Raw genomic sequence first — 110,132 nt, forward strand, 5'->3', positions numbered from 1 at the left:
CCCATCGTGGCACTCAGTTGCCGTCTGCCGCTTCGCGGCTGGTCCGGGACGGGGAAGTCCCTTTCATTCGTTAGGCGTCAACAACACGCGGACGTTGATCCGCAGATCACAATGACACGAAGCGAATCATGAATCGATGCACCCCCCTGCTAGCGCTGACGTTTTTCTTGCCTGCCGTCAATGCCGCAGAAGAACCTTTCAAGGCACTTTGCGTCGCTGAAAAGTCAACTGGCTTTAATTGGAAGTCTGGGCAATGGGTGCAAGCAAACTTCAAGGCTGAGCGCAAGTTGATCGTTCAAAAACTCGATCTTGACAAATATAGAACAAAACCCGCGCACGAGCGCCCCCTAGCCTGCAGCGACGATGCAATGAATAGCTACGACTCGAAGGTTCTGTCCAAAGGCTGTTACTTGATAAAAGAAATGGGAAGCCCCACGTTCATAATGTTTGATTCCGAAGTTTGCATAGAAGCTCAGGTCGGCGACAGACTGCAATCAGTTCAATGCAAGAAGCTGACATTCAATCCTGATGGAGCGTTCATCGAATACCCTTGGCATTCGGACATTAGCCCAAAGCCGAAGGACGACTACAAGGACTCACTCATCGTTTCCGTAGGCACCTGTAGCAGGCTCAGCGATTGACGCCTAACCCTTCGCTGGAACCGACGCACGCCGGCATGGCACTTGGCCCGCTTCCCGGCTTAGGTCATCATCCGTACAGCGGGCCAAGTGCCATGTCGGCGTGCGCGGCTCAGCTCGAACGTTAGGCGTCACGTGCACCGAGCCTCAGTACTCTTCGCGCTTCTCACGTCCGCTTCAGCGTCCTTTTCTCTGTCGGTCAAGTTTGCGCAAAATCTCAACATTCGCCTAGAGACATCGCAGTCCTTGAGTACCTCGCACCAGAGCTTCCTTTTGTCGGCTGTATTGGAGTCAAGGAGGCGGTGCATCGCTGACGCGAGCGATTTGGTAGTCGCCGTACAGGAAGTCGTTCCTCAGTCGTCGTCTTCGACCGGAGTACTGACAACGGAGGTCGTGTCCGCCTTCTTGCGAGCGGCAGGCGTCCCTGGGCGTCAAGTTTTCCAAGGGCAGATACCTCTCTCAGACGCGCGTCAGCGAAGATCGGCAGCGCAAGATCAGGCAATCGTGGAAGTGGGAACCATAGAAGTCCAGCTTGTTTGCACCTCGAAGGAGTGAGTTCAGCATGCGGTCAATGACGCCTAACAGGTCGTTCAACGGGACGTGCTACGGCTGGGCAGCCTGGCCGCCCAGCGCCAAAGGCCATCATGCGCCGGTCGGCCAGGCTCCCCTGCCTTCGCACGCCGGTTAACTCTGCGTGAAGCCTCAGAACACGCCGTCCTCGGTTCTCTTGCATCCGATGAATACACCGACTCCGTGCCACGCAGTAAACCGCTCACCGAGCCGGAACGACCGAATCAAAGCCACCATCGCCAACGCGGCTGTCTTGGTTTGCGCCTGTTTCGTGCTGCTGGGTGCGTTCTACTTCGGCATAGCATCGTGCGGCGGGTACGTTTGGCACAAGGAGGCCTTTCGAGGAGTCAGCATGACGCTGTACGTTGCTGCCCTGGCATGCCCAAGCTCTCTACTTCCATCCATCGGGCGCAAGGTGGCCTTCGCAATCGGGCTACCGTTACTGTTCGTCCTGGTTGAGTCAGCCACAGCGCCGTTCTATCCTGGGCCACCGAACTCTCTCGTGGAGTACGGCGCCATCTTCTTTCGCGCACTCGCATTTGGTCCATGCGGCTAAGGCCTAACCACTCGCTGGAACCGACGCCCACCCTCATGGCACTTGGCCCGATTCCCGGCTTTGGCCATCATCTCGTCCAGCGGGCCAAGCGCCATGCCGGCGCGCTCTCAAGCCTCTTCGCCGACGTCACCTACGGAAGGCCTATCGTCAGTGCGGGCCCTTCTTCACTACCATACCAATGCTCGGCGTCTTAAGTGCAGTGCTCGGTCATGTGCTTGCGGCCAGACGTGAAGGTCGCCTCAAGAAGCGGGTCGGCACCTAACCCCTTCCGTCCATTGGGCAGGCCTGCGCCCAGCCTCTTACGTTGAACGTTAGGCGTCACACAAGCCATGCTCGGTTCGCTGTTCCGTTCTTCGCTTCCCGACGATGCTGTTGAGTACGCCGGCTTCGTACTCATGCACTGTGCAGCCATTGCTGATTCGAACCGCGAAGGCGAACTGATCTGCCCGTTTGCAGTTGTCACCGATGCGGCTGGACGGCAGGTACTGGACTTTGAGTCAGAGACTCAGGAGGAAGCTGTCGCCAAGGGTTGGACAAGCCTCTCTGAGGCAAAGCGAGCAAGGGTCTGGTGGGCCTTCGGCAGAGAAGGGATCTCTCGACGACCAGATGGAACTGGCATGGACGTCCTGACGGTCACGGTATGGGTTCCCGGAATGAGGGAACACTACAGCTTCACCCAGCGCTTCGGTCGGGGCCCGGACCAAGGCATCTATCTCATCGGCAAACCTGAAGCGCTGAAGCATGGGGAGGAGTACGCCGAACCACTTGAACGCTGGAACCATGCAGCCCTTGGCAGAGGCATTGCGTCTCATCCGAAAGGCAGTCTTTGGTCAGAGTGGCTAGGACCGTGACGCCTGACCCGTGGCTCACGCCAACCCGCTACGGCATGCAACGTAAGCCTCCGCAGGCAGCTCGGCTCGAACGATAGGCCGCACATCCAAGTCCCTGCGAGATCCACCACGAGTGAATCCAGATGCCAGAACCGTTCCGCACCGAGCCTCCAAAGTACATCGCAAGAATTGCCGGAGCGATGTACCTCATAACGATGGCCACCGCGCTTTTCGGCGAAGGCTACGTTCGCGGTTCCCTACTGGTGAGTGAAAGCGCCGCGCAAACTGCACAGAACATCATCTACTCGCAAGGTTTGTTCAGGCTCGGTCTGGCCACCGATCTCATCACCTTCGCAGGTGTTGTCGTCCTGGTCTGGTCGCTGCATCAGTTACTGCAGCCCGTCAACACCAAGCTGGCGCTCCTGGCTGCCTTCTTTCGCTTGGTTGAAGTTGGCGCTCATTTCTCTGCCGTCGCGTTTGGTCTCGCTGCGGCATCCCTGCTTGGCGGGGGCGAGTACGTCAAGGCCTTCAATGCCGAGCAGCTCGCAGGTCTGGCGGGCTTGGCCCAGCGAGCTCAGGGCGCTGGCTTGACCATCGGATTCATCCCGCTTGGCATCGGGTCTGCCATCTTTGCGTGGCTGCTCTTCCAATCCGCGTACGTGCCACGAGTCCTCGCTGGTTGGGGCATCGTCTCATCACTCATGCTGGCAATCTACGCGCTTGCCTGGGTGATCACGCCATCTACAACAGACTTCTTCTACCTTGCCATGCTCCCCATGTTCATATACGAGGTTGGGCTTGGCTTGTGGCTGGTAGTCAATGGCGCACGCACAGGCACCACGAGTGCGGCCTAAGGCTTCGCTCAAGCGGAGCGCCAACGGCGTGTCAGCAGGACAGCGAGGTGGCTTTGGTTATCCTCCGCCTCGCGGGCCTGGCGTCACACTGCCGTCGCCCTCTTGGCTCAGACGTTAGTCATCTCCTGAATCCGCTGTGGCCATCGCTCCTCGCGTCCCCTTGTCCCAGGTCGTCTTTGTTCACGACTACTTCCAGCTCGTGTTTCAGGGCGAGATACTGAGTGTCTACAACCAGGCTTCGGTTCACCGTGGCTCCGCAGTCTTTGCCCATGGCGAGCCTGGCTTCTCTGACGCACTACTTCAGCTCATCGGTCAGCAAGCCACTGCAACCCCTGCTCAGCCGGGAACCATGCTTGCGCTCCGGTTCACTTCGGGCACGGAGTTGCGCGTCCAAGACGGTGGTGCATCGCCTGCGCAACTCGAAGGCTTCAGCTTCTCCGGCGACGCTGGCACTTTCATGGTCGGGCACAACCAGTAGCAGTCGCCAGTGCTCGTTCGTGTCGCCAGTTGGAACGCTTGCGCCAGAGCAAAGGCAGTGAGGCCTAACCCCTCGCTGGAACCCACGCCCACCGACATGGCACTTGGCCCGCTTCCCGGCTTGGGTCATCATCGGTACAGCGAGCCCAGCGCCATGCCGACGTGCGCGGCTCAGCTCCTACGTCAGGCATCGCAATGCAGCGTGGTTCCACGATGGCGCGTCAAGTTCTACGCTGGTCAGCGTTCCTATCGCTTCCGGGCGTACTTTGGGCTGCGTTCGAGATGTACGGCTTCACTTTGTCCGGCCCACAGATGCTGTTCTTCAGCGTCGCACACAGCATGCCTCTGTTGGTGCTGGCCATCTGGCTGGCCATGCCAACCGGAGCACTCTGGCTCGCTCAATCAGCCGCCGCATTGGCTTGGCCCAAGTACCGCTTTCTTGCCGGCGTGTCGGCCCTGTCCGCCGCAACATTCCTCTTCGCGTTGGCGTCGCAAGCCGGGCTTCTGGCAACCTATGATGAGTGGTCTTCCTCAGAAGCAGCCCGCACACCCTTATGTCTGCTGGGCCTGGTCACCACGGCCATGCTGATGCGCGAGTCGTGGCGCGCGCTGAGGCATAGTGCCCCGTTCAATCCGCCTGCTCCTGCCATGCTTCAAGACCGAACCCTCAGCACGTCGAGAACGCTTCCGCACTCTCCTGCGGCGGTGTACAACGCCTTCGCATCCGCCAGTGTTCTCGCCGCCTGGTGGGGGCCGGCCGGATTCTCGAACACCTTCGAGATCTTCGAGTTCAGACCCGGCGGCCGGTGGAAGTTCGTCATGCACAGCGCCGACGGCAAGGACTACCCGAACGAGAGCGTGTTTGCCGCGCTGGAGCCCGCAGCGAAGGTGGTCATCGAACACGTCGCGCACCCACACTACACGTTGACCGTGACTCTCAAGCCGGCTGAGCAAGGAACCCTCCTGACTTGGGAGCAAACCTTCAAGGACAGCAAGACGGCGCAAGGCCTCAGGCACATGGTTGAGCCTGCCAACGAGCAGAATCTGGACCGTCTGGCCCAGGCACTCGCCAAGAACGAAGGTGCCGTCTAGCGAGGCGCCACGGCAAGTGGGAGTGGCTGCGCGGCCGCCAGGTTCCATGATTGGCAGCACGGCCGCGCTGCCCTTGCGCGTCGCCCCGGTGACCACTACTGTTAGGCCGCATACTGCGACGCTGCCGACACCGCCACTTTCAGCGTCGACAACCAACATCTCGGAGAGACTTGCATGTTCAGCCACGTCATGGTCGGTACGAATGACATTGAGCGCTCCAAGCGTTTCTATGACGCCGTGCTCGCGGTTCTGGGCGCTGGCGAGCCCTTCCGCAATGAAAACGCCACCGGTCAGGTCCGCCTGTTCTATCGTCACGAAGGCAGTTCGTTCTGTGTGAGTGAACCCATCAACGGCGAATCGGCCACCTTCGCCAACGGTGGAACCATCGGCTTCAAGTGCAGTTCGCCGGAGCAGGTACAACAGTTCCACGACGTCGCGGTCGCGAATGGCGGCCACTCGATCGAACAACCGCCCGGCTTGCGCGAAGGCAAGCTTGGGGCGATGTATCTGGCCTATGTGCGAGACCCCGACGGCAACAAGCTCTGCGCTCTCCACAGGCCAAAGTGACCTGACCATGCCGGCAGGCGCTCAGTAGCCTGGCCCGCAAGACAGTGCGGCCTGATCCTTCGCTTGGGTGGGCCGCCTCCGGCTTGGCACTTGGCTCGTCCCTCGGTATCAACGACAGGCCTCTTCCATGCAGCTCTTCCTCGCCATCGCCGCCCTCACCAGCGTCCTGCTGGCGGCTGCACTGTGGCGTCGGTACGCGGCGCTGCGCAGAGAGTCCCACATCCGCCACGCGGAGTTTCCCCGGGGCCTGTTCGAGAAGCTCAAGGCCAAGCATCCCCACCTCACCACCAAGGACTGTCAGCTGGTTGCCCATGGCCTGCGCCAGTTCTTTCTGGCGCATCTCAAGAGCGGGAGGAAGTTTGTTTCGATGCCCAGCCAGGTGGTCGATGACCTGTGGCACGAGTTCATCCTCTACACCAGGAACTACCAGGTCTTCTGCCACAGCGCCTTTGGTCGTTTTCTTCACCATTCGCCGGCTGCCATCCTGGGCAGCGACCGCCAGAGGAATGAAGGACTGCGCCGTTGCTGGTGGTACGCCTGCAAGGAGGAGAACATCAACCCCAGATCCGCCACCCGGCTGCCGCTGCTGTTCGCCCTGGACGCCAAGCTGAACATTCCCAACGGGTTTCGCTATGTCCCTGACTGCAGCGGCGTTCAGCGAGAAGGTGATCCCGGCCACGGTGCGGCGGCGACCTACTGTGGCGGAGACTTTGCCAGTGACGCCGTCGATGGCGGCACCGACGGATTCGCCGACGGATCGTCCAGCGGCAGCGATGGCGGAGACGGCGGTGGGGACGGCTGTGGCGGCGGGGGCTGTGGCGGTGGCGACTGAAGCGATGCTCTTCGTGGGTCCCGGTGGCCGGTGTGCGACGCGCAGCCGTGGTGTCACGCTTGCCGTCCCTCTGGTCCCCTTGGCGGATACCATCGTGGCCGGGTGCTCAGCGGACTTCAAGACAGCTTCGCCGGACGCTGACGAACACCATGCCGCACCGCAAGAAGCCGATGCCCACCTCCAAATCTTCGCGCCAGGTTGCCGCGCCCATGGGCGGCGTGGACGCATTCCTCGCCAGCCTGGCGCACCCGCACAAGGAAGGCATCGAGCTTCTGCGCCAGGCCATCCTGGCGGTGGATTCACGCATCACGGAGGACGTCAAGTGGAACGCGCCCAGCTTTGCGCTGGCCGACCACTTCGCCACCTTCAAGCTTCATCCGCCTGCGACCCTTCAGCTGGTCCTGCACACCGGCGCCAGGCGGCAGGCGTCGCCGCGCAGGTTTGCTCTGTCAGGTGCAGAGCCGTTCATCAAGTGGGCGGCCCCTGACCGCTGCGTCATCACGCTGGCCAACACGGCGTCCGCGCGAGAACACACGGCACTCGTGGCCAACCTGGTGCGCCAGTGGCTCGAGCAGTTGTGAGCCGCTCGAGCCTCGGAGAAGGGGCGCGCGTTGTTTGGCTGGTCGAACCCTCCTGGTCGACAATCGCGCCATGTTTGATCACGTGGTGTTCTCGGTCAGCCACTATGAGGAGGCCAAGGCGTTCTTTCTGAAGGCGCTGGCTCCCCTGGGTGTCGAGGTGGTCTCCGAAGGTCCCCTGGGCATTGAGCTGTGCCATCCGGACAGCCCGTCGTCGCTGTGCATTCGCCGGACGGAGCAGAAGACACACCATCTCCACCTGGCCTTCACGGCCCATTCGCGACAACAGGTTCATGACTTCTACGCGGCCGCGCTGCAGGCTGGCGGCCAGGACAACGGTGCACCCGGTTGGCGCCCGCAGTACAGCGGGAAGTACTACGCCGCCTTTGTGATTGGCCCCGATGGGCACAACATCGAAGCCGTTTACCACGAACCCGATGAATAAACGGGGAAGGGCATGGGCACACCGCGCCCCTCATCGACTGCACGATGGTGGCCTGAGCGCGGCCAGCCACCCCAGTGCGCGCTGAGGTCGAGCCGCCTGGGGTCAACAAGACGACGAGTCCGGTCATGATGCAAGCATGCCGTCCTGTCCTGTGGGCCTTGACCTTGTCAGGTGTGGTGACCAGCGCGGTGGCGGCCACCCCGTGGGAGCGCTGGATCGCGCGACCGACGCCAGCCAGTGCCCAACAGGTCCAGAGGATCGAGTACAGCACCCAAGGCGGCAACGCCGACCTTGGCGAAGAGACCACCCGCGGCCTGCGAATCCTGGCGGCGCGTGTGGGACAAGGCGACCCGGCATCCTTGGCCATCGCCGTGCGGCTGGTGCACACCACACGCCCCGGCGCCCACCTTGAAGATCTTCATGCGATGCTGGGACGCGCGTCCGGCGACCACGCCCAGCAGTTTCTGGCGGCGCTGAGGCAAGAGGGCGGCGATCTGTCCTGCCCTGGCGTTGAGTTCATGGGGGAGGCCTTCGTCGACAACGATGCGGCCAAAGTGGCCGAACGTGAGCGTCGGCGGCGCGCCCTCATGAAGGTCTCTTCGACGCGGCTGGTGCCGGTTCGAGACCGGTGCCTGAAGGTGCTGCAGCAGGCCGGCTGACCGTTCACACATGCTGACCCGCCAGGGCCCGACCGGGTCGAGTGTCCTGCTTCAGCGCCCGCGTCCTGACCCCATCCCATCCCGGTGCGGCTGGGCAAGGTCGCCGCTTCGCGCGATCATTGGTCCACCCCGCACGCCCCCCATGGTCGTCTGCATCCGAATGGGGATGACAGGGCGGCCCCATGGGTGTTGAAGTGGGGCCCATGACACCAGGAGGACTTGATGTGGCGCTTCTATGTCGCGGTGGCGGCGGTCTGGGTGGCGTTGTCGCCGCCCCTGTTCACCGGCGGGGCCTGCACCGCCGAGTTCGACGCGCTCCACGCTGAACTGATGGACAGCGGGCTGCTGCGGCGCACGGCGAAAGACGCTGTTGAACATTTCCGGGGCCTCGGGGTGCCGGTGTCCGAGATCACGCCGGAACGCTGCCGTGAGCAGAAACCGCGCTTCCTGTCGCGCTGCACGAGTGAGACGCTGGTGTATGCGCGCGTGCCGGTGAAGCACCTGGTCTGCCGCACCTACCGCGACGCGGACATCAAGGTCGCCATGGTGTACGACGACCGTGGCCGCGGCGTGCGCCTGAACATGGACATGGCGCCGTTCAAGTCGCTGCCCATTCCCGGCACCGGCATCGTCATCGACTGGGGCCGGTGAAGGCCCGGCGCCCACCACAGGGACCCCCATGACCCCCACGGCGATGGTCGAGGCGATCTGCCAGGAGCTCGTGTCCAGTCACGGGGTTCACACCATCTTGCTGTACGGCTCGCACGCCGACGGCACCGCGACCGACGACAGCGATCTCGACATCGCCGCCTTCGGCACGGTGGTGCAGGCATTCCGGATCGCGCGCCAGGAAGGTCCGGTCTACCTGGACGTGTGGGTGTACCCCGAGGCGGATCTCTCGCAAGCCTCGGTCGAGAGCCTTCGCCTGCGGGGCAGCCATATCCTGCTGCAACGCGGTGCGCTGGCAACCACCTTCCTCGATCGCCTGGATGCCCTGTACCGCCAAGGACCGGAGCGTCTCAGTGCCAACGAGGTGGCGGCCCGCGACGTCTGGGCGCACAAGATGCTCGCGCGCAGCGCACGTGGCGACGCGGAAGGTCACTACCGCCGTGTCTGGCTGCTGCAAGCGCTGCTGGAGGACTACTTCCACAAGCGAGGTCTGTGGTTCGAAGGCCCGAAGAAGGCGCTGCGCTGGCTCCAGGCGTTTGATCGCCCCGCCTACGAGGCCTACTGCCTGGCGCTGGAGCCGGGCGCCAGCCAGCAGGCGATCGCGGACCTGGTGCGTCTGCTCGCCGGTCAGGGCCATGCCTGACCGATACCCGATCCGTGGCACCCGTCGGCACGCTCTGCCCCGGGCGGCCGACTGGGCCTGGCAGGGGCTGGTCACGGGCCTGGGCCGTGCCTCAGAATGGCTGCTCGCCCCATGTCAAGCCGTCAGACGTGGTGCAGGGGCGAGGGAGGACCACAGCATGAGAACGGATCAAGCGGCGCGCGGTCCGTCGTGTGGCGTGCACGAGGCCACCGCCCCAGACGAGGCGTGGGCGCTTGGAACGCCTTCGTCCGCCCGCCCTCCAACGGCTTCGGGGTGGGGTGGGCCGCCTCGTCGATGGCGCTGTCGTTCTTCGAGTCCAGCGCCTCGAACCATCGCCGGACCGATCGTCTTGTCGTGGTTGGCGGTGGTGTCATGCGTGACGCCAGCCTGGGCCGCCGCCGACAAGGTCTCCGAGTCGGCCGCCCACTCACAGTGTGAGCAGCAGTTGCGATGGGGGGTCACGCCAAGGGATCCGCTGCCGGCCATTCCGGCCTTTCGCAACAGTGTGTGCGAGTGCGTCGCTTCAGAGGCCCCCGGACTGCCCCAGGAGGGCAGCGCAGGCGAACGCCAGGCCGCGCAGGCCGCGTTGGCCCGGCGCTGCTATCAGCGAGCCCAGCAGGCCTTGCTGTCGCAGCCGGTGCCGGACACCGCCGTGTCGGCGATCGGTCAGGTGGTGCCCTTCTTTGCCGCGAACGCCGAGTTCAGGTCTGCCCGGTTGGTGTCGACGGTGTGTCCGAGACTGGACTACCCCTTCGTGGCAGTCAGGGCCGAGGCCGTGGGAACGACCGTTGTGGCCTTGAAGATCTCGTCCACCGGCCAGTTGCTGGGCAAGTACCTGGTCCAGTCCGCTGGTCCGTCCTACGGGCACAAGGCGCTGGACGAGGCCGTCATCACGATGCTGGGCCAGTGCAAGTACGAGCCTGCGCGGTTGAACGGCCAAGCGGTGGAAGGATGGACCCGCATCGAGTACCTCTGGAAGCTGGAGTAGTGAGTCGTCCCGGGTGACAGCGGTCCGCGTCGAGCGTCCACGGAAGCCGCCGCGCGCATCGGCATGGCACACTGACCGCGGTTCCAAGGAGGTCAACAGCGTGTCCGAGCCCGCCGAGCCAGGCGACGGTGATGTGGTCCGGGTGGCCACCTGTGAAAGCGCCACGGAAGCGCATCTGCTGAGGGGGGTGCTGGAGTCCGCTGGACTGGCGCCTCGCGTGGCGGACGCGCACACCGTTCAAGCCAACGCCTGGATGACCCAGGCCGTGGGTGGCGTCAGGGTGCTGGTGCCTGCCGCGCAGGCCCGCGATGCGCTGCAGGTGATCGCCCAGTTCCACGCCGGCGCCTTCCAACTGGAGGGCGAGCAGGCGGCGGGACCCACCTACCAGGTGCAAGCCTCGCCGGTGTTCAGCCCGGACCGGGCGGCGCTGCTCAGCCTGGTGCTCACGCCGGTGTTCGGTGCCGCGGTGCAATGGGCCAATGCGGCCACGCTGCGTGACGGCGCGCGCCGACGGGCCCGATGGGTGTGGCTGATCGTGCTGACGCTGGCCAGTGTCGGCGCGACGGCCGTCATGCATCGGCTCAACCCAGGGCCTGGGGTCATCTTCCGGGCCAGCCTGGCGATGTCGGCGGTGACGCTGGTGTGGTACTTCGTGTCCGGGCAGGATCAGAGCCGAGCGCTGCTGGCCACCTACGGACCGAGGTTCCAGCGGCGAAGTCTGGTTGTGCCCGCTGGGCTGGTCGCCCTGCTTCTGCTGGCGGCGGGCTGGTCGCTCAGCGAACTGGCATGACGCCGGGTCCTTGCGCCGATCTGGCATGGGCGTGCCACCGTCGCCTCCAGGCGAGCGAGGCGCGATGCCTCTGCCGCATACCGCGATCCTTCCGAGGCGCCTACGGGCTCACCACCGACCCGCCGACAGGCCGGGGTGCGCGCCGGCCCGTGACAGCGCACCGGCGCACGCCCCAGAATCCCCCCTGACACCCACCGCGCGATAGCCCCACCCGATGCTAATCCGACTGCTCAACCCAGCCGATGCCGCCGGCTTCCGGGCCGTGCGCCTGCGCGGCCTGACCGAGGAGCCCGCGGCCTTTGCCTCGTCCTACGAGGAAGAGTGCGGCCGGCCGCTGGAGGCCACCCAGGCGCAGCTTGCGCCGAAGGCCGATGGCGCGGTCTTCGGCGCGTTCGAGGGCGACACGCTGCTGGGCGTGGTGGGCCTGCAGCGCGAGAGCATGCGCAAGCTGGCGCACAAGGGCGTGGTCTGGGGCATGTATGTGGTGCCGCAGGGACGGGGCCGGGGGATCGCGCGCCGCCTGCTGGCCGCGGCGCTGGACCATGCGTGGACGCAGTGGCAGTTGGCCCAGGTGAACCTGAGCGCGCAGACCGGCAACCAGGCTGCGGTGGCCCTGTACCGGTCCCTGGGCTTCGAGGTCTTCGGCACCGAGCGGGGGTCGATGCGGGTGGGGGACCGCGTCCATGACGAGCACCACATGGTCTGCCGGGCGCCCGCTGCGCTCACGAAGGAGTGAGGCACGTATGGCCACCACCGACCTGACCACCGTGTACGCGGCGCTGCGCCAGATCCTGGCCCGGCACACCGACGGGCTGCTGGTCCAGCACGACGATGACACGCAGTTCTACGTCGACACCCACCACGTGCAGCCGAACAAGAAGCCGCTGTTCTTCGGCGCCGTGCAGCGGAAGAAGGCGATGGTCGCCTTCCACCTGATGCCGGTGTACCTGCAGCCGGCGCTGCTGGCGTCGATCTCGCCGGCCCTGACCGCGCGGATGCAGGGCAAGTCCTGTTTCAACTTCAAGACCCTGGAGCCGGCCTTGTTCGAGGAACTGGACCGGCTCACGCAGTCGGCCCGGGCCAGCTACCGCGCGCAGGGCTTTGTCGACTGAAGCCGGGGCCCGTAGACTGTCTGGCCGTGCGTCATCGCCGATGGCGTCAGGCGCCAACCGCCCTGGCTGAAGGAGCCCCCATGAAGATTGTCGTGTCCACCCGCGTCGCGGCCCCGTTGAGCGAGGTCTGGCGCGCCTACACCACGCCCGCCGACATCATGGTGTGGAACACCGCCTCGCCCGACTGGCACACCACGGCGGCCACGGTGGACCTGCGGCCAGGGGGCCGCTTCTCGTCGCGCATGGAGGCCAAGGACGGCTCCTTCGGCTTTGACTTCGCGGGCGAGTACACGCGCGTCGAGCCGCAGGCCCTCATCGAGTACGCGTTCGGTGACCGGGTGGGGCAGGTGCGGTTCGAGGAGGGCGCGCAGGGCGTGCTCGTCACCGTCACCTTCGATGCCGAGTCCACCCATTCCGAGGAACAGCAGCGCGGCGGCTGGCAGGCGATCCTGGACAACTTCGCGCGCCACGTGGTCGGCTCTTGAGCGGCGCCTGGTGATGCAGGTCCGGGATGTGGCGCCCCACGAGCTGCCGGCGGTGTGGCGGCTGCTGTGCGCCCAGGGCTGGGCGCAGCGCGTGGGCAGCCCGGCCGACCTGGCGCGCCTGGTGGCGGCCAGCCAGCGCAGCGCGGTGGCGCTGGACGACCAGGGACAGGTCGTGGGCTTTGCCCGAGCGATCACCGACGGCCTGTCGAACGGTTACCTGTCGATGGTGGTGGTGGACCCGGCGTGTCGCCGGCAGGGCCTGGGGACGCGGCTGGTGCAGCACCTGATGGGTGAGGATGCCAGCATCACCTGGGTGCTGCGCGCGGGTCGCGAGGGCGCCGAGGCCTTCTTCAGCCGGCTGGGCTTTCGCGTGTCCACGCTGGCAATGGAGCGGCCCCGCCAGCGCTGAGCGGGTCGGGCCGGACGACCCCGTCGAACTGGTACCCTGCCGCATGCCCAGGTCCACGCTGAGCTGGTCCGAGAGTGCCGTGGTGGCCCTGATCTGCTTCGGGCTGTTCACCCTGTGGTCGGTGCAGGCGGTGCTGTCCGGCTTCCCGGATGCCCGCTTCACCGACGATGGCAACTGGCAGATGGTCGGGGTGGAACTGGTCCTGGCCCTGGCGGCCCTGCTGTACCTGCGCGCGCGCCGCTTCGACATTGCGTCGCTCTACCCGCAGCCGACGCTGGCCGGCACCGGCATCGGCCTGCTGCTGTTCGTGGCCTGCTGGCTGGGTGGCACGCTGACCACGTCGGTGCTGGGCGTGGCGGGCGAGGGCGATGTGATCGCCTTCTCGTTCGATCAGACCTCCCTGGCTTCCCGCGTCGGGTTGGCCGTGGTCAATGGCAGCTTCGAGGAGGTCTTCCTGCTGGGCGTGCTGGTGCGGGGCCTGCGCGGCCATGGCCTGTCGGTGGCGCTGGGGGTGCCTCTGCTGGTGCGGGTGCTCTACCACCTGTACCAGGGACCATTGGGCGTGGTCTGGGTGGCGACCTTCGGTGTGCTGCTGTCGCTGGCCTATGTGTGGCGCCAGGACCTGTGGCCGCCGGTGCTGGCCCACATCCTGTGGGACATCGTGCCGACCCTGTAGGGCGGCGGCCTCAGGCGTTGGCCACACCTGCCGCCACATGGCCGGCAGGCACATGGGACAGCGCGCCCTGCACATGGCCGGTCTGGTCGTCGAAGAAGAAGTCGGGTTCGAACTCGCGCAGGAAATCGCCCTTGGGCAGGCCGCCCAGGAACAGCGCCTCGTCCACCTCCACCTGCCAGTCCATCAGCGTGCGCACGGCGCGCTCGTGGGCGGGGGCGCCGCGTGCGGTGACCAGCGCGGTGCGGATGCGCATCGGGCCGGGCTCGGCGCGCAGGCGGTGCAGCGCATCCAGCAGCGGCTTGAAGGGGCCCGGCGGCAGCGGCGTGGCCGCCTTGGCCTGCTCGTGGCGCTGGAAAGCCGGCAGGCCCTCGCGCTGGAAGACCTGCTCGGCCTCATCCGAGAACAGCACCGCGTCGCCATCGAAGGCGATGCGCAGTTCATCCGGGTGGGCCTGCGAGGCCCGCGCGCCGTGCGGGTAGACACGCGCCGCCGGCGTGCCGGCGGCGAGCGCCGGACGCACGTCGCCATCGTGCGCCGACAGGAACAGGTGCGCGCCCAGCGGCCGCAGGTAGCGCCAGGGCGGCTGGCCCCGGGTGAACACGCCACGCTCGATGCCCAGGCCGTAGTGCGCCGCCGAGCGGAACACGCGCAGGCCCGACATCGGGTCATTGCGTGACAGGATCACCACCTCCACCCGCGGCGCGGCGCCGGCATTGAAGGCCAGCAGCTTCTTCACCAGCGAGAAGGCCACACCGGGCGGGGCCGGCTGGTCCAGGCGCTGCTGCTGCAGCTGCATGTAGGCGCGGTCGTCGGCGGCTTCAAAGACGCGGTTCTCGTCCTCGAAGTCGAACAGGGCGCGCGACGAGATCGCGACGACCAGGCGGTCCTGCAGGCTGGCGGGCATGCGGGCGATGTTACGCGCGCAGCACCGCTCCTTCAGTGCACGAAGCCGATCGCGTTGCGCCGCCCGGCCGGGGCCGGCAGGTCGCGCGAGAGCACGGTGCCGCGGCCATCCAGGCGTGCATTGCCAAACGCCGTCATCCAGGCCCGGCGCATCTCGCGCGGGGCCATCTCGGCCAGACGGTCGAGCACCTCGTCGGAGGGCTCGGGGTCGAAGCGCTGGCCCCAGTCGTGGGCGGCGCGGATGCTGGCGTACAGCCGGCCGGCGATCGCGCGCGCGGCGGCGGCGTCGGGCATCTGCACCTCGTAGACGTTCATCCGGTTCAGGATGGGCTCGGGGATGGCGCGCTCGTCGTTGGCGGTGGCCACCCAGATGACCTGGCTGGCGTCGATGGGCACCTCGGCGAACTCGTCGGTGAAGCTGCCGGCGGTGTCGTGTTCGAGCAGGCTGTAGAGCGCGCCCAGCGGGTCGTAGGCGTGCTCGCCGCGCGCCTTGTCGATCTCGTCGACCACCATCACCGGGTTGGCGTAGTTGCCGTCGACCAGGGTTTCGAACACCTTGCCGGGGCGGGCGCCCTTCCACTGGCTGGAGGCGCCCGAGAGCACCCAGCCGGCGGTCAGCGAGCCCATGCTCATGAAGCCCATGCCGGTGCCCAGCAGCTTGGCCACCTCGCGGGCGAAATGCGTCTTGCCCACGCCGGGCGGGCCCAGCAGCAGCATGGGGGTGATCTCCAGCGCGTCGCGGCTGTCCTCGCACAGCGCCAGCTGGCGCTTCACGTCGTCGAGCACCTCCCCGAAATTGGGCAGTTCGTCATACAGATGGTGCATCGCCGGCAGGCCCGAGGGCTTGACCTGGAAGCGCTCGGGGCCCTTCTCGAGCATGCGCTCGTAGGTGTGGCGCAGGTGTTCATGCTCGCGCTCGGGCAGCTTGCCCAGGCGCTTTTCCACCTCGTCGAGGCGGTAGACATGGCGCATGCGGGCGATCGGGATGCGCCCGCCCGGGGGCACGGTGGCGATTTCGTGCGAGGTCGACATCAACAACACCTCCAGACGCTGCAGGCCGGCTGGCCAGGGTGCCAGACTGCGGCATGTCGAGGGTGCACGAAGGCCCGAACAGCGCCGCGATCCCGGCACAGACAATCTAGCAAGTGCCGGGCCCGGATGCGAATCGGGGTTTACTTCACCCAGGTGTTGAGCTGGATGATGGGCAGCAGCACCGCCAGCACGATCAGCATCACCACGCCGCCCATGGCGACGATCAGCAGCGGCTCGAGCAGCGTGGCCATGGTCAGCGCGCGGCGCTGCACCTCGGAGCCCAGCTGGCGCGCGGCGCGGTCGAGCATCAGCGGCAGCTGGCCGGTCTGCTCGCCCAGGCGACTGAACATGGCCAGCAGGCCGGGAAAGCGCTTCTTGCCGGCCAGCGCACTGGCCAGCGGCGCGCCCTCGCGCACCTGGGCCAGGGCGTCCATGGCGTCGGCGCGCATCGCGCGGTTGCCCAGGGTCTCGGCGGCGGCCTGCAGGGCCTTCAGGATGGGCACGCCGGCGCCGGCCAGCATGGCCAGCGTGCCGGCAAAGCGCGCCGCGTTGTAGCCGCGGGCCAGGCGGCCGAACAGCGGTACGTTCAGGAAGCCGGCGTCAAAGCGCTCGGCGAAGGCCGGGTTGCGCAGCGCCATCGCCAAGGCGCCGCCGCCGGCGGCCAGCAGCAGCAGCACCGCCCAGCCCCAGTGGCGGATGAAGTCGCTGATCGCCAGCATCGCCACGGTCAGGCCGGGCAGCGCACGTTTGCTGCTGGTGAACACGCCGGCCACCTGCGGCACCACGTAGGTCACCAGGAAGGTGACGATGACCACCGCGATCAGCGACACCACCATCGGGTAGAGCATCGCGCCCACCACCTTGCTGCGCAGCGCCTGGCGCTCTTCCAGGTCGTCGGCCAGACGCTCCATGACCGCGCCCAGGGCACCGCTTTGCTCACCGGCGGCGACCACGGCGCGGTAGACCTCGTCGAAATCCTTGGGGCAGCTGGCCATCGCGCGGGCGAAGGGGCTGCCGGCGTTGACCTCGGACTTGAGGTGGGCGATCAGCTCGCGCTGGCGCGGTTCCTCGGCCTCGTCGGCCAGCGCGGTCAGCGCGCGCTCGAGCGGCAGGCCCGAGCCCACCAGACCGGCGAACTGGCGCGTCCACACCGCCAGTCCGGCGTTGCTGTAGGCGCGGCGCCGAAAGCGCGGGCCGCTGGCGCCGCCGCCGCCGTTCTCGCTGCCGACGGCATCGACCGACAGCGGCACCAGCTGCTGCGCCCGCACCAGCGCACGCGCCGCCTTGGCGTTGTCCGCCTCGACCAGGCCATGGCGGGCCTTGCCGGCGGCGTCGAGGGCTTCATAGCGATAAGCAGGCATAGGAACTCAGCAGACCCGTCCCGGCGCAGGGCCGCCCCAAGCCGGGACAGCCCCCTTGGGGGGTGGCGAAGACGCGAAGCGGCAAGCCTGGGGGTTCATGTTCAGTCTCTGGTGACCCGGACCACTTCTTCCATCGACGTGATGCCCTCGGCCACCAGGCGTTCGCCGTCCTCGCGCATGGCCTTCATGCCGCGGGCCTTGGCGGCGGCGATGATCTCGACCTCGCCCGCACGGTTGTGGATCAGGGCCTGGACCTTGTCGTCCACCACCATCAGCTCATACACGCCGGTGCGGCCCTTGTAGCCGGTGTGGCTGCATTCGGGGCAGCCTACGGCGTTCCAGCGGCCGCGCCGGCCCTGGGTCTTGCAGTGCGGGCAGAGCTTGCGCACCAGGCGCTGGGCCAGCACGCCCAGCAGGCTGGAGCTGAGCAGGAAGGGCTCGACGCCCATGTCGATCAGGCGCGCCACGGTGGACGGCGCGTCATTGGTGTGCACCGTGGCCAGCACCAGGTGGCCGGTCAGCGAGGCCTGGATGGCGATCTGCGCGGTCTCGAAGTCGCGGATCTCGCCGATCATGATGACGTCCGGGTCCTGGCGCAGGATGGCGCGCAGGGCCTTGGCAAACGTCAGGTCGATCTTGGCGTTGACCTGGGTCTGGCCGATGCCGGGCAGCTCGTACTCGACCGGGTCCTCCACCGTCAGGATGTTGGTGGTGGAGGTGTCCAGGCGGCCCAGGCTGGCGTAGAGCGTGGTGGTCTTGCCCGAGCCGGTGGGGCCGGTGACCAGCACGATGCCGTGCGGCTGCTTGACCAGGCGGTCGAAGTCGGTGAGCACCTCGCCGCTCATGCCCAGGCCTTCGAGCGTGAACTTGGATTCGCTCTTGTCGAGCAGGCGCAGCACGGCGCGCTCGCCGTGCGCGCTGGGCAGCGTGGAGACGCGCACGTCGATCGCCTTGCCGCCGATGCGCAGCGAGATGCGGCCGTCCTGCGGCAGGCGCTTCTCGGCGATGTCGAGCTCGGCCATGATCTTCAGACGGCTGATCAGCGCGGCGTGCAGTGCGCGGTTGGGCTGCACCACCTCGCGCAGGCTGCCGTCCACCCGGAAGCGCACGCTGGAGCTGCGTTCGTAGGGCTCGATGTGGATGTCGCTGGCGCCGTCCTTGGCGGCCTGCGTCAGCAGCGCATTGAGCATGCGGATGATGGGCGCGTCGTTGGCGGCCTCCAGCAGGTCCTCCACCGCGGGCAGCTCCTGCATCATGCGCGACAGATCGACCGCGCTTTCCACCTCGCCCACCACTGCGGCGGCACTGGCCTCGCCACCGGCATAGGCGGCGGCCAGGCGCTGGTCCAGCGCGGCGGTGTCCTCGGCCTCGCAGGTGTCCACCGCGTACAGGCGCATCACCTCGCCGATGGCCGAGGGCGGCGTGCCCGGGGCCACACGCAGCAGCAGCTGCTGGCCGTCGTCCTCCAGCAGCAGGTGGTTGGCCTTGGCGAAGGCGTAGGGCAGGGGGTGGCGCTGGCCCATGTCAGTTCGGCGCGGTCGTGGCGGGTGCGGTCGTGGCCGGAGCCGGCTGCGCCGGACGGGTGCCGGGCAGCTCGGGCAGCACCGGGGCCTCGTTGATCGGGGTGAGGATGCTCTGCTCGGGCTGGGTGCTGCGCTGGGTGGCGCGGATCGCCTCGTAGCGGTCCAGCGCGATGCGGTCAGAGCTGCCCTGGTCGCGCACCACCACCGGCCGCAGGAAGATCATCAGGTTGCTCTTCACGCGGGTGCGGCTGTCGTTGCGGAACAGGTTGCCCAGGATGGGCACGCTGGCCAGGCCGGGCACGCGGCCGTCGCTGTCGGTGAACTCGTCCTTCATCAGGCCGCCGAGCACCATCATCTGGCCGTCGTCAACCACCACGGTGGTCTCGACCGCGCTCTTGTCGGTGATCAGGCCCGAGGTGGTGTTGCTGTTGACCGAGGAGTTCTCCTGGTAGATGGTCATGCGCACCGTGCCGCCTTCGCCGACCTGGCTCTTGACGCGCAGCGTCAGGCCCACGTCCTTGCGCTCGATGGTCTGGAAGGGGTTGGTGGCGCCGCTGCCGGTGCCGGTGTTGGTGAACGAGCCGGTGATGAAGGGCACGTTCTGGCCGACGACGATCTTGGCTTCCTCGTTGTCCAGCGCCAGCAGCGTGGGCGTGGACAGGATGTTGGCGCCGGCCTGGGTTTCCAGGAAGCGCGCCAGCGTGCCCAGCGTGTAGACGCCGTTGAGCTTGTTGATGAAGCCGATGTTCAGGCCCTGGCCGGGCACGGTGATGCTGGTGCCGGTGGTCCCGGTGGTGCTGGCGGTGGCGCCGCCGAGCGACAGGTTGATGATGTTGTTGCCGCCGGAGCCGAAGTTGGTGCCGGCGACGATGCCGCGGGTGTTGCTGCTGTTGGACAGCAGGCCCTGCCACTGGATGCCGAAGTCGGCGGTCTTGCTGGCATCGACCTTGACGATCATCGACTCGACGAAGATCTGCGCGCGGCGGGTGTCGAGCTGGTCGATCACCTGGCGCAGCTGGCGGTAGACCGGCTCGGGCGCCGAGATGATCAGCGAGTTGGTGGCCGGGTCGGCCTGGATCTGGCCGCCGGTGGAGGGGCGGGCTGAGGATGCCACCGGCGTGGTGGCCGCCGCGCTGGCGCCACCGGTGCCGGCCACGCCGGTGTTGCTGCTGCTGGTGCTGCTGCCGGTGCCGGCGATCGAGCCCGGGCGGCTGCCGCCCTCCAGCCCGGTCAGGCTGCTGCTGCCGCCGGACCCGGCACCGGCGCCCGACGTGGCACTGGCCAGCACCGCGCGCAGCACCTCGGCCAGCTTGGTGGCGTCGGCGTTCTTCAGGTAGACCACGCGGATCTGGCCGGCCGGGCCGCCGTCGGCGATCGGCTTGTCGAGCTTGTCGATCAGCGCCTTCACGCTGGCCAGACGGGCCGGGTTGGCGGCGCGCACGATCAGCGAGTTGCTGCGCGGCTCCGCCATCACGCTGGTGGCGGCCGACTGCGACTGTGCGGCGCCCGGCACGCCGGGCGTGGGGGCCGATTCGGAGAGCTTCTGCACCAGCGGCTGCAGCTCGGAGGCCAGCGCGTGCTTGAGCGTCACCACCTCGACCTCGGAGGCCGCCGGCTGGTCCAGCGCGGCGATGATCTTGGCCAGGCGCTGCAGGTTGTCGGCGTAGTCGGTGATGACCAGCGTGCCGTTGCCGGCGTTGGCGTTGATGGTGTTGTTGGCGCTGATCAGCGGCCGAAGGATGGCGACCAGGCTGTTCGGGTTCTCGTGGTTGAGGCGGAAGATCTGGGTCAGGATCTGGTCACCGCGCACGGTGGGCGCACCCACCACCACGGTGCCGGCCTGCAGCTTGGCCTCGGCCTCGGGCACCACCTTCAGCAGGCCGGCGTTCTCGACCACCGTGAAGCCCAGGCCGCGCAGCGCGGCCAGGTAGCTGCGCCAGGCCTCCTGCGGCGGCAGCGCCTTGTCGGAGGTGATGGTCAGCGAGCCCTTGACGCGCGGATCGACCAAGATCTGGCGGTCCAGCATGGTGCCGATCGCGCGCGAGACCATCTCGATCTCGGCGTTGACGAAGTTCAGCGTGACCGGCGCCTTGGCGCGCGTGGCGGGCATCGGCATGTCACCGTCGGCGGCCTGGACAGGCCAGGCCAGCGCGAGGGCCAGCGCCAGGGCGCCGTGCCGGAAGGAGAAGTGATGGAGCTTGGCCATGGTCACCCGATCGAGAGACGCGACAGCGCGCCGTCGCGCCGTCCGATGATGTTGAGCAAGTTGTTCAGCGCGGCCTCCTGGCCCGGTGCGGCCGAGGCTTCGCCGCGCAGGCGCAGGCCCTGGGCGCCGATCTCGCCCTGGCCGGTCAGGCGCAACGCGCCGTCCAGCGTGGACAGTTGCAGGGCGATGCGCCGGTCGCCCTGGGGCGCCAGCAGCAGCTGGTAGCTGCCCAGCGGTTCGATGCTGGACAGGCGCGAACTGAACTGCAGCAGTTCGACGCGCGCCTGGCCTTCGAGGCGCCAGCCCTGGGCGTCGCTCTCGAAGCGCAGTCCGCTGCTGGACAAGCGCAGTTCGCCTCCGGGCCGCAAGGTGTTCAGCGGCGCGCCCAGGCCGGCCAGCCAGGCGGCCGGCCAGTGGCCCAGTGCGCCGGCGGCGCCCTGCAGTTCGATGCGCTGGCGTCCCCAGCCGGGCTGCCAGTCGATCTGCAGCGGGGCCTCGATGTGGCCGGGTTGCTGCAGCTGCCAGCGCAGACCCAGCCAGGTGGGCCGGGCGCGCCAGTGCAGCCGCGCGGGCAGCACCGAGGCGTCGCGCGAGCCGGTCGGCCCGGCCAGCACCGGCAGCGCGCTGCCCTGCCAGACGGTGCCCTGCGGATCGACCAGCTGTACGCGGTCCTGGCTCAGGCGCGCCACTGCCTGCGCCAGCCAGGCCGCCGGTGCCTGGGTGACGAGACCGGCCACCAGGCCCAGCAGCGCCCCCAGCGTGGCCCAGGCCCAGACGCGCGGCGCGCGGCCGGCGACCGCGGACGCGCCGCGCAGCGGCTGGGACAGGTGGGGGCGGCGGCGCATCATGGGGCGGCGCTCGCCGGCAGGCTGACCACCACCTGGCCGCTCAGGCCGGCCTGGCTGCGGCTGAGCTGCATGTCGATCGGGCGCGCCCGGGCGCCGCTGCGCACCTCGGCCAGCCAGCCAGTGAGCGCGGCGGGGGACAGGTCGGTGACGTTCAGCGTGGCGCGGTCGGCCACGACGTTGAGCTTGACCTTGCTGCCCAGGCGGTCGGTGGCGGCCTTCAGCGCCAGGCGGGACTGCTCGCCACTGACGGCGGGCTGGGCCTTGAGCTCGCGCGCTTCGGCGGCCAGGCGCTGCATGCCCAGGAACTGGGCCTCCAGCGCCTCGCGCTGCGGGGGCACCTCGCGCCAGGTGCGCCAGGCCGGCTGCAGGCCGACGAACCACAGCAGACCCAGCAGCACGACCGCACCGGCCAGGCGCACCAGGGTCTGCTCGCGCGGCGCCAGCGTGGCCCAGCGGGTCTGCAGCGGCAACAGCAGCGGCTTCATTGCTCATCCCCTGTGCCCTGGGCAGGGCTCTGGCGCGGTGGCGGCAAGGGCTGGCCTGGCGGGGGCGGCATCGACGCGCCCTGGGCCGCTGCGGGCGGGACCATGCCTTGGGCACCGGGGCCGGGCGGTCGCGCCGGCGGCGCAGCGGCCGCGGCAGCGGGCGGCGCCCGGCGCGGGTCCAGGCGGCTGATCACCAGGCGTCCGGGTGCGGCCTCGGCGTCCAGACCGAAGGGCTGCAAGCGGCTGCGCAGGCCGTCGATCTCGGCCGGCGTCCAGCCGGCGCTGGCCAGGGTCAGGCTGCCGGGCTCGAACTTGATCGAGTCGGCCGGGCCGCGCGAGGGCGGCCAGGCGGCGTCCACCGCCTGCAGCATCGGCTCCAGGTCGGTCTCGCCGGGGCGGCCGGCGCTGGCGCGCAGCAGCTCGATCTCCTTTTGCATCTGCACGCCGGGGTCGATCACGGCGCGCACATGCGGGAAGCTGCCCTGCAGCAGCGAGGCCATTGCCGCCTTCTGCCGCGCCAGGGCGTCGCGCTGCTGCCAGGCCCAGGCGTTCAGGCCCACCAGTTGCACGGCGACCAGGGCCAACAGGCCCCAGCGCACCGGGCGCCAGGCGCGGTCGCTGCGGAAGCGCCGCCAGCCGTCGCGCAGCAGGCGGCTGCCGCGGTGCTGCGGCGCCAGGTCGAACTGGCGCAGGTTGCCGTCCCAGGCGGCGGCGGCCAGGGCCAGGTCGGTGGCCGAGCGGGCGGCCACGGTCTCGGCGTCGAGGTGGGCCAGGGGCTGGGCACTGTCGCCCGAGGCGCTCCAGCGCACCGAGGCGCCGGCACTGCGACCGGCCACCCAGGTGCGGGCGCCGCCACCATGCAGCGGCAGGCAGGCCAGGCCGTCGGGGTCACGCCAGGCCAGGGTCTGGGCGCCCGGCTGGGCCGGGGCGTAGGCGTGACCGGCCGGTTCACCGTCCGGGGCCCAGGCCGGCACCACGCGGTCCACGGTGGCGCCGCCGGTCTCCAGCGCCGCCAGCTGGCCGCGCAGCCAGGCCCGGTGGGTCACCGCCACCCAGCCCGGCTCGCCGGCCTTCCAGCCGGGCGCCAGCGCCAGGTGCAGGTCGGCCTCGTCCTCGAGCAGCGATTCCTCGAGCAGACCGGCCAGCGCCGCGCGCAGCCGCGCGGCCGGCGCCTTGGGCACGGGCAGGCGGTGCCAGGACAGCGCTTCGGGCGGCAGCACCGCCACCACGCTGCCGGCGCGCGGCAGCCGTTCCAGGGGATCACGCCCCTGGCGGATCAACTGCCGGGTGTCACTGGCCAGCACCCAGTCCCACTCGGGGGCGGCGCCTTCGGCGGGCGCCTGCGGGGGGGCCTGCACGGACAGCCGGGGCGGGGCCGGCAAGAGGACGATCAGGATGGACATGGACGGAATTCGGGGCCGCTAGGCGCAGGGTACGTCGGAGCGCAGCCCCGGGCCGCACCCTGGCCAGCGTTGTACCGCATTATGGTGTCGAGCCGGCAGGCGGCATCCCTCATGGGCCGGACGGTCATGATTCTGGGGGGAGCGTCTCGCGGCGCATCACGATCACGTCCTGACCACGCCGCATCACCAGGCTGCGCTCGCGCACGACGAAGCTGTCGTAGCGCAGCTCGCCCAGCACCTCGAAGTACTGCGAGCTCACGCCCAGCAGCTTCTCGGACAGCTGCAGTTTCTCGGGCAGCAGCTTCTTGGCGTCGGCCAGCGTCCCGAAGCCGCCGTTCAGCCGGGCCCGCAGCAGGCGCTCGGCGGTGGCGCGGTCCAGGCCCTCGACGGCGGCCATCAGCACCTCGGGCGGGGCGGTGTTGAGGTTGATGCCGGTGAGTGAGGGCAGGATCACCACGAAGGGCTCCAGCCGGCGGATGGTCTCGCCGTCCAGCCCCAGCCAGGCCAGCTGCTCCATGCGCATCGGCGTCAGCGGCGAGCCGGGGGCGACGCGCTCGGAGTCGTCGATCTGGTCCTCGGCCAGCGAGGCGCCGTTCATGCCGTCGGCAATGCGCGTGGCCACGTCGCGCGGCAGGCCCAGGGTGTCGCACAGGCGCTGCATCAGCTGCAGCTGGACGTCGGCATCCTCCTTCTCGTCCTGCACCAGGTTGCGCAGGTTGTAGCGCGACTGGGCGTCGGTGATGCGGCCGGTCAGGAAGGCATCCAGGCCGCTGCTGTCGGCGCTGTTGTCGCGGTCGGCGGCCAGGAACTCGGACAGGCGCACGTCCTGCAGCGGGGTGGCCCAGACCTCGTCGAGCGAGTCGATGTTGCGGTGCTTGGTGTCCTGCAGGTCGGTGCGCAGGATCAGCCGCGCCCAGTCGACCGCGCCCTGCACCAGCCAGCTGGCCTGGCTGCGCGCGCGCTCGGCGCCCTCCACCTCGACCGCCTGCCACTGCTGCCAGACCATGCCGGCGGTCAGCGTGGCCACCAGCGTGACGACCAGCATCGCAAGCAGCAGCGCGGCGCCGCGCTGGGCGGATCGCAGACGGGAGCTCAGGGCGGCACGGCTCATGGGCGCAGCACGATGTCGCGGGTGAGCGGGCCGCCGGGCATCTGCAGCTGCAGGCGCACGCCGCGGGGCAGCAGCTCGCGGTCAAAGTCCGGGGGCGGGTTGTCGCCCTTGGGCGGGGGCACCGGCACGGGGGCGGTGTCGCCGGTGGATTGGGCGTTGGACCAGTTGTTGTCGGTCAGCCGCCAGTAGTAGACCTGCCAGCCGTCCAGGTCGCCCAGCATGCGCAGCGCATCGCCGCTGATCGCGCTCCACTGCTGGCCGCGGATCCACCAGTCCTGCATGTCTCGCACCCGCGTCACCGGCGGCGAGGCCCAGCGCCACAGCTGGCGGTCCTGCAGCGTCCAGACGACGAACTGCAGGCCCTCGGGCGTGCGCCGGGTCAGGCGCAGCGCCGCGCCGTCGAAGCGCAGCGAGGGCGCGGCGGCGCTGTCCTGGATCTGGTTCAGGTCCTGCTCCCACTGCGCCAGCACATTGCCCAGGCGCATCATCTGCGCGCTGGCCTGCTGCGCGCCGTCGCGGCTGCGCGCCAGTGCGTCGATGCCCTGCCACGCCATGGCCGCCAGCACCGCCATCACGAACAGCGCCACCAGCACCTCGACCAGCGTGAATCCGCGCGATGACCCGGGCCGGTTCACGTCAGTACTTCGGAATGATCACGGACAGCCGCACCAGCGGCTGCCCCTGGTCGTCGGCCACGCCCAGGTCGACGATGCGAAAGCTGGGGTTGAACGAGGCCCGCACCTGCTGCTTGAGCACGAAGCGCCGGCCCATCAGCGTGCACTCGTCGTCGACCTGGCCGACGTCCGGGAAGAGCTTGGCCAGGCGCATCGCGCTCAGCCGGTTCTCGGCGCACCACTGGGCCATCATCACGTCGCCCAGGCGCTGCGAGTTGTCGAGCAGGGCGCCCCCGGCGCGGCTGCCCGCGGCCAGCGCGATGGCGACGATGGCCACCGCGACCAGCACCTCGACCAGCGTGAAGCCGCGACTGCGCATGGGGCCTCAGCGCGCCGCCAGCGCGCTGCTCTCCAGCACGGCGAAGGGGCCCAGGCCATCGGTGGCCAGCACCACCTGCCGATCTTCCAGGCGCAGGGCCACGCGCTGGGCGCCGATCACCGGCTCGGGGCCCAGGTGCAGCACCGGCGCGCCGATCACCTCGGCGCGGGTGCGGGCGTCCAGCCACTGCGTGGGCAGGCCGGCGCGCTCGCCCAGGCCGCTGAAGGCAAAGCCGTCGCCCTGCTCGCGCACCGGGAGCCAGTTCACCGGCTGGCCGGTCGCCCGCGAGCGGGCCCGGGCGGCCTCGAACAGCGCCGACAGGCGCGCCGCTTCTTCCTCGAGCCGGCTGGCATTGGCGTCGCGCAGCGCCAGCACCGCCACGCCGGTGGCCACCGCGATCAGGGCGACCACGATCATCAGCTCCAGCAGCGTGAAGCCGCCGGTGCCGCGGCGTTGCGGCCGGGTCGGCTTACTGCCAGGAGCCAATATCGGCGTCCTTGCCTTCGCCGCCGGGCTGGCCGTCGGCGCCCAGTGTGAAGACGTCGATCTCGCCCTTCACGCCGGGGTTGGCGTACTGGTAGGGACGGCCCCAGGGATCGGCGGGCAGCTTGTCGACGTACTTCTTCCAGTTGGCCGGCGCCGGGCCGGCGCTGGGCCGGTTCACCAGGGCCTCCAGGCCCTGCTCGGCGGTGGGGTAGCGCTGGTTGTCGAGCTTGTAGAGCTTGAGCGCCTGCATCAGGTTGCCGACGTCGGTGCGCGCCGCGGTCACCCGCGCGTCATCGGCGCGGTCCAGCACATTGGGCACGACCAGCGCGGCCAGCACGCCGATGATGACCAGCACCACCATCAGCTCGATGAGGGTGAAGCCGCGCTGGACCAGGCGGCGGGCGGTGAACAGGGGGTGCTTCATGGGCGGAGGGCTCGTGCTGCGGGATCGCTGGATGATAATCGTCGGATGCGGACGCGATTGTTAAGCCTTGCCGTCTGGGCGCTGGTGGCCCTGGCTGCCACGTTCTGGGGATTGAAGCTGGGCGCCGGCGGTCCGGGCCTGCCCGCGCACGCCCAGGCCCCCGCGCGCGGCCTGCCTGCCGGTGGCGACCTGCACCGCCTGCTGGGCAGCAGCGCGGTGGCGGCGGCCGAGGCCGACGACGAGGATGCCGGCGACAGCGCGCTGCAACTGCTGGGCGTGGTGGCGCCGCGCGGTGCCGAGCATTCACCGCAGGGCGTGGCGCTGATCTCGGTGGGTGGCCAGCCGGCCAAGGCCTTCCGCACCGGCGCCTCGGTGACCGAAGACCTGGTGCTGCTGGCCGTGGGCCGGCGCAGCGCCTCGCTGGGCCCGCGTGGCGGCCCGGCCGAGACCGAACTGCGCCTGCCCGAGCCGATGCGCAGCAGTGCCCCGGCGGTGGCGGGCGGCTTCCAGCCGCGGCCGATGCCGGGTCAGCCGGGCGCGCTGTTGCAGCCCGGCGCGATGGGCCAGCCCGGCGCCGCCATCCGTCCGATGGGCCAGCCCGCCGACGTGCAGCGCGCTCCGCAGCCGGGACGTGCCCAGGCCGCCAGCACCGCCGACGACGAAGACGACGAGTGAGGCGGCCGCCCGCCGCGCGGCGGCGCTCAGCGCCCGCAGCGCGACGGCAGTGGCGGCACCCAGTCCCAGCCGTAGGGCCCGTCGCGCAACTGAAGCGCCAGCGCCGGTGCACCGCGGCATTGCCATTGCAGCCGCGCCGCGGCCCCGTCGTTGCGCCAGCCGATGAAGCTCAGCCGGCCGCCTGGCGAGGCCTCCTGGCGCAGCAGCACGCGCCAGCGTGATTCCACCCGTCCCAGCAGCACCACCACCGGTTGGTCCTCGGCCAGCGTGCCGGTGCTGATCAGCAGGCGGCCGCCGGGCGCCGGCCAGGCCGGGCCGGGCAGCCGCAGCGGCGGCGCACCCTCACCCGCCAGGCGGTAGGCCGGGGGCTGGCCAGGCGGAAATTCGACCAGCAGGTCCAGCCCGCTGTCGGCCAAGGGGCCCAGCCAGCGGACCGTGGGCGGCCGGGCCGCGTCGACCGGCGGGCTCAGGCTGAGCTGGCCGGACTCGCGCCGCGCTTGCTCGCCGTGGGCCTGCAGGGCACGGCTTTCCAGCCGCTCGGCGCAGTCGGGGGTCAGGGGTTCGGCACAGCTCCCGAGCAGCGGATGCCCCGCTGCGCGCAGCCCCGGACTGGCACCGGCGCCCAGCAGCGCCAGCGCCAGCGCCGGGCCCACGGTGCGGACACGGGCCGTCCACCCGGGTGGCGGTCGGAGCGAAGACAGGCGCGGCAGGCGCTGCAGGGCCGGCATGCCCGCATGGTAGGCCCAGCCCGCGCCAGCGGCCAGCGCCTGTGGCGCTGCGGCCTCAGCCGCGCCTGCCGGCCACGCCGGGGCGGAGCCCCGTGCACCCACGAAACCGGGGCTCAGCCCCGGCGGGGACGTGCCGCCAAGGCGTCCAGCCGCTTGCGCAGCGCCGGGATCAGCGGCAGGGCGGCCTCGTAGCCGGCCTGGATCATTTCGCGGCGGGCGCCGAAGTCGCTGCTGGCGAACTGTGCGGTGTCCGGGCGGACCACCAGGTCGGCCTGCAGCGCTTCCTGGTCGGCCAGCGCACGGCCCATGATCTCGAAGGACTGCAGCACCACTTCGTAGAGGCCGCTCAGGTCGTGGCGACGCGGGCGCGCAGCCACATCGACCGCCAGCACCAGCTCGGCGCCCAGCTGGCGCGCCGCGCGCACCGGCAGCGGCGAGACCAGGCCGCCGTCGACCAGCTCCCGCCCCTGCACCATCGGCGGCACGAAGACCCCGGGGATGCTGCACGAGGCGCGCACGGCGTCGGCCACCGGCCCCTGGCGCAGCAGCACCAGCTCGCCGCTGCGCAGGTCGGTGGTGACGGCGGCGAAGGGGGTGCGCAGCTGTTCGATCTGCGCGCCGCGCAGGCGCTCGGCGACGATGCGCGCCAGGGCCTCGCCGGCCAGCATGCCGCGGCGCCCGGCGCTGGCGAAGTCGGCCACGTCGGCCTCGCGCACCTGCAACGCGAAGGCTTCCATCTGTGCCGCGCTCCAGCCAGCCGCCAGGAAGGCGCCGACCAGCGCACCGGCGCTGGTGCCCACGACCAGGTCGGCCGCGATGCCGGCCTGCTCCAGCGCACGGGCCACGCCGATGTGGGCGAAGCCGCGCGCCGAGCCGCCGCCCAGGGCCAGGGCCAGCCGCGGGCGCGGCTGCGAGCGGGCGGGCAGGGCCAGGCCCAGGACGGTGGCGCCCAGCAGGGCGCGGCGCGACGCTGTCATTTCGGCGCGGCGGCGTCGACCGCCTGCACCCGGCCCTGCTCGATCAGGCTGCGCAGCCGCGCCCAGGCCGACTCGAAGGCGCCGGGCGGCTCGTTGGCGGTGAGTGTGGCGAGCTGTTCGCCCAGCACCACCAGCTCGACCCGGCGGTTCAGGCGTTTGCCGTCCTCGGTGCTGTTCGAGGCCACCGGCCGGCGGAACGAGAAGCCGGCGGCCTCCAGGCGCGCGGCCGGCACGCCGCGGCTGCTCAGCGCGTCGGCCACGGCGCGCGCGCGGGCCAGCGAGAGCTGCTCGTTGAGGTTGGCGCTGCCGTCGGTGTCGGTGTGGCCTTCCACGGCCACGCGCTTGTCGGTCTTGGTCAGCAGCAGCTGCGCCACGCGGTTGAGGAAGGGCGCCGCTTCGGCCTGCTGAAAAGTGGCCTTGCCCGACTCGAACAGCACGCTGCCGGGCAGCACGATCTGCACGCCGCGCTCGGTCTGGTCGACCGCCAGCACCGCGCCGCGGTAAGGCGTGGCGGGCGCCGGGGGCGGCGCAGCCGGCGGGGTGGATTGGCAGGCCGCCAGCAGCAGACAGGCGCTGAGCGCGGACAGGGCAGGGCGAAGACGCGGCATTCGGCAGGTGGGTGGCAGCACAAGACAGGCTGCACTCTAGGCAGGCCCGTGGTGGACGGCTGCCCCCTGGCCGCGGGCCGCGGGCAGCCTGTCACGCAGGCGGCCGCGCGCGTCGGCGCCGGCCGACGCCGGTGCCGATTTGTGCACGGGCGGCACCGGGCCGCCCGAGGGTCACTGGATGTCCAGGAAGACCGCGCTGACCGGGCCGGTGCGGCCCTTGGCGTTGGTGCCGGCCACCCACACCAGGTGGCGGCCCGGCGACAGCCCGGCGGTGGGCAGGCTGACTTGGACCGCCTCGGTCTTGCCGCCGAAGGCGCCGTCGGTGGCCGCCATCGGCAGGCCGGTGGCGCCGGGGGCCCACGGGGGCACGTCCACATAAGCCGTGGCGGCGCTGATCCGGGGCGTGGCCTGCTTGCCGTTGGCGTTGCTGAAGCGCGTGGCGTCGATCGTGGCGCGCAGCGTGACCGGCGTGCCTGGCGTCACGTTGTTGGCGCTCAGCCCCAGCGACAGCGCGTCCGGGCCGGAGGGCAGCAGGTAGGGGGCGCGCACCACCTTGGCGGCGTACATCAGCGCCGCCAGGTTGCCCGCCTTGATGGCCGGGTAGCTGCCGCAGCCCTGGAAGAAGGTGGTGCCCATCTCGAAGGTGTAGGCCGCCACGCCCAGCTCGCCGTAGCTGATGCCGTCGCTGGTGCCGTCGGTGGGGTACAGGCCGATCGACTGCTCGGGGAAGTGGCCGTTGAGGTAGGCGAAGCGCCGGCCCAGGGTCTGCAGGTCGGTGGCGTTGCCCGACAGGGTGGCGGTCGAGCCCCAGGGCCACAGCACCAGCTGGCCATAGCTGTGCAGGTCGATGTGGATGCCGCTGGTGTCGCGCGGCGCCGCATCACCCACGCCGGTGCCGCGGCGGTCCGGCCACAGCGAGCGCACATAGGCCTGCACCGCCTGGATCTCGGGCTCGGAGCCGGCCGACGGACCGCGGTAGGTGTCGGCGCAGGCGCTGCTGCTCGAGCCCTGGCCATTGGTGATGTTCCAGTTGAACGTGAAGTTGCGGTTCAGGTCGGCGCCGCGGCTGTTGCTGTTGGCCCCGCAGTAGTTGCGGTTGGTGTTCTTGCGCCACAGCAGACCCGTCTCGGCCTTCTTGCGGCCGTCGGGGTTGGTGTGCAGCAGCAGGTGGACCTCGTGGTGGTCGAGGATCCAGGTGGCCTCGGGGTCGGTGCCGTAGCCGTTGACCAGTTGCTGCGCCAGCGCCAGCGCGGTGGGCGCAGTGACGTACTCGCGGGCATGGATGGCCGAATTGACGAACAGCTTGGGCTTGTCGCCGCCGATGGCCGAGTTGGTCAGCTTCAGCACCTTCAGGTCGTAGCCGCCCAGGCCGTTGGCCTTCTCCCAGCTGCTGCCGATGACGTTGTAGCTGGCCAGCGTGGGGCGGGCGCTGACCAGGGCCTGGGCAGCGGTCTGCGTCTCTTCGACGGTCTCGTAGCAGCTGTAGCCGGGGATGGCCTCGGCGCCCACGTCCTGCGAGGCCGCGCGCCCCAGGATGCGTGGGTTGGCCTGGCGCGACAGTGCGTCGAGCTGACGCTGGCGCAGCGCGGCGAAGTCGTCCGCCGGATCGATGCGGCGCGCAAAGGGGCGCAGGCGGGCGAGCTCCTCGTCGTCCAGTTGCATCACCAGCACCGCCTGCTTCCAGTGACCGTCGACCACGGCCTCGTGCAGGCTGATCATGGCCTTGCGGGCTGTTTCGGGATTGGCGAACTGCACGCGGTAGTAGCGAGCGGTGGCGCGCTCGGCGTCGGCCTCGGCCTGCCATTCGGCGCGGCTGTCCACGCTCATCGGGTGGGCACTGCTGAGCAGCGGCAGCAGTGCTGCGATCACGGTCAGGGTCAGGCGCGACATCGGGGTCTCCCTGGATCGAAAGGCGCGATGCTACGTCGCCGGCTTGCTGGCGACAGTCCCTAGGAGTCGCTCAGCCGAACAGGCCGCGGTGCTGCTCGCGCAGCAGGTTCTTCTGCACCTTGCCCATGGTGTTGCGCGGCAGTTCCGGCACGATGAAGACCTGCTTGGGCACCTTGAAGTTGGCGATCTTCGACTTCAGTGCGGCGACGATGGCCGTGCCATCGAGCGCGCTGCCGGCCTTGGGCACCACCACCGCCACCACCCCCTCGCCGAAGTCGGGGTGCGGCAGGCCGATCACCGCGCTCTCGGCCACGCCGGGCATGTCGTTGATGAAGCCTTCCACTTCGGCCGGGTAGACGTTGTAACCGCCGGTGATGATCAGGTCCTTGCTGCGGCCGACGATGGTCACGTAGCCATCCGCATCGCGCTGGCCGACATCGCCGGTCTTGAACCAGCCGTCGTCGGTGAACTCCTCCTTCGTCTTCTCGGGCATGCGCCAGTAGCCGGCGAAGACGTTCGGGCCATGCACCTGGATGCCGCCGATCTCGCCCGCGGGCAGGTCCTGGCCGGCGTCATCGCGGATGCGCAGGCCCACGCCGGGCAGCGGGAAGCCCACCGTGCCACCGCGTCGCGCGCCGTCGGCCGGGTCGCAGGGGTTGGAGGTCAGCATGATGGTCTCGCTCATGCCGTAGCGCTCCAGGATGGTGTGGCCGGTGCGCTGCTGCCAGTCGGTGAAGGTCTCGATCAGCAGTGGCGCCGAGCCGCTGATGAACAGGCGCATGTTCCGGCAGGCCGCGCGGTCCAGGCCCTTCTCGGCCAGCAGGCGCACGTACAGCGTGGGAACGCCCATGAAGACGGTGGCCTCGGGCAGGCGCGCCAGCACCGCCTTGGGGTCGTACTTCGCAAACCAGATCATCTTGCTGCCATTGAGCAGCGCGCCGTGCGAGGCGACGAACAGGCCGTGCACATGGAAGATCGGCAGCGCGTGGATCAGCACGTCGCCCGCTTGCCAGCGCCAGTAGTGCTTGAGCACCTGGGCGTTGCTGGCCAGGTTGCGGTGCGACAGCATCGCCCCCTTGCTGCGGCCGGTGGTGCCGCTGGTGTAGAGGATGGCGGCGAGCTCGTCGCTTTCCTTGAAGGCCGGCGTGTGCTCGTCGGCCTGGAAGGCGGCGCGGTCCAGCAGCGTGCCCGTGCGGTCCTCGTTCAGCGTGAAGACATGGGTGGTGCCGGCGGCAAACGCGATGCGGCTGACCCAGGTGAAGTTCTTCTGCGTGGTGACGAAGACCGCCGGTTCGGCGTTGCCGATGAAGTACTCGATCTCGGCCGCCTGGTAGGCGGTGTTCAGCGGCAGGTAGACATGGCCGGCGCGCAGCACCGCCAGGTACAGGATCAGCGCCTCGACGCTCTTCTCGGTCTGCACCGCCACGCGGCTGGCCGGCGGCAGGTCCAGCGACTCCAGCAGGTTGGCGATGCGGGCACTGGCGCGGTCCAGGTCGCGCCAGCTGTAGTACAGCGGTGCGCCGGGGCCATCGGCGGTCTCGATCGCGCAGGCATCCAGGTCGGCCGGGAAGTGCTGGCGCAGCGTGACGAAGAGGTTGTGGTTGAGCATGGGTCGTTTTCCTGGTCCGTCAGCGGAAAACCGCCGGACGCTTCTCATTGAAAGCCGCCAGTCCCTCGCGGTGTTCGTCGGACGGGGCGTAGGCGTAATGGGGTTCGCGCTCGGCGCGGTGGCTGGGCTGGTCGCGGTGAGCGAACTGGCGCAGCGCGCGCTTGTTCAGGCGCATCGCCTGCGGCGACAGGCGGGCGATCTGGCGCGCGCTGGCCAGGGCCTCGGCGGCCACCTCGGCGTCGGGCACCACGCGGGTGAGCAGGCCGCGGCGCAAGGCCTCGTCGGCGTTCAGCACACGGGCTTCCAGCAGCAGCTCGCGCAGCACGGTCTCGCCCACCACGCGGGCGACGATCTCGATCTCGGCCGGCGCCATCGGAAAGCCCAGCTTGGCGATCGGCACGCCGAAGCGGCTGCCCTGGCCGGCGATGCGCAGGTCGCAGCAGCAGGCGATCTCCAGCCCACCGCCAATGCAGGCGCCATCAATCTGGGCCACCAGGGGCCTGTCCAGTGCCAGCAGCGCCCACAGCGCCGGCGCGACGATCTCCTCGTGGAAATGCGCCAGCGTGTCGGCCTGGAAGCGGAAGGCGGGGAACTCCTCGATGTCGCCGCCGGCCACGAAGGTCCCGCCCTCGCCCTGCACGATCACCGCGCGGGCATCGCTGGCCTGCAGCGATTCGGCGTGGGCGCGCAGCTCACGCCACATCGTGGTGTCCAGTGCGTTGAGCTTGCCGGGGTGGGCAATCGTCAGGCGGGCGATGCCGTGGGCATCGGCCGCGTCGAGTCGAACATGTCCGGTCATGCCGGCAGTATCAATCGAGTTTGGCCCCCGAGAGCTTGACCACCGAGCCCCAGCGCTTGATCTCTTCGCTGACAAAGCGGCCGAAGTCATCGCCCCACAGCGTGGGCACGGTGCTGCCCAGGCCGGTCCAGGTGGTCTTGAGCTCGTCGGAGCTCAGCGCCTTCTTCAGCTCGGCCTGCATCTGCTCGACGATCTCGCGCGGCGTGCCCTTGGGCGCCCACAGGCCGTACCAGGTGGCGACCTGGTAGGTGGGCACCGAGCCTTCGGCGGCGGTGGGGATGTCCGGGAAGCCCGGCGCGCGCTGCGCCGAGGCCACCGCCAGCGCCTTGATGCGGCCCGACTTGATGTGCTGGGCGGAACTGCCCAGGCCGTCGAACATCAGATCGACCTGACCGGCCATCAGGTCTTGCAGCGCCGGGCCGGCGCCGCGGTAGGGGATGTGGGTGATGAAGGTCTTGGTCTGCAGCTTGAACAGCTCGCCCGCCAGGTGGTGCGAGGTGCCATTGCCGGCCGAGCCGTAGTTCAGCTTGCCGGGATTGCGGCGCAGGAAGTCCAGCAGCGCGGGCAGGTCCTTGGCCGTGACCTTCTGCGGGTTGACGACGATGACCTGCGGCACGCTGGAGATCAGGCCCACCGGCACGAAATCGCGCTCCAGGTCGTACTCCAGCCTGGGGTACATGGCCGGGGCGATCGCGTGGTGCACCGCGCCCATGAAGAAGGTGTAGCCGTCGGGCGCAGCCTTGGCCGCCAGCGTGGCGCCCAGCGTGCCGCCGGCGCCGCCCTTGTTGTCGATGATGAACTGCTTGCCCAGCTTGTGGCTCAGGTGGGCCGTCAGCGGCCGCGCGAAGGCGTCGGTGCCGCCGCCGGCGGGGAAGGGCACGACGATGGTCACCGGCCGCGCCGGCCAGCTGCCCTGGGCCCGCGCGGCGCCCGGCAGCCCGGCCAGCAGGGTCGAGCCGGCGGCGGCCGCCAGCAGGGCGCGGCGATCAGTGTCGATCAAGGGCATGGAGTCTCCTGTCCTGTGGTTCTGCCCCGGATCGTAACGGCAGGCCCCGCATGGGCTGCCAAGGCGTTTCCCCGAGCCGCCGTTGACTGAAAACCATACAGCGAGTGTCCAAAAGCAATACACTGGCCCGATGACCCTGCCCGCCAGCCACCTGCCACGCTCCGCCGAAGCGGTGCTGGAGCTGGCCGCGCGGACCATGTTCGACACCCTGGCCCAGGCTGCCCAGGGCATGCTGGTGGTGGACCGGCGCCACCGTATCGTCTGGATCAGCGAAGGCTACAAGCGCTTCCTGCCGGCGCTGGGTTTCGAGCGCGAGGACCAGTTCGTCGGCAAGCGGGTCGAGGACGTGGTGCCCAACACCCTGCTGGCCCAGGTGATCGACACCGGCCAGCCGATCCTGCTGGACCTGCTGACCAACAAGGCCGGCACCTTCCTGGTCAGCCGCCTGCCGCTGCGCGACGAGCTGGGCCAGGTGATCGGCGCGCTCGGCCTGGTGCTGCTGGACCACCCCGAGACCACGATGCAGCCGCTGATGACCAAGTTCAGCCGGCTCACCGAGGAACTGGCCGACGCACGCCGCCAGCTGGCCGCCGAGCAGGGCCGCCGGCGCCGTGCCAAGCACACCATCGCCAGCTATGTGGGCTCCAGCCCGGCGGTGCTCGAACTCAAGCGCCTGGCGCGCCGCGCGGCGGCCAGCGACGCCACCGTGCTGCTGCTGGGCGAGACCGGCACCGGCAAGGAGCTGCTGGCCCAGGCCATCCACAACGCCGGCCCGCGGGCGGCGCGGCCCTTCGTCGGCGTCAACATCGCCGCCGTGCCCGACACGCTGCTGGAGGCCGAGTTCTTCGGCGTGGCGCCCGGCGCCTACACCGGCGCCGAGCGCAAGGGCCGGCCCGGCAAGTTCCAGCTGGCCGAGGGCGGCACGCTGTTCCTCGACGAGATCGGCGACATGCCGCTGCCGCTGCAGGCCAAGCTGCTGCGTGTGCTGCAGGAGCAGGAGGTCGAGCCGCTGGGCAGCAACACCGTGGTGGCGCTGGACGTGCGGGTGATCGCAGCCACCAGCCGCGATCTGCCGGCGATGGTGGCGGCCGGCCAGTTCCGTGCCGACCTGTACTACCGGCTGCACGTGCTGCCGATCCGTGTGCCGGCGCTGCGCGAACGCCTGGACGACCTGGACGCGCTGGCCGAGCACCTGCTGGACGACATCGCCCGCCGCGACGGCCTGCCGCCCCGCAGCCTCGCCGCCGACGCGCTGGACTGGCTGGCCCGCCACGACTGGCCGGGCAATATCCGCGAGCTGCGCAACCTGCTGGAGCAGGCCAGCCTGGTCAGCGACGAGCGGCTGCTGGGCGCGCGCCACCTGCGGCCGCTGCTGGCGGTGGACGAGTCGCGGCCCTTGCCGACCACTGTCCGACGTCCGGACACTCCCGCCGACGGCCAGTCCTTGCCCGCCGCCGTGGCGGCGCTGGAGCAGCGCCTGATCACTGAGGCGCTGCAGGCCACCGGCGGCAACAAGCTGGCCGCCGCCCGGCGCCTGGGCATCGCCCGCGCCACCTTGTACGAGAAACTCGCCTCCCTGAATCCCCCTTTGACCCGGAGCCCTTCATGAGCATGACCGCCGTTCACCTGCTTGCGATCGCCGCGCTGCTGCAGTACTTCGTCTTCAGCACCATCGTTGGCTGGGCGCGCGGCAAGTACGGCGTGGCGGCACCCGCCGTCAGCGGCCATCCCGTCTTCGAGCGCCACTACCGGGTGCAGATGAACACCCTGGAGCTGTTGGTGATGCTGCTGCCGGCGCTGTGGCTGGCCGGGCAGTTCTGGTCGCCCACCGCGGCCGTCGTGGGCGGCCTGGTCTACCTGGTGGGCCGCGGCGTGTACGCGCTGAGCTATGTGCGCAACCCGGCCAGCCGCACCGCCGGTTTTGCGCTGAGCATCGGCCCCACGCTGACCCTGCTGATCGGCGCCGTGGTGGGGATGTTGCGCGCCTGACCCGGGTTTGTCCGGGGCCGTGCAGGCACGGCCGTTGCACTCGTGTCTCCATCCAACATCCTGGACCCGGAGACACGATGACCCTGCGTCGCCTCACCCTCGCCGCTGCCGCGCTGATCGCGCTGGGCAGCACCACCCTGCCTGCGCTGGCCGTCGGCGAGATCCGCATCGCCCACATCCACAGCAAGACCGGCCCGCTCGAAGCCTATGGCAAGCAGACGGCGCTGGGCTTCAGGATGGGCCTGGAGTACGCCACCAACGGCACGATGGAGGTGGCCGGCAAGAAGCTGGTGGTCATCGAGAAGGACGACCAGGGCAAGCCCGATCTGGGCAAGAGCCTGCTGGCCGCCGCCTATGGCGACGACCAGGCCGACATCGCCGTGGGTCCCACCTCGTCCGGCGTGGCGCTGGCGATGCTGCCGGTGGCCGCCGAGTACAAGAAGATCCTGCTGGTCGAGCCCGCGGTGGCCGACTCGATCACCGGCGACAAGTGGAACAAGTACATCTTCCGCACTGGCCGCAACAGCAGCCAGGACGCGATCAGCAACGCGGTGGCGCTGGACAAGCCCGGCACCGTGATCGCCACGCTGGCCCAGGACTACGCCTTTGGCCGTGACGGCGTCAAGGCCTTCAAGGACGCGATCAAGCAGGCCAAGCTGGTCCATGAGGAATACCTGCCCACCAACACGACGGACTTCACCGCCGGTGCGCAGCGCCTGATCGACAAGCTCAAGGACCAGCCGGGCCGCAAGGTGATCTTCATCATCTGGGCCGGCGCGGGCAACCCGTTCAAGATCGCCGACCTGGACCTGAAGCGCCATGGCATCGAGATCGCCACCGGCGGCAACATCCTGCCGGCCATGGCCTCGTACAAGAACTTCCCCGGCATGGAAGGCGCCACCTACTACTACTTCGGCATCCCGAAGAACCCGGTCAACGAGGCGCTGGTGGCGCAGCACTACAAGCAGTTCAAGCAGCCGCCCGACTTCTTCACCGCCGGCGGCTTCAGCGCCGCCATGGCCGTGGTCACCGCGCTGAAGAAGACCAATGGCGACACCGCCACGCCCAAGCTGATCAGCACCATGGAGGGCATGAGCTTCGACACGCCCAAGGGCACCATGACCTTCCGCAAGGAAGACCACCAGGCGATGCAGAGCATGTACCACTTCAGGATCAAGGTGGACCCGGCCTTCGCCTGGGGCGTGCCTGAGCTGGTGCGCGAGATCAAGGCGTCCGAGATGGACGTCCCCATCCGCAACAAGCGCTGAGCCCGCGCGTGACGCGACACCTGGCCGCCTGGCTGCTGGCCGGCGTGGTGCCCTGCGCCGGCGCCGCGCTGCCGCCGCTGCCCGCGGGCATCGTCGACCCGGCGCAGGGCGCGTCGGTGTCGGGCATCTCCTCGGGCGGCTACATGGCGGTGCAACTGCACTTTGCCCACGCCGAGACCTTCACGCAGGGCGTGGGCGTGGTGGCCGGTGGCCCTCTGGGCTGCGCCGAAGGGGACGTGGCCAAGGCGCTGGGCCGCTGCATGGCCCATGAGCAGCCGATTCCGGTGGAGGCCCTGGTCCAGCGCGCCCGCAGCGCGGCGCAGCAGGGCCAGCTGGCCCCGCTGAGCCAGGTGGGGGCGGGCCGGGTCTACCTGTTCAGCGGCACACGCGACGAGACCGTGCGCCCCGGCGTGATGGACGACCTGCGCAGCTTCTACCGCGCCTTCGTGCCCGCCGAGCGCCTGCGCGAACGGCGCGACGTGCCCGCCGGCCACAGCTTCGTCACCGAGGATTTCGGGCCGACCTGCGCCGCCGAGTCGGCCAACTTCATGAACGACTGCGATGTCGACCTGGCCGGCGAACTGCTGGGCCACCTGGTGGGCAGCGGTCAGGCCCGGCCGCCGCGGCCCCGGGTGGAGGGCACGCCCGCGGCGCAGGCCTTCGACCAGCGCGCCTTCGTCACCGGCCACGGCCTGGCCGCCGAAGGCCGCGTCTTTGTCCCGGCCGACTGCAGCCGCGAGCGGCCCTGCGGCCTGCACGTGGCGCTGCACGGCTGCCGGCAATCGGTGGGCGCGATCGGCAGCGACTTCGTCGACCACGCCGGCTTCAACCGCTGGGCCGCCAGCAACCGGCTGGTGGTGCTGTACCCGCAGACCGAGTCCTCGTCGCCGGGCAACCCGCGTGGCTGCTGGGACTGGTGGGGCCACGACGACGCCCGCTACGCCACCCGCCAGGGCCCGCAGGTGCGCGCGGTGATGGCCATGGTGCACCGGCTGCAGGGTGCGCCGGCCGATGCGCCGGTGGCCGCCTGCATCACCGCCAGCAACTGGACCCACTACTGGGCCGACCGCGCCACCACCGACGGCTTCGGCGGCGTGCGCGCCGCGGGCAGCGGCGAGTCGCTGGGCTGGTGGTGGCAGACCACCACGCTGCGCGAATGGCCGGCCGGCCAGTTCCGCCGCGGGAGCTGCGACTGATGCTGGAAACCCGCGGCCTGACCATCCGCTTTGGCGGCCACGTGGCGGTGGACCAGGTGAGCTGTGCCTTCGCGCCGGGCACGCTGACCGCGATCGTCGGCCCCAACGGCGCCGGCAAGACCACCTACTTCAACCTGATCAGCGGCCAGCTGCCGGCCAGCGCCGGCCAGGTGCTGCTCGACGACATGGACATCAGCGGCCTCTCGGCGCCGCAGCGCACCCGCCGTGGCCTGGGCCGTGCCTTCCAGCTGACCCAGTTGTTCCCGGGCTTGAGCGTGCAGGAGAACGTGCGCCTGGCGGTGCAGGCGCGCCATGGTGGCGGCCTGAACCTGTGGCAGGTCTGGCGCGACCGCCGTGACTGGCTGGAGGAGACCCGCGAGCTGCTGGCCGCGGTGCGACTGCTCGATCGCCGCGACGCGCTGGCCGCCAGCCTGTCGCACGGCGACCAGCGCAAGCTCGAGGTGGCGCTGCTGATGGCCCTGGACCCGCGCGTCTACATGTTCGACGAACCCACGGCCGGCATGAGCCTGGACGAGGCGCCGGTGGTGCTCGACCTGATCCGCGCACTGAAGGCGCGCCAGGACCGCGTGATCCTGCTGGTCGAGCACAAGATGGACGTGGTGCGCGAACTGGCCGACCGCATCGTCGTGCTGCACCAGGGCGCGCTGGTGGCCGACGGCGAGCCCGCCGCCGTGATCGCCTCGGATGTCGTGCAGCAGGCCTACCTGGGCACGGCACCCACCGGAGACAGCGCATGACGGCCTTGCTGCAACTGGACGGGGTGCACACCCACATCGGCGCGTACCACATCCTGCATGGCGTGGACCTGGCGGTGCCCGAAGGCGAGGTGACGATGCTGCTGGGCCGCAACGGCGCTGGCAAGACCACCACGCTGCGCACCATCATGGGCCTGTGGCCGGCCAGCGCCGGCCGCGTGGCCTTCCGCGGCCAGACCATTGGCGGCCCGGGCTCGGCCTTCGCCACGCCCGACATCGCCCGCGCCGGCATCGCCTACGTGCCCGAAAGCATGGGCATCTTCAGCGACCTGACGGTGCGCGAGAACATGCTGCTGGCCGCCCGCGCCGCGCGCCGCGAGGCCGAGCTCGACCGCGCCCGTCTCGACTGGATCTTCGGCTTCTTCCCGGCGCTGCACAAGTTCTGGCTCTACCCGGCCGGCAAGCTCAGCGGCGGCCAGAAGCAGATGCTGGCGGTGGCCCGCGCCATCATCGAGCCGCGTGCGCTGCTGCTGATCGATGAGCCCAGCAAGGGCCTGGCGCCGGCCATCGTGCAGAACCTGGTGCAGTGCCTGGCCGAGCTGAAGCGCGAGCGCACCACCATCCTGCTGGTCGAGCAGAACGTGATGATGGCCCGCGCCCTGGGCGACCAGGTGGCGGTGATGGACGACGGCCGCGTGGTCCACACCGGCCGCATGGCCGACCTCGCCGCCGATGCCGGGCTGCAGCAGCGCCTGCTGGGCCTGTCGCTGGGAGCGCACGCATGAGCCAGGCACCGTCGGCCGGCGCGGCCATTCCGAAGGCGCAGTTCGACACCCGCCCGCTGTGGCTGCTGGCCGCGGTGATGGCCGCCGGCGCGGCGCTGGTGGGCAGCGGCAGCACCTGGCTCACGCTCACCGTGGCCGGGCTGGCGATGGGGCTGATCGTCTTCATCATCGCCTCGGGCCTGACCCTGGTCTTCGGGCTGATGGACGTGCTGAACTTCGGCCACGGCGTGTTCATCGCGGTGGGTGCGTTCGTGGCCACCAGCGTGATGGGCGGCATGGCCGACTGGACGGGCTCGGCCTCGCTGGGCGCCAACCTGGTGGCGGTGGGCGCGGCCATGGCGGTGGCGATGGCGGTGGCCGGTGCGATCGGTCTGGTCTTCGAGCGGCTGATCGTGCGGCCGGTCTACGGCCAGCACCTCAAGCAGATCCTGATCACGATGGGCGGCATGATCATCGGTGAGGAGCTGATCAAGGTGATCTGGGGCCCGGCGCAGATCCCGCTGCCGCTGCCTGAAGCCTTGCGCGGTGCCCTCCTGCTGGGTGATGCGGCGGTCGAGCGCTACCGGCTGCTGGCGGTGGTGATCGGGCTGGGCGTGTTCGCGCTGCTGGCCTGGGTGCTGGGCCGCACCAAACTGGGCCTGCTGATCCGCGCCGGCGTGCAGGACCGCGAGATGGTCGAGGCGCTGGGCTACCGCGTGCGGCACCTGTTCCTGGGCGTGTTTGTCGCCGGCTCGGCGCTGGCCGGCCTGGGCGGCGTGCTGTGGGGCCTGTACCAGCAGAGTGTGGTGCCGCAGATCGGCGCGCAGGTCAACACGCTGATCTTCATCGTCATCATCATCGGCGGCCTGGGCAGCACGCTGGGCAGCTTCGTCGGCGCGCTGCTGGTGGGCCTGGTGGCCAATTACCTGGGCTTCGTCGCGCCCAAGGCGGCGCTGTTCTCCAACATCGCGCTGATGATGGCCGTGCTGCTGTGGCGGCCGCAGGGCCTGTACCCGGTGGGAGGGCGCTGAGACCATGCTGATCGACCGCCTGCTGAGTGCCGATCCGCCGCGCAGCCGCCTGCTGGCCGTGCTGCTGCTGGCCACCGTGCTGGGCCTGGCCTGCGCGCCCTTCCTGTTCCCGGGTGCCAAGGCGCTGGGCGTGGCCGCGAAGATGCTGGTCTTCATCCTTCTGGTGGCCAGCTACGACCTGCTGCTGGGCTACACCGGCATCGTCAGCTTTGCCCACACCATGTTCTTCGGCATTGGCGCCTATGGCGTGGCCGTCGCCGCCACGCGCCTGGGCGGCGAGGCCGGCGTGGGCTTCGGCGCGCTGCTCATGGGCCTGGCCGGCGCGCTGGGGCTGTCGCTGCTGCTGGGTCTGCTGATCGGCCTGTTCAGCCTGCGTGTCAAGGCCATCTTCTTCGCCATGATCACGCTGGCGGTGGCAGCGGCCTTCCAGGGCCTGGCCTCGCAGCTGAGTGAGCTCACCGGCGGCGAGGACGGCCTGAGCTTCTCGGTGCCCGAGGTGCTGACCCCGGCCTTCGAACCCTTCGAGGCCCCGGTGCTGGGCCGCATGATCGATGGCCAGGTGATCACCTACTACCTGCTCTTCGGCGTCGTGCTGCTGGTCTTCCTGGCGCTGCTGCGGGTGGTCAATTCGCCCTTCGGCCGCGTGCTGCAGGCGATCCGCGAGAACGACTTCCGCGCCGAGGCCATCGGCTACCGCAGCGCGGTCTACCGCACCGGCTCGACCCTGGTGTCGGCGCTGGTGGCCACGCTGGCTGGTGCGCTGCTGGCGCTGTGGCTGCGCTACACCGGGCCGGACACCACGCTGAGCTTCGAGATCATGCTCGACGTGCTGCTGATCGTGGTGATCGGCGGCATGGGCACGATGTACGGCGCGGTGCTGGGCTCGGTGCTCTTCGTCTTCGCGCAGAACTACCTGCAGGAAGGCCTGCGCTGGATGGGCGGCGAGGGCGGCTGGCTGGCCGAGGTGCCGGTGCTGGGCGCGCTGGTGTCGCCGGACCGCTGGCTGCTCTGGCTGGGCCTGGGCTTCGTGCTGTGCGTGTACCACTTCCCCACCGGCCTGGTGGGGCGTTTGCGGGCCCGGTCGAACACCGGGCCTTCCCCAGCCGACCACTGACCCGGTGGTTCGGATTCCGATGACCAGCCGTCGACACAACGAGGAGACTGCCGTGCATTTGCATCGATCGAGACAACACCTGGTCCTGGCCGTGCTGGCCCTGCTGGGCGCCAACGCCGCGCAGGCGGCCACCCCGCCCAATCGCCTGCCTGGCGCGGTGCGCGGGCCGGTGATCGAAACCGTCTACGACGGCGTCAGCAACGACCTGCTGACCGCCGGTCTGGGCAAGACCGGTCTGATGGGCGGCACGCCCGCCTATGTCAACCCGGCCGCACCCACCGCCGCCGAGTTGCGCCGCAACGCCATCTACGTCAACTACCGTGCGCTGGTCGACTACACCGCCGGCGGCGGCATGGGCGTGTTCTACGGTCCCAACATCGACATCCACGGCCAGGACACGCTGGGCGAAGGCAAGGTGCCCGGCCGCGAATACATCGCCTGGTCCGACGACGGCAGCGGCCAGCGCAACGTGACGCTGATGGTGCAGCTGCCCGACAGCTTCAACCCGGCCGCGCCATGCATCGTCAGCGCCACCTCGTCAGGCTCACGCGGCGTGTATGGCGCGATCGCCACCGCGGGTGAGTGGGGCCTCAAGCGCGGTTGCGCGGTGGCCTACACCGACAAGGGCACCGGCAACGGCCTGCACGACCTGGTCAGCGGCGTCGTGATGGCCCGCGATGGCACGCTGCTCAACGCCGCCACCGCCGGCACCGAGGCCCTCTTCCAGGCCCAGCTGACCGAGGAGCAGCGCGCCGCGTTCAATGCCGCCACGCCCAACCGTGTGGCCTACAAGCATGCGCATTCGCAGCGCAACCCCGAGAAGGACTGGGGTCGCCACACGCTGGACGCGATCCGCCTGGCCTTCTGGGCGATCAATGAGCGCTACGGCGCGCCGGACGCCCGGCAGCCGGGCCGGCGCCTGGCCACGATCACGCCAGAGCAGACCCTGGTCATCGCCTCCAGCGTCTCCAACGGCGGCGGCGCGGCGCTGGCGGCTGCCGAGCAGGACAAGGACGGCCTGATCGACGGCGTGGCCGTCAGCGAACCCAATGCCACGCCACGCAACGCGCGCAAGCTGCAGATCCGCCAGGGCGCGCTGCAGGCCAGCGTGCTGGGCCGGCCGCTGGTGGACTACTTCACCTTCGCCAACGTCTACCAGCCCTGCGCGCTGCTGTCCTCGCAGGCCGGGTTGTCGCTGAGCGCAGCGTTCTGGCCGGCCGCCTTCACCACCATCGCCCAGCTGCGCTGCGGGGCGCTGGCGGCCAAGGGCCTGGTCAGCGGCGCCACGCTGGCCGAGCAGGCCGACGATGCGCTGGCCCGGATGCTGGCCTACGGCTGGCAGCCGGAGAGCAACTTCCTGCAGCAGTCGCACTTCCGCTTCGCCACCAACTCGATCGCCTTCACCTACGTGAACGCGGCCGGCCGCTTCAGCGTGCTGGACAGCGTTTGCGGCTACAGCCTGGCCAACACCGACGCCAACGGCAACCCGACGGCCCAGCTGCCGGTGGTGCAGGCGGGCATCTTCGCCAGCGGCAACGGCGTGCCGCCGACCAGCGGCGTCAACATCGTCTACAACCCGTCGGTGGGCGGGGCCAAGCTGGACTTCGTGGCGATCTCGCCGTCGACCAGCCAGTTCGACTTCGCGCTCGATGGCGCGCTGTGCCTGCGCTCGCTGGCCACCGGCGTCGACGCTGTCACCGGTGCGCCCTTGGCGGGTGAGCTGCTGGCCCAGTCGCAGCGGGTGCAGGCCGGCGTCAGCGAGGTGCTGCTCAAGGCGCGCCTGCAGGGCAAGCCCACGCTGATCGTCGCGGGCCGCAATGATGCGCTGCTGCCGGGCAACCACACCGCGCGCGCCTACTACGGCGCCAACCAGCTGAAGGAAGGCGCCGGCAGCACCCGGCTGATCGAGGTGACCAACGCGCAGCACTTCGACGGCTTCATCGCCTTCGGCGCGCTGATGGGCTACGACACCCGCTTCATTCCGCTGCACGTCTACTTCAACCGCGCGATGGACGCGATGTGGGACCACCTGAAGCACGGCACGGCGCTGCCGCCCAGCCAGGTGGTGCGCACCGTGCCGCGCGGCGGCGTCAGCGGTGCCGCGCCGGCGCTGACGGCCGCCAACGTGCCGCCGATCGCCGCTGCCCCGCTGGCCGGCGATCTGATCACGATGGACGGTCCGACCCTGACGATCCCGGAGTGAGGCCACAGGAGCCGCGATGTCGCACACCTCGAACTACCTGCGCTGCCTGGACCGCGAGATCCACTACACCGAGTGGGGCGCGGCGCAGGCCGACGTGGTGATCGCCTGGCATGGCCTGGCGCGCACCGGGCGCGACATGGACGACATCGCGGCCCACCTGTCCACCCGCTGGCGGGTGATCTGCCCCGACACGATCGGCCGCGGCCTGAGCCAGTGGAGCCCGGACCCCGGGGCCGAGTACTGCCTGGACTTCTATGTGCGCCTGGCCGAATCGCTGTTGGACCAGCTGGGCGTGCGGCAGTGCCTGTGGCTGGGCACCTCGATGGGGGGCGCGATCGGCCTGCGCGGCGCGGCGGGTCGCCTGCGTGGCCGGATCGGCCGGCTGGTGCTCAACGACATGGGGCCGGAGATCGCGGCGTCCGCGGTCGAGCGCATCCGCACCTACGCCGGCAGCCCGGCCAGCTTTGCCACCGTGGGCGAGCTGGAGCAGTACTTCCGCACCATCTACGCCCCCTATGGCTGGCTCAGCGATGCCCAGTGGCGCCGCCTGACCGAGACCAGCGTGCGCCGCCTGCCCGACGGCCGTGTGACGCCGCACTACGACCCGCAGATGGTGCGCCAGTTCATCGACCACCCCGCCGACTACGACCAGTGGCCGCAGTGGGACAGCCTGGACATTCCGGTGCTGTGCCTGCGCGGCGAGCACTCGGATCTGCTGGAAGCGCCGGTGGCCGAGCAGATGCGCCAGCGCGGCCCGCGCGCCACGGTGGTCACGGTGCCGGGCTGCGGGCATGCGCCGGCGCTCAATGTGCCGGCCCAGTTCGCGTGGGTCGATGACTTCCTGACGACACCCTGAGGCCGCCGCTCAGCGGGCCACTGCGCCCACCGAGTCAAGGCGTCGCAACAGCACGCCGTGAAACTGTCCCTGGGCATTGCGCGCCCATGCGATGACATGGCCGGCGTCGTTGATGCCTCGGGCCGCCATCAGCCGCCACTGGGCCTGCTGCGCCGCCGGCAGCAGCTTGGCCAGCCACCACATCTGGCCGCCGCTGTACAGGAAAGGTCCGGAACGGCCGGCCAGCGCGCGGTCACCCACCACCTCGCCTGCGGCATTGATGCTGTAGGCATAACTGCGGGCGCCATGGCGGCTCTCCAGGTCGGTGGTGACACCGTCGCGGTGGAGGTAGGCATGGGTCTGGAAATAGTGCGGACCCACCTGTGAGCTGCCGACCACCCAGCCCTGGCGGTTGATCGCCAGGGCCAGCGTGGACAGGCTGCCCGGCAGGCCGAAGGTCTCCTTCAGCACGCCGTCCTGCCACAGCGCGCCGTACTGCCCTTGCACCCCATCGATGGTCTGCCTGACGATGCCGGCCACCTGGCCTGCATCGTTGATCGCCCAGGCGACGCTGGGCAGGTCGGGCTGCGGCACCGGCAGGTCCTGCCACTGGCCGTCGTCCATCAGGAAGGCGCGGTCAGGCTGCATCAGCTGCGAGCGTCGCCCCACCACCTGGCCCTGGCTGTTGATGCCGTGGGCCGAGGCGCTGCCTTCGGGCGGCGCATGCAGCGTGGTGCTGCCGGCCTGATGGATGAAGATCCGGCTGCTCGCGCGCCCCAGCATCAGCTCGCCGGTGACATGGCCGGCATCGCTGATCGCGGATGCATGGCCGCTGCGGTACGGAGGGTCGCCGTGCTGGATCAGGCGCTGAGCCCGGCCGTTGACAAATCGCACGGGGTAGCCGGCACCGTCGGTCTGTTCAGCCATGCCGACGATGTCATCCGTGCTGTTGATGGCCCGCGCATCGCTCTGAACACCTTGGCGCAGGGTGCCCAGGTCCACCAGCTCATAGCGGGGCGCCTTCGCCCATGCGCCCGCCGAGGCCACCAGGAGCAGCAGGGCTGCGAACAATCTCATGTTTCGTCTCCTTGGTGGCCTCAGTGCGCACGCCGCTAATGTGGTGCGTCGGTGGCCTGCTGTGCATCCCTATGCTGTCCAGGGGCCGTGCGCAGGCACGCCCGGGTGCCCCCCTTGCCTTCGGGGGAGGGGGCATGGCCACGTTGAACAGCCCCTGGCCCGGCAGCGACAATCGGCGCAGCAGGAGCCCGTCATGCCCTTCGTCGATCCATCCCACCCTTGCCGGCGAGCCCCGGCCCGCGTCGCCGCCGTCCTGCGCATGGTCGAGGTGTGCGTCTGAATGCGTCCGACAGCCGGTGGGCCGCCGCCGCGGTGGTGCTGGCGGCGCTGGGGGGCGGTCTGCTGTGGCGCCTGGATGACGCGCAACGCCGCGAGGCCTTCGACACCCAGGCCCGCATCGCCCACCGCCTGCTGAGCCAGCATGCGCTGCAGATGGAGGCGGTGCTGGCCACGCTGACCCTGGTGGCCACCGGCCCCGAGCAGGCCGACGCCGCGCGCCGCCTGCCGGCGCTGCTGCCCGCGGTGCGCAGCGTGCAGCAGCGCACCGATCCGCAACCCTGGCCCGATGCCCGGCTGCAGGCCGCCGAGCAGGCCTCGCGCGAGACGCGCCGGGCGGTGCTGGTGCGCCTGGAGACTGCCGCGCCGCGCGCGCTGCTGCTGCGCGCCGGCCAGCCCAGCAGTTATGCGCTGGAAGTCGACCTGTCGCAACCGCTGCGCGAGGCCGACTGGCCCGTGGCGCCGGGCTCGGCGGTGTCGGTGGCCCTGGTCCCGGCCGACCGTCCGCTGGTGTGGCTGCAGCAGGGCCGATCGCCGGCCACGGTGCTGGGCCGCTACGAGGCGCGCAAGCACCTGGCCGCCGACAGCCTGCCGGTGGATGTGGTGCTGCAGCAGCCCTGGAGCTGGGCCGAGCTGCCCTGGCTGGCCTGGGCCCTGTGGACGCTGCTGTGTGCCGCGGCGATGCTGCTGGTGCGCGCCGGCTGGCGCCAGCGCCAGGCCCGCCGCCGCGCCGAGGAGTGGCTGCGCCTGGGTCAGGTGGCCCGGCTGAACACGCTGGGCGAACTGGCGGCGGGCATGGCCCATGAGCTGAACCAGCCGCTGACCGCGGTGCTGGCCAACACCCAGGCGGCCGGCCGCCTGCTGGACGAGGACCCGCCCGAGCTGAGCACCGCGCGCCAGGCGATGACCCAGGCCGCCGCCCAGGCGCGCCGCGCCAGCGAGGTGCTGTCCCGCTTGCGCCAGGCCCTGGCGCGGCCCGACGAGCCACCGCCCAGCAGCAGCTTGCGCCTGGACGCGGCGGCGCGCGCGGCGCTGGACCTGCTGGCCCCCGAGGCCCAGGCGCTGGGGGTGCGCCCGCAGTTACAGGTGGCTCCCAGCGCGGCCGCGGTGCGGGCCGATCCAGTCGCGGTGGAGCAGATCCTGCACAACCTGTTGCGCAATGCGCTGCAGGCCCTGGCCGCGGTGCCGACCGACGAACGCCGGCTGACGGTGCAGGTCGAGGCCGATGCCCGCAGCGGCCACCTCAGCGTGATCGACAGCGGCGAGGGCCTGGCGCCCGAGGTCGCGGCCCGCCTGTTCCAGCCCTTTGTCAGCACCCGCGAGGGCGGTCTGGGCCTGGGCCTGAGCCTCAGTGAATCGCTGGCGCAGGCCCAGGGCGGCGCGTTGACGCTGCTGCCGCTGGCCGAACGCGGGGCCGGCTTCCGGCTCAGCCTGCCCCGGGCCGAGGCCGCCTGATGCACACGCCGCTGATCCACCTGGTCGACGACGACGCCGCGGTGCGCGATGGCCTGGCGCTGCTGATCGGCACCGTGGGCCTGCGCGTGCAGACCTGGGACGACCCGCAGGCCTTCATCACGGGCTTTGACCGCCAGGCCATCGGCGCCATCGTGCTGGACGTGCGCATGCCCGGGCTGGGCGGCATCGCGGTGCTGGAGCGCCTGCAGGCCGAAGGCGTGGACCAGCCGGTGGTGATGCTCACCGGCCACGGCACGGTGGCGCTGTGCCGGCGCGCCTTCAAGAGCGGCGCGGCCGAGTTCCTGGAGAAGCCGGTCGACGACGAGCTGCTGCTCGACACCCTGCAGCAGGCGGTGCGCCAGCATGTACGCTCGCGCGAGCGCCACGCCGCCGATCGCGAGGCCCGCGCCCGCCACGCCCAGCTGTCGCCGCGCGAGCAGGAGGTGCTGGGCCTGATCATCGAAGGCCTGACCAACAAGGAGATCGGCCGTGCGCTGGGCCTGTCGCCGCGCACCGTCGAGACCCACCGCGCCCACCTCTTCGCCAAGCTGGAGGCCGAGTCGCTGGCCCAGCTGATCCGGCGCTATGCCCGGCTGGTCGAGGAGGGCGACAGCGCTCCGTAGTTCTACGGAGCAGCGCGCGTAGCCGGCCGAATGGCCGCCGCCGCCCCGGCTTCCTACAGTGAGGGCACGGTCCAACGAGGACCGCCACCTCAGGAGAATCCGATGCTGTCCACCCCCCGTCTCACCCTGGTCGCGCTGGCCCTGTGCGCCACCGCCGCACACGCTGAACTGCGCACCGAAAAGGCCCTGACGCTGTCGCTGGCCAACCAGATCGCCGCTGCGGGCGTGGCCGCCTGCCAGGCCAATGGCTACGCGGTGACCGTCACCGTGGTCGACCGTGCCGGCGGCGTGCGTGTCGTGCAGCGCGCCGACAACGCCGGCGCCCACACGCTGGAAGCCAGCCGCGCCAAGGCCTGGACCTCGGCCTCGGCCAAGAACACCACGCTGGCGATGATGGAGAACGCGCAGAAGAACCCGGCGGCCGCCAACCTGGTCAACATCCCCGGCTTCCTGCTGCTGGGCGGCGGCGTGCCGATCAAGGCCGGCAACGAGGTGGTCGGTGCGGTGGGCATCGGCGGTGCGCCGGGCGGCCACCTGGACGAGCAGTGCGCGATGGCCGCGTTGGACCAGGTCAAGGCGCAGCTGCAGTGAAACGCCGCGCCTTCGGCCTGGGTCTGGCCGCGCTGGCGCTGACGGCGCGCGCCCAGACCGCCCCCACACCCGCCGAGATCGGCCGCTACGGCGGCCTGCACGCCGCGGCGTGGCGGGGCGACCTGGCGCGCATCGACGCCCTGGCCGATCAGGTGCGCCTGAACCCGCGCGACGAGCACGGCCGCACGCCCGTGCATGTGGCCGCCTTCGCTGGCCAGCGCGAGGCCTTGCGCCGCCTGGCCCGACACGGCGCCGACCTGCAGCTGCTGGAACACGACCGCTACGACGCGGTGACCATCGCCGCCGTCGCCGACGACGAAGAGACCCTGCGCACCCTGCTGGCGCTGGGCGCGTCCGCGCGCCAGGTGACCAGCCGCTACGACGGCACCGCGCTGATCGCCGCCGCCCATCTGGGCCACGACGGCGTGGTGCGCCAGCTGATCGCCGCGGGCGCGCCGCTGGACCATGTCAACAACCTGCACTGGACCGCGCTGATCGAGGCGGTGGTGCTGGGCGACGGCGGACCGCGCCACCAGGCCACGGTCCAGGCCCTGCTGTCCGCCGGTGCGGACACCCGGCTGAGCGACCGCGCTGGCCGCACACCGCTAGCGCTGGCGCGCGAGCGGGGCTACGGCGCGATGGTGGCCCTGCTGGAGAAGCGCTGAGCCTCAGCGCTGGAAGCGCCCGTCCTCGGTGACGATCGACAGGTCCACGTAGTCCAGGCCGCTGTGGTCAGCCGGGCTGTAGCCCAGCTCCAGCCCGCCCAGGTCCAGGCGCTGCAGGCCGTTCAGGGCGTCGGCCAGGCTCTGCCGCGTGGGGGTGCGACCGGCGCGGCGCAGGCCCTCGACCAGCACCTTGGCGGCGGCGAAGCCCTCCACCATCGCCGGCGTCAGCGCCAGGCCCCTGGCCTTGGCCAGCGCCTGGGCTTCCTTGATCATCGGCACCGCGATCGAGCGCTCGGACGGAAACACCTGGCTGACGATCACGCCGCGCGCCAGCTCGCCCAGCTGCTTGACGAAGCCGGCCGACGCATTGTTCGACAGCGTGACCATTTGCGCCTTCGAGCCGGCCGCGCGCAGCGCCTTCATCGCGTCCACCACGGCGGTGCCCGAGCCGATGAACAGCACCGCCTGCGGCTCGGCCTTGACCAGCGCCGGAATCAAGGCCGTGAAGTCGGGCTTGCTGCGGTCATAACGCTGGTGGCTGACCGGGCTCAGGCTGGCGGCCTTCAGGCCTTTCAGTGCACCCTGGACGGCGTCGTCGCCGAAGCTGTCGTCCACCTGCACGATGCCGATCTGGCGCACGCCGATCTGGGTCAGGTGGGTGATCGCGCGCTCGGCCTCGCGCTGGTAGGTGGCGCGCACATTGAACAGCCAGGGGTGTACCGGCTGGTGCAGCACCATCGCCCCGGTGGACGGCGCGATCAGCGGAATCCGCGCTTCAGTCAGCAGCGGCATCAGCGCCTGGGTGTGCGGTGTGCCGCGGTTCAGGAACAGTGCCAGCACGCCCTGGTCGATCAGCTGGCGTGCGTTGGCCACCGCCTGCGGCACCTCGAAACGGTCGTCCAGGCTGATCAGCTCGATCGGCTGGCCCTGCACGCCGCCCTGGCGGTTCACCGCTTCGATCCAGAGCATCGCGCCCTGGCGGGTCTCGGCCACGGTGGCCGCCACCGCGCCGCTCAGGCCAACGGTCTGGCCGATCTTCCACTGCGCCTGCGCGCCCAGGCTGACGCCCAGCGCCAGCAGCGCCACCCCAGCGGCTGAACGCCACCTCTGGCGGACTCGTGCACCCATCGACTGCCTCGTGCTCTCATGGCCCTAGTGGGCGGCCATTTTCGCGCGGACCTCGGGGTCTTTCAGGTGGACATCGCGTATCGGGTTGACCCTGAGCGGGCTCAGCGCACGCGCCAGCCGCCGCGCAACTCGTAGCCGCCACGGGCCGCAGGCTCCCAGCGGCGCGGCTCATAGTGCCAGCCGTGGCGTGGTGCTTCCCAACGGCCGCCTACCCAGACATGGCGGCCGCCCACCCAGTTCCAGTAGCCGCCAATCCAGATGGCACCGGGGAAGGGAATGGCAGGCACCACCTCGTACTGGGGCGGCGGGGGCGCCATCGGGGCCATCACGACCGGGCCGGATTCGTACACCGGCGGGCCGCCATAGGCCGGCCGGTGCGCCGGCACGACCACGCAGGCGGGCAGGGCCAGCAGGACGAGCAGGCTCGATCCGGCCAGCAGGCGGCGCCCGAAGGCGCTGGACATGGACGTGTTCATGAGCTATCAACCCCTGAGAGGCCCTGGCGGATGACAAGCACTCGCGTCGGTGTTGCCCATTCTCGCCGGAGCGGTTCGCGCGGCGGGCGGAAGTCGCTGCGTGCCGTCCCGGCGCACGGTGATCCGATCGAGCCGCGTCCGGAACCCCGGGCGCCAGCCGGTCCGGGCGCCTCTGCCCTGACGAGGCCGGGCTGACAGGGGCAGCAAGCCGGCGGCACCCTGGCAGCAGGGACCACGCCTTTGTGCCAACATGGCGGGTTCTGCGTGCTTCCAGACCCTTCCATGTCGTCCGGCCTGATCGAGATCCGTGGTGCCCGCCAGCACAACCTGAAGAACCTGGACCTGGACATCCGCACCGGTGAGCTGACGGTGGTGACCGGGCCCAGCGGCTCGGGCAAGTCCAGCCTGGTCTTCGACACGCTCTATGCCGAGGGCCAGCGGCGCTATGTCGAGACCTTCTCGGCCTACGCCCGCCAGTTCCTGGACCGCATGGACCGGCCGGCGGTGGACAAGGTCGAGGGCGTGCCGCCGGCCATCGCGATCGACCAGACCAACCCGGTGCGCACCAGCCGCTCCACGGTCGGCACGATGACCGAGCTGAACGACCACCTGAAGCTGCTGTTTGCCCGCGCTGGTCAACTGTTCGACCGTCAGACCGCCCTGCCGGTGCGGCACGACAACGCCGAGACCATCCATGCCGACCTGGCGGCCCGCGCGGCGGCGGCGGGCGATCCGCGGCTGGTCATCACCTTCCCGGTGGAGTTGCCGGCCAACACCAGCGCCGAGGAGGTGGAGCAGTGGTTGCAGGCCAGCGGCTTCTCACGGGTGCAGGCCGAGCGGGTGGTCGACGGCAAGAAACTGCTGGATGTGGTGGCCGATCGCTTCCGTTTCAGCAATGCTGAGCGGGTGCGGGTGATGGAGGCCATCGAGCTGGGCCTGAAGCGCGGCCAGGGCCGGCTCAGCGTCTACGCGCTGGCTGACGAGGGCGAACCCACGCTGTGGAAGTACAGCACCGGCCTGCACTGCCCCGAAAGCGATCTGCGCTATGGTGACCCGCAGCCGGCGCTGTTCAGCTTCAACTCGGCCTACGGCGCCTGCGAGACCTGCCGCGGCTTCGGCCGCGTGATCGGCGTCGACTTCGGCCTGGTCATCCCTGACCACCGCAAGACCCTGCGCAACGGCGCGATCAAGCCGATGCAGACGCCGGCCTGGCAGGAGTGCCAGGACGACCTGGTCAAGTACGCCGGCGAGGCCGGCATTCCGCGTGACACCGCCTGGAACCAGCTGACCGAGGCGCAGCGGCAATGGGTGATCGAGGGCTCGCCGAACTGGAACGGCAACTGGAACAAGCAGTGGTACGGCGTGCGCCGCTTCTTCGAGTACCTGGAGAGCAAGGCCTACAAGATGCACATCCGCGTGCTCTTGTCCAAGTACCGCAGCTACACGCCCTGCACCGCCTGCGGCGGCGCGCGGCTGAAACTGGAGTCGCTGCTGTGGCGCATCGGTGAGAAGGACGATGCCGACGCGGTGCTGCCGCCCCCGCAGCGCATGCTGCCGCAGGGCGCGGCCTGGTCGCGCGCGCAGCTGGAGGCGCTGCCGGGCCTGAACCTGCACGACCTGATGCTGCTGCCGATCGAGCGCCTGAAGCGCTTCTTCGACGGTATCCACCTTCAGGAGGGCTTCCTCGACGAAGCGCTGAAACTGCTGCTGGATGAGATCCGCACGCGGCTGCGCTACCTGTGCGACGTGGGCCTGGGCTACCTGACGCTGGACCGCCAGAGCCGCACGCTCAGCGGCGGCGAGGTGCAGCGCATCAACCTGACCACCGCGCTGGGCACCTCGCTGGTCAACACGCTGTTCGTGCTGGACGAGCCCAGCATCGGCCTGCATCCGCGCGACATGAACCGTATCGTGCAGGCCATGCAGCGCCTGCGCGACGCCGGCAACACGCTGGTGGTGGTCGAGCACGACCCGGCGGTGATGCTGGCCGCCGACCGCCTGATCGACATGGGCCCGGGGCCGGGCGAGAAGGGCGGGCAGATCGTCTTCGACGGCAGCCCCCAAGCCGCCCGCTCGGCCGACACGCTGACCGGCGCCTACCTGGGCGCGCGCAAGAGCGTGGGCATGGGCTTCAAGCGCTTCGTGGACGAGGCCACACCGCGGCTGATCCTGGAAGGCGCGCGCCAGAACAACCTGAAGAACGTGACGGTCGAGTTCCCGCTGCAGCGGCTGACCGTGGTCACCGGGGTCTCGGGCTCGGGCAAGAGCACGCTGGTGCAGGACATCCTGGTGCCGGCGCTGCTGCGCCACTTCGGCCAGGCCACCGACGCGCCCGGCGCGCATGACCGCCTGCTGGGCGCCGACCACCTGGCCGATGCGGTCTTCGTTGACCAGAGCCCGATCGGCAAGACCGCGCGCTCCAACCCGGCCAGCTATGTGGGTGCGTTTGACGAGATCCGCAAGCTCTTCGCCGTGGCCCCGCTGGCGCAGGAGCGGCGCTACACCGCCGGCATGTTCAGCTTCAACGCGGGGGATGGGCGCTGCCCGACCTGCGGCGGCTCGGGCTTCGAGCATGTCGAGATGCAGTTCCTGTCGGACGTGTACCTGCGCTGCCCGGACTGCGACGGCCGCCGCTACCGCGCCGAGATCCTGGAAGTGCTGATCACCCGCGGCGACCGGCGGCTGAGCATCGCCGATGTGCTGGACCTGACCGTCAGCGAGGCGGTGCAGTGCTTCGCCAAGGACCGCGAGGTGCTGCGCGCGCTGCAGCCCATCGTCGATGTCGGCCTGGACTATGTGCGCCTGGGCCAGCCGGTGCCCACGCTCTCGGGCGGCGAGGCGCAGCGCCTGAAGCTGGCCGGCTTCCTGGCCGAGGCGGCGGCCAGCCCGCGCCAGGCGGTGGCCAAGAAGGGCACGCTGTTCGTCTTCGACGAGCCCACCACCGGCCTGCACTTCGACGACATCGCCAAGCTGATGCGCGCGCTGCGCAAGCTGCTGGACGCCGGCCACTCGCTGCTGGTGATCGAGCACAACCTGGATGTGATCCGCGCTGCCGACTGGCTGATCGACCTGGGCCCCGAGGGCGGCGACGGTGGCGGCCAGCTGGTGGCCGCGGGCACGCCGGATGACCTGCGCGCCCACCCGAGCTCGCACACCGGCGCCGCGCTGCGCGACTACGACGGCGCGCTGGGCGTGGCCGAGAAGACCGTGGCGTCGGACACCGATTCCGGCCGCTACCTGGGACGGGCGGTACGGGACGAGGCGATCCGCATCGTCAATGCGCGCGAGCACAACCTGAAATCGCTGGACGTGGACATCCCGCGCGGCAAGTTCACGGTGGTGACCGGGGTGTCGGGCTCGGGCAAGAGCACGCTGGCCTTCGACATCCTGTTCAACGAGGGACAGCGGCGCTACCTGGAATCGCTCAACGCCTATGCGCGCTCGATCGTGCAGCCGGCGGGGCGGCCGGAGGTGGACGCGGTGTGGGGCATCCCGCCCACCGTGGCGATCGAGCAGCGGCTGTCGCGCGGCGGGCGCAAGTCCACCGTGGCCACCACCACCGAGGTCTGGCACTTCCTGCGCCTGCTGTGGGTCAAGCTGGGCCTGCAGCACTGCGTGCACGACGGCGCGCCGGTGCGGCCGCAAAGCGCCGAGAGCATCGCCGCGCAGCTGCTGCGCGACCACGCCGGCCAGCATGTGGGCCTGCTGGCGCCGCTGGTGGTGAACCGCAAGGGCATCTACAACGACCTGGCCAAGTGGGCCAAGGCGCGTGGCCACAGCCACCTGCGCGTGGACGGCGAGTTCCTGCCCACCGACCCCTGGCCCAAGCTCGACCGCTTCAAGGAGCACACCATCGAGCTGCCGGTGGGCGACCTGGTGGTCTCGGCCGCCACCGAGCCCGAGCTGCGCGCGCTGCTGGCCGAGGCGCTGGAGGCCGGCAAGGGTGTGATGCACCTGCTGGCGCCGCTGGACGGCCTGGCCGAGCGGCTGGAGGCCGGCCAGCCCACCACCGGCCTGGGGCAGCTGAAGGTGTTCTCCACCAAGCGCGCCTGCCCGCAGTGCGGCACCAGCTACCCCGAGCTGGACCCGCGCCTGTTCAGCTACAACAGCAAGCACGGCTGGTGCAGCACCTGCGTGGGCACCGGTCTGACACTGACGCGTGAGCAGCGCCAGGCCTTTGATGATTCGGTGCGCAACGACGACGACAAGGGCCGAGAGCGGCGCTTTCCCAGTGACGAACCCGAGGTGGAAGGCCTGGCCGGCGAGCCCTGCCCCGACTGCCACGGCGCCCGCCTGAACCCGGTGGCGCGCGGCGTCACCTTTGCCGAGCGCACCATCCACGACGTGGCCGCTGGCTCGGTGCGCGAGGCCCGCGCCTGGATCGACGGCCTCACGCTCACCGGCCGCGATGCCGGCATCGCCCGCGACGTCATCACCGAGATCCGCAGCCGCCTGGAGTTCCTGGAAGAAGTGGGCCTGGGCTACCTGACGCTGGACCGCGCCGCGCCCACGCTCAGCGGCGGCGAGGCCCAGCGCATCCGCCTGGCCGCGCAGCTGGGCAGCCACCTGCAGGGCGTCTGCTATGTGCTGGACGAGCCCACCATCGGCCTGCACCCGCGCGACAACGGCATCCTGCTGGGCGCGCTCAAGAAATTGGGCGACGCCGGCAACACGCTGGTCGTGGTGGAGCACGACGAAGACACGATCCGCCGCGCCGACCATGTGATCGACATCGGCCCCGGCGCCGGCAAGCGCGGCGGCCGCCTGGTGGCGCAGGGCGCGCCGTCCGAGCTGGCCGCGCACCCCGATTCACTCACCGGCCGCTGCCTGGCCTCGCCGCTGAAGCACCCGCTGCAGGCGCGTCGTCCGGTGGATGGACAGACGCCAGCGATGGCGCTGCGCGGTGCGTCGCTGCACAACCTGCAGCAGGTGGACGTGGACGTGCCGCTGGGCCGGCTGGTGGCGGTGACCGGTGTGTCGGGCTCGGGCAAGAGCACGCTGGCGCGCGACGTGCTGCTGGCCAATGTGGCGGCGCTGGTGGCGGCCAAGGGCCGTAAGCCCGACGAGGCCGCGGCCTCCAGCGTGATGCTCAGCGGCTGTGCCAGCCTCAGTGGCTGGGGCGGTGTGGACCGCGTGCTGGAGGTGGACCAGACCCCGATCGGCAAGACCCCGCGCTCCTGCCCGGCCACCTACATCGGCTTCTGGGACAGCATCCGCAAGCTCTTCACGGAAACGCTGGAGGCCAAGGCGCGCGGCTACGCCGCCGGGCGCTTCTCGTTCAACACCGGCCAGGGCCGCTGCCCGGCCTGTGAAGGGCAGGGGATGCGCACCATCGAGATGAGTTTCTTGCCCGATGTCAAGGTTCCCTGCGATGTCTGCCACGGCCAGCGCTTCAACCCCGAGACCCTGGCCGTCACCTGGCGCGGCAAGAGCATCGGCGACGTGCTGCGCATGGAGGTCGACGAGGCGGTGGAGTTCTTCGCCAGCATGCCCGCCATCGCCCACCCGTTGCAGCTGCTGAAGGATGTCGGCCTGGGCTACCTGACACTGGGCCAGCCCAGCCCCACGCTCAGCGGTGGCGAGGCGCAGCGCATCAAGCTGGTCACCGAGCTGTCCAAGGTACGCGACGACGTCACCCGCCGCGGCCAGAAGGCCCCGCACACGCTGTATGTGCTGGACGAGCCCACGGTGGGCCTGCACATGGCCGATGTCGAGAAGCTGATCCATGTGCTGCACCGCCTGGTCGACGGCGGCCACAGCGTGGTGGTGATCGAGCACGATCTGGACGTGGTGGCCGAGGCCGACTGGGTGCTGGACCTGGGTCCGGAGGGCGGCAGTGCCGGCGGGCGCGTGGTCTGCGCCGGCCCGCCCGAGCGCCTGGTGTCGGCCGGCACCCACACCGGCCACGCGTTGGCGCCTGTGCTCGCGCGCTGATGTGGTGAAACGCGGGCGCGCAGGCACAATCAGTGCAACGCGTCCGCCACCATGACTGCCCGCCTCGTCTTCCCACGCCGACGTGTCTGCCTGGCGGCGGCCCTGGCGGCGCTGGCCCCCCTGTCGGCCTGCCGTTCCGGCCCGCAGGGTCCGCTGCGCCTGGGCTGCCACCCCTGGCCCGGCTATGAGCTGTTCTTCCTGGCGCGCGACCTGGGCGATTGGCCGGCCGACGCGGTGCACCTGGTCGAGATGCCCTCGGCCAGCTCCAGCCTGCGCGGCCTGGGCACCCAGTCCTTGCACGCGGCAGGCCTCACGCTTGACGAAGTGCTGAGCGCGCGCGCCCGCGGCATGGATCTGCGGGTGGTGGGTGTGCTGGATGTCTCGATGGGCGCCGATGTCGTTCTGGCGCGCAGTCATCTGGGCTCGGTGGCGGCGCTGGCTGGACAGCGCGTGGGGGTCGAGGCCTCGGCGGTGGGCGCGGTCATGCTGGACGCCATGCTGTCCCGCCACGGCATGCGGGTCAGCGACGTCCGGATCATTCCCCTGGACGTTGACCAGCACGAAGCCGCCTGGCGTGAGCGGCGCATCGACGCCCTGGTCACCTACGACCCCACCGCCGGTCGCCTGCTCGCCGAGGGTGCCCGTCCGCTGTTCAGCAGTGCCGAGGTCCCCGGCTCCATCGTCGACGTACTGGCCGTCCAGGCCGACGTGCTGGAGCCCCGGGCGACCCAGATCCGAGCGGCCTTGAGGGCCCACTTCGGCGCCCTGGCTGCGCTGCGGCAGACGCCGCAGCAGCACCTGCCGCTGATCGCCCGCCGGCTGGGCATCAGCGCCGGTGAGCTCGAGGCCAGCCTGGCGCGGCTGGAACTGCCAGGGGTGGCCGACAACCACGCCTGGCTGCGTCCCGGTGGCCGGCTGCAGGACAGCGCCGATCGCCTGCGCCAGGTCATGGTCCGGGCCGGCCTGCTGGCCAACCCACCCGGCCTGGAGTTGCTGGGCAGCGCCGATTTCCTGCCAGCCGGAGGGGCGGCATGAGGCCCGATCTGAACTCGCTGCGCTGGCGCCTGGCGGCGCTGGTCGGGGTGGTCATGCTGGTCGCGCTGGCTGCGCTGCAATGGATGCACTACCGGCGTGATGCCGCCCAGCTGCAGACCGAGCTGCTGCAGCGCGCGCGCCACCAGCTGACCCTGATCGTCGTGGCTTCCGAGCGCATGGCGGCGCTCGACCCTTCACTGCTGCGCGAGGTGCTGGCCCATGCGGCGTCCGACACCATGGTGTCGCAGGCGGCGGTGATCGGGCCGACGATGCAGGTCGTGGCGTCCAGCCGCCCGAGCGACGTGGGTCAGGCCGCTGACCGCCTGCCCGACCTGCACCCCGAGTGGCTGCAGGGCCTGCACAGCGGCAGCGCCTCGCGGGTGATTGAGCTGGACCAGCCGCGCCGCGTGCTGCTGGTGCATGCCTTCGAGTGGCCCGCCGAGGCCGGCCAGCTGCGCACCGGCCGGCAGGGCCTGGTGATGCTGCAGTACACGCTGGCCGGGCCGCTGCAGCAGCTCAGCGAAGACTCCTGGGAGCGCCTGGGCTGGCAGGCCGCGGTGTTCCTGCTGGCCGCGCTGGTGCTGTGGATCCTGGTCGAGGCCTGGGTGGCGCGGCCCCTGGCGGCCATGGGCCAGGCGGCCAAGGCGATCGGCGAGGGCGACCTGGGCCGGCGCCTGCCGCCGCAGCGCACCCTGGAGCTCTCGCGCATGGCCGAGAGCATCAACCGCATGGCGGCTGACCTGGCGCTGCGCGTGCAGCAGGTGCAGACCAGCGAACACCGGCTGCGCACGCTGATCGACGCTGCCCCCGAGGCGGTGCTGAGCGTGGCCGCCGACGGCCGCATCACGCAGTTCAATGCCGCCGCCGAGCGGCTGTTCGGCTGGACCGCCGCCGAGCTGCTGGGCCAGCCGCTGGACCGCCTGCTGCCACCCGACGTGCGCCAGGGCCACGCGGCCCTGGTGGCGCTGGGCACCCAGGAAGGCGCCGGCGTGCGCACCATGGGGGCCGACCGCCGTGTGCGTGGCCTGTGCCGCGACGGCCGCTACGTGGACCTCAACGTGTCGCTGTCGCGCGTCCAGGTCGATGGCCAGTGGCACTCCACCGCGGTGATCCGCGACATCACCGAGCGCCTGGCCGCCGAGGCCGAGCTGTCGCGCTACCGCCACCAGCTTGAGGACCTGGTGCAGGAGCGCACCCAGGCGCTGGAGCGCTCACGCGACGAGGCCGAGGCCGCGACCCGCTCGAAGAGCGAGTTCCTGGCCAACATGAGCCACGAGATCCGCACGCCGATGAACGCGATCATCGGCCTGGCCTACCTGGCCCGGCGCGACGCCAATCCGCAGCAGGCCGCCCACCTCGAACGCATCGGCACCGCCGCGCGGCATCTGCTGGCCATCCTCAACGACATCCTCGACTTCTCCAAGATCGAAGCCGGCAAGCTCACGCTCGCCACGCGCGATTTCGACGTCGACGACATGGTCGACCAGGCCAGCCAGCTGGTCTGCGAGCGCGCCATGGCCAAGGGCGTGGAGGTGGTGCAGCGCATCGACCCCACGCTGCCCAGCCACCTGCGCGGCGACGACCTGCGCCTGGGCCAGGTGCTGGTCAACCTGATCGGCAACGCGATCAAGTTCACCGAGCGCGGCCATGTCCGGGTGAACCTGTCGCGCCTGCAGTCGGCCGACGGCCGGCCGCTGGTGCGCTTCGAGGTGCGCGACACCGGCATCGGCATGGACGCCGCGCAGCAGCAGCGCGTCTTCCAGCCCTTCGAGCAGGCCGATGGCTCCACCACCCGGCGCTTCGGCGGCACCGGGCTGGGCCTGTCGATCAGCCGCCGGCTGGTCGAGATGATGGGCGGTACGCTGCGTGTGGAGAGCCGCCCGGGGCAGGGCAGCCGCTTCTGGTTCGACCTGCCGCTGGAGCCGGCCCAGTCGCCGCAGCCGGGCCGTCGCGCCGTGGCCCGCTTCATGGGCACGCGCGCCCTGGTGGTGGATGACCTGGAGGACGCCCGCCTGGCCCTGGTCGAGATGCTCGAGATGCTGGGCCTGCGCGCCGATGCGGTGTCCGGCGGCGAGCAGGCCCTGAAGCGCCTGTCTGCGGCCGAAACCGAGGGCGACCCCTACGAGCTCTGCGTGCTGGACTGGCGCATGCCGGTGATGGATGGCGTCGAGACCGCGCGCCAGATCCGCGCGCTGCCGCTGCGGCAGCAGCCGGCCTTCCTGATGATCTCGGCCATGGGTGGTCAGGTGCCGCGCGACACGCTGGGCGCGGTCGGCTTCGCGGCCGTGCTGGTCAAGCCGATTTCGCCGTCGCAGCTGCACGACGCGCTGACGCGCGCGCTGCGGCGCGACCAGCGCGATGCCGCCACACCCCCGGAACCGGCCTGGCAGGCCAGTGCCCATGCCCGCGTGCTGCTGGTCGAGGACAACCCGCTCAACCGCGAGGTCAGTGCCCAGCTGCTCGAAACCCTGGGCCTGAACCCCGACCTGGCCCACGATGGCCAGATGGCGATCGAGCTGGCCAGCCAGGCCGCCTACGACCTGATCCTGATGGACGTGCAGATGCCCCAGGTGGACGGTCTGGAGGCCACGCGCCGCATCCGGCAGCTGCCCGGCCATGCGCGCACGCCGATCGTCGCGATGACCGCCAACGCCTTCCCCGAGGACCGCGAGCGCTGCCGCGCCGCGGGCATGGACGACTTCATCGCCAAGCCGGTCGAACCTGAGGCGCTGGGCGCCTTGCTGCGCCGCTGGCTGCCCGCGCCGCCGCCGCCCGCGGCGGCCCCGAGCGCCTGGCGCGGGCCGGCCATCCAGGGGCTGGACCTGGACCTGGCGCTGCGCCGGCTGGCCGGTCAGGGCGCGTTGCTGATGCGTTTGCTCGAGGTCTACGCCGACCACCACGCCGACGACGGCACGCGCCTGCTGAGTGCCTGGCGCGAGGGCCGGCTGGATCTGCTGGGCCAGGACCTGCACAGCCTGCGCGGCGCCCTGGGCAACCTGGGTGGTGAAGGCCTGATCGAACAGATCAGTCGCCTGGAAGCTGAGCTGGCGCGCGGCGTGCCGCCGCCCGAGGCCGAGATGCGCGCGCTGGCCACCGCGCTGGACGCGCTGGTGGGCCATATCCGCGACGCGCTGGCGCAGCGCTGAGCAGCGCGTCGCGCCAGGGCCTGGTTCAGGCCCGCCCTGAGCGGCGGCTGCGGGGCTGCAGCTTGTCCAGCTCGGCCAGCTGCTGGCGCAGCAGCAGCAGCAGGGTGCGGGCGTGCTCGACCGGCAGGCTCAGCACCGTGGACGGTGATTCATCGTCGCGCAGCTTGCGCGTCTGCACCAGCGCATCCACGCTGACCTCGATCAGGCCGTGGTCGTGGCGCATGGCCTTCAGGCGCTGGATCTCGATGTCATAAGGTTTCACAGGGGCAGACTCCGGGCGGCGAGACCCGCATTGTCGGCTGCTTCAGCCGGCCACGACAGGGACCTTGAGAGTGCGCTGCGAACGGAAGGCGCTCAGGGGCACGCGCGGCCGGTCCTCGGCGAGACCGATCTCGGCGTCGTCCAGGTAGCAGCCCGGGTCCTCGGCCCAGGGGTCGCCGGTCAGCTGCTGGGCGCGCACGCGGGTGTTGCCGCCGCAGATCGCCAGGTACTGGCAGGCAGCGCAGCGGCCGCCCACCGGGCGGGGCTGCTGCTTCAGGCCGGCCATCAGCGCGTCGCGGGTGTCGGGCCAGATGGCGCTGAAGGGGCGCTGGCGCACGTTGCCCAGCGCGTGGTGCCACCACATGGTGTCGGGGTGGACCTCGCCCAGGTTGTCGATGTTGGCCACGTGCAGCCCCGAGGCATTGCCACCCCAGGCCTGCAGGCGCTGGCGCAGCGCCTCGCCAAAGCGGGCATGCAGGTCCGGGTGGCGGCGCTGCAGCCACAGCAGCAGCCAGGGGCCGTCGGCGTCGTTGTTGCCGGTCACGTACTCCTCGTCCAGGCCGCGCTGCGCGGCGTCCCAGGCGCGGTCGAACAGGGTGTCGAGCGCGGCGCGGGTGGCGGCGAACTGGGCGTCCTTGGCGCGGTGGATGTTGCCGCGGCCGGCGTAGTTCAGGTGCGAGAAGTAGAACTTCGGCGCGCCCTCGGCGCGCATCAGGTCCAGCAGCGGCTCGAAGTCGGGCGCGTTGCTGGCGGTCATGGTGTAGCGCAGGCCCACCTTCACGCCGCGCGCCAGCAGCAGGCGCACCGCGTGCAGGCTGCGGTCGAACGCGCCGGCCAGGCGCCGGAAGCGGTCGTGGGTGGCGCGCAGGCCGTCCAGGCTGATGCCCACGTAGTCGAAACCGGTGGCGGTGATGCGATCGGCCAGCGCCTCGTCGATCAGCGTGCCGTTGGTCGACAGGCCGGTGTAGAAACCCATGGCCAGCGCGCGCTCGGCGATGGGGAAGAGATCGGGCCGCAGCAGCGGCTCGCCGCCGCTGAGGATCAGCACCGGAACGCCGAAGACCTTCAGGTCGTCCATCACGGTGAAGACCTCGCCGGTGTCCAGCTCACCCGCGTAGTCGTGGTCGGCCGACAGCGCGTAGCAGTGCTGGCAGGTCAGGTTGCAGCGGCGGATCAGGTTCCAGATGACCACGGGGCCTGAGATGGCGCCCCCGGCCGCGTGGCGGCCGCCCCCCAAGGGGGCAGGCGCCGGGCTTGGGGCGGCCCGGCGCTCCGGCGCCGTGGCCCCCTCGGCCCCGCGTCGACGGGGCAAGGGGTATTGGCTGCTGCGCTCGGCCTCGGCCAGCTCGCGCAGGTAGTGCGATACACGGAACATGCTCAGTCCTTCAGTCTCAGCCCGGTCTTCTTCAGGATGGCCGTGCTGTAGAGGATGTCGTGGGCGCGGCAGGCGGGGCCCAGCAGCGCGGCGATCTGCGCGGCCTGGCGTTCCACCTCGCGGCGCTGGCGGCCATGCAGCATCGCGAACAGGTTGTAGGGCCAGACGCTGCCCTGGCGCTGGCGGCGGTAGCAGTGGCTGACACCGGGCAGCGCCGCCACGCGCGCGCCCAGCGCATCGACCTGGGCATCGTCCACATCCCAGACGCTCATGCCGTTGGCGGTGAAGCCCAGGCGGTAGTGGTTGGGCACGGCGCCAATGCGGCGCACCAGGCCGTTGTCGAGCATCTCGGCCAGGCGCTGGCGCACGGTCTCGCCGGGCACGCCCAGCATCGCGCCCAGGGCCTCGTAGGGGCGGTTGACCAGGGGCAGGCCGCCCTGGGTGGCGGCGATCAGCTCGCGGTCGAACTCAGTGAGTGCCATCGGCGGGCTCCATCAGCGGCAGGCGCAATTCCACTGCGTACTCGCGCTCCTTCGGAAAGGCCAGCACCGGCAGGCCGGTGGCCGCCTCGAGCTGACCAATCACCGCGGACACCTGCGCCGCGTCCTCGGTGGCGATGACGAACCACATGTTCAGCGCATGCGCTCGGCGGTAGTTGTGGGCCACCTCGGGCAGTGCGTTGACCTGCGCCGCCACCGCGTCGAAGCGCTCCTCGGGCACGGCCATCGCAGCCAGCACGAAGCGACCCCCGGCGCGCTCGATCTGGAACAGCGGACCGAAGCGGGTGAGCTCGCCGTGCGACAGCAGGTGGCGCAGCCGCTCGATCACCAGGTCCTCGCTCCAGCCCAGTGCGCGGCCCACCTCCAGGAACGGGCGGTCGCTGAGCGGGAAGCCACCGTGCAGGTGGCTGATCAGCCGCAGGTCATCCGGCGAGTGCATGGCGGGTCTCCTCGTCAGGGAGGTCACGGAAGCGGCGGGCGCCGGTCTGCTTGTAGCGCCGCCAGGAGAACAGCACCTGCTGCGGCAGGCCCTGCAGGCCGGCAGCGGCGCAGGCCTGGGCGAGCACGGCGCGCACGCTGTCGCGGTCACGCCCGTGGACCATGCCGTAGAGGTTGTAGGGCCAGCCCTCGGCACGCTCGCGCCGGTAGCACAGCGTCACACCGGCGTGGGCGGCCAGGCGCGGGCCCAGCGCGTCCACCAGGGTGTCCGGCACATCGAACACGGCCATCGCGTTGTGCGTGAAGCCGAACTCATGGTGCCGTACGATCAGGCCGAAGCGGCGCAGCGTGCCCTGGTCCAGCCAGCGTGCCAGCGTCTGCAGCACGCGCGAGGGTGTCCAACCCAGGGCCTGGGACCAGGCGTCCACCGGGCGCTCGACAAGCGGCAGGCCGTCCTCCACCAGCGCGGCCAGTGGGCGGTCGGCATCGGCCACCGCGGGAGGACGGCGGCGCGGCTCGTCGGGCGCGGTGCCTGCGGTGCGCTGCCGCAGGTCAAAGCCCAGATCGATCCGGTAGGGGCGGCGCAAGGGCAGACGAAGCGCCGGCAGGGCGGTGGCCGCCTCCAGTGTCTGCAGGCTGCGCTCTACCGCCTCAGCGTCCAGCCCGGTCATCACGAACCACAGATTGTGCCGGTGCTCGCGCGCATAGTTGTGGTTGACGCCGGCGTGGGCCGAGACGATGGCGGCCACCGCGTCCAGCCGTGCCTCGGGCACCGCCATCGCGGCCAGCAGCGCGGCGCCGCCGGCGCTGGCGGCGAACACGCCGCCGACGCGGCTGAGCTGGCCCGCACGCTGGGCGGCGCGCAATTCGTCCAGCAGCCGCGGTACGGTCGTGCCATGCACGGCGGCCAGGGTGTCCCAGGGACGCTCGGTCAGCGGCAGACCGCGCTGCCAGGTGTTGAGCAGGTTGAGCCGGTCCATGGCGTCAGAACCCCATGCGCGCGGCGCGCGAGGTGAAGAAGATGCCGCTGGGCGCATCCACGGTCAGCTGCGCCAGGGTGCGCAGGCTGGCGGTGTCGATGACGCTGACGCGGTGGGCGTCGCGGCTGCTGATCCACACGGCCTCGCCGCGCGGCGTGAACTCCAGGTGCAGCACCGCCTTGCCGGGCTCCAGCGTGGCCACCACGCGCTGCGCGGGTGTGTCGATCACCTGCACGCGGTCATAGTCGGGCACGGCGAAGTTGACCCACACCTGGCGACCATCGGGCCGGGCCATCACGAACACCGGCTGTCCGGCCACCGGGATGCGGCCCACCTCCTGCCAGGTGGCGGTGTCGACCACCAGCACCTCGTGGCGGCCGATGGCCGGCAGGTAGGCGTGGCGGCCGGCCACCGCCCAGCCGCGCAGGTGCGGCATCTTGTAGACCGGCAGCGGCTGCTGGCCGCGGCCGTAGCCCCCCAGGATGCGCTGCACGCGGGGGGGGTCGGCCCAAAGGTCGACCATGGCCAGGCCGTCCTCGCCGAACAGGCCGGCGATGTAGTGGCGGCCATCCGGGGTGACCAGGGCATCGTAGGGCTGGCGGCCGATGCCCGGGAGCCGGGTGGTCACCGGGTGCGCGGGGTCGCTGCAATCGGTGATCCAGATCGCGTCGGCATCGAACAGGCTGTAGGCGAAGTGCTGGCCGGGCAGGTCGACCAGGCCCACCACGCGCGAGCGCTGGCCGGGCGCGAATTCGGCGGGCACATCGGCCACCAGGGCCAGCGTGCGGGCGTCGAAGACCTTGATGCCCCCCGGCGTGTAGTTCTGCGCCGCCACCAGCGTGCCGTCGGCGCTGATCGCGCCGCCGATCGAGTTGCCGGCCTGCATCACGCGCTGCACGATGCGCTGGGTCAGCAGGTCGACCATCGTCAGCCCGCCGTCGCGGCCGAAGACATAGGCCAGGCGGCCATCGCGCGAGAACACCACCGAGGCGTGCGACAGGTCGCCCAGGCCGGCCACCTCGCCGATGACGCGGCGCTCGCTGGTGTCGACGATGGACAGCGCGCCACGCGCGCGCTGCACGACCACGCCCAGGTCGCCGCTGCCGCGCAGGGTGGGGGTGGCGCAGGCGGCCAGCAGCGGCAGCAGGCCGGCGGCCAGCAGGGTGTCACGGCGGCGCATCATCGCGGGGCCTTTGCTTCTTCAGGAAAACCAGCCGTCAGGCGCTCGGCGATCCAGCGCGCCTCGGGCTCGCTGAGCATCGCCCGCCAGGGCGGCATCGGGGTGCCGGGACGCCCGTGGACGATCGTCGCGACCATGGATTCGAGCGGCTGGCCGGCCAGTGCCGCGGGCGTGAGCGCCGGGCCCAGACCACCGGTCAGCCGCATGCCGTGGCAGGAGCCGCAGTCCTGCCGCACCATGCGCACCAGCTGCTGCTGGCGCTCAGGCGCGGGCTCGGCGGCGGCCGCCAGGGGCAGCAGCGCCAGCAGCAGAACGGCGGCGCGGGCCATGCTCAGGTCTTCAGGATCTGCTCGACAGCGGCCTTCAGGTCGGCGTCGTTGATCTTGTCGGGCGGGTTGGGCGCCATCGGGATCGGGCCGAAGCTGCCGGAGCCGCCCTGGCGGACCTTGTCCATCAGCCTGGCCACCACGTCCTGGCCCTTGTACCTGGCGGCGATGTCCTTGAAGGACGGTCCCACCAGCTTCTTGTCCTTGGCATGGCAGGCCAGGCAGCCGGCCTTGTTCATCGCCTCATCGGCCTGGGCCAGGGCGCCGGCGGCGGCCAGCGCCAATGCGGTGGCGATCAGCAGTGTCTTCATGGGCCTCTCCTTCGCGGAGGGCGGGCAGGGCCGGACCCCGCCCGCCCAGGGTCAGTAGATGTCGTGCTGGGTGTTGTTGACGTTGAAGTGACCCGTGGGCGTGATCAGGCGCGGGTCCTTGATCACCGCCTTGAGCTTCAGCGTCCTGTCGTCCACCACCACCAGCGCGCTCTGCTTGTTCTTGGCGCTCCACACCGAGAACCAGACCTCGTCGCCGGCCTTGTTGTACTCAGGCTGGACCACGCGCTTGGCACCGTCATCGCTCAGACCGGCCCATTCGGCGATCGGCAGCACGGTGAAGCCCTTGGCCAGGTTCTTCACGTCGTACACCGCCACCGACTGCGACAGCTTGGGATCGGGGTTCAGCGGCGTGTCCACATACAGGTGGGTGGACTTGGGGTGGCTCTTGATGAAGAGCGAGCCGCCGCCCTGGCCCTTGACCGTGTCCACCACCTTCCAGGCCTGCTGGGGGTGGCCCTTGGGGTCGGTGCCGATCATCGAGATCGTCTCGTCGCCCAGGTGGCTGGTGGCCCAGACCGGCCCGAACTGCGGGTGCGTGAAGTTGGCGCCCCGGCCCGGGTGGGGGATCTTGCCGACATCGATCAGCGCGGCCAGCTTGCCTTCCTTCAGGTCCACCGCGGCCACCTTGTTGGACTGGTTGGCGGCCACCATGAAGTAGCGGTGGGTGCTGTCCAGGCCGCCGTCGTGCAGGAAGCGGGCGGTCTCGATCTCGGTGGTCTTGAGGTTCTTCAGGTTGGAGTAGTCCACCAGCAGGGTCTTGCCGGTTTCCTTCACGTTGACCACGAACTCGGGCTTGAAGTGGCTGGCCACGATCGAGGCCACGCGCGGCTCGGGGTGGTACTCCTGCTTGTCCACCGTCATGCCGCGGGTGGCGACGATCTTCAGCGGCTCCAGCGTGTCGCCCTTCATGATCGTGTACTGCGGCGGCCAGTAGCTGCCGGCGATGGCGAGCTTGTCCTCGAAGCCCTTGTACTTGCTGGTGTCGACCGAGCGCGCCTCCAGGCCCACGCGGATCTCGGCCACGTTGTCGGGCTTGGGCATCCACAGGTCGATCATGTTGATCTTGGCGTCGCGGCCGATCACGAACAGGTAGCGGCCCGAGGCCGACAGGCGGCTGATGTGCACCGCGTAGCCGGTCTTGACGATGTTGATGATCTGCTTGGTGTCGCCGTCGATCAGCGCCACCTCGCCGGTGTCACGCAGCGTGGTGGAGAAGATGTTGGCGATGTTGTAGTCGTTCATCTTCTTCGTCGGCCGCTGCTCGGGCGGGACGATGACCTTCCAGGTCTTCTTCATGTCCTCCATGCTCCACTCCGGCGGTTGCGGAGGGTCCTGCTGGATGTAGCGCGCCATCAGGTCGGTGGTCTTCTCGTCGAAGTCGCCGCTGGTCTGCCAGTTGGGCATGCCCGCGGGCGAGCCGTAGGCGATGAAGACCTTCAGGTAGTCGGTGCCCTTGCCCAGCGTGATGTCGGGCGTCAGTGGCTTGCCGGTGGCGCCCTTGCGCAGCACGCCGTGGCAGCCGGCACAGCGCTCGAAGTAGATCTGGCGGGCCTTGTCGAACTCGGCCTGCGTCATCTGCGGGGCCTTTGGGTTGGTGCTCTGGTACATCGGCTCGTTGGCCAGGGGAGAGCCGCCCGCCTGGTAGTTCATCTCGGGCTGGGTGACGGCCTTCTTGTCCTGCGCCAGGGCGCCGGTGGCCAGCAGCGTCGCGAGGGTCATCGCGGTGAGCCGGGCAATCGTCGGAGCGTTCATGGTGTGTCTTCGTTCCTCGAGGAGCAGCGCGTGGGTCGGCCCGTGCAGGGTGCAGGGGGCGGGCTCGCCGGGCGGCTGTCCATCGTCGAAGCAGCGAGCGTCGGCATCGTCCCGCCGCGGGGTCGGGGGTGTCCTTGAACTGGTTCAAGGACGGCACCGAGCCTGGCTCGCGAAGATGCCGCCATGCCCAGAGACCTTGACCATCCACCGCGCCGCTTCGGCACGGTCACGCTGCTCGGCGCCGGTCCGGGCGATCCTGAACTGCTGACGGTGAAGGCCGTCAAGGCATTGCGGCGCGCCCGCCTGGTGCTGCACGACCACCTGGTCGGCGACGAGGTGCTGGCCCTGCTGCCGCCGGGCTGCGAGAAGCACTATGTGGGCAAGGAGTCGGCACGCCACGCGCTGCCGCAACGCGAGATCACCGCGCTGCTGGTGCGCCTGGCACACCAGGGCCATGACGTGCTGCGCCTGAAGGGCGGCGACGGCTACATCTTCGGCCGCGGTGGTGAGGAGGCCGAGGCGCTGGCCATCGCCGGCGTGCCCTTCACGGTGATCCCGGGCCTGACCGCAGCACAGGGCGCCGCGGCGGCGGCGGGCATTCCGCTGACCCACCGCGACCACGGCCGCGCGCTGGTGCTGGCCACCGGCCATGGCCGCGAGGGCCACCCGCTGGACCTGGACTGGTCGCTGCTGGCGCGGCCGCAGCAAACCAGCGTGATCTACATGGGCGTGGCCCACCTGCCGGCGATCTGCGCCGGCCTGGTGGCCCATGGCTTGCCGGCCCACACGCCGGCTGCGCTGGTCGAGCGCGCGACGCTGCCCGGTCAGCGCTGCGTGGACGGCACCCTGGCCACGCTGCCCGCGCTGGCCGCCGAGGCCGGCATCCAGCCCCCGGCGCTGATCTTCGTGGGTGAGGTGGTGCGCTTGCGCTCGGTGCTGGCGTCGGCGCAGCGCGTGGCGCCCGCAGTCCGCTGACTAGGGCCTTGGGGGAGAATGCAAGGAAATCCTCGCCCGCGCTCCTCGGCAATGCCCGCCACCGATCCCCATGCCCACCTCGCTGGCAGCCAGGCGCGCACGCTGGCCTATGCGTTCGACCTGTGTGCCAGTGCGCTGGGGCTGTTTCCGGCGAGCTATGTGGCCTACCTGAACGAGTCGCCGCACACGCCCGGCGTGACCGAGTTCGCGGTGCTGTTCCTGGCCTATCACGCCTATTTCCTGGGGCTGCGTGAAGGCGTGACACCCGGCAAGCGCGTCATGAACCTGGCCGTGCTGAGCCGCCATGGCCAGGCGCTGGGGCCGGTGCAGGGCCTGTGGCGGGCGGTGCTGCTGAGCCTGCCCTGGCTGCTGATCGCGGCCGGCGACCACCCGGCCCTGCAGCAAGGGATGTCGCTGACGATCTGGGCAGGGTTGCCCACGGCCGGCACCGCGTGGTTGCTGCTGGACCTGGTGCTGATCGACAGCCTAAGAGACCGCCGCTCGCTGACCGATCGGCTGGCGGCGACGCTGGTGGTGCGATTGCCGCCGCCCGAACCGCACCGGGCGCCAGCGATTCCGATGTACAGCGCGCGTGACGCCGAGTTCGGTGACCCGCCCAGGCGGCCGCCCGAGCGATGAGCGGGCATCCCGCACGCGCGGTCGTCGCGGTGCTGTGGCAGCTGTGTCGGCTGCTGGCGTTGGCCGTGCTGGCCTTCGCAGTCTGGGGCTGGACCTCTGGGCAATGGGCCGGTCGCCTGTTTCCGCTGGTATGGCCGCGACCGTACCTGGAGATGGTCAGCGCCACCGCCGTCGGCTCGCTGGCGGCGGCGGTGGTCACCGTGCCCTGGCTGATCCGCTGGTGGCCGCAGCGCTGGGGGTGGGCGGCCCTGGCGGCGGCGTCGCCGATGCTGCTGCTGCGGGGCAGCGACCTGCTGTCCTACGCGGGTTCGGGCGAGACGCGCATCCTGGTGATGTCGGTCGTCGAAGCGCTGCTGCATGCGCTGGCCCTCGTGGGTGGGGCGGCGTGGTGGCGCCGCCGGCATGGCACCATGCCACCGCTTCCAACGTCCCTCCGCCATGACCCCTGACGACACCGATCTGGCCGTCCTCGCCGACGCGCTGATCCACAGCCGCCAGCACATCGGCCCCAAGCGCCTGGTCGCGCCGGGGCCGGACGAGGCCACGCTGCGCGTGCTGCTGGCGGCGGCCGCCGCGGCGCCCGATCACCAGCAGCTGCGGCCGTTGCGCTTCCATGTGCTGGGCCCGCAGGCGCGGGCGCGGCTGGGCGAGGCCTTTGCGCAGGCGCTGCAGGAGCGCGATCCCGCGGCCACCGAGAGCCAGGTGGCCGATGCCCGTGACAAGGCGCTGCGCGGCCCGGTGCTGCTGCTGGCGGTGGCCGATCTGCGTGCCGACGAACCCGGCGTGGCCGAGGCCGAGCGCCTGGTGTCGCTGGGCGCAGCGATCCAGAACCTGCTGCTGGCGGCGCAGGCGCGCGGCTGGGGCAGCGGGCTGACCAGTGGCCGCTCGATGCGCTCGGCCGCGCTGCGCCAGGCCTTCGGCCTGCAGGAGGGCGAGCACGCGGTGTGCTGCATCACGCTGGGCACGGTCAGCCGCGCCAAGCCGGCGCGGCTGCGGCCCGCGGTGGACGAGATCGCGCGCTGGGAGCCCTGAGGCAAGGCCGAGCAAGTCCCTCGCGGCGACTGGCTCGGCGTCGCCCTGGTCAGCGGGCCTTCGGATCCTCGGCGGCCGGCTCGTAGGGGCTGTGCAGGTCCACCACCTTGGCGGCGCGCTTGCGCATGTGGATGTTGAGCATCTCCACGCCCAGCGAGAAGGCCATGGCGAAGTAGACATAGCCCTTGGGCACGTGGTGGTCGAAGCCCTCGGCGATCAGCACCACGCCCACCACCACCAGGAAGGACAGCGCCAGCATCTTGATCGTGGGGTGGTCCGAGACGAAGCGGCCGATCGGCGCGGCGAACAGCATCATCAGGCCCACCGAGGCGATCACCGCGGCGATCATGATGCGCACGTCGCTGACCATGCCCACGGCGGTGATGATCGAGTCGAGCGAGAACACCAGGTCGACGATCATGATCTGCACGATCACCGCGGCCAGCGTGGTCTTCACCGCGGCCGAGGCATGGCCCTCCTCGCCTTCGAGCGAGCCGTGGATCTCGGTGGTGCTCTTCCAGATCAGGAACAGGCCGCCCAGGATCAGGATCAGGTCGCGTCCCGAGATGCCCTGGCCGAACACGGTGAACAGCGGCTGCACCAGGCCGACGATCCAGGCCAGCACCAGCAGCAGGCCGATGCGCATGAACATCGCCATGAACAGGCCCAGGCGACGCGCGAATTCCTGCTTGGCCTTGGGCAGCTTGTCGACCAGGATCGAGATGAAGATGATGTTGTCGATGCCCAGCACCAGCTCCAGCGCGGTGAGCGTGGCGAAGGCGATCCAGGCTTCGGGGCTGGTCAGCAGTTCCATGGGCGCGTCCTGTGTTCGGGCGCGCGATGATAGGGGCGGCTTGACGACCTTGGGAAGTGCCGGGGGATCTTCAGGTCCCCGACGGGGCGGAGGCCGCTGCGTCCAGGTCGGCCGGCTCGGCACCGGCGGGCTCCTTGTGGGCGATGCCGAAATGGCAGTCGATGCAGGTCTTGCCCTCGGTGGCCAAGCGCTTGTGCTGCTTCTGCGCCGTCTTGCCCTGCAACTCGGGGTCCATGGCCTGAACGTTGTGGCAGCTGCGGCACTCGCGCGAGTCGGTGGCCTTCATGCGCTGCCACACCTGCTGCGCCAGCGCCAGCCGGTGCTGCTCGAAGCGCTCGGGCGTGTCGATCTCGCCGGAGAAGTGGCCGACGATGTCCTTGACCGCGCCGAGCTTGCGCCACAGCACGTCCGGAAACTCGTGCGGCACATGGCAGTCGCCGCAGCCGGCCTGCACGCCGGTGCGGTTGCGTGCGTGGATGGTGTGGCTGTACTCGGCAAAGTTGTTGTCCTTCATCTCGTGGCACGTGATGCAGAACTCGGTGCGGTTGGTGGCGTGCAGGCCGGCCGTGCCACCCAACGCGATGGCCATGCCCAGCAGCACCAGGGCGAGCGCACCCAGCCAGCCTCGCCGACCCGATGACGGACGCCTCATTTGAGCTGCAGCACGAAGGCGATGACATCAGCGCGGCCCTGGGCATCACCCAGGCCGTCGTACTTCATCTTGCCGCCGGGCACCACCTTCTTCGGCGCCGTGATGTAGGCGTCGATCTTCTCGGGCGTCCAGGTGATGCCGCTGGCTTTCATGGCGTCGGAGTAGCCGGCGAAGCTGGCGACGGTGCCCGCCTTGCGGCCGTTGACGCCGGTGAGGGTGGGGCCCTTCTTGTCCTTGCCGGGCTGGGCGCTGTGGCAGTCGCCGCATTCCTCGGCAAAGGTGTCGGCGCCGCGTTTGGCGTTGCCATCGGCATGGGCCAGTGCCGCGGCGCCGGCCAGCAGGATCAGGGGGAGGGTGTGGCGCATGCTCATAGGCTCCACCAGAAGAACAGCATGGTGGTGTTGTTGTCGCGGGCGCGGCGGTCGACACCATTCACGTCGTCGATGTAGTGGCTGCCGCCGTTGAACCTGCTGTAGCCGGTGTACTGCAGGCCCACGCGCAGGTTGGCCCAGGGCGAGCCCCAGGAGCTTTCCTTGCCCCAGGGCGTCCAGTCCAGCTGCAGCATGTAGCCATTGGTGTCGGGCCTGGCGCTGTAGGAGCTGCCGCCCCACAGGCCGGTGTCGGCGCTGCCGCCACTGCCGAACAGGCCGGCGGTGGCGCCCCAGGTCTGCTGCCAGGTGTAGGAGCCGGTCAGGCGCCAGGTCTTGAGCGAGCCGCTCGCGTTGCTGGCGCCGCCGACGGCCTGGGTGGCCTTGAGCTTCTGGCCCTCGTGCATCCAGCTGGCGTTGAGCGTGACGACGTGCTCGCGGTTGCCCAGCCACTGGTAGCCGGCGTCCAGGCCCCAGTCGCTGAAATGGTCGGTGCTGGACGGCGCGGCGCGGTCGGGCGCCAGCGCGGCGGACAGGCCTGACAGGCCGACATGCCAGTTGTCACGCTTGCGGTCATCCAGGTAGGCCAGGCGCCAGTACAGCGCGGGATGCGACAGGCGGCCCACGTCCTCGGCGTTGATGGCGCTGATCGCCTTGGTCGACAGCGACTTGTACAGGCCCAGCTCGCCATACCAGTGCTTGTCATGCAGCGCGTACAGATTGGCGCCCAGCACCGCACCGGCCAGGTTCTCCATCAGCGGTGTCGGGCCCTGGCCGAAGCCGAAGTCGCTCGCGGTGTACGGGAAGCGCCACTGGCCCAGCGTGTTGAAGGGGTCGGTCAGCGTGGGGTTGCCGTTGATGGCCAGGCCGACGGTGGTCTCCTTGTCGCCGAGCGTCAGGCTGCGCGCATAGCGCAGGTCCAGCTGGTCCAGTGCCCAGGCGCGGTCGACGCCGGCATAGGTGGACTGCACGAAGGCGCCGATGTGGTCGGTCAGCCGGCCGGCCAGGAAGGCCGAGGTCTCCTGGATCGCGCTGTTGTTGTTGGCCTTGAAGTGGTCGGGCACCTCCGGCAGGTCCCTGGCGCTGCGCGTGAGGTTGGCGATCATCATGGCCGACAGCGGGACCTTGCCGTCCTGGCCGTCGGTCTCGGTATAGCCGTTGATCTTGAACTGCTGGCCGAAGGGCGTGAGCTGCGGACCGAAGGCGCCGACGTGGCAGGCGGCGCATTCGCTGCCGGTCTGGCGGGCGAAGCTGGGCACGGCCCAGGCGGGGGTGAGGCTGGCGGCCAGCAGCGCGGCGCCGGCCAGCAGGCGGGCGGCACGGTGGGCCGTGGAGGTGCGGTGCATCAGGGCTTCCTGGCGGGTGTTGGACAAACTGGTGTCCATCCTCCGCGGGCGCAGCCTTCAATCCGCTGACAGCATGCGTAACGGCTGGAAATCGACCCGCACCCGGCTGCCGCGGCCGCCCGGGCCGTCGTGGATCGAGACCTGGGCGCCATGGCGCTCGGCGATTTCGCGCACGATGGCCAGGCCCAGACCCGATCCCAGCCGGTCGTGCTCGTTCAGCCGCACGTAGCGCTCGAAGACGCGCGCCCGGTCGGCTGGCGGGATGCCGGGGCCGTCGTCCTCGACCTCCAGGAAGGGCCGGCCGTCCGCCACGCCGCAGCGGGCGGTCACGGTGCTGCCTTCGGGGGTGTGCTGGATCGCGTTGCCCACCAGGTTCAGCAGCAGTTCGCGCAGCAGCCAGCGCGAGCCGATCACCCGCGCCTCGCCGGTCTCGAAGCCCAGGTCGACGTGCCGGGCCAGCGCGGCGTCCAGGCTGGCGTTGGCGGCGTCCTGCAGCAGGTCGGACAGCGTCAGCGGGCCCATTGGCACCGGCGCCGCGCCTTCGCCGCCGGCGCGCGCCAGCGCCAGCATCTGGTGCGCCAGGTGCGACAGGCGCTGCACCGACTGCGACACCTCGGCCACGCGGGCGGCCACCGGCGCCGGCAGGGCTTCCCGCGACAGCAGATCGACCTGCGTGCTCAGGCTGGCCAGCGGCGTGCGCAGCTGGTGCGCGGTGCCGTCGATGAAGGCCTGGCGCGCGCGGGCGGTGGCGCGCACCCGGCTGACCAGGCGGTTGATCGCGCGCAGCAGCGGCACGGTCTCGTGCGGCGCCAGGCGCAGCGGCAGCGGGCGCAGCTCGTCGATCTCGTGGCGTTCCAGGCGCTCGCCCAGCAGGTCCAGCGGTCGCAGCGCGAAGCGCACCGCGACCAGGGCCGCCGCGACCACCGCCAGTGCGATCGCCAGGTTGGTGGCGGCGGTCACATACAGCAGCTCGCGGGCTTCGCGGCGGCGGCCGTTGACGGTTTCGGCCACCAGGATGGTGGCGCGCGCATCGGGGCCGCGGTAGCGGTGCTGCACCACCCGCACCGGCTGGCCGCCCAGGCGGGCGTTGAAGATCTGCGTGTCCTCGTCGGTCTCGGCGCGGCGCAGCGTGGCCAGCGCCAGGTCGCCGGCCAGCGGGGCGCCGCTGGCCTGCAGCACCAGGTAGTGCAGCGGATCGTCGGGCTGGGCCCGGCTGAGGGCCTGCACCATGGCCGGCAGGTGGGCGGCGAGGTCGCCGTCGCCCTCGGCCTCCAGCCGCGCCGACAGGCCCACGGCCAGGCTGGCCAGCGCGCGGTCGTGCGACTCGTCGGTCAGGCGCCGGGCGCTGACATAGTCGACCGTGGCGCCGATCAGCACCAGCAGCGCCAGCGGCAGGCCCACCGCCAGCAGCAGCCGGCCGGCCAGCGAGCGCAGCGGATGGCGGGGCAGGCGTCTAGGCGACACCGGCGTCCAGCTCCAGCCGGTAGCCCAGGCCGCGCACGGTGCGCAGCGCCACGCCGCTGCCGGCCAGCTTGCCGCGCAGGCGCGAGGCGTAGATCTCGACGGCGTTGGCGGTCAGCTCGTTGTCCCAGCGGCTGAGCGAGTCGATCAGGCGCTGCTTGGCCACCACCTCGGGGGCGCTGAGCAACAGATGCTCCAGCAGATCCCATTCGCGGCCGGTCAGCGCCAGCGGGGCCTCGCCCAGCCGGGCCTCGCGCAGGCCGACATCCATCTGCAGCGGCCCGAAGCCCAGCGTGCGGCCGCGGGCCGAGCGGCCGCGGCGCACCAGCGCGTGGCAGCGGGCGACCAGCTCGGGCGTCTGGAAGGGCTTGACGAGGTAGTCGTCGGCGCCCTCGTCCAGACCGCGCACCCGGTCTTCCAGCGCGTCGCGGGCGGTCAGCATCAGCACCGGCAGGCGCCGTCCGGCGTGGCGGACGCGGCGCAGCAGCGCCAGGCCGCTGATGCCGGGCAGGCCGATGTCCAGGATGGCCAGGTCGTAGTCGGTGCATAGCAGCACGGCCTCGGCGGTCTCGCCGCGGTCCAGCCACTCGACCGTGAAGCCGGCCTGGCCCAGTGCCTCGGACACCGAGCGGGCCAGCGGGGCATCGTCTTCAACCAGCAGCACGCGCATGGGGCGAGATGCTGCCAGATGCGTGTTGCTGCGACCTTAAGCCAGGGCCACCAGCTCGGCGCCGTCGCGCAACAGGCCGCCGCTGAGGATGCGGTAGCTGTCCATGTCGAAGCCCGGGGCGCTGCGGTCCAGGGCGCGCGCCGCGTCCAGTGTGTCGGCGCTGCCCAGGTAGCACCAGTGGCGCAACACATGGACCTGCTGCCAGCCGGTCTCGTCGCGCTCGATCAGGCCGACGGCGCCCGGGTGCGGCCAGACCAGCAGGCGCAGCGCCGCTAGCGCGGCGCGCAGCCGGGCGTCGTGCGCGGCGGGCGTCTCACCGCCGGCGCAGACGCCGCCACAGCGGCCGATGCTGGCGCGAAAACAGGCCCCGCTGCCGCGCCAGGCGCGCTCCAGGCCCAGGCGTTGCAGGCACAGCCGGTGCTCGTCGGCCATCGCGCGCAGCGCACCCTGGGCCGCATGGCGGCTGGCGAACAGGCCGTGCAGGTGCGGCGTGGTGGCGAAGTCCACCCGCGTGGTGTCGACCAGTTCGGGCCGGTCGGTGCCGTCGGCCCCGTTGGCCAGACGCCAGGCATGCAGGTGGCGCACCCGGCGCAGGCGCTGGTTGTGCAGCGGCTGCAACTGCTTGACCAGGGCCGCTTCCAGCAGCAGCGCGCCCACCTCGCCGGGCGTTCGGCGGTGCTCGATGCGCAGGCTCTGCGCCACCCAGCGGGCGCTGTCGGGGTCGCGCAGGTGCGACAGCACGCGGCTGCGCAGGTGGATGCTCTTGCCGATGTACAGCGGCAGCGTGGCCGAGCGGCCCCAGAACAGGTAGACGCCGGGGGACTCAGGCAAGGCCTCGGCCTGGGAACGCAGAGCGTCGGCCTGGGAACGCGGGTCCTCAGCCACGGCGCGCGCGGCGCTTGAGCCAGCGCATCAGCGCGCCCAGCACGGGGAGCTGCTCGTACAGTTCCTCGGCGGCGTCCCAGTAGTCGCGGTGCAGCGTCACGCGGCCTGCGGCGTCGAAGCGCAGGTGGGTGGCGCCGCGGATGCGGCGTTCGCTGTGCTCGCCCGGCAGCGTGAACAGGAAGTCCCAGGTCAGGAAGGCCTGCTCGCCGCCATCCACCCGCTCGGTCACCACGAAGCGCGGGCCCTGCAGGCGGCGGAACATGTGCTCGAACACCGCTTCGATCGCGGCGATGCCCTGGACCTCGTTGAACGGGTCCTTGAAGCGGGCCTCGGCGGCATAGAGCTGCGGCAGCCGGGCCAGGTCGGCGGGCTGCAGGCGTTCGTAGAAATCGACCAGCAGGTCCAGCGGGCTGATCGGTGGCGTCATCGGCAGCGTCATCGGCGAGTGAGGCGTCGCACCAGCGGAAAGTACCACGCGTAGGGCAGGCAGCGCAGCAGGTCCAGCCAGAACGTGAAGCGGCGCGGAAAGTCGATCATGAAGCGCCCGCGCGCCCAGCCGGCCAGGATGGCCTGGGCGGCCTGAGCCGGGGTGATGACGGCGGGCATGCGGAAGTCGTTGACGGCGGTCATCGGGGTCTCGACAAAGCCGGGCGTCACCACGCTGATGCCCACGCCCAGCGGCGCCAGCTCCAGGTGCAGGGCCTCGCTGAAGTGGGTGAGCGCGGCCTTGGTGGTGCCATAGGCCAGCGCATTGGGCAGGCCGCGGTGCCCGGCCACGCTGCTGACCAGGCTGAGGTGACCATGGCCGCGCGCGCGCATCGGCCGCAGCACCGCCAGCGACAGCGCCACGGCGGCGTCCAGGTTGACGGCGCGGTGCTGTTCCCAGCCGCGCAGGCTCAGCTCCCTGGCGCCGCCGGGCTCGTAGTGGCCGGCGCAGTAGCAGACCAGGTCGGGCGGGTTGGACGAGAACAGGCGCTCCACCGTGGCCTCCAGCGCGGCGGCGTCGGTCACATCCAGCGCGATCGGCCGCAGGCCCGGGTGCTGCCGCTCCAGCGCCTGCAGCGCATCCAGCCGGCGCGCCGACACCGTCACCCGCGCCCCGCGCTCATGCAGCGCGGCGGCCAGCGCGGCGCCGATGCCACTGCTGGCGCCGACGATCCAGACGCTGCGCTCGCGCCAGTCGGTCAGGGGGGGATTGAGGCTCATGGGGATCGGGTGAAGGAGATCAGCACCTCGCCGAGTGTCACTCCGAATTTGCTCATCACCGCGCGGTTGAGCAGCACGCGCTCGTCGACCAGCCACATCCAGTCGTCGAACTGCACCTCCCACTCGCGGCCGTCGATCGGCAGGCGCAGCGTGTAGCGCCAGTTCAGCGCATTGCCGGCGGCCTCGCCGCTGGCCAGGCCCACCACGTCGTCGGCCTGGCCCTGCCAGCGGCCGTTGCCCAGGTGGGTCAGGCGCCAGACGCGGCGCTGGGTGCTGCCGTCCGAGTAGGTGAAGCGCTCGTCCAGCTCGCCCTGTTCGCCCTGCCAGCGGCCGTCGATCTGCACCGTGAAGCGCTTCACCACGCGGCCGAAGCGGTCCTGGAACACGCCGTGCGCCATCACCCGGCCGGCGAAGTACTGGCGCAGGTCGAGCAGCGGCTTCTCGGCCGCATGGTCGGCGATCGAGGGGTGGGCGCAGCCGGCCAACTGGGTCAGCGGGATGCCGGCGCTGGCCAGCAGCAGGTGGCGGCGTTTCATGCGAGATCCTCCGGGTGAGCAGCCCACAGCCGCCACAGCAGCAGTGCGGCCAGGGCCTTCAGGGCGCAGGGCAGCAGCGCGTAGACCGCGGCCAGCCAGGCCAGCGCGGCCGGGTCGCGCTCGCCCGGCTGGTAGCCCAGCGCGGCCAGCAGCGGCAGCACCGCGCCGGCCGCCAGGGCCAGATTGAGCTTGGTGACGACCTGCCACCAGCCGACATAGGCGCCGTCGTGCCGGCCACGGTCGCCCGCGCGGCCGATCACGCCCGACAGCAGCGCCCCGGGCAGGGCCAGGTCGGCCCCCAGCGCGGCGCCCGCGGCCAGGCAGACCGCCAGGAACCAGGGCGCATCGCCCGCGTCCAGCGCCGCGGCGCCGATGAACGCCAGGATGGACAGCCCCATGCCGGCCATCCACGACCGTGCCAGGCCCCAGCGCGCCACCGCCTGCAGCCACAGCGGCAGTGCCGCGGCCGCAGCGCCGAAGTAGGCCGCCAGCAGCAGGCCGGGCCAGGGGGCGGCGGCCTGCAGGCGGTCGGCAATGTAGAACAGCACCAGCGTGGCCGGGATCGCGCTGGCGATGCCATTGAGCGCGAACACCGCCAGCAGACGGCGGAAGGCGGCCTGCTGCCAGGGGCGTCGCCAGTCGCCGGCGTCGGCGGCGGCCACCGGCTGCGGCCGGGGCGCGGCGGTCCAGGCCCACCAGCCCAGGCCCAGCAACAGCGCGCACAGCGCCAGTGACGCAGCGTAGCCGGCCAGCTCCGGCGTGACCGAGGCGGCCAGCACGCCGGCCAGGCCCAGGCCTTCGCGCCAGGCCACGATGCGGCCGCGCTGCAGCGCATCGCCACCCAGCCGCGCGCCCCAGCCCTGGTGGGCGATGGCCAGCGCGCTGGCACTGGCGCAGGCCAGCAGCAGCGTCAGCGCCGCGCCCGGCCACTGCAGGGCGGCGGGCCAGGGCGGGAAGAAGAGCAGCCACATCGTCAGCGCCATCACCACCGCCGCGCCGGCCCCAAAGGCCAGCACGCGGCCCGGCGAGCGGGCATGCAGGCGGTCGACCCAGCGGCCCAGCAGCGGGTCGATCAGCGCGTCGGCCAGGCGCGAGGCCAGCAGCAGCGTGCCCAGCGCGGCCAGCGGCCAGCCCAGGGTCTGCGCGTAGTGGTGCGGCAGGTGCACGTACAGCGGCACGCTGGCAAAGGCCACCGGTGCGCCCAGCAGCCCGTAGCGCCAGCCCGCGCCAGCGTCGGCCGCGGCACTCACGGGGCGACCCTCGGGGCGGCGCGCCGACGCGCGGTGAAGCGGGCCGGTGCGCTCATCCCGCCTCGGCGAAGGGTCCCAGCAGGGCGCGGCGCAGCGCGGGCTCGGAGGTGCGCGGCGACAGCCAGATGCCGAAGAACAGCTTCGAGAAGCGCGCATCGCGCAGCACGCCCAGCGAGCGGCCATCGCCGCGCAGGAACTCGGCACCTTCGCCCGGGCGGTGCAGGCCGCTGAGTGATTCGCCGGCGCGCACGTCGGGCAGCAGCGCGCTGAGCTGGCTCTCCCAGCGTGCCGCCTGGGTGTCGTCGAATTTCTCCTGGCGGCGCATCTCGGTCAGCGAGCGGCGAGCGATGTCGGCGCCGCTGAAGGCGCGCCGGTAGGCCAGCTCCAGCGCCAGCGGCGCGGCGGCGAAATCAGCGGCGCGGAAGCCCGGCGCCACCCACAGCCGCGCCACATAGACCTCGAAGCCCCAGACCTTGAACAGCGATTCGCCGGCCGGCTGCAGGCCGGCCTGGCGCGCGCTGGGTTCGTGGCCGTGGGCGGCCAGCGGGGCCAGCGCAGCGGCCAGCAGCGTGCGGCGGTGCATGGTTCAGTCGGCGTGGGCCAGCGTGACGTGCAGCACGTCGATGTCGCCCTGGGTGAAGCCGGCCTCGCAGTAGGCGAGGTAGAACTCCCAGGTGCGCTGGAAACGCTCGTCGAAGCCCAGGCCGGCGGCCTCGGCCCGCCTGGCCAGGAAGCGCTCGCGCCACAGCGCGCAGGTGCGGGCGTAGTCGGGGCCGAAGGCCATCGCGTCGACCACCTTCAGGCCGGCCGCCGCCGCGTGCTGGCGGATGGCTTCGGGGCTGGGCAGGCAGCCGCCGGGGAAGATGTACTGCTGGATGAAGTCGGTGCCCTGCAGGTAGCGCTCGAACAGCTCGTCGCGGATCACGATGCTTTGCAGGCAGACCCGGCCGCCCGGCGCCAGCAGCTTCTTCAGGCTGCGGAAGTAGGTGGGCCACCATTCGCGGCCGACCGCCTCGATCATCTCGACCGAGCAGATCGCGTCATACGGGCCGTCGTCGATGTCGCGGTAGTCCTGCAGACGCAGGTCGGCCTGCAGACCGGCCTTGGCCAGGCGCTCGCGCGCCCAGGCCAGCTGCTCGGTGGACAGCGTCACGCCGGTGAGCTGCGCCCCGGCGCCGGCGGCGGCTTCGGCCAGCGCGCCCCAGCCGCAGCCGATCTCCAGCACGCGCGAGCCGGGTTGCACGCGCGCCTGCTGCAGCACGCGCTGCACCTTGGCGTGCTGGGCCTCGGGCAGGCTGCGTTGGCGGTCGCCGGCGAACCAGGCCGACGAGTAGTTCATCGTCTCGTCCAGCCACAGGCGGTAGAAGTCGTTGCCCAGGTCGTAGTGGGCATGGATGTTCTTGCGGCTGTTGGCGCGGGTGTTGCGGCGCATCAGGTGACGCAGCCGATAGGCCAGCCGGCCCCACCAGCGGCCGAAGATCGCTTCGTCCAGCACCGGCCGGTTGGCGGCCAGCACGCGCAGCAGCAGCGGCAGGTCAGGGGTGCTCCAGCGGCCGTCGATCCAGGCCTCGGCGAAGCCGATGTCGCCGGACTTCAGCGCGGCCGAGAAGGGCGTCCAGTCGTGCAGGTGCAGCTGGGCGTGCAGCGGCGCATCGTGGGCGCCGAAGTGCTGCACGGCGCCACCGGGCAGTTGCAGCGTCAGCTGGCCGTGCTGCAGGCCTTCGAGCAGGCGCAGCACGGTGCGGGCGGCGGCGGGGGTGTCGCCGGGCAGCGCCAGGGACAGCGGGGAGCGCAGGGTGCGGGTGTTCATCGGGGGGCCTCTCGATGACGTCGGTCAGCGGGTGACGAAGCGCGCCGGCGGCGCGGGCTTGGAGCGGAAACCGGTGCGCCGCCACCACAGGCCCAGGGCCTGCCAGTGGATGCGCCAGACGATGCCCAGCGTCAGCAGCGGGTGGCGCAGCCAGGCGCGGCGCAGCGCCGCCGGCGTGACGGGTTCCAGCGCGCCGCTCCAGCTGGTCTGCAGCAGCGCGCCCTGGGCGTCGTCGTGGTCGACGCGCACCACCACGCGCGGCGCTTCGCCGGGGCGCTGGGTGCGCAGCAGGCGGAAGCGGTAGCTGCCGGCCACATCGCAGAAGGGCGAGACATGGAAGACCTTGTCGGCGCGCAGCTCCTGGCCTTCGCGCGGGTCATCCAGCAGGTAGCAGTGGCGCTCGCCGAAGGTGTTGTTGACCTCGGCGACGACCGCGCGCAGCGTACCGTCGGCGCGCTCGCACCACCAGAAGCTGACCGGCTTGAAGGTGTGGCCCAGCACGCGCGGGAAGCACTGCAGCCAGACCTCGCCGCCCGCATCGGTGATGCCCTCGCTGCGCAGCAGCTCGTCCAGCCAGGCCAGCGCGCCGCCGTCCTCCGGGCCGCGGCCGTCGCCGTGGTCGCGGTCCCAGAAGGCGATCGGCGCCCAGCGGTTGCGCGGCAGCGCGCCCGGCGCGCGCTGCAGGCTGCGCATGGGCAGCATCAGGAAGGCGCTGGGGTAGGCGAAGGCGTGGCGCTGCGGACGCAGCCGCGTGTGCCGCACCTGGCCGAAGCCCAGCTGGGCGGTGTTCACGCGGCCTCCAGCGCGCGCGGCGGCTGCTCGGCGATGCGCAGCGCCAGCGCCTCGGCCACGCGCTGGCCGGCGGCCAGGCCGTCCTCGTGGAAGCCATAGCCGGCCCAGGCGCCGCAGAACCAGGTGTGGTGCTGACCCTGCAGCGCCGGCAGGCGGCGCTGGGCGTCGATCGCGGCCTGGTCGAACACCGGGTGGGCGACATCGAACTCGCCCAGCACATGCTGGGGCGCGATCGGCCGCAGCGGGTTCAGCGACACCACCACCGGCTGCGACCAGGGCAGCGGCTGCAGGCGGTTGATCAGGTAATGCAGGCAGACCTCGCGCGTGCCCTGGCCGGCGCTCTCGAAGTTCCAGGCCGCCCAGGCGGCGGTGCGACTGGGCAGCACCGACGCGTCGGTGTGCAGCACGGCGCGGTTGGGCTGGGTGCGGATCGCGCCCAGCACCGAGCGCTCCAGCGCGTCGGCCTGCTCGCCCAGCAGCGCCAGCGCCTGCGGGGCGTGGGTGGCCAGCACGACCTCGTCGAAGGCCTCGCTGCCCTGGTCGGTGTGCACCCGCACCCCGCCGGGCAGGCGCTGGATCGCGCGCACCGGGGTGTCCAGGCGGGCATCGGCCAGACCGGCGACGATGCGCCGCACGTACTCGCGCGAGCCGCCGCGCACCGTGTACCACTGCGGCCGGTCGCTCACCTGCAGCAGGCCGTGGTTGTGGCAGAAGCGGATCATCGTGGCCACCGGGAAGCGCAGCATCTGGTCGGTGGGACAGCTCCAGATGCAGGCCAGCATCGGCAGCAGGTAGTGCTCGCGCAGCGCGGTGCCGAAGCGGTGACGGTCCAGGAAGTCCTGCAGCGGTTCCTGCAGCGCGGCCTCCTCGCCACTGTCGGCCAGACGGGTGCACAGGCGGTTGAAGCGCAACAGATCGCTCAACATGCCCCAGAAGCGCGGGCGCAGCAGGTTGCTGCGCTGGGCGAAGACCGTGTCCAGCGAATGGCCGCTCCATTCCAGCGGCCCCTGTGCGGTGGGGGCCTGCACCGAGAAGGACATGTCCGACGGCGCCGTGGGCACGTCGAGCGCGTCGAACAGGCGCAGCAGCCGCGGGTAGGTGCGGTGGTTGAAGACCAGGAAGCCGGTGTCCACGCCGTGGGTCACCGGGCCCTGGGCGGTGGGCAGCGTGACGTCCACGGTGTGCGCATGGCCGCCGAAGTGCGAGCCCGCCTCGAACAGCGTCAGCTCGGCCTGCCCGCGCAGCGCATGGGCGACCGCGAGGCCGGAAATGCCGGAGCCGACGATGGCGATTCTCATGAAGAGTCCTTGTGTGCGGGCTGAGGAGTGCGACCCCCTGGGAACCCGTACGAGCGATGCGCCCGCACGGATGAGCGACGTGGACAGTATCCAACAAACGACCGTTTTGTCTACGACAAAATGGTTATTCACTTGGAGATGTCCGGGATCGTCCTCGACAATGCGGCCATGCCCCCAATGTCGACACGGTCTTCGCCCGACGCGCCCGAGCGCCCGCCGGCGGCGACCCACGGCATTGCCGACGTGGTGCGCGAGACCGGCCTGGGCAAGGACACGCTGCGGGTCTGGGAGCGGCGCTACGGTTTTCCGACGCCCGAGCGCGACGCCCAGGGTGAGCGCCGATACGACGAGGCCCAGCTGCAGCGCCTGCGCCTGATCCGCCGCCTGCTCGATGCCGGCCACCGGCCGGGCCAGGTGGTGCCGCTGCCGGTGGCGGAGTTGCAGGCCTTGTGCGGGCAGCCCCCGGCCGGGCGCCGTCCGCGCGCGCGCCATGCCCGCGCCGCGCAGGTCGCGGCGCAGTCCCTGGGCGCCTTGGATCCGTCCTGGCTGGCGCTGGTGCAGGCGCACCGCACCGACGCTTTGCGCGCCGGCCTGCAGCAGCAGATGCTGGCGCGCGGGCTGCTGGCCACGCTGCAGGAGGTGGTGGCGCCGCTGGCCGCGCAGGTGGGCGAGGCCTGGTCGCGAGGTGAGCTGTCGGTGTTCCAGGAGCACCTGTTCACCGACACCGTCGAGGCCTCGCTGCGCGAAGCCACCGCGGCGCTGGCGCCCGGCGCCGCCGCCCCGGCGCGGCCGCCCCGCGTGCTGCTGACCACGCTGCCGGGCGAGCAGCACACGCTGGGCCTGCTGATGGCGCAGGCGGCGCTGGCCCTGCAGCGCTGCGAGACCGTGATGCTGGGCCCGGACACCCCGGTGGCCGAGATCGCCGAGGCCACGCGCCGGCTGGCGGTCGATGTGGTGGCGCTGGGCACCAGCCGCCTGGCCCAGCCGCGCGCGCTGCGGTCGGGCCTGCAGAGCCTGCGCACCGCGCTGCCGCCGGCCGTCGGCCTGTGGGTGGGCGGACCGGTGCAGGCGCTGCTGGGACCGCGCCCACCGCAGGGCGTGCAGGCGGTCGCGCGGCTCGATGAACTGCCGGCGCTGGTCGAGGCCTGGCGCGCCGCCTGACCCAGCTCAAGACTCGGCCACGCGGGCCGATGTATCACCGATACACAGCCCTGCGTCCTGGTTGATGTCCAGTTGCCCGTCGTCCTCCCCTGCCCGCTGCCTGCCCTGGATGGACTGGCTGTGGGCGGGCGCGCGCAGCCAGGCCAGCGTGACGACCCGCCGCAAGATCATGCAGGTCAACCTGGGCGCCGCGGGGGTGGCGCTGACCATCCTGGCCTACTTCGCCTATTACCAGTGGAGCGGCAATCCGGCGCTGGTGCGCACGGGCTGGGCACAGTTGCCCTTCGTGCTGGGTGTGCCGCTGGTCTGGCGCCTGAACGCGCAGGGACGTGACCAGCAGGCGCGCTGGCTGGTGTTCGCGCTGGCGATGGGCGGCACACTGGCGGCGGTCCTGGCGGGCATCGGCACCGCCCTGGGCGCCCACATCTACTTCCTGCTGTTCGCCGTGCTGACGCTGGCCTTCTTCCCGCTGGCGCAATGGCGCTCGGCGCTGGTGCTGTCGCTGTGCAACGCGCTGATCTTCCTGGCCTTCGACCAATGGGGCTGGCCGGCCCACGCGTCGCTGCAGGCGCTGCCCGCGGCCACCCAGAAGTCGATCAGCCAGTCGCTGGTGGTCGGGTGCATCACGGTGGCGATTGCCCTGACCGCGCTGAGCGAGTGGGCCGCCGACCTCAACGAACAGCGCCTGCTGGCCCTGGCCGACACCGACGCGCTGACCGGCCTGCGCAACCGCCGCGCGCTGCTGGAGGCGCTGCAGGGCGAGGTGGCGCGCGCGCGCCGCAGCGGCCGGCCCCTCAGTGTGGCGGTGCTGGACCTGGACCACTTCAAGAGCGTCAACGACCACCATGGCCACGAGGCCGGCGACCAGGTGCTGCGCCAGTTCGCCGAGCTGATGCGGCGCGAGCTGCGCGGCTACGACACCGGCGGTCGTCTGGGCGGCGAGGAGTTCGTGGTGCTGATGCCGGACACCGACCTGGCGCTCGCCGTGGCCAGCATCGACCGCCTGCGCGCCGCCCTGGCGGCCCGGCCGCTGGCCTGGATCGACGAGCAGGTGGACATGACCGTCAGTGCCGGCGTGGCCTGTCTGAGCGCCGAGGACGAGGGCGACGGCAGCGATCTGCTGCGCGCCGCCGACCTGGCGCTCTACGCCGCCAAGCGCGACGGCCGCAACCGGGTCAGAACCGCGTCGTGACCGCGCCGGTGACGCGGTAGGCGGCGTCCACCAGCGGCAGCCAGCGCCACTTGTCGAAGCTGGTGCAGGGGTGCGAGATGCCCAGGCCGATGATCTCGCCCACCTCGGGCGCGGGGTCTGCGGCGTCGAAGCGCAGGTAGGCGTGCTGGTCGTTGAGCCGGCTGATCTGCCAGCCGGCCGGCACCGGCGCCGCGGCGGTGTCGCCCGGCTGGGCGCGCCACAGCGGCAGCGGCAGGTCCATGTCGAAGGACACATCGCGCTTGCCGCAGCCCAGCAGCGCCAGCCCGGGCTCGGGCACCGACTGCACCGCGGCCAGCACTTCCAGCGCCGGCTGCAGCGTCGTGGCCTGGCGCAGGCGCAGGCCCATGCACTGCAGATGGCGGTGGTAATGGACGTGGTCGTGGGTCAGGTAGCAGCCCGAGCGCAGCACGCCGCGCACCGGCACGCCCAGGTCGGGCTGCAGCCGCGCCGCCACCAGATCGAACACCGAGGAGCCGCCGGCGCTGAGGATCAGCGCCGCGCCGCCGGTGTCGAAGGCGCCCTCGGCCAGCAGCGCGCGGGCCAGCGCGTCCACCCGGTCCATCAGCGCGTTCACCGCCGGCACATCCTGGGCGTCGTTGCAGGTGGCCAGCGCGCCCTCGTAACACTCCAGGCCCGCCAGGCGCAGCGCCGGGCTGGCGGCGATGCGCCGTCCCAGCGCCAGGGCCTCGTCGTGGTGGCGCGTGCCGGTGCGCTGGCCGGCCAGACCCAGCTCCAGCAGCACGTCAAAACGCCGGGCGCTTGCGCGCGCCACCTGCCAGGCCTCGATCAGCGCCACCTGGGCCGGTGAGTCCACCAGGAACCACAGGCGCAGCGCCGGGTCGCGGTCCAGCAGCCCGGCCAGCGTGTCCAGCTCGGCCGCCTGCACCACCTGGTTGGCGATGACGATGTTCGCCATGCCGTGCCGCGCGGCCTGCGCCGCCTGCCAGGCGGTGGCCACGCTCAGGCCCCAGGCGCCGGCCTCGCGCTGCAGCGCCCACAGCTCGGGCGACATGCTGGTCTTGCCATGCGGCGCCAGGCTCAGGCCGCGCTCGGCGCAGAAGTCGCGCATCCAGGCCAGGTTGTGGCGCAGCGCGTCCTCGCGCAGCACCGCCAGCGGCAGGGCCAGGTCGCCGCGCAGCAGCTGCCAGCCCTGAGCGCCGATGGCCGACAGCGGCAGCGGCGGGTGCAGCGGCGGGAAGCCCTTGAAGTCGTGGTCGATCAGCATGGGCCGATCGTAGCGGCCTGGCACGGTCGGGCTGATCGAGAACTGATCGAAAAGTGATCCAGCGCCTGCTGCGCTCGATGAGCCGCGTTCCTAACATTCGGTCACACCCCTTTCACCGACGGAGTACCCATGGCTGCCAGCCGATCGACCACCGACTACGACTTCAGATTCCGCGCCCCGTTCGACATCAACGGCGATGCCCGCAACGTCTGGCTGGGCAACGGCGACAACGCCTTCACGATCACCGGCAGCGCGGTCTCGATCAGCGCCGGCCTTGGCAACGACCGCATCGTCGTTGGTGACAGCGTGGACCAGGTGCAACTGGGCGAGGGGAACAACCAGCTGGAGGTGGGCGCGGCCAGCCGCGACGGCGTGGTGCGGGTCAAGGTGCTGGGCGGCGGCCAGGGCGATGACCGCGTCGTCATCCATGGCGACCTGGACAGCGCCAGCCTGGGCAATGGCCAGAACGACGTGGAAGTGGCGGGCAGTCTGGCCAGCCTCAGCACCGGCTCGGGCGATGACCGGGTCCAAGTGGGCGGCAACCTGGCCTCGGCCAGCCTGGGCGATGGCCGCAACGATGTGGCGGTGACCGGCCACCTGGCCAGCCTCAGCACCGGCAACGGTGACGATGTCGTGGTGGTGCAGGGCAACCTGGCCTCGGCGTCGCTGGGCTTCGGCCAGAACCGCGTCCAGGTCGATGGTCACCTGGCCAGCCTGTCGACCGGGAACGGCGACGACCTGGTCGTGGTGAAGGGCGATCTGGACTCGGCCTCGCTCGGCTTCGGCACCAACGACGTGACGGTGGGCGGCGATCTGGCCAGCATTTCCACCGGCCACGACAACGACACGGTCCGGGTGGCCGGTGACCTCGACAGCGCCAGCCTGGGCGCGGGCACCAACTTCCTGCGCGTGGGCGGCGATCTGCACAGCGTCTCCACGGGCTGGCAGCAGGACAAGATCATCGTCTTTGGCGATCTGAATTCGGCCAGCGTGGGCGATGGGCGCAACTGCGTCGAGGTGGGCGGTGACCTGGGCTCCTACTCGGGTGGCTCGGGCATCGACTCCCTGAATGTGCGCGGCGACGCCGGGTCGATCAGCTTCGGCTTCGGTGACAACGTGCTGCTGGTGGGCGGTGACGTGGGCAGCGTCTGCTTTGGCAACGACAACGACCGGGCGGTGATCGATGGCAGCGTGCACTCGATCAACATGGGCTACGGCAACAACAGCCTGGCCGTTGGCCAGAACATGGGCAACCTGTGCACCGGCGACGGGACCGATCTGGTCAGCGTGGCGCTGAACGTCAATGACCTGGTGCTGGGCGGCGGCAACGACCTGATGTTCATTGGCGGCAGCGCCAACGCGCTGAACCTGGGCTCGGGCAACGACCAGCTGCAGGTCAACGGGTCCGTTCGCTCGCTGGAAACCGCCGATGGCGATGACCTCGTGCTGCTGGGCCGCAACGCCGGGGTGGTCCACCTGGCTCAGGGCGACGACCAGATCACGCTGGGCGGTTTCGACAACGGCACGCTGGTCAACGGCAGCCTGGGCCACGACAGCCTGAGCCTGGTGGGCACGGCGGCCGATTACCGCGTGGACGCCCTGGCACCGGACACCTGGCGCATCACCGACGCGGCAGGACGCCAGATGACGGCCTATTCGATCGAAGAGGTGCACTTCACGCCCGCGTTGGGGAGCATCGCCCTGGACCTCAGTTTCATCAACGATGTGCGCAACTTCCCCTGCTTCACGGGCCTGAATCCGCCGCCGGTGCCCTGAACCGCAGGAACCTCCTGGCAGGCAGGTATGCTTGCGGCTCGCCACGACTGATCTGCCAGGAGCCTGCCATGCATGCTGTTCGACTGTCTCTCGCCGCTGTCCTGTTGGGGCTGTCGGCCCACGCCTCCGTCTGGGCGGAGAGCTTTGCCTCCTCGGCGTCGTCGGCCGGCTCGGCTTCGCTGGGCAGCAGCTCCGACTCGGTCCAGGGGTCGAGCAACTCGTCCAGCCGGCCTGCGCAGGTGGCGCAGGGTGACTACCGCATCGTGCAGATCGCCGAAGCGGGGGACGCCACCGGCCGGTTGCGGGTGAGCCTGCAGGCGATCGATGGCGCTGGGGCGCAGGACTTCGCGCTGCTGCTGCCGCCCGCGGCGGCGCAGGCGGGCCAACTGGCGGTGGGCGGCGTGGTCAGCGCGACCGACCGGCCGTACGGCACCGAACTGCGCAGTGCAGCCACCCAGGCCGCCTTCTTCCTGGTGGTGGCCGACGACTGGCACGCCGAACTGCAGACCCGCGCCATCTGAGATCGACCCGCCGCATGGCCTGGCGCCGCGCGCTGGCGGCTGGGGCGCTCGCGCTGCTGTGCGCATCGGCGGTCCAGGCCCGCTGGTCCGTCTGGTGCAGCCAGCCGCTGCAGCCCAACGCCACCCAGCACGATCGGCTGCTGCGCTTCGGCGCGGTGTTGCGTGAGCGCCTGCGGCAGTCGACCGCACCGGCGGTGCTGGTGTCGCGCTCGGGCACCAACCTGCACTGGCTCGGCCAGCGCTATTCACACGCGGGTGTGGCCCTGCGTGACAACCCGCTGGCGCCCTGGGCTGTGCGCCAGCTGTACTTCGCGTGCGAGGAGCAGCGCTCACGCGTCTTCGACCAGGGCCTGCCCGGCTTCCTGCTGGACTTTGCCGACCCCGATGAAGGCTACGTCTCGCTGCTGCTGCTGCCCCCCGAGGCGGCTTCTGCGCTGGCCCGTGCGGCGCTGGACGAGACCTCGGCGCTGGGCGTTCTGGAGCCGCGCTACAACGCCGCCAGCTACCCTTTCGACCTGAGCGACCAGAACTGCAACCAGTGGCTGCTGGAGTTGATGGCGCGCGCCTGGGGGGCGCCGCCGGGGCGGGCCGGCGCCCAGGCCTGGCTGGCCGAGGCCGGCTACCGGCCCGCCCATGTGGAGACCGGTGCACTGCAGGGCCTGGCCCCCTTCATCCCGTGGGTGCGCGGCGGCGGCCAGCCGCGCGAGACGCTGCAGCAGGGGGTCTGGCAGGTCAGCCTGCCCAGTTCGATCGAGGACTTCGTGCGGCAGCGCTACCCGCAAGCCAGGCGCATCGAGCTGTGCCATGACGGTCGGCGGGTGGTGCTGCGCGAGAACGGCCCGCCCATCGCCGACGGCTGCCGGCCAGCCCCCGGCGATGTGCTGACGCCGCTGGACTAGGGGCTGTTCACACGACCGGAAGGGTTGCGAAGGCCCTAAGGTTCGAAGTGCATCGCACTGAGCAGGCGCGGCAGTCGGGGCGCGGCTTGCCGCGCGTCAGGCCAGGCCCTGGCCCAGGCCGGCCGGGCGCCTGCCACCAGGGCCAGGGCTTGGGCATGCTGCTCAACGGCGCCCGCGGGGTCGCCGCTGGCCTGGCAGCGGCGTGCCTGCACCAGGCGGCCCAGGGGGTGCTGGTCGGCCCACGGGCCCAGGCCTGAGATGATCACGTCGGCCGCCCCCAGTCGGGCGTCTTCCAGGTGCAGCCAGGCCAGGTCCAGCGCCGCCAGCGCGGGCTCGTGGCCACGATCAGGCTGGCGCGATACCTCGGTCAGGCACGCTGCGGCGTCGTCGCGCCGGCCGGCGTCCAGGACATCGCTCGCTGCGGCATGGGCCAGCACGCCGGCCAGCTCGACGTCACGCGGCAGACGGCAGTGGGCGCGCAGTGCCGCTTCCAGTGCCTGGCGCAACGCGTGCTGGCCACGGCGCACCGCCAGCCGCAGCAGTGGCACGGTCCACGCGCGCCAGACGGCGTAGCCAGGCCCGTTGGGCGCCTCGGCCCGGGCATGGACCAGCGCCCAGGCCTGCTGCGCCGCGGCGGCGTCGCCGCTGAGCAGGTCGACCAGGCCTTGCACGCCGGCCCGTCCGCACTCGACCAGCGGATGCTGCAGCTCGGGCTGTGCGCCATAGAGCGCCAGCAGTCGACGCGCGCGACCCAGGTCCATGCGGTCCAGCAGCATGTGGGCCGCCGTGGTCAGGGCCGAGCCCAGGTAGGGCAGGAAGCCCTCCCTCTCCAGTGCGTCCATCGCCTGGTCCAGGTGCGCCTGCGCACTGTCCAGCCAGCCCATCAGGCCATCGACCTCGACCAGGCTCAGCCCGGTGTGGATCGTCGAGCGCACATGCGGCACACGTTGCTGCCAGAGGTCCGACGCTTCCTCCAGCCGTTGTCGCGCCAGGGCCAGCTGGCCGCCGAGCAGATCGAACATCGACGCCCCGGTCAGCGCCTGACCCAGGCGCTTGAGGTTGCCACATCGACGGCACAGGCGGATGACCTCGCCGAACGCCTGCTCAGCGTCGGCCAGGTCGCCGCGGCGGCCCGTCAGCACGGCGGCGTTCAGGCGCACCATCAGGGCCCAGTCCTGGTCGCCCTGGCCCTCGCACTGCTTCAGGGCCAGCCGCAGCTGCGTCTGCACACCGGCCGCGGCCTCGTCACCCCCGTGCTGCGTGTAGGCCAGCGCCAGCGCCAGGTGGGCCGGCGCCATCAGCGCGGCCCGCGCGGACTGCTGCTGAAGCTGGGCCACCAGCCGTTCGCCGAAGGCCACCGCCTGCGGGTCGTTCATCACGAACTGGGTGCGCAGCAGCTGCAGCTGCACGTCGGGCTGCTGCGGCTCCAGGTCGACCACCACCTGCAGCAGCGGCCGGGCCTTGGCGTACTCGCCGCGCAGGAACAGCTCGCAGGCGCGGGCAAAGGCTTCCACCACGAACGGGTCGGGCGAGATCGCCGCCAGCGCGGTGCCCGCGCCCGAGGTCAGCAGCGCCTGGACCGACTCCGCCCAGCGCAGCGCCAGCGAGTGCCAGTGCGGCCCGCGCAGGCTGGTCACCGGCACCCGCCGGCCATCGCTGTAGACCAGGTCGCCGTGCAGCCACAGCAGGTCGGACTGGCGGGTCAGGCGCCCCTGTACCACCACGTCCAGACCCAGTTCACGCAGTGCGCGCAAGGCCAGGTCCTGGGCGGGCGCGGGCTCTTGGGCCGCGCGGGCGTATTCGGCCATCGTGGCGCTGCCGATCAGTGACAGGCGGGTGTCGGCCTCCAGCATCTGCGCGGCCAGGGCCGGCAGGCCCAGGCACAACCACTGCAAGGTCGGGTCGCCGGTGTAGTTCATGCAGGGCAGCATGCCCACCCGGAGACTGCCGCTGTGCGGGGCCGGGGCGGCGCGCGGCGCCCGCGGGGCGCCGGCCCCGTCGAGCTCCTGAACCGGATGGACGAAGCGGTAGCCCACGCCACGCGCGCTCTTGAACCACTCGGTCGGCGCGCCGCGCTCCAGGGCGCCGCGCAGCTTGAGCATGGCCTGCGGCAGCACGCCGGGCGAGGTCACCCGGCCTGCCCACACACGGGCCAGGATCTCTTCGCGGGCGACCACGCGGTGGCGCTGATCGACCAGCAGGTGCAGCAGGTCGAACAGGCGCGGACCGAGTGCGACCGGCTGGCCGTCGTGGCGCAGCTCGCGCTGGGCGACATCGAGCTCGAAGGGCCCGAAGGCGAATCGCTGGACCGAAGGCATCAGGGGGTGTTCGTGCAGAGGTGGTGGGCACCCGTGAGGATGGGCAGGCGTCGCCCGAGCAGCGGCCCCGACCCTCGCCTCGACCGCTGAGCAGCGCCGCCGGTCCCGCCTGGCGCTGCCCAGGGTATTTGACTACGATGGTACTTAGACCCTCTTTCCACACGCAAGGAGTTGGCCATGCGACGTGTCACTGGCATCGGCGGCATCTTCTTCAAGGCGCGCGACCCGCAGGCCCTGGCCGCGTGGTACCGCACCCACCTGGGTCTGGCGGTCGATGACTGGGGCGGCGTGGCCTTTCGTTGGGCCGACGACAACCCTGCCGGCGCGGGCACCACGATCTGGACGCCGTTCAAGGACGACACCGCCTACTTCGCGCCGAGCACCGCGCCCTTCATGGTGAACTTCCGGGTCGAGGATCTGCACGGCCTGCTGGCCGCCCTGCGGGCCGAGGGCTGCCAGGTGCTCGACAAGGTCGAGGAGTCCGAGTACGGCAAGTTCGGCTGGGTGCTCGATCCGGAAGGCAACAAGCTCGAGCTGTGGCAGCCGCCGCCGGGGCAGTGAGCACCGACCGCGTTCACGGCGGTGACTGGTGTTGGCGCGCCAGCGCCCGGCACCAGCGGGCCAGCTGAGCGCGCAGGGACGCGGGGTCGATCAGCTCGACCTCGGGCGCCAGACCCATCACCAGGCGCACGGCCTGCTCGGCAGTCTCGATCGGCAGGCTCAGCCGGCGCCAACCGGCGGGCGACGGCGCCGGCGTGGCGCGGGCCACGGCCTGCGCCGCGTAGTCGCCCAGTTCGGCCAGTCGCCGACAGCCTTCAGGCGAGGCCCGCAGCGTGGCGCGCAGCGGCCGCAGCTCGCGCTCGAAGCGCTCGACTGAGGCCTGCCACCAGCGGGCCAGATCGAAGTCCGGGCGTCGCTCGACCACCTCGTCCAGCACGGTCAGCGCCTGGACCTGCGTCACCTTGAGCGTCATCGTGCGTGCGCCGGCCGCGACCACGGCGTACCACTGGCCGGCCTTGAGCACCAGACCCAGCGGTTCGGCCTGGTAGCGGCGTGGGCCCTTCCAGCTCTGGTAGTCGATCAGCACCCGGCGCCCATCCAGCACCGCCTGCGCCAGCGCCGGCAGGTGCGGCACCGCGTCTGGCGCGTGGTACCAGCCCAGTGGGTCGACATGGAAGCAGGCCTGCAGCCGCCCGCTGAGCGTGGCCGAGTCACCGGGCAGCGCGGCCAGCAGCTTGGCGCCGGCGCGGCGGGCCGCATCGCCCAGGCCCAGCTCACGGGCGGCGGCGGGCAGCGTCAGCAGCGGCAGCGCGCGGGCCTCGTCGGCGTCCAGGCCGGTCAGCTGGGTGCGCCAGCCGGCGTGCAGCTGGAAGCCACCGCCCGGACCGCGCTCGCCATAGACCGGTACACCGGCTGCCGACAGGGCCTCGATGTCGCGGTGGATGGTGCGCGGCGATACCTCGAACTCGGCCGCCAGCTGCTCGGCCGTGAGCCGCTGGCGCAGCTGCAGCAGGATCAGGATGGACAGCAGGCGACTGGCACGCATCGGGAATCATCATGACATGAGCTGTCATGAATAGGCCGGCAGCATGCCGACCATTGCGACCCAAGGAGCCTGGATGAGCACCGATGATCCCGACCGCCGAGACCTGCTGCAGACCCTGGCGACGATCGCACTGGCCAGCGCCGCGCCTGCCGCCACGGCTGCGCCGGCCGCCGAGCCGCTGCCCTTTGTCCCCACCGACGCACCCGAGCCCGGGCCGGCCATGCTGCGCGCGCCGCTGCGCCAGCGCAGTCCGGGCCGTCCGGGGCAGTTCGGCTTTCTGGACGGCCACTGGCGCATCCGGCATCAGCGCCTTCGCGCCGGCCTGGGCTGGGACGGCTTCGAGGGCGAGGCCAGCTGCTTCAGCGTCCTGGGAGGGCTGGCCTCGGTGGAGGAATTGCGCATCCCGGCGCGGCGCTTCTCGGGCATGGGCCTGCGGCTGCTGGATGTGCAGCAATCCCTGTGGCATGACGTCTGGGTGGGCGCGGCCAGCGGCGTGCTGGCGGGCCCCGGCCAGCCTGGCAGCTTCGAGGACGGCGCCGGGATCTTCGACAGCCAGGACGAGAAGCAGGGCCGACCGGTGATCTACCGCGGCGTGTGGGACCGCATCACGCCGCGTAGCTGCCGCTGGCAGCAGGGCAGCTCGCACGATGGCGGGCGCAGCTGGGCGCTGAACTGGTCGATGGACTGGGAGCGCGTGGGCTGAGGCGCTCAGCCTTCCTCATCCGGCGCATGCACCACCGTAACCGGCACACCGGCGTGGTGCAGCAGCGCCTGGGCCACGCTGCCCAGCCGGCCGCTGTCGATCAGACCGGGCTGACCAGCGCCGACGATCACGCCGTCGCAATCCTCGGATTCGGCCAGGTCGCGCAGCACGGTGGCCGGCTCGCCGTGCACCACCAACTCGGTGTAGGGCACGCCGGCGCCCCGCAGCATCTGGCCGGCCGCTTCCAGTGCGTGGTGACCGGCGCCCTCGCTGGCGCGGTCGAGCAGCGCGGGGTCGGGCGCCAGCACCACCTCATAGAGGTGCGGCGGCTCCTGGGCATTGGCCAGCACCACGGTGATCGACAGGCCGGCCAGCTTCAGGCCGATCGCGTGGCGCACCGCGGCCAGAGCGGCCGGGCTGCCGTCGACGGGGAGCAGGTAGCGCATGGGATCTCCTGACAGTGGGGATGAGACCATCGTAGCGCGCAGGGGCTTGGCGTGGCGGTGCTAAGCTGACCGGCTGATCCCGCTCAACCTGCCCTCACAAGAACCCTGGAGACGCCCCATGCCCGGACTGCTGCCCGACGTCGACCCCGACGGCCTGCTCGAATACTCGGTGGTCTACACCGACCGCGCCCTGAACCACATGTCGAAGAAGTTCCAGGGCGTGATGGGTGACATCTCGCGCACCCTGAAGGCCGTCTACGGTGCCGAGGCCGCGGTGGTCATTCCCGGCAGCGGCAGCTTCGGCATGGAAGCGGTGGCGCGCCAGTTCGCCACCGGTCAGAAGGTGCTGGTGCTGCGCAATGGCTGGTTCAGCTTCCGCTGGACGCAGATCCTGGAGATGGGCGCCATCCCGTCCGAGCAGCGCGTGCTCAAGGCGCGCCCGGTGGGCCCGGGCGCACAGCAGCCCTGGGCGCCCGCCTCGCTGGAGGAGGTGCGCGCCGCGATCGCCGACCAGAAGCCGGCGGTGGTCTTCGCGCCGCACGTGGAGACCGCCAGCGGCATGATCCTGCCCGACGACTACCTGAAGGCCGTGGCCGATGCGGTGCATGCGGTGGGCGGGATCTTCGTGCTGGACTGCATTGCCAGCGGCACCGTGTGGGTGGACATGGCGGCCTTGGGTATCGACGTGCTGGTCAGTGCGCCGCAAAAGGGCTGGAGCGCCGAGCCCGGCTGCGCGTTGGTGATGCTGGGCCAGGGTGGCCTGAAGCGCCTGGACGAGACCACCAGCACCAGCTTTGCCGCCGACCTGAAGAAGTGGCACCAGATCATGCAGGCCTTCCTGGCCGGCGGCCACGCGTACCACACGACCATGCCCACCGGCGCGCTGACGCGCCTGCGCGATGCGATGGCCGAGATGGAGCATCGAGGCTTTGGCGTGCTGAAGGAACAGCAGTGGGCGCTGGGCCGCGCGGTGCGCGCGATGCTGGAGGGCCGCGGCATCCGCTCGGTGGCCGCCCCCGGCTACCAGGCCCCGGGCGTGGTCGTCAGCTACACCGAGGACCCCGGCATCCAGAACGGAAGCAAGTTCATCGCCCAGGGCCTGCAGACGGCGGCCGGCGTGCCGCTGCAGTGCGACGAAGGCACCGATTTCAAGACCTTCCGCCTGGGCCTGTTCGGCCTGGACAAGCTGGCGAATGTGGAGCGCAGCGTGGCCTCGCTGGCGGCGGCGCTGGACCGCATCGGCTGAACATGCAGCGCCTGACGATCTCGGTCGACGACGAGCTGGCCGAGGCCTTCGAGGCGGTGATCCGCGAGCGCGGTTACGCCAACCGCAGCGAGGCCTTCCGTGACCTGCTGCGCACCGAGCTGGGTCGCACGCACCAGGCGGCGCACCCGGACGGTCCCTGCATCGCCACGCTCAGCTACGTCTACAACCACCACCAGCGACAGTTGGCAGCGCGCCTGACCGATCTGCAGCACGACCACCACGAGCTGACCGTGTCCACCACCCACGCCCACCTGGACCACGAACACTGTGTGGAGGTGGTGATCCTGCGCGGCGCGGCGCGTGCGGTGCAGGCCTTTGCCGATGCGGTGATCGCCCAGCCCGGCGTCAGCCACGGCCAGCTGCACCTGGTGCCGATGGTCGAGCAGCACGGCCACGGCCACGCCCACCTGGTGCCGGCCAGCGGGCACGTCCACCGCTGATCGAGCCCTGACCGGGCTGGCGTCCAGATCGGCAACACACTGACCGAGGGTTCTCCCCAGGGTCGGCGGCTGCATCCAAGGCAGCGATGAGGGCGTAATCGCTTGGCACGCAACTTGTATGAAGATGCTGAAATTCTTCATACGCTGACGCCATGCACGACCTGCCCACTGACTGGACCGCCCTCTGCGCCCTGGTCTTCCTGCTCGGGATGCGCCACGGCTTTGACGCAGACCACCTGGCCACCATCGACGGCCTGACGCGCCTGACCCGGCGTCGCGGCGGTGCGTTCGCGCGCTGGTGTGGCGCGCTGTTTTCGCTGGGCCATGGCGCCGTGGTGTTGCTGATCGCCGCGCTGGTGGGCTCGGCCAGCGCCCAGTGGGTGCCGCCCGAGTGGGTGGATGGCTTTGGCACTGGCGTGTCGATTGCCTTTCTGCTGGGCCTGGGCGTGGTCAATCTGCGAGCGGTGCTGGCGGCGGCGCCGGGCGAGCTGGTGGCGCCGGTGGGCCTGAAGGGCCGCTGGCTGGGCCGGCTGGCCCAGGCGCGCAGCCCGCTGGGCGTGGCCGGCGTGGGCGCGCTGTTCGCGCTGTCCTTTGACACCCTCAGCCAGTCGGCGCTGTTTGCCGCCACCGCCACGCAGTTCGGCGGCGTGGGTCGCGCGCTGGTGCTGGGCGGCCTGTTCGTCACCGGCATGCTGGTCACCGACGGCCTGAACGGCTGGTGGATCGCCCGGCTGATCGCCCGGGCCGACCAGATCGCGGTGGTCGCCTCGCGGGTGATGGGCGCGGCGGTGGCAGGCGTGAGCCTGCTGGTGGCTGCGCTGGGCATTGCCCGCTGGACCTCGCCGGTCGTCGAGGCCTGGACCGAGGGCCGTGAACTCGCCTTCGGCACCACGGTGCTGATGGTGATCGCGCTGGGCTACGGCCTGGCGCTCTGGCTGGCGCGACGCGCACGGCCCATGACCACCCCCTGACGAGGAGATACCCATGCACACGCTGCGCCTGAAGGCGCTGGCGGGGGCGGCTGTGGCCGCTTGCGCCAGCCTGAGCCACGCCGAAGACGCCCCACAGACCGTCGAGGTCAGCGGCCGCCATTACGACAACGCCGTGGGCAGCAGCGACGCCGCCTCCGAGGGCGTGATCCGCGCCGAGCTGCTGAAAAGCCGGCCGGCGCTGCGCCCGGGTGAGGTGCTGGAGTTCGTGCCCGGCGTCATCGTCACCCAGCACTCGGGCGACGGCAAGGCCAACCAGTACTTCCTGCGCGGCTTCAACCTGGACCATGGCACCGACTTCGCCACCACCGTGTCGGGCATGCCAGTCAACATGCCCACCCACGGCCATGGCCAGGGCTATTCGGACCTGAACTTCCTGATCCCCGAGCTGGTCGACCGCATCACCTATCGCAAGGGGCCGTACTTCGCCACGCATGGTGATTTCGCGTCGGCGGGTGCCGCCGACATCGCCTACCGCACGCGGCTGGACGCGCCCTTCGTGCAGCTCACACTGGGCGAGCACGGCTACCGCCGCGCGGTGGGCGGCGGCTCGACCGAACTGGCCCCCGACACCACGCTGCTCGGTGTTGTCGAAGGGATGGTCAACGACGGCCCCTGGACCGTGCCTGAGAACCTGCGGCGCCGCAACGGCGTGCTCAGCCTCAGCCAGGGCTCGCGGGCCCAGGGCTGGTCGGCCAGCGCCATGGCGTATGACGCGCGCTGGACCAGCACCGACCAGGTGCCGCAGCGCCTGATCGACGCCGGCACCTACCAGGGCCGGCCGTTTGGCGCCTACGACTCGCTGGACCCCAGCGACGGCGGCAGCACCTCGCGCGCCAGCCTGTCGGGCGAATATCACCGTACCGACGACGCCGGCGAGACCCGCGTCTCGGCCTACGCGATGCGCTACCGTCTGAAGCTGTTCTCCAACTTCACCTACGCGCTGGAGCGCCCGGCCACCGGCGACCAGTTCTCGCAGCAGGATGCGCGCAGCGTCTACGGCCTGCAGGCCGCGCGGGCCTGGCAGCTGAGCGACACGTTGCGCATCGAGCTGGGCGCCCAGCTGCGCCACGACCGCATCCGCGTGGGCCTGTTCGACACCCAGGCGCGCCGCATCCTGGCCACCACCCGCGAGGACGATGTGGTGCAGACCCAGGCCGCGCTCTACGCCCAGGCCGCCTGGCAGGCCACGCCCTGGCTCAAGGCCATCGCCGGCCTGCGCGCCGACCACGCGCGCTTTCGCGTTGACAGCCTGAAGGGCGATGCGATCGCGGCGGCCAACTCGGGCCGCGCCAGCGATCAGCAGCTCTCGCCCAAGCTGAGCCTGGTGCTGGGCCCCTGGGCGAAGACCGAGCTCTTCGTCAACGCCGGCCGCGGCCTGCACAGCAACGATGCGCGCGGCACCACCGCCCACCGCGATCCGAAGATCGGTGACCCGGTCGATCCGGTGCCTGGCCTGGTGCCGCAGCGCGGCTGGGAACTGGGCCTGCGCACCGAGGCGCTGCCGGGCCTGCAGAGCTCGCTGGCACTGTGGCAGCTGCGCTCGGCGTCGGAGCTGGTCTATGTGGGCGATGCCGGCGCCACCGAGGCCAGCGAGGCCAGCACCCGCCGCGGCATCGAGTTCAACAACCGCTGGACGCTCAGCCGCCACTGGCTGCTCGACGCCGACTTCGCCTGGACTCACGCCCGCTTCGACAACGGCGACCGTATCCCCAACGCGGTGGACCGCGTGGCCTCGGTGGCGGCCACGCTGAAGGACTGGGGTCCCTGGTCGGCCAGCCTGCAGTGGCGCTACCTGGGCAGTGGCGCGCTGATCGAGGACAACAGCCAGCGCTCGCGGCCAGCCTCAACGCTGAACCTGCGGCTCTCGCGGGACCTGGGCGCCTGGATTGGCCGCCCGACCACGCTGACGCTGGACGTCTTCAACCTGACCAACCGGAGGGTGGATGACATCCAGTACTGGTACGAGTCGCAGTTGCCCGGCGAGGCCGCGCCGGTGGAAGACCGCATCGTGCACCCGGCCGAGCCGCGCAGCCTGCGACTGACGCTGGCGCTGAGCTTCTGAACGTCCAAGGGCCGGGCCGGGGCCCCCCTCAAGGGGGATACAGCGCCAACCAGCCCGGCATCACAATCGCCGGACACTGCGACGTGGGGCGATATCTGATCCGGCCCCAGAGCCGCCATGCAGGCCCTCGTGGCCAGGGACGGCACGATGATCCAGCTCAGAACAGCCCCTCCATCTCGGCTTCGTGCCGTAAGCTCGCTGGTCGGCCAGCGCGCCTGACAAACGCTCGGCGTACAGGCGGACATGGCGAAGTGCCCGAACTGCTCTAATCCGCTTCACTGGGACGCCCAGCAGTGCCCCAGGTGTCAAGCGGTTCTCAGCCTCACAGCCCATTGGCACGCCGTGCCTGAAACGGCCGAGGAGCGCGCTTCCCTGGAGCGCAAGCTCGGGCGCGAGCTCTCGGCGCAAGATGATCCTTGGCTGAATGCTGCCAAAAGCAAGACGACCTACCCTTTCCTGGCCGGGTTCGGTCGTGCACTGAAGGCTCAGTTCCTGATCCTGGCCGTCATCGGCATGCTCTTTGTGCTTGGCGCCCCATTCGGCATCAGTTTCATGATTGCGATGGTGTACATCGTCCTGGTCCAGGAACTGGAGGTAGTAGGCAACCCCTTCATGTTGATTCTGGGGCTCATGCTGGGCGTCGCGATCGTCAATGGGTGCCTGGCCAAGCTGGCGAGCCGCGCGCCACCAACATCGACATCGCCGAACTGATCAGCCCAGCGCATTGGCCGCCTGGACCGCGGCCACGCAGGCGTCATGGCAGCGCTTGCACTCGGCGTGGTGCTCCGCATGCGGCTTGCAGGCCTCGATGCAGGCCTGCATGGCCGCCACCGAGGTCTTGGCCAGCGCACCCAGGTAGGCCGACTGCAGCGTGGCAGCGCGCAGCGTGGCGCCGCAGGTCAGCTCGGTGTCCAGCGCGGTGCGCAGGCAGGCGCCCAGTGACTTGTCGCCCTGGGCCAGCAGCACCTGGCAGTGGGCTATGCAGGCGTTGGCGGCGGCCACGCAGGCCTGGTAGGCGGAGACGAAGCCGGCTGGGGCCGGTTGGCCCTTGGGGGCCGCTGGCGCGGGCGCGCCGTGGTCGTGGTGGCTGTGGTCGGTCTGTGCGCGGGCGGTGGCGGCGGCGGTGGCGCCCAGCAGCAGGCTGGCGCGGACAAGGGTGCGGCGTTGCATCGGGTGGGCTCCTTCAGTGGTGGGAGCTTGCCGCGGCGCGGGGTATCTGCACCCACACCATGACCTCCTGCTCGCCTGCGCGCTCGAAGCGCAGCACCAGCGCAAAGCGCTGCCCATTCACCAGCGGCGCCTTCAGGCCCTGCAGCAGCAGGCGCCACTCGCCGTCGTGCTTCAGTGACAGGTCGGCGCCAGCGGGCAGATCCAGGGCCTGAATGGTCTGCCCGCGCCGCTGAAGCAGCACCGACGCGGCCACGGGCGTGCGGGCGCCGAGCAGGCGATCGGCCTGGGCGCCGCGGTTGTGCAGCCGGCGCAATTGCACCTGGCCCTGGTCCTGGCCGGCGGCGCTGGGCAGGGCGTAGGGGTGTTCGATCAGCAGGTCGCCAGCGCGCGTGCCGTGGGCCTGGGCCGGCAAGCCGGCCAGGCAACCGAGCAGCAGGGCGATGGGGCGGCGGCGCATCGTCCGATGATCGCAGACCCGGCCCGGCCGCTCAGAAGTCCATCGTCCAGCCCACCGCCAGCGCGCGGCGCGGCACCAGCTGCAGGCCGTTGACCTTCTGGTAGACCGGCAGCTGCAGGTAGGCATAGAGCGTGGCCTGCGGGCCGACGGCCAGCGTCAGGCCGGGGCTGAGCTCGACGGTGGTCGAGCCGGACAGGTCGGGTTCGGCCTCGGCGCCGCTGTCGCGGCCACGGCGACGGGCATTGAGCTGCACCACGCTGCCCAGTGTGGGCGAGAAGGCGTGCGACCAGCCCAGCGCGGCCTCGATCCGCTGGCCCGGCTTGAAGTCGCGGTGGGCGGCCAGCGCGCCGCTCCAGCTGGCCTGGCCGAAGAGCGCGTCGGTCGGGCCCAGGGCGCGGCGCCACGCACCGCCCAGCACCACATCGGTGGTGCCGGTGCCGGGCTGCAGCGCGCGCTCAGCGCGGTCGCCGTTGGCATTGGCCACGGTGCTGCTGCCGGTGGGCAGCTTCAGGCCGCCGAAGAAAGCCCACGAGGTGTCGGCGTCCGCGGTGGTGAACTGCCGCCGGGCCACCAACTGCACATCGCCCAGGCGGGTGAAGCGCCAGCGCTCGTCGGCGGCCAGCGCGCCGGTGTCCTCGTCGAACAGGGTGTGCAGGTGGTCGCGGCGCAGCAGGGGCAGGCGCAGCGCAAAGGACCAGTCGGCGTCCGGCGCATAGCCGATGGTGGTGATCAGGCTGGTGTTGCGGGTGTGGCGCTCCAGCGCTTCCTCGTTGGTCACATCGGCGGGCGCCACCGTGGTGGTGCCCTCGCGCAGGCGGTCCTGGGTCAGCGACTCCAGGCGCAGGTCCAGGCTCCAGCCGCTGTGGCCTTGGCCCGGTCCCTGGGCGAAGCGGTCGGTCATCAGGCTGCAGCTGGTCGAGCCGCAGGAGGCGTGGGACAGGGCGGGGGCCAGCGCGGCGACAGACAGCGCAGCCGCCACGGCAACATGAAGATGCATGGTGTGGGATCCGGTTCGTGGGACGGGAACGGGCACCCGGCCAGCGGGTGCGGCACGCGCCCACAGGCGTGGGCAGCGGCCAGGCGGGGTCAGCGCGCCGGGGCGCGCCCATCGTTCAGGCCCGGGGCGGAGGCCCCCGGGTCAGCGCCTGCGCCCATGGCCGCCTCAGCACGACGGACACCGGCGGCTCAGCCGGCCTGTCCTGCCGGAGCGTGGGCAACGCCAGCGCCAGTGGTCCGGACACCGGCATGGCCGGCGTGTGCGCCTGCAGCGAGCACCAGGGGCAATGGCCGGCACCCGACGCGGCGCCGTGCCCGGACGATGAACCGTCGTCCAGCGGCACCGTCATCGTGCCCATCACGCTGCAGACCTGCAGCATCTCGGCAGGGGTGCCGGTGGGCACACGGTCCGCGAACGCCGGCGCCAGGGCCGCCCACAGGAGCGCCAGCACGGCGGTCCAGGCGGCCCAGCGGTGGTGGCAGCGTCCGGTCATGCGGCGCATTCTAGGAACAGCCGATTCGGCGAACTTGATACTTGTCTAGTGACGCCAGCAGCGGCCCTCACTCGCCGTCCACCGCCGGCAGTTCGCCCAGCAGCGCGATCACCTCGTCCAGCGTGGCGTAGAAGCGCTCGGTGAACTCGGGCCCGATGTGGTCCTCGATGCGCTGGTAGATGGCCTCGATCTGCGGTGCCAGTTCGGCCGCCAGCGCGCGCGCCTTGGGGGTGAGTGTCACGGTCACCCGGCGCGCGTCCTGCGCCTGGCGTTCACGGGTGAGCAGTCCCAGGTCGTCCATGCGCGCCAGCATGCCGGTGGTGGCGGGGCTGGAGAAGCGGCAGACCGCGCCGATCTCGCGCGGCTCCATCGGCCCGCGCTCCAGCAGCGCGCGGATGATGCGCCACTGCTGCTCGGTCACGCCGTGGGCGTTGAGGATGGGCCGGAACTGGCCGATCACGCCCTCGCGCGCATGCAGCAGCAGCAGCGGCAGGTTGCGGTGGCGAAAGCCCGCGGCCCGCGCCGCCTGGTCGCGCTTCGATCGGGGAAGGCCCTTGGTTGACATGCTCACATCTTAGCGAATACATTGCTCATGTGTGAGTGAATTTCTGCCCTGGTCTGTCCGATGAACCTGACCCCGCTGCCTGCCTCGTTCGCCGTGGCGCCCTGGCGCCTGAGCGGCGTCGTCTATGGCGCCCTGGTGAACCACGCGCCGCAGCTGGCGGCGCTGGGTGAGGCCGTCCACGCGGCGCCCTACAAGGCGCCGCCAGCGCATCCGGTGCTGCAGGTGCGGCCGCGCCACACGCTGTGCGGGCCGGACTCGGTGGTGGCGGTGCCGGCCGCGGTGGAGGTGGGGGCATCGCTGGGCATCGTCATCGGCCGCACCGCCTGCCGCGTGTCGGTGGACGACGCGCCCGGCGTGATCGCCGGCTATGCGGTGGTGGCCGAACTGGGCCTGCCGCTCGACAGCCATTACCGGCCGGCGGTGCGCTTCAAGGCGCGCGACGGCTTCACCGTGGTCGGCCCGGTGGTGCCGGCCAGCGAAGTCGACGACCCTGACGCGCTGGCCTTGCAGGTGCTGGTGGCCGGCGTGCTGCGCCACACCGGCCACACCGGCCAGCGCGTGCGCGGCGTGGCCGAACTGATCGCCACGGTGACCGAGTTCATGACGCTGCAGCCCGGCGACCTGCTGCTGCTGGGCGCTGACACGCCCGCACCGCTGGCCTGCGCGGGCGATGCGGTGGCGGTGGGCATCGAGGCGCTGGGCACCTTGTCGTTCTCGCTGTGCGAGGAACGCGTCGTTCCCGCCAGCGTCGACGAGTGCCCGGCCACCGATGGCACCGACCTGACCCCGCGTGGTGCCGTGGCGCGGGTGGCCTACGCCGGCGCGGTGCACGTCGCGAAGCCGCACCCGCACGGCCTGCAACTGGCGGACGGCCGCGTGCTGGCCGAAGACCAGGTGCAGTGGCTGCCCCCGTTCGAGGTGGGCACGATCCTGGCGCTGGGCCTGAACTACGCCGACCACCTGAAGGAGCTCAGCAAGGAGCTGACCGTCAGCGCCAAGGACGAGCCGCTGGTCTTTCTGAAGGGGCCCGGCGCGCTGCTGGGGCACCGCGGCGTCACGCGCCGCCCGGCCGGCGTGCAGTTCATGCACTATGAGTGCGAGCTGGCGGTGGTGATCGGTCGCACGGCGCGCCACGTGGCCGCGAAGGACGCGATGGCCCATGTGGCCGGCTACACCGTCTGCAACGACTACGCGATCCGCGACTATCTCGAGAACTGGTACCGGCCCAACCTGCGCGTCAAGAACCGCGACGGCGCCACCGTGCTGGGCCCCTGGTTCGTGCCGGCGGCCGACGTGCCCGACCCGCACGCGCTGGCGCTGCGCACCCGGGTCAATGGCCAGCTCGTGCAGCAGGGCAGCACCGCAAACATGGTCAACACCATCCCGGCGTTGATCGAGTACCTGAGCAGCTTCATGACACTGCAGGCGGGCGACGTCATCCTCACCGGCACGCCCGAGGGCGTCGTCAACGTCAACGAGGGCGACGAGGTCGTCTGCGAGATCGACGGCATCGGCCGCCAGGTCAACACGATCGTCGGCGACGGCATGTTCGGCCGCTGACACCCACCAGAGACTGTCCATGCGCATTGACCACCTGATCAACGGCCAGCCGGTTGGCGGCCGCCAGTACTTCGAGACCGTCAACCCCGCCACCCAGCAGGTGCTGGCCGAGGTGGCCGCCGGTGGCGCCGCCGAGGTGGACGCCGCGGTGCAGGCCGCGAAGGCGGCCTTCCCGGCCTGGGCCGGCCTGCCGGCGCCCGAGCGGGCGAAGAAGCTCCGCGCGCTGGGTGAGCTGATCACGAAGCACGTGCCCGAACTGGCCCGCACCGAGACGCAGGACACCGGCCAGAGCATCAGCCAGACCGGCAAGCAACTGGTGCCCCGCGCCGCCGACAACTTCCACTACTTCGCCGAGATGTGCGTGCGCGTGGACGGCCACACCTACCCCACGCCCACCCACCTGAACTACACGCTGTTCCACCCGGTGGGCGTGTGCGCACTGATCAGCCCGTGGAACGTGCCCTTCATGACCGCCACCTGGAAGGTCGCGCCCTGCCTGGCCTTCGGCAACACCGCGGTGCTGAAGATGAGCGAGCTCAGCCCGATGACCGCTGCGCGCCTGGGCGAGCTGGCGCTCGAAGCCGGCATTCCGGCGGGCGTGCTGAACATCGTGCACGGCTATGGCCGGGATGCCGGCGAGCCGCTGTGCGCCCACCCCGACGTGCGGGCGATCAGCTTCACCGGCTCCACCGCCACCGGGAACCGCATCGTGCAGGCGGCGGGCCTGAAGAAGTTCAGCATGGAACTGGGCGGCAAGAGCCCCTTCGTGGTGTTTGCCGACGCCGACCTGGACCGCGCGCTGGACGCCGCGGTGTTCATGATCTTCAGCAACAACGGCGAGCGATGCACCGCCGGCAGCCGCATCCTGGTGCAAAAGAGCATCTACGCGGACTTCGCCGCGAAGTTTGCCGAGCGCGCCAGGCGCATCACCGTGGGCGACCCGCTGGACGAGGCCACCATCATCGGCCCGATGATCTCCCCGGGCCACCTGGCCAAGGTGCGCCACTACATCGAACTGGGCCCGAAGGAGGGCGCCACGCTGCTGTGCGGCGGCCTGGACGCGCCGGAGCTGCCGGCCCACCTGGCCCAAGGCAACTTCGTGAAGCCCACGGTCTTTGCCGATGTGGACAACCGCATGAAGATCGCCCAGGACGAGATCTTCGGCCCGGTGGCCTGCCTGATCCCCTTCGAGGACGAGGCCGAGGCCATCGCAACAGCCAACGACACCGCCTACGGCCTGTCCAGCTACGTCTGGACCGAGAACCTGGGCCGGGCGCACCGCGTGGCCGCGGCCATCGAGGCCGGCATGTGCTTCGTCAACAGCCAGAACGTGCGCGACCTGCGACAGCCCTTCGGCGGCACCAAGGCCAGCGGCACTGGCCGCGAGGGGGGCACCTGGAGCTACGAGGTCTTCCTGGAGCCCAAGAACGTGGCGGTGTCGCTGGGCTCACACCACATTCCGCATTGGGGGGTCTGAACGTGCACTGCCGCGCGCGGCGGCGGGGCCAGGGGACGGCGGGCTTGCCTCCGCTCATGTCCCCCGGCCCGGGCTGCGCCCGGACCTCCTCCTTTACTTCGCTCCGGCAAGCCCGCCGTCCCCTGGCCCGATCGGCCGAGGCGGCGTGTGCCGGCGCAGTCCTCCCACGGTGGAGGGCGGGGTGGAAGCCCCCTCGCTTAGGCGAAGTAAAGGAGGAGGTCTGGCCGAAGGCCAGGCCGGGGGACATGAGCCGAAGCGAGGGGGCTTCCGCGCCGCGGGAGCTCCGACTCGCAGGCTGTTCCTGAGCCCTTCCACTGGAGACCACCATGGGCAAACTCGCCCTCGTCGGAAAAATCACCCATGTCCCGTCGATGTACCTCTCGGAGCTGGACGGCCCCCGCAAGGGCACGCGCCAGGACGCGATCGACGGCCACATCGAGATCGGCCGGCGCTGCCGCGAGCTGGGCGTGGACACCATCGTGGTGTTCGACACCCATTGGCTGGTCAACGCCAACTACCACCTGAACTGCGCGCCGCACTTCCAGGGCACCTACACCAGCAACGAGCTGCCGCACTTCATCAAGAACATGCCCTTCGAGTGCCCCGGCAACCCCGAGCTGGGTCGGCTGATGGCGAAGGTGGCCACCGAGATGGGCGTCGAGACCCTGGCCCACGCCGAGACCACGCTGGACCCGGAATACGGCACCCTGGTGCCGATGCGCTACATGAACGCCGACCAGCACTTCAAGGTGATCTCGGTGTCGGCGCTGTGCACCGTGCACTACCTCAACGATTCGGCGCGCCTGGGCTGGGCCCTGCGCAAGGCCGTGGAAGACCACTATGACGGCACCGTGGCCTTCCTGGCCAGCGGGTCCCTGAGCCACCGCTTCGCGCAGAACGGCCTGGCGCCGGAGTACGCGTTCAAGATCTGGAGCCCCTTCCTGGAACAGCTGGACCGGCGGGTGGTCGAGATGTGGCAGCAGGGCCAGTGGGCCGACTTCTGCGCCATGCTGCCCGAGTACGCCAGCAAGGGCCATGGCGAAGGCTTCATGCACGACACCGCGATGATGCTGGGCGCGCTGGGCTGGAGCGAGTATGCCGGCCCCGCCGAGATCATCACACCCTACTTCGGCGCCAGCGGCACCGGCCAGATCAACGCGCTGTTCCCGGTGACGCCCGTCAGCGGCCGCGCGATTCCGGCGGCCCAGGCCTCGGCGGCGGATGGCTACACCGCGATCAGCACCCGCCTGTGAGGACCCCGACATGCCCCACCTGGTGATCCTCTACACCCCCGACCTGGACCGCCCCGTGGGCCAGGGTGGCAGCGACATGACGGCACTGTGCCGCGCGCTGGCCGACACCATGCTGGCCGCACGCGATGAAGCCGGTTCGGCGGTCTTCCCCCCTGGCGGCGTGCGCGTGCTGGCCTACCCGGCGGCGCACAGCGCGGTGGCCGACGGTCGCGGGGACTACGGCTTCGTCTACCTGAACCTGCGCATGGGCCGCG

113 protein-coding genes and 1 pseudogene (1 of these 114 running past the window's edge) are annotated in these 110,132 nt (G+C 70.9%); 58 read left to right on the plus strand and 56 right to left on the minus strand.

From position 1 onward, the window contains the following. Nucleotides 1-128: 128 nt before the first annotated feature. From KAK07_RS17495 to KAK07_RS17585, 19 genes are all read left to right on the plus strand, one after another. Nucleotides 129-641 (plus strand): hypothetical protein, encoded by a 513-nt coding sequence (locus KAK07_RS17495; protein ID WP_210862127.1) that lies wholly within the window; start codon nt 129-131, stop codon nt 639-641. A gap of 1,452 nt (nt 642-2,093) precedes the next feature. Further along, the gene (locus KAK07_RS17500; protein WP_210862129.1) at nt 2,094-2,615 is read left to right on the plus strand and encodes a hypothetical protein; all 522 of its coding nucleotides are present in this window, start codon (nt 2,094-2,096) and stop codon (nt 2,613-2,615) included. 122 nt (nt 2,616-2,737) lie between these two features. Continuing rightward, on the plus strand, nt 2,738-3,448 hold the full coding sequence (locus KAK07_RS17505) for a DUF4386 domain-containing protein (protein ID WP_210862130.1): 711 nt from the start codon (nt 2,738-2,740) through the stop codon (nt 3,446-3,448). Between the two features lie 160 nt (nt 3,449-3,608). After that, nucleotides 3,609-3,926, plus strand: a complete 318-nt coding sequence (locus KAK07_RS17510; protein ID WP_210862132.1) for a hypothetical protein — start codon at nt 3,609-3,611, stop codon at nt 3,924-3,926. Between the two features lie 281 nt (nt 3,927-4,207). Next, complete coding sequence (locus KAK07_RS25430; RefSeq protein WP_247664422.1) at nt 4,208-5,017, plus strand: SRPBCC domain-containing protein; 810 nt, start codon at nt 4,208-4,210, stop codon at nt 5,015-5,017. A gap of 174 nt (nt 5,018-5,191) precedes the next feature. Then, nucleotides 5,192-5,584: a VOC family protein gene (locus KAK07_RS17520; RefSeq protein WP_210862134.1), complete on the plus strand. Its 393-nt coding sequence runs from the start codon at nt 5,192-5,194 to the stop codon at nt 5,582-5,584. A gap of 127 nt (nt 5,585-5,711) precedes the next feature. Then, the gene (locus tag KAK07_RS17525; protein ID WP_210862136.1) at nt 5,712-6,416 is read left to right on the plus strand and encodes a glycine-rich domain-containing protein; all 705 of its coding nucleotides are present in this window, start codon (nt 5,712-5,714) and stop codon (nt 6,414-6,416) included. Nucleotides 6,417-6,565: 149 nt separating this feature from the next. Next, a complete protein-coding gene (locus KAK07_RS17530) occupies nt 6,566-6,997 on the plus strand; it encodes a DUF1801 domain-containing protein (RefSeq protein WP_210862138.1) in 432 nt (143 codons plus the stop codon). 70 nt (nt 6,998-7,067) lie between these two features. Then, complete coding sequence (locus tag KAK07_RS17535; protein WP_210862145.1) at nt 7,068-7,439, plus strand: VOC family protein; 372 nt, start codon at nt 7,068-7,070, stop codon at nt 7,437-7,439. A gap of 125 nt (nt 7,440-7,564) precedes the next feature. Then, nucleotides 7,565-8,098, plus strand: a complete 534-nt coding sequence (locus tag KAK07_RS17540; protein ID WP_210862146.1) for a hypothetical protein — start codon at nt 7,565-7,567, stop codon at nt 8,096-8,098. A gap of 222 nt (nt 8,099-8,320) precedes the next feature. After that, nucleotides 8,321-8,749, plus strand: coding sequence for a hypothetical protein (locus KAK07_RS17545; protein ID WP_210862148.1), 429 nt, complete (start codon nt 8,321-8,323; stop codon nt 8,747-8,749). Nucleotides 8,750-8,777: 28 nt separating this feature from the next. Further along, nucleotides 8,778-9,410 (plus strand): nucleotidyltransferase domain-containing protein, encoded by a 633-nt coding sequence (locus KAK07_RS17550; RefSeq protein WP_210862151.1) that lies wholly within the window; start codon nt 8,778-8,780, stop codon nt 9,408-9,410. A 376-nt stretch (nt 9,411-9,786) separates the two neighbouring features. Continuing rightward, on the plus strand, nt 9,787-10,398 hold the full coding sequence (locus KAK07_RS17555; RefSeq protein WP_210862153.1) for an energy transducer TonB: 612 nt from the start codon (nt 9,787-9,789) through the stop codon (nt 10,396-10,398). Nucleotides 10,399-10,498: 100 nt separating this feature from the next. Then, nucleotides 10,499-11,188, plus strand: coding sequence for a putative signal transducing protein (locus tag KAK07_RS17560; RefSeq protein WP_210853477.1), 690 nt, complete (start codon nt 10,499-10,501; stop codon nt 11,186-11,188). A gap of 214 nt (nt 11,189-11,402) precedes the next feature. Then, on the plus strand, nt 11,403-11,924 hold the full coding sequence (locus KAK07_RS17565; RefSeq protein ID WP_210862155.1) for a GNAT family N-acetyltransferase: 522 nt from the start codon (nt 11,403-11,405) through the stop codon (nt 11,922-11,924). Nucleotides 11,925-11,931: 7 nt separating this feature from the next. Continuing rightward, nucleotides 11,932-12,300, plus strand: a complete 369-nt coding sequence (locus KAK07_RS17570; RefSeq protein ID WP_210853473.1) for a hypothetical protein — start codon at nt 11,932-11,934, stop codon at nt 12,298-12,300. Between the two features lie 80 nt (nt 12,301-12,380). Further along, nucleotides 12,381-12,785 carry an SRPBCC family protein gene (locus KAK07_RS17575; RefSeq protein WP_210862157.1) on the plus strand — a complete coding sequence of 135 codons (405 nt, stop codon included), beginning with the start codon at nt 12,381-12,383 and terminating at the stop codon, nt 12,783-12,785. A 13-nt stretch (nt 12,786-12,798) separates the two neighbouring features. Then, nucleotides 12,799-13,194, plus strand: coding sequence for a GNAT family N-acetyltransferase (locus KAK07_RS17580; RefSeq protein ID WP_210862159.1), 396 nt, complete (start codon nt 12,799-12,801; stop codon nt 13,192-13,194). Between the two features lie 43 nt (nt 13,195-13,237). After that, on the plus strand, nt 13,238-13,870 hold the full coding sequence (locus KAK07_RS17585) for a CPBP family intramembrane glutamic endopeptidase (protein WP_210862161.1): 633 nt from the start codon (nt 13,238-13,240) through the stop codon (nt 13,868-13,870). Nucleotides 13,871-13,880: 10 nt separating this feature from the next. On the opposite strand, the gene KAK07_RS17590 is transcribed toward KAK07_RS17585, so the two are convergent. The 13 genes from KAK07_RS17590 to gspG all read right to left on the minus strand — a co-directional run bounded on the left by KAK07_RS17590 (nt 13,881) and on the right by gspG (nt 26,645). Beyond that, entirely contained in the window at nt 13,881-14,774 is an 894-nt protein-coding gene (locus KAK07_RS17590; RefSeq protein ID WP_210862163.1) for a 5'-nucleotidase, read from the minus strand. Between the two features lie 32 nt (nt 14,775-14,806). After that, nucleotides 14,807-15,805, minus strand: coding sequence for an AAA family ATPase (locus tag KAK07_RS17595; protein WP_210853464.1), 999 nt, complete (start codon nt 15,803-15,805; stop codon nt 14,807-14,809). A 140-nt stretch (nt 15,806-15,945) separates the two neighbouring features. Further along, nucleotides 15,946-17,166 (minus strand): type II secretion system inner membrane protein GspF, encoded by a 1,221-nt coding sequence (gene gspF, locus KAK07_RS17600; protein WP_210853462.1) that lies wholly within the window; start codon nt 17,164-17,166, stop codon nt 15,946-15,948. 101 nt (nt 17,167-17,267) lie between these two features. Further along, nucleotides 17,268-18,689 (minus strand): type II secretion system ATPase GspE, encoded by a 1,422-nt coding sequence (gene gspE / locus KAK07_RS17605; protein WP_210862165.1) that lies wholly within the window; start codon nt 18,687-18,689, stop codon nt 17,268-17,270. Nucleotide 18,690: 1 nt separating this feature from the next. Further along, nucleotides 18,691-20,895 (minus strand): type II secretion system secretin GspD, encoded by a 2,205-nt coding sequence (gene gspD / locus KAK07_RS17610; RefSeq protein WP_210862167.1) that lies wholly within the window; start codon nt 20,893-20,895, stop codon nt 18,691-18,693. A gap of 2 nt (nt 20,896-20,897) precedes the next feature. Further along, nucleotides 20,898-21,743, minus strand: coding sequence for a type II secretion system protein N (gspN, locus tag KAK07_RS17615; RefSeq protein WP_247664426.1), 846 nt, complete (start codon nt 21,741-21,743; stop codon nt 20,898-20,900). After that, a complete protein-coding gene (locus tag KAK07_RS17620; RefSeq protein ID WP_210862169.1) occupies nt 21,740-22,228 on the minus strand; it encodes a type II secretion system protein M in 489 nt (162 codons plus the stop codon). Before KAK07_RS17620 ends, gspN begins: the two co-directional genes overlap by 4 nt. Further along, on the minus strand, nt 22,225-23,631 hold the full coding sequence (gene gspL, locus KAK07_RS17625; RefSeq protein WP_210862171.1) for a type II secretion system protein GspL: 1,407 nt from the start codon (nt 23,629-23,631) through the stop codon (nt 22,225-22,227). Before gspL ends, KAK07_RS17620 begins: the two co-directional genes overlap by 4 nt. A gap of 124 nt (nt 23,632-23,755) precedes the next feature. Further along, nucleotides 23,756-24,742 (minus strand): type II secretion system minor pseudopilin GspK, encoded by a 987-nt coding sequence (gspK, locus tag KAK07_RS17630; RefSeq protein WP_210853454.1) that lies wholly within the window; start codon nt 24,740-24,742, stop codon nt 23,756-23,758. After that, the gene (locus KAK07_RS17635) at nt 24,739-25,377 is read right to left on the minus strand and encodes a PulJ/GspJ family protein (protein WP_310738522.1); all 639 of its coding nucleotides are present in this window, start codon (nt 25,375-25,377) and stop codon (nt 24,739-24,741) included. Before KAK07_RS17635 ends, gspK begins: the two co-directional genes overlap by 4 nt. Before the next feature lies 1 nt (nt 25,378). After that, nucleotides 25,379-25,735, minus strand: coding sequence for a type II secretion system minor pseudopilin GspI (gspI, locus tag KAK07_RS17640; RefSeq protein WP_210853452.1), 357 nt, complete (start codon nt 25,733-25,735; stop codon nt 25,379-25,381). A gap of 6 nt (nt 25,736-25,741) precedes the next feature. Further along, nucleotides 25,742-26,221 (minus strand): pilus assembly FimT family protein, encoded by a 480-nt coding sequence (locus KAK07_RS17645; RefSeq protein ID WP_210853450.1) that lies wholly within the window; start codon nt 26,219-26,221, stop codon nt 25,742-25,744. Then, on the minus strand, nt 26,205-26,645 hold the full coding sequence (gspG, locus tag KAK07_RS17650; protein ID WP_210853448.1) for a type II secretion system major pseudopilin GspG: 441 nt from the start codon (nt 26,643-26,645) through the stop codon (nt 26,205-26,207). Before gspG ends, KAK07_RS17645 begins: the two co-directional genes overlap by 17 nt. 57 nt (nt 26,646-26,702) lie before the next feature. Between gspG and KAK07_RS17655 the strand changes: the two genes are divergently transcribed. Continuing rightward, nucleotides 26,703-27,320 carry a hypothetical protein gene (locus KAK07_RS17655; RefSeq protein ID WP_210862173.1) on the plus strand — a complete coding sequence of 206 codons (618 nt, stop codon included), beginning with the start codon at nt 26,703-26,705 and terminating at the stop codon, nt 27,318-27,320. Between the two features lie 26 nt (nt 27,321-27,346). On the opposite strand, the gene KAK07_RS17660 is transcribed toward KAK07_RS17655, so the two are convergent. From KAK07_RS17660 to KAK07_RS17690, 7 genes are all read right to left on the minus strand, one after another. Further along, nucleotides 27,347-28,048, minus strand: a complete 702-nt coding sequence (locus KAK07_RS17660) for a hypothetical protein (protein WP_210862175.1) — start codon at nt 28,046-28,048, stop codon at nt 27,347-27,349. A gap of 113 nt (nt 28,049-28,161) precedes the next feature. Next, nucleotides 28,162-29,025 (minus strand): patatin-like phospholipase family protein, encoded by an 864-nt coding sequence (locus KAK07_RS17665; protein ID WP_210862177.1) that lies wholly within the window; start codon nt 29,023-29,025, stop codon nt 28,162-28,164. Then, nucleotides 29,022-29,633, minus strand: coding sequence for an OmpA family protein (locus KAK07_RS17670; protein WP_210862179.1), 612 nt, complete (start codon nt 29,631-29,633; stop codon nt 29,022-29,024). The genes KAK07_RS17665 and KAK07_RS17670 overlap by 4 nt, the downstream gene beginning before the upstream one ends. 171 nt (nt 29,634-29,804) lie before the next feature. Further along, nucleotides 29,805-31,523, minus strand: a complete 1,719-nt coding sequence (locus KAK07_RS17675) for a M14 family zinc carboxypeptidase (protein ID WP_210853439.1) — start codon at nt 31,521-31,523, stop codon at nt 29,805-29,807. A gap of 70 nt (nt 31,524-31,593) precedes the next feature. Next, the gene (locus KAK07_RS17680; protein WP_210862181.1) at nt 31,594-33,132 is read right to left on the minus strand and encodes a malonate--CoA ligase; all 1,539 of its coding nucleotides are present in this window, start codon (nt 33,130-33,132) and stop codon (nt 31,594-31,596) included. A gap of 19 nt (nt 33,133-33,151) precedes the next feature. Next, nucleotides 33,152-33,931, minus strand: a complete 780-nt coding sequence (locus KAK07_RS17685) for an enoyl-CoA hydratase/isomerase family protein (protein ID WP_210862182.1) — start codon at nt 33,929-33,931, stop codon at nt 33,152-33,154. A 10-nt stretch (nt 33,932-33,941) separates the two neighbouring features. Continuing rightward, the gene (locus tag KAK07_RS17690) at nt 33,942-34,937 is read right to left on the minus strand and encodes a Bug family tripartite tricarboxylate transporter substrate binding protein (protein WP_210853434.1); all 996 of its coding nucleotides are present in this window, start codon (nt 34,935-34,937) and stop codon (nt 33,942-33,944) included. Between the two features lie 130 nt (nt 34,938-35,067). Here KAK07_RS17690 and KAK07_RS17695 point away from each other — a divergent pair, with 130 nt between their 5' ends. The 10 genes from KAK07_RS17695 (at nt 35,068) to KAK07_RS17740 (ending at nt 46,074) form a co-directional block, all read left to right on the plus strand. Continuing rightward, nucleotides 35,068-36,546 carry a sigma-54 interaction domain-containing protein gene (locus KAK07_RS17695; RefSeq protein WP_210862184.1) on the plus strand — a complete coding sequence of 493 codons (1,479 nt, stop codon included), beginning with the start codon at nt 35,068-35,070 and terminating at the stop codon, nt 36,544-36,546. Beyond that, nucleotides 36,543-36,926, plus strand: a complete 384-nt coding sequence (locus KAK07_RS17700) for an MAPEG family protein (protein ID WP_247664428.1) — start codon at nt 36,543-36,545, stop codon at nt 36,924-36,926. The genes KAK07_RS17695 and KAK07_RS17700 overlap by 4 nt, the downstream gene beginning before the upstream one ends. Nucleotides 36,927-37,003: 77 nt before the next feature. Further along, nucleotides 37,004-38,194, plus strand: coding sequence for a substrate-binding domain-containing protein (locus KAK07_RS17705; RefSeq protein ID WP_210862187.1), 1,191 nt, complete (start codon nt 37,004-37,006; stop codon nt 38,192-38,194). A gap of 8 nt (nt 38,195-38,202) precedes the next feature. Continuing rightward, nucleotides 38,203-39,390: an extracellular catalytic domain type 2 short-chain-length polyhydroxyalkanoate depolymerase gene (locus KAK07_RS17710; protein ID WP_210862189.1), complete on the plus strand. Its 1,188-nt coding sequence runs from the start codon at nt 38,203-38,205 to the stop codon at nt 39,388-39,390. After that, complete coding sequence (locus KAK07_RS17715; protein WP_210862192.1) at nt 39,390-40,148, plus strand: ABC transporter ATP-binding protein; 759 nt, start codon at nt 39,390-39,392, stop codon at nt 40,146-40,148. The genes KAK07_RS17710 and KAK07_RS17715 overlap by 1 nt, the downstream gene beginning before the upstream one ends. Further along, a complete protein-coding gene (locus KAK07_RS17720; RefSeq protein WP_210862194.1) occupies nt 40,145-40,891 on the plus strand; it encodes an ABC transporter ATP-binding protein in 747 nt (248 codons plus the stop codon). The genes KAK07_RS17715 and KAK07_RS17720 overlap by 4 nt, the downstream gene beginning before the upstream one ends. After that, complete coding sequence (locus KAK07_RS17725) at nt 40,888-41,901, plus strand: branched-chain amino acid ABC transporter permease (protein WP_210862196.1); 1,014 nt, start codon at nt 40,888-40,890, stop codon at nt 41,899-41,901. The genes KAK07_RS17720 and KAK07_RS17725 overlap by 4 nt, the downstream gene beginning before the upstream one ends. A gap of 7 nt (nt 41,902-41,908) precedes the next feature. Then, nucleotides 41,909-43,015: a branched-chain amino acid ABC transporter permease gene (locus tag KAK07_RS17730; RefSeq protein WP_210862433.1), complete on the plus strand. Its 1,107-nt coding sequence runs from the start codon at nt 41,909-41,911 to the stop codon at nt 43,013-43,015. 52 nt (nt 43,016-43,067) lie between these two features. After that, on the plus strand, nt 43,068-45,218 hold the full coding sequence (locus KAK07_RS17735; protein WP_310740747.1) for a D-(-)-3-hydroxybutyrate oligomer hydrolase: 2,151 nt from the start codon (nt 43,068-43,070) through the stop codon (nt 45,216-45,218). A gap of 16 nt (nt 45,219-45,234) precedes the next feature. Beyond that, nucleotides 45,235-46,074: an alpha/beta fold hydrolase gene (locus tag KAK07_RS17740; RefSeq protein ID WP_210862200.1), complete on the plus strand. Its 840-nt coding sequence runs from the start codon at nt 45,235-45,237 to the stop codon at nt 46,072-46,074. A gap of 9 nt (nt 46,075-46,083) precedes the next feature. On the opposite strand, the gene KAK07_RS17745 is transcribed toward KAK07_RS17740, so the two are convergent. Further along, a complete protein-coding gene (locus KAK07_RS17745) occupies nt 46,084-47,130 on the minus strand; it encodes a DUF3466 family protein (RefSeq protein ID WP_210862202.1) in 1,047 nt (348 codons plus the stop codon). A gap of 270 nt (nt 47,131-47,400) precedes the next feature. Here KAK07_RS17745 and KAK07_RS17750 point away from each other — a divergent pair, with 270 nt between their 5' ends. The 4 genes from KAK07_RS17750 (at nt 47,401) to KAK07_RS17765 (ending at nt 50,740) form a co-directional block, all read left to right on the plus strand. After that, on the plus strand, nt 47,401-48,861 hold the full coding sequence (locus KAK07_RS17750; protein ID WP_210862204.1) for a sensor histidine kinase: 1,461 nt from the start codon (nt 47,401-47,403) through the stop codon (nt 48,859-48,861). Further along, nucleotides 48,861-49,484 carry a response regulator transcription factor gene (locus KAK07_RS17755; protein ID WP_210862205.1) on the plus strand — a complete coding sequence of 208 codons (624 nt, stop codon included), beginning with the start codon at nt 48,861-48,863 and terminating at the stop codon, nt 49,482-49,484. Before KAK07_RS17750 ends, KAK07_RS17755 begins: the two co-directional genes overlap by 1 nt. A gap of 102 nt (nt 49,485-49,586) precedes the next feature. After that, a complete protein-coding gene (locus KAK07_RS17760; protein ID WP_210862207.1) occupies nt 49,587-50,075 on the plus strand; it encodes a GlcG/HbpS family heme-binding protein in 489 nt (162 codons plus the stop codon). Next, on the plus strand, nt 50,072-50,740 hold the full coding sequence (locus tag KAK07_RS17765) for an ankyrin repeat domain-containing protein (protein ID WP_210862209.1): 669 nt from the start codon (nt 50,072-50,074) through the stop codon (nt 50,738-50,740). Before KAK07_RS17760 ends, KAK07_RS17765 begins: the two co-directional genes overlap by 4 nt. Before the next feature lie 3 nt (nt 50,741-50,743). On the opposite strand, the gene KAK07_RS17770 is transcribed toward KAK07_RS17765, so the two are convergent. Together KAK07_RS17770 and KAK07_RS17775 are read right to left on the minus strand one after the other, a co-directional pair. Then, nucleotides 50,744-51,868 carry an ABC transporter substrate-binding protein gene (locus KAK07_RS17770; RefSeq protein ID WP_210862210.1) on the minus strand — a complete coding sequence of 375 codons (1,125 nt, stop codon included), beginning with the start codon at nt 51,866-51,868 and terminating at the stop codon, nt 50,744-50,746. Between the two features lie 101 nt (nt 51,869-51,969). Further along, a complete protein-coding gene (locus KAK07_RS17775; protein ID WP_247664429.1) occupies nt 51,970-52,344 on the minus strand; it encodes a hypothetical protein in 375 nt (124 codons plus the stop codon). A 282-nt stretch (nt 52,345-52,626) separates the two neighbouring features. Here KAK07_RS17775 and uvrA point away from each other — a divergent pair, with 282 nt between their 5' ends. The 3 genes from uvrA to KAK07_RS17790 are packed head-to-tail and all read left to right on the plus strand — an operon-like array spanning nt 52,627 to nt 62,459. Continuing rightward, on the plus strand, nt 52,627-58,278 hold the full coding sequence (gene uvrA, locus KAK07_RS17780) for an excinuclease ABC subunit UvrA (RefSeq protein WP_210862212.1): 5,652 nt from the start codon (nt 52,627-52,629) through the stop codon (nt 58,276-58,278). 51 nt (nt 58,279-58,329) lie between these two features. Then, complete coding sequence (locus KAK07_RS17785; RefSeq protein WP_210853402.1) at nt 58,330-59,313, plus strand: ABC transporter substrate-binding protein; 984 nt, start codon at nt 58,330-58,332, stop codon at nt 59,311-59,313. Then, nucleotides 59,310-62,459 (plus strand): hybrid sensor histidine kinase/response regulator, encoded by a 3,150-nt coding sequence (locus KAK07_RS17790; protein ID WP_210862214.1) that lies wholly within the window; start codon nt 59,310-59,312, stop codon nt 62,457-62,459. Before KAK07_RS17785 ends, KAK07_RS17790 begins: the two co-directional genes overlap by 4 nt. 25 nt (nt 62,460-62,484) lie before the next feature. On the opposite strand, the gene KAK07_RS17795 is transcribed toward KAK07_RS17790, so the two are convergent. The 9 genes from KAK07_RS17795 to KAK07_RS17835 are packed head-to-tail and all read right to left on the minus strand — an operon-like array spanning nt 62,485 to nt 69,603. Continuing rightward, a complete protein-coding gene (locus tag KAK07_RS17795; RefSeq protein ID WP_210853398.1) occupies nt 62,485-62,721 on the minus strand; it encodes a hypothetical protein in 237 nt (78 codons plus the stop codon). A 42-nt stretch (nt 62,722-62,763) separates the two neighbouring features. Beyond that, on the minus strand, nt 62,764-64,095 hold the full coding sequence (gene nirJ / locus KAK07_RS17800; RefSeq protein ID WP_210862216.1) for a heme d1 biosynthesis radical SAM protein NirJ: 1,332 nt from the start codon (nt 64,093-64,095) through the stop codon (nt 62,764-62,766). A 2-nt stretch (nt 64,096-64,097) separates the two neighbouring features. Next, nucleotides 64,098-64,577: a siroheme decarboxylase subunit beta gene (gene ahbB / locus KAK07_RS17805; RefSeq protein ID WP_210862218.1), complete on the minus strand. Its 480-nt coding sequence runs from the start codon at nt 64,575-64,577 to the stop codon at nt 64,098-64,100. Continuing rightward, nucleotides 64,564-65,034: an Lrp/AsnC family transcriptional regulator gene (locus tag KAK07_RS17810; RefSeq protein WP_210862219.1), complete on the minus strand. Its 471-nt coding sequence runs from the start codon at nt 65,032-65,034 to the stop codon at nt 64,564-64,566. Before KAK07_RS17810 ends, ahbB (KAK07_RS17805) begins: the two co-directional genes overlap by 14 nt. Then, nucleotides 65,018-66,013, minus strand: a complete 996-nt coding sequence (gene ahbB, locus KAK07_RS17815; RefSeq protein ID WP_210862221.1) for a siroheme decarboxylase subunit beta — start codon at nt 66,011-66,013, stop codon at nt 65,018-65,020. Before ahbB (KAK07_RS17815) ends, KAK07_RS17810 begins: the two co-directional genes overlap by 17 nt. A 4-nt stretch (nt 66,014-66,017) precedes the next feature. After that, complete coding sequence (locus KAK07_RS17820) at nt 66,018-67,193, minus strand: cytochrome D1 domain-containing protein (protein WP_210862437.1); 1,176 nt, start codon at nt 67,191-67,193, stop codon at nt 66,018-66,020. Then, complete coding sequence (locus KAK07_RS17825; protein WP_210862223.1) at nt 67,193-67,522, minus strand: c-type cytochrome; 330 nt, start codon at nt 67,520-67,522, stop codon at nt 67,193-67,195. The genes KAK07_RS17820 and KAK07_RS17825 overlap by 1 nt, the downstream gene beginning before the upstream one ends. 2 nt (nt 67,523-67,524) lie before the next feature. After that, nucleotides 67,525-67,830 (minus strand): c-type cytochrome, encoded by a 306-nt coding sequence (locus KAK07_RS17830; RefSeq protein ID WP_210862225.1) that lies wholly within the window; start codon nt 67,828-67,830, stop codon nt 67,525-67,527. A 51-nt stretch (nt 67,831-67,881) separates the two neighbouring features. Beyond that, complete coding sequence (locus KAK07_RS17835; protein WP_210853385.1) at nt 67,882-69,603, minus strand: cytochrome D1 domain-containing protein; 1,722 nt, start codon at nt 69,601-69,603, stop codon at nt 67,882-67,884. 183 nt (nt 69,604-69,786) lie between these two features. On the opposite strand from KAK07_RS17835, the gene cobA reads away from it, so the two are divergent. The 4 genes from cobA to KAK07_RS17855 are packed head-to-tail and all read left to right on the plus strand — an operon-like array spanning nt 69,787 to nt 72,249. Then, nucleotides 69,787-70,578, plus strand: a complete 792-nt coding sequence (gene cobA, locus KAK07_RS17840; protein ID WP_210862227.1) for a uroporphyrinogen-III C-methyltransferase — start codon at nt 69,787-69,789, stop codon at nt 70,576-70,578. A 51-nt stretch (nt 70,579-70,629) separates the two neighbouring features. After that, the gene (locus KAK07_RS17845; protein WP_210853375.1) at nt 70,630-71,217 is read left to right on the plus strand and encodes an RDD family protein; all 588 of its coding nucleotides are present in this window, start codon (nt 70,630-70,632) and stop codon (nt 71,215-71,217) included. Continuing rightward, nucleotides 71,214-71,666 (plus strand): hypothetical protein, encoded by a 453-nt coding sequence (locus KAK07_RS17850; protein ID WP_210862229.1) that lies wholly within the window; start codon nt 71,214-71,216, stop codon nt 71,664-71,666. The genes KAK07_RS17845 and KAK07_RS17850 overlap by 4 nt, the downstream gene beginning before the upstream one ends. Beyond that, the gene (locus tag KAK07_RS17855) at nt 71,656-72,249 is read left to right on the plus strand and encodes a nitroreductase family protein (protein ID WP_210862231.1); all 594 of its coding nucleotides are present in this window, start codon (nt 71,656-71,658) and stop codon (nt 72,247-72,249) included. The genes KAK07_RS17850 and KAK07_RS17855 overlap by 11 nt, the downstream gene beginning before the upstream one ends. Nucleotides 72,250-72,298: 49 nt before the next feature. Here the strand turns inward: KAK07_RS17855 and KAK07_RS17860 are convergent, their stop codons facing one another. The 15 genes from KAK07_RS17860 to KAK07_RS17930 all read right to left on the minus strand — a co-directional run bounded on the left by KAK07_RS17860 (nt 72,299) and on the right by KAK07_RS17930 (nt 85,337). Continuing rightward, a complete protein-coding gene (locus tag KAK07_RS17860; protein WP_210862234.1) occupies nt 72,299-73,063 on the minus strand; it encodes a TerC family protein in 765 nt (254 codons plus the stop codon). Between the two features lie 70 nt (nt 73,064-73,133). Beyond that, a complete protein-coding gene (locus tag KAK07_RS17865; RefSeq protein WP_210862236.1) occupies nt 73,134-73,715 on the minus strand; it encodes a NapC/NirT family cytochrome c in 582 nt (193 codons plus the stop codon). Next, nucleotides 73,712-74,080 (minus strand): c-type cytochrome, encoded by a 369-nt coding sequence (locus KAK07_RS17870; RefSeq protein WP_210862238.1) that lies wholly within the window; start codon nt 74,078-74,080, stop codon nt 73,712-73,714. The genes KAK07_RS17865 and KAK07_RS17870 overlap by 4 nt, the downstream gene beginning before the upstream one ends. A 2-nt stretch (nt 74,081-74,082) precedes the next feature. Then, nucleotides 74,083-75,468 (minus strand): cytochrome c1 protein, encoded by a 1,386-nt coding sequence (locus KAK07_RS17875; protein ID WP_210862240.1) that lies wholly within the window; start codon nt 75,466-75,468, stop codon nt 74,083-74,085. Between the two features lie 18 nt (nt 75,469-75,486). Further along, nucleotides 75,487-76,893: a sensor histidine kinase gene (locus KAK07_RS17880; protein ID WP_210862242.1), complete on the minus strand. Its 1,407-nt coding sequence runs from the start codon at nt 76,891-76,893 to the stop codon at nt 75,487-75,489. After that, a complete protein-coding gene (locus KAK07_RS17885; RefSeq protein ID WP_210862244.1) occupies nt 76,883-77,560 on the minus strand; it encodes a response regulator in 678 nt (225 codons plus the stop codon). The genes KAK07_RS17880 and KAK07_RS17885 overlap by 11 nt, the downstream gene beginning before the upstream one ends. Nucleotides 77,561-77,596: 36 nt before the next feature. Then, complete coding sequence (locus KAK07_RS17890) at nt 77,597-78,391, minus strand: endonuclease (RefSeq protein ID WP_210862252.1); 795 nt, start codon at nt 78,389-78,391, stop codon at nt 77,597-77,599. Between the two features lie 46 nt (nt 78,392-78,437). Further along, entirely contained in the window at nt 78,438-78,884 is a 447-nt protein-coding gene (locus KAK07_RS17895; protein WP_247664431.1) for a nuclear transport factor 2 family protein, read from the minus strand. Continuing rightward, nucleotides 78,881-79,651: an SDR family NAD(P)-dependent oxidoreductase gene (locus KAK07_RS17900; protein ID WP_210862254.1), complete on the minus strand. Its 771-nt coding sequence runs from the start codon at nt 79,649-79,651 to the stop codon at nt 78,881-78,883. The genes KAK07_RS17895 and KAK07_RS17900 overlap by 4 nt, the downstream gene beginning before the upstream one ends. Next, nucleotides 79,648-80,187: a DUF3833 domain-containing protein gene (locus KAK07_RS17905; protein ID WP_210853350.1), complete on the minus strand. Its 540-nt coding sequence runs from the start codon at nt 80,185-80,187 to the stop codon at nt 79,648-79,650. The genes KAK07_RS17900 and KAK07_RS17905 overlap by 4 nt, the downstream gene beginning before the upstream one ends. After that, nucleotides 80,184-81,437: an MFS transporter gene (locus tag KAK07_RS17910; protein WP_310740748.1), complete on the minus strand. Its 1,254-nt coding sequence runs from the start codon at nt 81,435-81,437 to the stop codon at nt 80,184-80,186. The genes KAK07_RS17905 and KAK07_RS17910 overlap by 4 nt, the downstream gene beginning before the upstream one ends. Before the next feature lie 52 nt (nt 81,438-81,489). After that, on the minus strand, nt 81,490-82,020 hold the full coding sequence (locus tag KAK07_RS17915; protein ID WP_210862258.1) for a chalcone isomerase family protein: 531 nt from the start codon (nt 82,018-82,020) through the stop codon (nt 81,490-81,492). 3 nt (nt 82,021-82,023) lie between these two features. Continuing rightward, nucleotides 82,024-83,247, minus strand: a complete 1,224-nt coding sequence (locus tag KAK07_RS17920; RefSeq protein ID WP_210862261.1) for an SAM-dependent methyltransferase — start codon at nt 83,245-83,247, stop codon at nt 82,024-82,026. Nucleotides 83,248-83,271: 24 nt separating this feature from the next. Continuing rightward, entirely contained in the window at nt 83,272-84,039 is a 768-nt protein-coding gene (locus KAK07_RS17925) for a DUF1365 domain-containing protein (protein ID WP_210862263.1), read from the minus strand. Next, nucleotides 84,036-85,337, minus strand: coding sequence for an NAD(P)/FAD-dependent oxidoreductase (locus tag KAK07_RS17930; RefSeq protein ID WP_210853340.1), 1,302 nt, complete (start codon nt 85,335-85,337; stop codon nt 84,036-84,038). The genes KAK07_RS17925 and KAK07_RS17930 overlap by 4 nt, the downstream gene beginning before the upstream one ends. 168 nt (nt 85,338-85,505) lie before the next feature. On the opposite strand from KAK07_RS17930, the gene KAK07_RS17935 reads away from it, so the two are divergent. After that, nucleotides 85,506-86,498 carry a MerR family transcriptional regulator gene (locus KAK07_RS17935; RefSeq protein WP_210862265.1) on the plus strand — a complete coding sequence of 331 codons (993 nt, stop codon included), beginning with the start codon at nt 85,506-85,508 and terminating at the stop codon, nt 86,496-86,498. A gap of 109 nt (nt 86,499-86,607) precedes the next feature. Further along, nucleotides 86,608-87,690: a GGDEF domain-containing protein gene (locus tag KAK07_RS17940; RefSeq protein ID WP_210862266.1), complete on the plus strand. Its 1,083-nt coding sequence runs from the start codon at nt 86,608-86,610 to the stop codon at nt 87,688-87,690. On the opposite strand, the gene KAK07_RS17945 is transcribed toward KAK07_RS17940, so the two are convergent. After that, nucleotides 87,674-88,936, minus strand: a complete 1,263-nt coding sequence (locus KAK07_RS17945; protein ID WP_210853335.1) for an alanine racemase — start codon at nt 88,934-88,936, stop codon at nt 87,674-87,676. The two genes, KAK07_RS17940 and KAK07_RS17945, sit on opposite strands and share 17 nt — an antisense overlap. Nucleotides 88,937-89,065: 129 nt before the next feature. Here KAK07_RS17945 and KAK07_RS17950 point away from each other — a divergent pair, with 129 nt between their 5' ends. The 3 genes from KAK07_RS17950 (at nt 89,066) to KAK07_RS17960 (ending at nt 92,132) form a co-directional block, all read left to right on the plus strand. Continuing rightward, complete coding sequence (locus tag KAK07_RS17950) at nt 89,066-90,712, plus strand: hypothetical protein (RefSeq protein WP_210862268.1); 1,647 nt, start codon at nt 89,066-89,068, stop codon at nt 90,710-90,712. Nucleotides 90,713-90,780: 68 nt separating this feature from the next. Further along, complete coding sequence (locus tag KAK07_RS17955; protein ID WP_210853331.1) at nt 90,781-91,233, plus strand: hypothetical protein; 453 nt, start codon at nt 90,781-90,783, stop codon at nt 91,231-91,233. Nucleotides 91,234-91,247: 14 nt separating this feature from the next. Continuing rightward, nucleotides 91,248-92,132 (plus strand): DUF2145 domain-containing protein, encoded by an 885-nt coding sequence (locus KAK07_RS17960; RefSeq protein WP_210853329.1) that lies wholly within the window; start codon nt 91,248-91,250, stop codon nt 92,130-92,132. Between the two features lie 35 nt (nt 92,133-92,167). On the opposite strand, the gene KAK07_RS17965 is transcribed toward KAK07_RS17960, so the two are convergent. Then, on the minus strand, nt 92,168-94,450 hold the full coding sequence (locus KAK07_RS17965; protein WP_210862270.1) for a winged helix-turn-helix domain-containing protein: 2,283 nt from the start codon (nt 94,448-94,450) through the stop codon (nt 92,168-92,170). Between the two features lie 177 nt (nt 94,451-94,627). On the opposite strand from KAK07_RS17965, the gene KAK07_RS17970 reads away from it, so the two are divergent. Next, nucleotides 94,628-95,011 carry a VOC family protein gene (locus KAK07_RS17970; protein WP_210862272.1) on the plus strand — a complete coding sequence of 128 codons (384 nt, stop codon included), beginning with the start codon at nt 94,628-94,630 and terminating at the stop codon, nt 95,009-95,011. A gap of 13 nt (nt 95,012-95,024) precedes the next feature. On the opposite strand, the gene KAK07_RS17975 is transcribed toward KAK07_RS17970, so the two are convergent. Continuing rightward, entirely contained in the window at nt 95,025-95,996 is a 972-nt protein-coding gene (locus KAK07_RS17975) for a helix-turn-helix transcriptional regulator (RefSeq protein ID WP_210853323.1), read from the minus strand. 73 nt (nt 95,997-96,069) lie between these two features. Here KAK07_RS17975 and KAK07_RS17980 point away from each other — a divergent pair, with 73 nt between their 5' ends. Continuing rightward, a complete protein-coding gene (locus KAK07_RS17980) occupies nt 96,070-96,699 on the plus strand; it encodes a hypothetical protein (protein WP_210862275.1) in 630 nt (209 codons plus the stop codon). Nucleotides 96,700-96,704: 5 nt separating this feature from the next. Here the strand turns inward: KAK07_RS17980 and KAK07_RS17985 are convergent, their stop codons facing one another. Continuing rightward, nucleotides 96,705-97,145: a universal stress protein gene (locus KAK07_RS17985; RefSeq protein WP_210853319.1), complete on the minus strand. Its 441-nt coding sequence runs from the start codon at nt 97,143-97,145 to the stop codon at nt 96,705-96,707. 118 nt (nt 97,146-97,263) lie between these two features. Here KAK07_RS17985 and KAK07_RS17990 point away from each other — a divergent pair, with 118 nt between their 5' ends. The 5 genes from KAK07_RS17990 to KAK07_RS18010 all read left to right on the plus strand — a co-directional run bounded on the left by KAK07_RS17990 (nt 97,264) and on the right by KAK07_RS18010 (nt 102,617). Then, complete coding sequence (locus KAK07_RS17990; RefSeq protein WP_210862277.1) at nt 97,264-98,391, plus strand: aminotransferase class V-fold PLP-dependent enzyme; 1,128 nt, start codon at nt 97,264-97,266, stop codon at nt 98,389-98,391. Between the two features lie 2 nt (nt 98,392-98,393). After that, on the plus strand, nt 98,394-98,852 hold the full coding sequence (nikR, locus tag KAK07_RS17995) for a nickel-responsive transcriptional regulator NikR (protein ID WP_210853310.1): 459 nt from the start codon (nt 98,394-98,396) through the stop codon (nt 98,850-98,852). Between the two features lie 152 nt (nt 98,853-99,004). Continuing rightward, nucleotides 99,005-99,823, plus strand: a complete 819-nt coding sequence (locus KAK07_RS18000) for a HoxN/HupN/NixA family nickel/cobalt transporter (protein WP_210862279.1) — start codon at nt 99,005-99,007, stop codon at nt 99,821-99,823. 13 nt (nt 99,824-99,836) lie between these two features. Continuing rightward, nucleotides 99,837-101,906, plus strand: coding sequence for a TonB-dependent receptor (locus KAK07_RS18005; RefSeq protein WP_210862281.1), 2,070 nt, complete (start codon nt 99,837-99,839; stop codon nt 101,904-101,906). Between the two features lie 342 nt (nt 101,907-102,248). Beyond that, a complete protein-coding gene (locus tag KAK07_RS18010) occupies nt 102,249-102,617 on the plus strand; it encodes a hypothetical protein (protein WP_210862283.1) in 369 nt (122 codons plus the stop codon). Here the strand turns inward: KAK07_RS18010 and KAK07_RS18015 are convergent, their stop codons facing one another. From KAK07_RS18015 to hpaR, 5 genes are all read right to left on the minus strand, one after another. Continuing rightward, nucleotides 102,618-103,076 (minus strand): four-helix bundle copper-binding protein, encoded by a 459-nt coding sequence (locus tag KAK07_RS18015; RefSeq protein ID WP_210862291.1) that lies wholly within the window; start codon nt 103,074-103,076, stop codon nt 102,618-102,620. Between the two features lie 13 nt (nt 103,077-103,089). Next, on the minus strand, nt 103,090-103,533 hold the full coding sequence (locus KAK07_RS18020) for a copper chaperone PCu(A)C (protein ID WP_210862293.1): 444 nt from the start codon (nt 103,531-103,533) through the stop codon (nt 103,090-103,092). A 31-nt stretch (nt 103,534-103,564) separates the two neighbouring features. Further along, nucleotides 103,565-104,530 (minus strand): hypothetical protein, encoded by a 966-nt coding sequence (locus KAK07_RS18025; RefSeq protein ID WP_210862295.1) that lies wholly within the window; start codon nt 104,528-104,530, stop codon nt 103,565-103,567. Between the two features lie 115 nt (nt 104,531-104,645). Continuing rightward, complete coding sequence (locus KAK07_RS18030; RefSeq protein WP_210862297.1) at nt 104,646-105,023, minus strand: DUF2946 family protein; 378 nt, start codon at nt 105,021-105,023, stop codon at nt 104,646-104,648. 67 nt (nt 105,024-105,090) lie between these two features. Next, nucleotides 105,091-105,588, minus strand: coding sequence for a homoprotocatechuate degradation operon regulator HpaR (gene hpaR, locus KAK07_RS18035; protein ID WP_210853295.1), 498 nt, complete (start codon nt 105,586-105,588; stop codon nt 105,091-105,093). 60 nt (nt 105,589-105,648) lie between these two features. Between hpaR and KAK07_RS18040 the strand changes: the two are divergent. The 5 genes and pseudogenes from KAK07_RS18040 to KAK07_RS18060 form a co-directional block, all read left to right on the plus strand. Beyond that, nucleotides 105,649-106,287 (plus strand): annotated as a pseudogene (locus KAK07_RS18040) (fumarylacetoacetate hydrolase family protein); the annotation flags it as partial. A gap of 99 nt (nt 106,288-106,386) precedes the next feature. Further along, entirely contained in the window at nt 106,387-107,148 is a 762-nt protein-coding gene (locus KAK07_RS18045) for a fumarylacetoacetate hydrolase family protein (protein ID WP_210862447.1), read from the plus strand. A gap of 19 nt (nt 107,149-107,167) precedes the next feature. Beyond that, nucleotides 107,168-108,625, plus strand: a complete 1,458-nt coding sequence (gene hpaE, locus KAK07_RS18050) for a 5-carboxymethyl-2-hydroxymuconate semialdehyde dehydrogenase (RefSeq protein ID WP_210862299.1) — start codon at nt 107,168-107,170, stop codon at nt 108,623-108,625. A 326-nt stretch (nt 108,626-108,951) separates the two neighbouring features. Next, nucleotides 108,952-109,878: a 3,4-dihydroxyphenylacetate 2,3-dioxygenase gene (gene hpaD, locus KAK07_RS18055; protein ID WP_210862301.1), complete on the plus strand. Its 927-nt coding sequence runs from the start codon at nt 108,952-108,954 to the stop codon at nt 109,876-109,878. A 10-nt stretch (nt 109,879-109,888) separates the two neighbouring features. Next, nucleotides 109,889-110,132, plus strand: the 5' portion of a protein-coding gene (locus tag KAK07_RS18060; RefSeq protein ID WP_210862303.1) for a 5-carboxymethyl-2-hydroxymuconate Delta-isomerase. It continues 176 nt past the right edge of the window; only the first 244 of its 420 coding nucleotides appear in the window; its start codon is at nt 109,889-109,891; the stop codon falls past the right edge of the window.

The sequence above is a fragment of the Ideonella alba genome (genome assembly GCF_018069875.1).
GTDB lineage: Bacteria > Pseudomonadota > Gammaproteobacteria > Burkholderiales > Burkholderiaceae_C > Ideonella > Ideonella alba.

Excerpts from the sequence above, each read along its gene's own strand:
- KAK07_RS17495 (WP_210862127.1), top strand. The coding sequence starts at position 129 with ATGAATCGATGCACCCCCCTGCTAGCGCTGACGTTTTTCTTGCCTGCC.
- KAK07_RS17500 (WP_210862129.1), top strand. The coding sequence starts at position 2,094 with ATGCTCGGTTCGCTGTTCCGTTCTTCGCTTCCCGACGATGCTGTTGAG.
- KAK07_RS17505 (WP_210862130.1), top strand. The coding sequence starts at position 2,738 with ATGCCAGAACCGTTCCGCACCGAGCCTCCAAAGTACATCGCAAGAATT.
- KAK07_RS25430 (WP_247664422.1), top strand. The coding sequence starts at position 4,208 with ATGTACGGCTTCACTTTGTCCGGCCCACAGATGCTGTTCTTCAGCGTC.
- KAK07_RS17520 (WP_210862134.1), top strand. The coding sequence starts at position 5,192 with ATGTTCAGCCACGTCATGGTCGGTACGAATGACATTGAGCGCTCCAAG.
- KAK07_RS17525 (WP_210862136.1), top strand. The coding sequence starts at position 5,712 with ATGCAGCTCTTCCTCGCCATCGCCGCCCTCACCAGCGTCCTGCTGGCG.
- KAK07_RS17530 (WP_210862138.1), top strand. The coding sequence starts at position 6,566 with ATGCCGCACCGCAAGAAGCCGATGCCCACCTCCAAATCTTCGCGCCAG.
- KAK07_RS17535 (WP_210862145.1), top strand. The coding sequence starts at position 7,068 with ATGTTTGATCACGTGGTGTTCTCGGTCAGCCACTATGAGGAGGCCAAG.
- KAK07_RS17540 (WP_210862146.1), top strand. The coding sequence starts at position 7,565 with ATGATGCAAGCATGCCGTCCTGTCCTGTGGGCCTTGACCTTGTCAGGT.
- KAK07_RS17545 (WP_210862148.1), top strand. The coding sequence starts at position 8,321 with ATGTGGCGCTTCTATGTCGCGGTGGCGGCGGTCTGGGTGGCGTTGTCG.
- KAK07_RS17550 (WP_210862151.1), top strand. The coding sequence starts at position 8,778 with ATGACCCCCACGGCGATGGTCGAGGCGATCTGCCAGGAGCTCGTGTCC.
- KAK07_RS17565 (WP_210862155.1), top strand. The coding sequence starts at position 11,403 with ATGCTAATCCGACTGCTCAACCCAGCCGATGCCGCCGGCTTCCGGGCC.
- KAK07_RS17570 (WP_210853473.1), top strand. The coding sequence starts at position 11,932 with ATGGCCACCACCGACCTGACCACCGTGTACGCGGCGCTGCGCCAGATC.
- KAK07_RS17575 (WP_210862157.1), top strand. The coding sequence starts at position 12,381 with ATGAAGATTGTCGTGTCCACCCGCGTCGCGGCCCCGTTGAGCGAGGTC.
- KAK07_RS17580 (WP_210862159.1), top strand. The coding sequence starts at position 12,799 with ATGCAGGTCCGGGATGTGGCGCCCCACGAGCTGCCGGCGGTGTGGCGG.
- KAK07_RS17585 (WP_210862161.1), top strand. The coding sequence starts at position 13,238 with ATGCCCAGGTCCACGCTGAGCTGGTCCGAGAGTGCCGTGGTGGCCCTG.
- KAK07_RS17590 (WP_210862163.1), bottom strand. The coding sequence starts at position 14,774 with ATGCCCGCCAGCCTGCAGGACCGCCTGGTCGTCGCGATCTCGTCGCGC.
- KAK07_RS17595 (WP_210853464.1), bottom strand. The coding sequence starts at position 15,805 with ATGTCGACCTCGCACGAAATCGCCACCGTGCCCCCGGGCGGGCGCATC.
- gspF (WP_210853462.1), bottom strand. The coding sequence starts at position 17,166 with ATGCCTGCTTATCGCTATGAAGCCCTCGACGCCGCCGGCAAGGCCCGC.
- gspE (WP_210862165.1), bottom strand. The coding sequence starts at position 18,689 with ATGGGCCAGCGCCACCCCCTGCCCTACGCCTTCGCCAAGGCCAACCAC.
- gspD (WP_210862167.1), bottom strand. The coding sequence starts at position 20,895 with ATGGCCAAGCTCCATCACTTCTCCTTCCGGCACGGCGCCCTGGCGCTG.
- gspN (WP_247664426.1), bottom strand. The coding sequence starts at position 21,743 with ATGATGCGCCGCCGCCCCCACCTGTCCCAGCCGCTGCGCGGCGCGTCC.
- KAK07_RS17620 (WP_210862169.1), bottom strand. The coding sequence starts at position 22,228 with ATGAAGCCGCTGCTGTTGCCGCTGCAGACCCGCTGGGCCACGCTGGCG.
- gspL (WP_210862171.1), bottom strand. The coding sequence starts at position 23,631 with ATGTCCATCCTGATCGTCCTCTTGCCGGCCCCGCCCCGGCTGTCCGTG.
- gspK (WP_210853454.1), bottom strand. The coding sequence starts at position 24,742 with ATGAGCCGTGCCGCCCTGAGCTCCCGTCTGCGATCCGCCCAGCGCGGC.
- gspI (WP_210853452.1), bottom strand. The coding sequence starts at position 25,735 with ATGCGCAGTCGCGGCTTCACGCTGGTCGAGGTGCTGGTCGCGGTGGCC.
- gspG (WP_210853448.1), bottom strand. The coding sequence starts at position 26,645 with ATGAAGCACCCCCTGTTCACCGCCCGCCGCCTGGTCCAGCGCGGCTTC.
- KAK07_RS17660 (WP_210862175.1), bottom strand. The coding sequence starts at position 28,048 with ATGCCGGCCCTGCAGCGCCTGCCGCGCCTGTCTTCGCTCCGACCGCCA.
- KAK07_RS17665 (WP_210862177.1), bottom strand. The coding sequence starts at position 29,025 with ATGACAGCGTCGCGCCGCGCCCTGCTGGGCGCCACCGTCCTGGGCCTG.
- KAK07_RS17670 (WP_210862179.1), bottom strand. The coding sequence starts at position 29,633 with ATGCCGCGTCTTCGCCCTGCCCTGTCCGCGCTCAGCGCCTGTCTGCTG.
- KAK07_RS17675 (WP_210853439.1), bottom strand. The coding sequence starts at position 31,523 with ATGTCGCGCCTGACCCTGACCGTGATCGCAGCACTGCTGCCGCTGCTC.
- KAK07_RS17680 (WP_210862181.1), bottom strand. The coding sequence starts at position 33,132 with ATGCTCAACCACAACCTCTTCGTCACGCTGCGCCAGCACTTCCCGGCC.
- KAK07_RS17685 (WP_210862182.1), bottom strand. The coding sequence starts at position 33,931 with ATGACCGGACATGTTCGACTCGACGCGGCCGATGCCCACGGCATCGCC.
- KAK07_RS17690 (WP_210853434.1), bottom strand. The coding sequence starts at position 34,937 with ATGCCCTTGATCGACACTGATCGCCGCGCCCTGCTGGCGGCCGCCGCC.
- KAK07_RS17695 (WP_210862184.1), top strand. The coding sequence starts at position 35,068 with ATGACCCTGCCCGCCAGCCACCTGCCACGCTCCGCCGAAGCGGTGCTG.
- KAK07_RS17700 (WP_247664428.1), top strand. The coding sequence starts at position 36,543 with ATGAGCATGACCGCCGTTCACCTGCTTGCGATCGCCGCGCTGCTGCAG.
- KAK07_RS17705 (WP_210862187.1), top strand. The coding sequence starts at position 37,004 with ATGACCCTGCGTCGCCTCACCCTCGCCGCTGCCGCGCTGATCGCGCTG.
- KAK07_RS17715 (WP_210862192.1), top strand. The coding sequence starts at position 39,390 with ATGCTGGAAACCCGCGGCCTGACCATCCGCTTTGGCGGCCACGTGGCG.
- KAK07_RS17720 (WP_210862194.1), top strand. The coding sequence starts at position 40,145 with ATGACGGCCTTGCTGCAACTGGACGGGGTGCACACCCACATCGGCGCG.
- KAK07_RS17725 (WP_210862196.1), top strand. The coding sequence starts at position 40,888 with ATGAGCCAGGCACCGTCGGCCGGCGCGGCCATTCCGAAGGCGCAGTTC.
- KAK07_RS17740 (WP_210862200.1), top strand. The coding sequence starts at position 45,235 with ATGTCGCACACCTCGAACTACCTGCGCTGCCTGGACCGCGAGATCCAC.
- KAK07_RS17745 (WP_210862202.1), bottom strand. The coding sequence starts at position 47,130 with ATGAGATTGTTCGCAGCCCTGCTGCTCCTGGTGGCCTCGGCGGGCGCA.
- KAK07_RS17755 (WP_210862205.1), top strand. The coding sequence starts at position 48,861 with ATGCACACGCCGCTGATCCACCTGGTCGACGACGACGCCGCGGTGCGC.
- KAK07_RS17760 (WP_210862207.1), top strand. The coding sequence starts at position 49,587 with ATGCTGTCCACCCCCCGTCTCACCCTGGTCGCGCTGGCCCTGTGCGCC.
- KAK07_RS17770 (WP_210862210.1), bottom strand. The coding sequence starts at position 51,868 with ATGGGTGCACGAGTCCGCCAGAGGTGGCGTTCAGCCGCTGGGGTGGCG.
- KAK07_RS17775 (WP_247664429.1), bottom strand. The coding sequence starts at position 52,344 with ATGAACACGTCCATGTCCAGCGCCTTCGGGCGCCGCCTGCTGGCCGGA.
- uvrA (WP_210862212.1), top strand. The coding sequence starts at position 52,627 with ATGTCGTCCGGCCTGATCGAGATCCGTGGTGCCCGCCAGCACAACCTG.
- KAK07_RS17785 (WP_210853402.1), top strand. The coding sequence starts at position 58,330 with ATGACTGCCCGCCTCGTCTTCCCACGCCGACGTGTCTGCCTGGCGGCG.
- KAK07_RS17790 (WP_210862214.1), top strand. The coding sequence starts at position 59,310 with ATGAGGCCCGATCTGAACTCGCTGCGCTGGCGCCTGGCGGCGCTGGTC.
- nirJ (WP_210862216.1), bottom strand. The coding sequence starts at position 64,095 with ATGTTCCGTGTATCGCACTACCTGCGCGAGCTGGCCGAGGCCGAGCGC.
- ahbB (WP_210862218.1), bottom strand. The coding sequence starts at position 64,577 with ATGGCACTCACTGAGTTCGACCGCGAGCTGATCGCCGCCACCCAGGGC.
- KAK07_RS17810 (WP_210862219.1), bottom strand. The coding sequence starts at position 65,034 with ATGCACTCGCCGGATGACCTGCGGCTGATCAGCCACCTGCACGGTGGC.
- ahbB (WP_210862221.1), bottom strand. The coding sequence starts at position 66,013 with ATGGACCGGCTCAACCTGCTCAACACCTGGCAGCGCGGTCTGCCGCTG.
- KAK07_RS17820 (WP_210862437.1), bottom strand. The coding sequence starts at position 67,193 with ATGCGCCGCCGTGACACCCTGCTGGCCGCCGGCCTGCTGCCGCTGCTG.
- KAK07_RS17825 (WP_210862223.1), bottom strand. The coding sequence starts at position 67,522 with ATGGCCCGCGCCGCCGTTCTGCTGCTGGCGCTGCTGCCCCTGGCGGCC.
- KAK07_RS17830 (WP_210862225.1), bottom strand. The coding sequence starts at position 67,830 with ATGAAGACACTGCTGATCGCCACCGCATTGGCGCTGGCCGCCGCCGGC.
- KAK07_RS17835 (WP_210853385.1), bottom strand. The coding sequence starts at position 69,603 with ATGAACGCTCCGACGATTGCCCGGCTCACCGCGATGACCCTCGCGACG.
- cobA (WP_210862227.1), top strand. The coding sequence starts at position 69,787 with ATGCCCAGAGACCTTGACCATCCACCGCGCCGCTTCGGCACGGTCACG.
- KAK07_RS17845 (WP_210853375.1), top strand. The coding sequence starts at position 70,630 with ATGCCCGCCACCGATCCCCATGCCCACCTCGCTGGCAGCCAGGCGCGC.
- KAK07_RS17850 (WP_210862229.1), top strand. The coding sequence starts at position 71,214 with ATGAGCGGGCATCCCGCACGCGCGGTCGTCGCGGTGCTGTGGCAGCTG.
- KAK07_RS17855 (WP_210862231.1), top strand. The coding sequence starts at position 71,656 with ATGACCCCTGACGACACCGATCTGGCCGTCCTCGCCGACGCGCTGATC.
- KAK07_RS17860 (WP_210862234.1), bottom strand. The coding sequence starts at position 73,063 with ATGGAACTGCTGACCAGCCCCGAAGCCTGGATCGCCTTCGCCACGCTC.
- KAK07_RS17865 (WP_210862236.1), bottom strand. The coding sequence starts at position 73,715 with ATGAGGCGTCCGTCATCGGGTCGGCGAGGCTGGCTGGGTGCGCTCGCC.
- KAK07_RS17870 (WP_210862238.1), bottom strand. The coding sequence starts at position 74,080 with ATGCGCCACACCCTCCCCCTGATCCTGCTGGCCGGCGCCGCGGCACTG.
- KAK07_RS17875 (WP_210862240.1), bottom strand. The coding sequence starts at position 75,468 with ATGGACACCAGTTTGTCCAACACCCGCCAGGAAGCCCTGATGCACCGC.
- KAK07_RS17885 (WP_210862244.1), bottom strand. The coding sequence starts at position 77,560 with ATGCGCGTGCTGCTGGTTGAAGACGATGCCCCGCTGGCCCGCTCGGTG.
- KAK07_RS17895 (WP_247664431.1), bottom strand. The coding sequence starts at position 78,884 with ATGACGCTGCCGATGACGCCACCGATCAGCCCGCTGGACCTGCTGGTC.
- KAK07_RS17900 (WP_210862254.1), bottom strand. The coding sequence starts at position 79,651 with ATGAGCCTCAATCCCCCCCTGACCGACTGGCGCGAGCGCAGCGTCTGG.
- KAK07_RS17905 (WP_210853350.1), bottom strand. The coding sequence starts at position 80,187 with ATGAAACGCCGCCACCTGCTGCTGGCCAGCGCCGGCATCCCGCTGACC.
- KAK07_RS17915 (WP_210862258.1), bottom strand. The coding sequence starts at position 82,020 with ATGCACCGCCGCACGCTGCTGGCCGCTGCGCTGGCCCCGCTGGCCGCC.
- KAK07_RS17920 (WP_210862261.1), bottom strand. The coding sequence starts at position 83,247 with ATGAACACCCGCACCCTGCGCTCCCCGCTGTCCCTGGCGCTGCCCGGC.
- KAK07_RS17930 (WP_210853340.1), bottom strand. The coding sequence starts at position 85,337 with ATGAGAATCGCCATCGTCGGCTCCGGCATTTCCGGCCTCGCGGTCGCC.
- KAK07_RS17935 (WP_210862265.1), top strand. The coding sequence starts at position 85,506 with ATGCCCCCAATGTCGACACGGTCTTCGCCCGACGCGCCCGAGCGCCCG.
- KAK07_RS17940 (WP_210862266.1), top strand. The coding sequence starts at position 86,608 with ATGGACTGGCTGTGGGCGGGCGCGCGCAGCCAGGCCAGCGTGACGACC.
- KAK07_RS17945 (WP_210853335.1), bottom strand. The coding sequence starts at position 88,936 with ATGCTGATCGACCACGACTTCAAGGGCTTCCCGCCGCTGCACCCGCCG.
- KAK07_RS17950 (WP_210862268.1), top strand. The coding sequence starts at position 89,066 with ATGGCTGCCAGCCGATCGACCACCGACTACGACTTCAGATTCCGCGCC.
- KAK07_RS17955 (WP_210853331.1), top strand. The coding sequence starts at position 90,781 with ATGCATGCTGTTCGACTGTCTCTCGCCGCTGTCCTGTTGGGGCTGTCG.
- KAK07_RS17960 (WP_210853329.1), top strand. The coding sequence starts at position 91,248 with ATGGCCTGGCGCCGCGCGCTGGCGGCTGGGGCGCTCGCGCTGCTGTGC.
- KAK07_RS17965 (WP_210862270.1), bottom strand. The coding sequence starts at position 94,450 with ATGCCTTCGGTCCAGCGATTCGCCTTCGGGCCCTTCGAGCTCGATGTC.
- KAK07_RS17970 (WP_210862272.1), top strand. The coding sequence starts at position 94,628 with ATGCGACGTGTCACTGGCATCGGCGGCATCTTCTTCAAGGCGCGCGAC.
- KAK07_RS17975 (WP_210853323.1), bottom strand. The coding sequence starts at position 95,996 with ATGCGTGCCAGTCGCCTGCTGTCCATCCTGATCCTGCTGCAGCTGCGC.
- KAK07_RS17980 (WP_210862275.1), top strand. The coding sequence starts at position 96,070 with ATGAGCACCGATGATCCCGACCGCCGAGACCTGCTGCAGACCCTGGCG.
- KAK07_RS17985 (WP_210853319.1), bottom strand. The coding sequence starts at position 97,145 with ATGCGCTACCTGCTCCCCGTCGACGGCAGCCCGGCCGCTCTGGCCGCG.
- KAK07_RS17990 (WP_210862277.1), top strand. The coding sequence starts at position 97,264 with ATGCCCGGACTGCTGCCCGACGTCGACCCCGACGGCCTGCTCGAATAC.
- nikR (WP_210853310.1), top strand. The coding sequence starts at position 98,394 with ATGCAGCGCCTGACGATCTCGGTCGACGACGAGCTGGCCGAGGCCTTC.
- KAK07_RS18000 (WP_210862279.1), top strand. The coding sequence starts at position 99,005 with ATGCACGACCTGCCCACTGACTGGACCGCCCTCTGCGCCCTGGTCTTC.
- KAK07_RS18005 (WP_210862281.1), top strand. The coding sequence starts at position 99,837 with ATGCACACGCTGCGCCTGAAGGCGCTGGCGGGGGCGGCTGTGGCCGCT.
- KAK07_RS18015 (WP_210862291.1), bottom strand. The coding sequence starts at position 103,076 with ATGCAACGCCGCACCCTTGTCCGCGCCAGCCTGCTGCTGGGCGCCACC.
- KAK07_RS18020 (WP_210862293.1), bottom strand. The coding sequence starts at position 103,533 with ATGCGCCGCCGCCCCATCGCCCTGCTGCTCGGTTGCCTGGCCGGCTTG.
- KAK07_RS18025 (WP_210862295.1), bottom strand. The coding sequence starts at position 104,530 with ATGCATCTTCATGTTGCCGTGGCGGCTGCGCTGTCTGTCGCCGCGCTG.
- KAK07_RS18030 (WP_210862297.1), bottom strand. The coding sequence starts at position 105,023 with ATGACCGGACGCTGCCACCACCGCTGGGCCGCCTGGACCGCCGTGCTG.
- hpaR (WP_210853295.1), bottom strand. The coding sequence starts at position 105,588 with ATGTCAACCAAGGGCCTTCCCCGATCGAAGCGCGACCAGGCGGCGCGG.
- hpaE (WP_210862299.1), top strand. The coding sequence starts at position 107,168 with ATGCGCATTGACCACCTGATCAACGGCCAGCCGGTTGGCGGCCGCCAG.
- hpaD (WP_210862301.1), top strand. The coding sequence starts at position 108,952 with ATGGGCAAACTCGCCCTCGTCGGAAAAATCACCCATGTCCCGTCGATG.